Below are 113,677 nucleotides of genomic sequence, written 5' to 3'. Positions count from 1 at the left end.
GGCCCGCTCGCTTTCATCGGCTTGCGTCGCGATTGCCACTCTGGTGGCCCTACCGCTGGCACTGATCGAGGCTCGACGTGCCTCGACGCCGCTGCCGCGGGGGGCGATGCGCAATTTCATATTTGTCGGGCTGGCGCTGTTCGGCGGAGCGGTGACGCAACAATACGGGCTGCTCACCACCACCGTTACCAATTCCGGGTTCTTGACCGGCCTTTACGTCGTCTTCGTGCCTGCCCTGACGGTTGTCTTCCTGCGCCGACGGCCGCACTGGATCATCTGGCCGGCGGCGCTAATGGCGAGTTTCCGCATTTTTCTCTTGAGCGGCGGCACCCTGTCGGCACTGAATCGCGGCGATCTGCTGACCATCGTCTGTGCCTTCTTCTGGGCGATTCAAGTTCTGCTGATCGGCGTCTTCGCCGCAGGCAGCGGGCGGCCGATGCTCCTGTCGATGACGCAATTTGCCGTGTGTGCCGTTTCAGGGTTCCTGCTCGCCGCCGCCTTCGAGCCTCTGAGTCTCGATCGCGTCGAGGCCGCCCTGCCGCAGATCCTCTATGCAGGCGTTTTTTCGAGCGGCATCGCCTTCATCTGCCAGGTGGTCGGCCAGCGCTATACGACCGCACCGCAAGCGGCCATCTTGCTGTCCAGCGAGGCACTCTTCGCCGCGCTTTTCGCCGTGCTACTGCTGGACGAGGTCATCACCCCGAGCGGCTATCTCGGCTGCGTCGTCATCTTCGCAGCGATGCTGGTCGTCGAACTCGTGCCGGAGATCACGAAGCGGCGCCGGCAGGTGGCAGAGGCCGCCGCCTAGACCTACAAGATTTAGCTACATTGGGAAGCCAAGCTGGACTTACTATATTACTTATTACTGTACGCAGCCGCTCTACTTTGCGCCAAAATGGATCGGCATGCAGTGGAGCCGAGCATTGGCTAAAGTTCCTTGCATTTTTTCTGCAACATTTTCCATCGACTTGCCCGCCGGCCAACTCTCCTCGAAGGATGAGACTTATCAGAGGGTTGCGACTCGCATCGCGAACTGCTCAACATAGAGGCATGCTTGCCAGCGACACGATATGGCGCAAAAAATCCACTGCCCGGAATCCGCCCATCAAAAAGCTGTGGATTCAACAGCTTGCACCGCCGTCCGAATATTCTCCGCCGCGGGGCGAATTGACCTGTTTTTGAGCAATGAGAAGACTCAATACCTCGCCGGAAAAGTTTTGCTTGCCAATTAAAAATAAACTGATCACTCTTACTGTGTTCGGGCAATTTGCGAACGCGGGAAGATCTTGAAATAAATGCGAGCCGGAGACGCAAGCCACTCCGGGCGGTGAATCTGGGCCTCCCAGGTTCGTCGCGATAACAGGACCCTTTCCTCAATTGTCGAGAACTGCCTGCCCCACGCCCTTCTGGGCAAAACTGTAATGCCACCCTCGACCGGGTGGAGAGAAAAGGACCTGACGCATGGCCGAGACTGGGACTGTAAAATTCTTCAACACCGACAAGGGCTTTGGCTTCATCAAGCCTGAAAACGGTGGCGCGGATATCTTCGTACATATTTCAGCCGTGCAGGCCTCCGGCCTGAACGGACTGAGCGAAAACCAGAAAGTCTCCTTCGATACCGAGCCGGATCGCCGCGGCAAGGGCCCGAAGGCGGTCAACCTGCAGATCGTCGGCTAACGCCGCTCTCTGTCAATAATTGCGTTTGCAGCCCGGCATTTTTGCCGGGTTTTTTCGTTCAGGCTCCGTTCACTTTGGGCTATATAGAGTCTGTTCATCATGAAAGCCGGGCCTTCAGTCCGGCTCCTCCATGCACAGGATTGAAGCCCATGAACATGTTCCTCAAAGCAGCCGTTCTCTCTGTCGCCGCAGCGGCCATGGTTGTCCCGACCTTCGGCACTGCCCAGGCAGGCGATCACGATGATGCGTGGGCGGCAGGCGCAGTCGGCCTCGTCACAGGCACCCTTATTGGTGGCGCGATCGCTTCGCAGCCGCGCTACTATCATGAGCCGACCTATATCGATCCGGAACCCGAATATTACGAGCCGCGCCCGGTCTACCGGGCCCGTCCGGTCTATCGTCAGGTCGTCGTCGACAGCTACGATCTTGAGCCCTGGACCCCGGCCTGGTACCGCTATTGCTCGCAGCGCTACCGCTCCTTCGATCCGGAGAGTGGCACCTTCGTCGGTTACGACGGCCGCAGCCATTTCTGCACTGCCGGCTGATCAGAGCGTCGCCCAATTTTAGACGAAAACCCCGTGCCTCCCGCGAGCCACGGGGTTTTCTATGCCTGCAATCCGATCAGAGCCCGCGCAAATATGGGTTGCTGCGGCGCTCCTCGCCGATCCGGCCGCCCGGACCGTGGCCGCAGATGAAGCCGACATCGTCGCCGAGTGGCAGGATCTTGTCGCGGATGGAATCGAGGAGTTGTTGATGGTCGCCGCCCGGCAGGTCGGTGCGGCCGATCGAGCCGTGGAACAGCACGTCGCCGACATGGGCGAAGTTCTGCGCACGGTTGAAATAGACGACATGGCCGGGCGCGTGGCCGGGGCAGTGCAGCACCTCAAAGACGTGCTCGCCGAAGGAGACCGTGTCCCCCTCTTCCAGCCATTGGTCGGGCAGGACGTTCTGCACCTTCATCGCTAGGCCGAAGCGCTCCGCCTGGCCCTCCAGCCGTTCGAGCAGCGGCCGGTCGTCCTCGTGCGGACCGATGATCTTGAGCCCGAGCGCCTCCTTCAATTCCTTGGCGCCGCCGGCATGGTCGATATGGCCGTGCGTAAGCCAGATCGCCTTCAGCTCGATGCCGTTTTCGCGGATCGTCTGCAGGATGACGTCGACATCGCCGCCGGGATCGACGATGACGCCTTCCTTGGTCTCGCTGTCGAACAGCACCGTGCAGTTCTGCTGAAAATGCGTAACCGGGATGATGCCCGCCTGTAACATGCCGACCATGCCTCGTTCTTCCTTTAGCAAAGGGCGGTGTCGCCGCCACGTCACCTATAGCGGGATATGAGGTCGGGGACAGCGCAAATCAGCGAAGCGCGACAATTTCCGTTCTGTTCGACTCGGTCGGCAATTGCACGGTTGTTAGCAACAGAGCGGATACGGCAAGTTTCGCCGCCACGACAACAAGGACCAGCGGACGCAACCGCTGTGCGGTGAGCTTGGCCTCGTCGATGGTCTCATGCTGCATGGCCCGGACTCCCGGCTGAGAACGCCCTTGGTCAGAAGGCGTGGCTTCGTCCAACTCTTCAGCGGGCGCGGCGATCTCTCAGTCGAGGCGCTCCACCGTCGGCCGAAGCAACGCTCGGCGGCAGCAATATGTTTCATGTTCACATTTCCTGATGTCACGCCGGGAACATCCGAGGCGTACGGGGCGTTTGGCCCGCATCATAGAAGAGGAGCAAGACAATGAAGACCCTCTCCCCCCACCTGTTGAAAGCGGTCGCGGCAGCGGGTTTGATCCTCGCCGCCGGCGTTTCCGTCGCCGCTGCGGCAATGAGCGCGACGGCAGTGACCGATCTCAACGTGCGCGCCGGCCCCGGCCCGCAATATCCGATCGTCGGCCTAGCGGCGCGCGGCAGCACGACCGTGCTCGAGGGCTGCATCGAAGGCAGCCTGTGGTGCCGGGTCAATGTCGGCGGCGTCAGCGGCTGGGCCTATGCCAAATATCTCGCAACCGCCCAGAGCGGCTCGACGGTGGTGGTTTCGGAGCGGCGCGCTGAACTCGGCGTCCCGGTGGTGACCTACGAGGCGACCGGCAGCACGGTGGCCACTCCGGCCGAACCGCTCGAGTTGATCGGGCCGGTCGAAGAGGTCGATGCCATCACCCCGCCTGCTGCGGTAGGCACCTACATCACTTCCAACCCGGTGGACCCGGTCTATCTCGATGGCGAGGTGGTTCTTGGCGCCACACTGCCGAACAGTGTGGCCGTCCGGCCGATCCCGGAGTACAACTACGAATACGTGATGGTAAACGGGCAGCCCGTGCTTGTTGAACCCTCGACACGACGGATCGTCTATATTTATCGGTGACGCCCGATCGCAGTGGCCATTCCGCTTCGCAGCGCGTCCCGAACGCGCTGCGAAGCTTCCGAGGCACTCTCCCTGCCGAGCCCCTTCCAACACTATTCCCAAACAGCACAGTGCGGATCGGTCTATTCTGCGGCCGGCGGTTCGACTCGCCAGTAGAATTGTGTCAACAAAGCTGACATTTCTTTCTATATATGTCGCTACTGGATGTTTCCTTAAATCCCAGCCGAATTAAGGATAGGAGCATGCAGCATCCAAAGTGCCGCAGCAAGCTTTGCGCGTCCCGTAAGACGCGCGGCGCTGAAGGTGCAATCCGCCGGAAAGGAAAGTGACCGCGTGGCCGGCCAACTCAGGGACAACAGCCAGTATATGACAGATGTCACCCGCAAGGAGGAAGACACGATCGATTTCGAGATTATCGAGTTGCTGTTCTTCGCCTATCGCGACTTCACCGGCGATCCGGACGCCATTCTCGAAAAGAGCGGCTTCGGGCGCGCCCACCACCGCGTCGTGCACTTTGTCAATCGAGAGCCGGGCATGACCGTGGCCGATCTTCTCGACACGCTGAAGATCACCAAGCAGAGCCTTGCCCGTGTCCTCAAACAACTGATCGACTCAGGCTATATTCGCCAGGTGACCGGTCCGGAGGACAGGCGCCAACGCATGCTTTATACGACGAAAGAGGGCCAGGCACTGGCGCGCGCACTCGCCGAGCCACAGTCCCGCCGCATAGCGGATGCATTGGCGAAGACGGGTCCCGGCGCACGGGAAATCGTCAAGCGGTTTCTCGTCAACATGAAGAACAGCGCCGCGGACTGAGACCGGGGGCTCCGCCTTGGGATTTTATTAGGATTAGCGGATAAACCCCTGGAATCAGGGAATGGGGCGACCGCTGCGCATCTGCTTCAATGCGCGGTCACTCAAATTTGGGAGGAGGACGCGCCTGTGATCCGGTTCGGTCCGATCGCAGTCGCGCACCGCAAGGAAAAAAAGGCTCTGCCGAGAAAAGGGTTTGCCTAGCATGATTGCCAAAGCGAAAGTGGCCGATGACGCGGCGCACCTTCTGATCGTGGATGACGACCGGCGCATTCGCGACCTGCTGAACCGCTTTCTGGTCGAACAGGGATTTCGCGTGACGACGGCGGCCGATGCCGGCGAAGCGAGGCGAAAGCTCATCGGCCTCGATTTCGATCTCCTGATCGTCGACGTGATGATGCCCGGCGAAAGCGGCATCTCGCTGACCCAGAGCCTGAGACACATCAAGACCGTACCGATCATCATGCTGACGGCACTCGCCGAGGCGAATTCACGGATCGAAGGTCTGGAGGCAGGCGCCGACGACTATCTGCCGAAACCCTTCGAGCCGCGTGAGCTCGTGCTCAGGATCAACAACATATTGCGGCGGAACCAGCCCACCCAGGCGCCGAAGGTCGATCAGGTCATCTTCGGCCCCTATACGTTTTCGGTGGTGCGCAAGGAGCTTCGCCGCGGAGCCGAGCACATCCGGCTGACCGACCGCGAACAGGAGATCATGACCCTGTTTTCGCAACGCGCGGGCGAAACCATTCCACGTCACGAATTGATTGGCGACGATGCCGAGGTCGGCGAGCGGACGATCGACGTGCAGATCAACAGGCTGAGGCGCAAGATCGAGGACGATCCCTCCAATCCCGTCTGGCTGCAGACGGTGCGCGGCATCGGCTATCGTTTGAGTGTGGACTAGTCTAGGCTCAAGACGAGCGGGATTCCGCACCGTTTAACATAGGACCGCTTCGGCAACGACTGAGACGAGATGGTAAGCCTCGACAGCCTCAGGCGCACAAGATCGAACAGCGCCGACAGCGCCTGGAAGCGCTTCATACGTTGGTTGCGTCGCCGCCTGCCGATGGGTCTCTACGCCCGGTCGCTGCTCATCGTCGTCATTCCGATGGTACTGCTGCAGTCGGTCGTTGCCTTCGTCTTCATGGAGCGGCACTGGCAGCTCGTCACCCAGCGGCTCTCGGCTGCGGTCACCAACGACATCGCGGCAATCGTCGATCTGATCACGACCTTCCCCCAGGACGGCGACATAAATCAGATCGTGCGGATCGCCCGTGACGAGCTCGATCTCAATATTGCCGTCGAACCGGGCGGCGAACTACCGCCGCCGCGGCCCAAGCCCTTCTTCGAGATTCTCGACCAGATCCTCAGCGAGGAGATTTCGAACCAGATCCGCCTCCCCTTCTGGATCGACACCGTCGGCAACTCGAAGATCGTCGAGATCCGCATCAAACTCGAAGACGGCCGCATCCTGCGTGTCTATGCGCGGCGCAACCAGGCCTATGCGTCGAACACGCACATCTTTCTCGTCTGGATGGTCGGCGCCTCGCTCGTCCTGCTGGCGATCGCGATCCTGTTCCTGCGTGGGCAAATCCGCCCGATACTGGCGCTCGCCAACGCGGCGGAAAGTTTCGGCAAGGGACAGAAGATCGATGACTTCGCCCCGCGCGGCGCCGAAGAGATCCGCCGCGCCGGCCTGGCCTTTATCCTGATGCGTGAACGCATCGAACGCCAGATCGAACAGCGCACCGCGATGCTGACCGGTGTCAGCCACGATCTGCGCACCATCCTGACGCGCTTCAAGCTGCAACTCGCGCTCTCCGGCGACAATCCGGATCCCAGCCTCAACCAGGACGTCGAGGACATGCAGAACATGCTGGAAGGCTATCTCGCCTTTGCCCGCGGCGAGGCGGAGGAAGACGTCGGTGAGTTGAAGCTCAGCGACCTGATGGCCCGCCTTTCGGCAGAGGCCGAACTCTACGGCAAGACCCTGACCACCTCGATCGAGGGCGAGGACAACATTCGCGTCCGGCCGAACGCCTTCACGCGTCTCGTCGCCAATCTGGCGTCGAATGCCTATCGCTATGCCGACACGGTTCGGATCGACGCCCGCCATACCGTCAAATGGCTGACAATCACCATCGACGATGACGGCCCCGGTATTCCGGAGCCCTCGCGCGAGGATGTCTTCAAGCCGTTCTTCCGTCTGGACGAGGCGCGCAATCTCGACAGTTCCGGCACCGGCCTTGGCCTCGCCATTGCGCGCGACATCGCCCGAAGCCACGGCGGCAACGTCACCCTCGGCGACAGCACGCTCGGAGGGCTGCGCGCCACAGTGCGCGTTCCGGCGTGATCCTTATCGGAGCCGCAATCGCGAATAGGTCGAGGTCAGACAGCGCCGTTGGTTGAAACGGCGACAAGTTTCGTCAAAAACGTCATGCCTCGTCACATCAGCTTTCTGCCGTTCGGAACGGGCTTGTCGGTCGCGGCCAGCACGATCGCACCCTCCTCGTCTGCAAAGCCGAGCGTCAGGACCTCGGAGCGGACCGGTCCGATCTGGCGCGGCGGGAAATTGACCACGCCCAGAACCTGCCGCCCGACGAGATCCTCCGGCTTGTAGTGCACGGTGATCTGCGCAGACGACCTCTTTATGCCGATCTCGGCACCGAAATCGATTCTGAGCTTGTAAGCGGGCTTCCGCGCCTCGGGAAAGACCTCGGCCTCGATGATCGTGCCGACGCGGATATCGACCCGTTCGAAATCGGAAAATTCAATAAGGTCCGACATCACGACCCCTTGGGAAATCCGGCCGGCCGCTTAACCGGCAAGTTCTTCGGCGCGCTGACGCGCTGCCGCGATGGCCTCGTCGAAAAGCGGCTGCATGCCGTCATCCGCCATCAGAACGGCGAGTGCCGCGGCGGTCGTGCCGCCCGGCGACGTGACATTCTGGCGAAGGCGTGCGGCGTCGTCGGGGGACTGATGTAGGAGTTCACCAGCCCCCGCGACGGTTTCCCGAGCGAGCCGCATGGCAAGGTCCGCCTCGAGGCCGAGCTTTCGCCCAGCCTCCGCCATGCACTCGACGAGATAGAAGACATAGGCCGGTCCGCTGCCGGAAACCGCAGTCACTGTATCGATGTCGGCTTCGCTGGCAACCCATTCCACCGGCCCGCTGACCTTCAGGAGATCATGAACGAGCCCGCGTTGCTTTTCGGTCACGCGGGCATTGGCGAAAGCGCCCGTGACGCCGCGACCGATCATCGCCGGCGTGTTCGGCATCGCCCGCACGATCGCCGCTTCGCCGAGATGGCGCTCGATGAAGCCGAGCGTCTTGCCGGCCGCGACAGAGACGATCACCGTATCGGGTCCGACAAGCCCCTTCAGCGGCGAAAGCGCTGCTTCCATGACTTGCGGCTTGACGGCGAGAAAGATCACGCCTGCCGTGACGCCTTCGGGCACCGCGGCCGCATGGGCCGCACCATTGTCGGCGATCAGCTTCTGCATCGCTGGAGACGGCGCGGGATCGATGACGAGGACATCGCCGCCGCCGACGCCGCTCTTGATCCAGCCGCCGAGCATGGCGCCGCCCATATTGCCGGCACCGACCAGGACGATGGGACCGGAAACGGCGATGCTCATCTCATGCCTCCCCAACGGTCGTGAACATGACGGTATCGACGGCGCGCTGCGCGTCCATGCCGGACCAGACGACGAACTGAAACGCCTGAAAATAGGTTTCGCAGGCGTCGAGCGCGCTCGACAAAAGCACTTCCACCTGCCGGTTGGTTGGCTCGGCGCCGCCGGCAAGCAACAGAGATTGCCGGAAGATGATGACCTCTTCTTGGCGCCAGAGATCGAAATGTCCCATCAGGACCTGGCCGTTGATCTGCGAGAGCAGCCGGATCACTTCGTTGACGCGGCTATCCGGAACCTTGATGTCGAAGGCGCAGGCAAGATGCAGCGCCTCGAATTCCTCCATCCAGGAAAAGGAAACGTGATAGTCCGCCCATCGGCCCTCGACGGTCATGGCGATCTCGTCCTCGCCGGACCGTTCGAAGGACCAGTCATTGTTGGCGGCGACGAACTCGATCATATCGACCGGGTTGGACTGGCGCTCGACTTCCAATTCCAAAAGGCTCATGCATCACCCTAAAGGCACAGCGCAAGGCGCGCGCGGTCACGTTCACAAGACGCAACTTTGCAAACCGGACACCGGATACCGACACACTATGATTGCTGGACCTGCGGCTATCCTGGCTTACTTACCCTGCCCGGAGCTTGCGTGCCCGTTTCGAATCATCATTTAAAATCAGTGTATAACGGCAGAGTCACCCTGCCAGCCCCTGAGCCGAAAAATTGCAGGGAGGAGCTCTCGTCGCGTTAGGATTTCGTTTCAGCGGGGATGCTTAAGCGACTCTGCGATAAGGATTTTTTGGCAGTGTCCACAGGTGGAAAACTTTTCAGCTTTTGTTAACCCTGAAGCTGAGGCAGCGACTGCGACGCGAGAGAGCGACTCGGGCTGCGGAAATCGCCGCATTCACGACCCATATGAGCTGCGCCGAAGACGCAGCTCGAGGGCGAGATTCAAGTCATTGTTGGCCGGAAATTACTTGCCGGTCGTGATGTCGTCGACCGATCCTGTCGCGGCAAGGCGCGCTTCGAGCGCTGCGATGCGGGCGAGCAGGGCCTCGTTTTCGTCGCGCGCCCTGGCGGCCATTTCCTTGACGGCCTCGAACTCCTCGCGTTTCACCACATCGAGCGAATTCAGCCAGCCTTCGGCCTGGGCGCGAAAGGCGGTTTCGACCTCCCGCCGCACGCCCTGGGCCGCACCGGCAGCATCCGTCATCAATCTGGCAAGATCATCGAGAATGCGGTTGGCCCCTGTGCTCATCGTATTCGTCTCCATTTCGCTCGCGCCCCGTGGGCGAGCCCTGTCAATTTCAGGTAGGGTCGTGCGCAGGAGGATGCAAGGAAAATCAGAGCCTGCGACGCGAAGAACGGGAGAGCCGCTTGACCCCGCCCGCTTCGATCGCCATGTTCCGCCCAACCGATCGGCCCGGCACGAGAGAACACCTTGGAAACACTGATTACCCGCCTCGCCATTCTCCCCTTTCCCGAAATCGATCCTGTGATCTTCACAATCGGGCCGCTTGCCGTCCACTGGTATGGGCTGGCCTATGTCGCCGGCATCCTGCTCGGCTGGTTCTATGCCCGACGCCTGGTCCAGAACGCCAAGCTTTGGCGCAACGATATCGCCCCGCTCAACCTGGCGCAACTCGATGATTTTCTGCTTTGGGCGGCCGGCGGCATCGTGCTTGGGGGGCGCCTTGGCTACATTCTGTTCTACGATCTCGGCTCAGTGCTGCAGGACCCGATCCGCGCCGTCGAGATCTGGAACGGCGGCATGTCCTTCCATGGCGGCCTTCTGGGCACCACGCTCGCGATCGTCCTGTTTGCCCGCAGAAACGCCATCCCCGTCTGGAGCATGCTCGATGTCGTGGCGGCCGTCGTGCCGATCGGTCTCTTCTTCGGCCGCATCGCCAATTTCATCAACGGCGAACTCTGGGGGCGGCTTTCGTCCGTGCCCTGGGCGGTCGTCTTCCCGACCGGCGGACCGTTTCCGCGCCACCCGAGCCAGCTTTACGAGGCCCTTCTCGAGGGCGTTTTGCTTCTCATTGTGCTTGCCTATCTCGTCTATCGCCGCAAAGCCCTGAAGGCGCCCGGCTTCGTCACGGGCATCTTTGTCTGCGGTTATGCTGCGAGCCGCATTTTTGTCGAATTCTTCCGCGAACCGGACGCGCAGATCGGCTATCTTGCCGGCGGCTGGCTGACCATGGGCATGGTGCTCTCGCTGCCGATGGCTCTCGCCGGGATATGGGCGATGGCGCGGGCGCGCAGGGCGGCAGCCGCAGCCGCATAACTGGACTGGTGCATGACGAATCCTCTCGCCGACAAGATCAAGGCGCTGATCAGGACCAATGGACCGATCAGCGTCACCGACTATTTTTCCCTCTGCCTGGCGGACCCGCAATACGGCTACTACCGCGTTCGCGAGCCGTTCGGACGGGAGGGCGATTTCACGACAGCACCGGAAATCAGCCAACTCTTCGGAGAGATGATCGGCATATTCCTTGTTCACGCCTGGCAGGAGCACGGTTCCCCCAGCGAGCCGATCATCGCCGAGATCGGTCCGGGCCGCGGCACGATGATGGCGGACATGCTGCGCGTCCTCCGTCGCCTGGCCCCGGAGCTTTACCAGGCTGCCGAGGTTCATCTCGTCGAAACCAGCGAAAGGCTGCGCAAGGTGCAGGCCGAAACGCTCGCCGGCCATGAAGGCAAGGTCCATTGGCATTCAAGTTTCGACAGCCTGCCCGCGGGCTTCCTGCTTCTTGCCGCAAACGAGCTTTTCGACGCGATCCCGATTCGTCAGTTCGTCCGAACCGCACAAGGTTTCCGCGAACGCATGGTCGGGCTCGATGCCGACGAGGAGTTGACCTTTGCCGCCGGTGTGGCAGGCATCGATCCGTCCCTGTTGCCGACACCGGCGAAATCGGTCGCCGAGGGAACGATCTTCGAGGCCGCCCCGGCACGCGATGCGGTGATGGCCGCGCTGTGCGAGCGCCTGCGCGCCAATGGCGGCACGGCGATCCTAATTGACTACGGCCATCTCTCGACCGGCTACGGCGACACACTGCAGGCCGTCCGCAACCACCGGTACGATCCTCCGCTCGCCAACCCGGGACGCGCCGATCTCACCAGCCATGTGGATTTCGAGCAGTTGGCGCTGCGCGCCAAAACGGAAAGCCTGCAAGTAAACGGCCTCGCGCATCAGGGTGATTTCCTGGTTGGTCTGGGCCTGCTCGATCGGGCGGCGGCCCTCGGCCGCGACAAGGATCCGGCGACTCAGGAAAGCATCCGCGACGATGTCGAGCGGCTTGCCGGTGCCGGCGCCGGGAAGATGGGTGAACTGTTCAAGGTGCTGGTCGTCAGCAGCCCTGAAGTCGCCCTGGTGCCGTTCCGCAAGAAGGCGCGCTAACAGGCGGGAAACCCCACATTTCCAGCCGGTGCAGGCTCCTCGCTTTCCGGTCGCGAAAGGGAATTGCTAGGAGGGATGAGCACCTGGCCCCGCCGTTCCGAGATTGACAGTCCCGGCCTGCCGGGCCAACATCGCCCGGCAAATCAGCCGCAAATCATCGGGCCGGACGCGCCCTCACCCCAACGCGAAACCACGAAGATTCAAGGGCGAGAACACCGAATGCAGGACGATGCCTCGCTTTCACCCGTGCAAAGTCCGCTCTTCGCCGCCGAGGCGGGGCCGGAGATCGCCCATGGCTATTTCACCCGCAAGGGCGGCGTTTCCGAGGGCATCTATCGCGGCCTCAATGTCGGCCTCGGCTCCCATGACGATCGCGAGCGCGTCGCCGAGAACCGGGCCCGCGTCGCCCGCTGGTTCGATGCCGAGCCGCGGCGTCTTGCAACAGTTCATCAGATTCACTCCCCCGATGCGGTCATCGTCGACAAGAGCTACGACGGCGCGCGTCCGGATGCTGACGCGCTGGTGACGGCGACGCCCGGAATTGTCCTCGGCGTGCTGTCGGCCGATTGCGGCCCGGTGCTCTTCGCCGACCGCCAGGCGCGCGTCATCGGCGCCGCCCATGCCGGTTGGAAGGGCGCGCTCGGCGGCGTTCTCGAAAGCACGATCGATGCAATGGTCTCGCTCGGCGCGCGCCGGGAGCGCATCGTCGCCTGTCTCGGACCGTCGATCAGCCGCCAGCATTACGAGGTCGGCCCGGAATTCGTCGAACGTTTCATGGCGACCGACGACAGCTACGCTCCGTTCTTCAGGCCGTCCGGCCGCAACGGTCATGCGATGTTCGACCTGCCCGGGCTCACGGTCCGCCGGCTGATGGCGGCCGGTGTGACGGCGGAAAACCTCGATATCTGCACCTATGCCGACGAGGATCGCTTCTTCTCCTATCGCCGCACCACGCACCGCCAGGAGCCCGACTACGGGCGGCAGATATCCGCAATTTGCATACGGGAGGCTTGAGATGGCGCTTCACTTCGCCGAAGAGGAATATGCATCGCGCCTGAGACGGCTCACGGCCAAGATGCAGGAAGAGCGGCTCGATGCCGTCCTTCTCTTCGCGCAGGAGAGCATGTACTGGCTCACCGGCTATGACACCTTCGGCTATTGCTTCTTCCAGACGCTCGTCGTCAAGCAGGACGGCTCGATGGTGCTGCTCACCCGGTCGGCCGATCTTCGCCAGGCACGCCACACGTCGAATATCGAGCGCATCGAGATCTGGGTGGATCGCGTCAATGCCGATCCCGCCATGGACCTCAAGAACCTGCTGAGCGAGCTCGATCTGCTCGGCTGCCGCATCGGCGTCGAATACGACACGCATGGCATGACCGGAAAGACGGCGCGCCTCGTCGACAATCAGCTCTCCACATTCGGCGAGTTGATCGACACCTCAATGCTCGTCAGCCGTCTGCGCCTCGTCAAGAGCCCGGCCGAGATCGTTCATGTCGAAAAGGCCGCGAGCCTTGCCGACGACGCACTCGACGCCGCCCTGCCGCTCATCCGCCCGGGCGGCGGCGAGGCCGATATTCTCGCCGCCATGCAGGGCGCCGTCTTTGCCGGCGGCGGCGACTACCCGGCCAACGAATTCATCATCGGCTCGGGCGCCGATGCGCTGCTCTGCCGTTACAAGGCCGGCCGGCGCAGGCTCGATGCCAATGACCAGTTGACCCTCGAATGGGCGGGCGTTAGCGCCCACTACCATGCGGCGATGATGCGCACGATCGTGATCGGTGAACCCACCAACCGCCACCGCGAGCTTTACAGTGCCTGCCGCGAGACGATCCAGGCGATCGAAATGGTGCTGAGGCCCGGCAATACATTCGGCACTGTCTTCGACGTCCATGCGAGGATCATGGACGAGCGCGGCCTCGCCCGCCATCGGCTGAATGCCTGCGGTTATTCGCTCGGCGCCCGCTTCTCTCCCTCCTGGATGGAGCACCAGATGTTCCATGTCGGCAACCCGCAGGAGATCGAGCCGGACATGTCGCTCTTCGTGCACATGATCATCATGGATTCCGACAGCGGCACCGCCATGACGCTCGGCCAGACCTATCTGACGACCGCCGAGAGCCCGAGACCGCTGTCGCGCTACGGGCTGGACTTCATATCTGCGTAAGGAAATCGTCCTATGCTTTCCGGCGAGAAATGAAACGAAGCGCGGCGGTCGGCTTTCCGGCCGCCGGCCGCGCCGAGTTCGAGCCAGACGGTGGGAACGATGCGCAAGCAGATCATGCCTATCGCAAGCCTTGGTCTTGCCGCAGCCATTGCCGGCTGCAACACCACCGATGCCCTGATCCCGCAAGTGGACGTCGGCGGCGGAACCTTCCGCTCACCGCCGGTGACCCAGTCTGATCTCGAAGCCATGTCCACGCAGACCGCCGTCATGCCGGTCGAAAGCGTACCGCCAAGCCGCACCGCCGCCTTCGCAGCGCAGCCAAACATCTCCACCCCGCCGACCCAATACGCGACGAGCCACACCGATTACACGGATCCCGCCGGCACGCTCGAAGCGCAAGCCAGCCGCCTCGCCGAGGGCGCGGCACCGGTGCAGACTATGCAGTCCCCGCCGCCGCAGGCAGAAAATCCGCCCCCGCTGGCTGAAAACCCGCCGGAGCAGGCAAGAAGCATCACGTCGCCGGGGGAAGAAAGCGCAGAGCAGCCGGCGCAGCCTGAAGTCGCGGCCGCAGCGGAGAAGACGCAGCAGGCCGCCGCTTCGCCGGCTGCGGCGGCGACCGGTGCCGGCGGCATCCGCTTCCTGCCGATCATCGGCGCTCCGGTTCAGGCCGTCACGCCCCTCTCGAAGCAGCTCGGCGCCTCGGCCCGGGCGCAGGGGATCACCATCAAGAGCTCCACCGACACGTCGAGCGACCATATCCTCAAGGGCTATTTCTCGGCTCTCAACGACGGCGGCAAGACGACGGTCGTCTATATCTGGGACATTCTCGATGGCGGCGGCAATCGCCTGCACCGCATCCAGGGACAGGACACGGTGGAAAGCAGCGCTGCCGAACCCTGGAGCGCCATTCCGCCGGAAACAATGCAGGCGATCGCCGAAAAGACGATCGACGCCTATCTCGAATGGCGTCAGTCCCAGCGCGGCTGACGCAAAGATTTTAGGATAATAGGCGCTGCGGCGCAGCAATCCCCTTGCATTCACCTTCAAGGAGGCTAAAAAGCGGCCGATCAGCTCTGACAGCGGCCATCGCAGCGATTGCCCGCGATCGGAATGGCTCAGGGATTTTGCGCGGACAACCCTGCCCGGACTGGACCGGACGGTGGCCGCGCCAGCTCAAGGCGGACCGTCTATGAAGGTTTTCGCAGGCAATTCGAACCGGCTGCTGGCCGAAGCGATCTGCAACTATCTTAACCTGCCGCTCGGCAGAGCTACCGTGCGGCGCTTCGCCGACCAGGAAATCTTCGTCGAAATTGGCGAGAACGTGCGTGGCGAGGATGTGTTCATCGTCCAGTCGACCTCCTTTCCCACCAACGATCATCTGATGGAACTGCTCATCATGATCGATGCGGTTCGCCGCTCCTCCGCCCGCCGCATCACCGCCGTGCTTCCCTATTTCGGCTATGCCCGCCAGGACCGCAAACCCGGACCGCGCACCCCGATCTCCGCCAAGCTGGTCGCCAATCTGATTACCGAAGCCGGCGCCGACCGCGTCCTGACACTCGATCTCCATGCCGGCCAGATCCAGGGCTTCTTCGACATCCCGACCGATAACCTTTATGCGGTGCCGATCCTGGCGCGCGATGTCAAGGAACACTATGATCTCAAGAACGTCATGGTCGTTTCGCCGGACGTCGGCGGCGTCGTGCGCGCCCGAGCGCTCGCCAAGCGGCTCGACTGTCTGCTGGCGATCGTCGACAAGCGTCGCGATCGCCCCGGTGAATCGGAAGTCATGAACGTCATCGGTGACGTTCACGGCAAGGACTGCATCCTGATCGACGATATCGTCGATTCCGGCGGCACGCTCTGCAACGCCGCCGAGGCGCTGCTCAAGAACGGCGCCACCAGCGTCACCGCCTATATCACCCACGGCGTGCTCTCCGGCGGCGCGGTCGCCCGCGTCACCTCCTCGATGCTGAAGGAACTGGTGATCACCGATTCCATCCAGCCGACGACGGCGGTACAATCGGCTCACAATATCCGCGTGATTTCGACGGCCGGCCTGATCGGGGAAGCCATCAGCCGCACCAGCCAGGAAGAATCGGTTTCGAGCCTGTTCGACTGAGAGCGGAACGTCCGACTTCAGCCAATCACAACGCCGGCTCTAACTGCCGGCGTTTGTTTTTGGCTGCGGAACGGCGCAGGCCTCGCCGCCTCCAAAGAGCCGCGAGCGGGTGAGGAAGCGCTTCTCGCGGCCATTGTCGAGCGAGAACATCCCACCCCTGCCCGGCACCACGTCGATGATCAGTTGGGTGTGCTTCCAGACCTCGTACTGGCTGGCGCTGATATAGACCGGCACGCCGTCGATCTCGCCGAGCTTCACGTCGTTATCGCCGACGATGTAGTCGTCGGCCGGGTAGCACATCGGCGACGAGCCGTCGCAGCAGCCGCCCGACTGATGGAACAGGATCTTCGGATGATCAGCGCGGATTTCGCGGATGAGTTCGATCGCCGCGTCGGACGCGAGCACGCGCGGCTCGCCGATTGTTTCCGTCATCATTCTCTCCTTCCTGAACGCCGGCGGCTCCCGGTGAGACACCGGGAGCATGCCGGGAGGATCACCGGCACGAACGGGATGAGCGGTTTGCCGCCGTCCCGCTCCAACTCTGTGGCCAGCGTCAGAAGAAGCCGAGCGCCTTCGGGCTGTAGCTCACCAGCATGTTCTTGGTCTGCTGGTAATGGTCGAGCATCATCTTGTGCGTCTCGCGGCCGATACCCGATTGCTTGTAGCCGCCGAAGGCGGCATGCGCCGGATAGGCATGGTAGCAGTTGGTCCAGACGCGGCCGGCTTGGATCTCGCGTCCGAAACGGTAGCAGCGGTTGGCATCGCGGCTCCAGACACCGGCCCCGAGGCCGTAGAGCGTGTCATTGGCGATCTCAAGCGCCTCGTCCTCGGTCTTGAAGGTCGTCACCGACACGACGGGGCCGAAGATTTCCTCCTGGAAGATGCGCATCCTGTTATGTCCGCGGAACACTGTCGGCTTGACGTAATAGCCGCCGGAGAGCTCGCCCCCAAGCTCGTTGCGCCCGCCGCCGGCCAGGACTTCGGCGCCCTCCTGCTTGCCAATGTCGATATAGGCAAGGATTTTTTCCAGCTGTTCGCTCGACGCCTGGGCGCCGATCATCGTCGCGCTATCGAGCGGATTGCCCTGGCGGATCGCCTCCACCCGCTTCACGGCACCCTCGATGAAGCGGTCGTAGATGCTTTCCTGGATCAGGACACGACTCGGGCAGGTGCAGACCTCGCCCTGGTTGAGCGCGAACATGGCGAAGCCTTCGAGCGCCTTGTCGAAATAGTCGTCGTCCTCGTTGAGCACGTCGGCAAAGAAGATGTTTGGCGACTTGCCGCCGAGCTCGAGCGTCACCGGGATGAGGTTCTGGCTGGCATATTGCATGATCAGCCGCCCGGTCGTCGTCTCGCCGGTAAAGGCGATCTTGGCGATGCGCGGGCTGGTCGCCAGCGGCTTGCCGGCCTCGAGCCCGAAGCCGTTGACGATGTTGAGCACGCCCGGCGGCAACAGGTCGGCTATGAGTTCGGCGAGAACGAGGATCGAGGCCGGCGTCTGCTCGGCCGGCTTCAGCACGACGCAGTTGCCTGCCGCAAGCGCCGGCGCCACCTTCCAGGCGGCCATCAGGATCGGGAAGTTCCAGGGGATGATCTGGCCGACGACGCCGAGCGGCTCGTGGAAATGATAGGCGACCGTATCGTGATCGACCTCGCCGATTGACCCTTCCTGCGCACGGATGCAGGCGGCGAAGTAGCGGAAATGATCGACCGCCAAGGGGATGTCGGCGGCCATCGTCTCGCGGATCGGCTTGCCGTTGTCCCAGGTCTCGGCCCGCGCCAGCAGCGCGAGATTGTCCTCCATCCGCGCCGCGATCTTCATCAGGATGTTGGAGCGCTCGGTCGTCGAGGTCCGGCCCCACTTCTCCTTGGCGGCATGGGCGGCATCGAGCGCGCGTTCGATATCGGCTGCATCCGAGCGGGCCACCTGGCAGAGCGTGCCGCCGGTGACGGGCGTGGTATTGTCGAAATAACGTCCGGCCACCGGCTCGCGCCATTCACCGCCGATGAAGTTTCCGTATTTGTGCTTGAACGGGTTATCGAGAATCTTCTGATGCAGCATGGCTTCCTCCCTTGGAAAAACAGCACTCCAATTTGCTGTGGAAGGAAGGGTGGGGCCGAACAGGGATTTCCGATAGAGCGCCGCGGCAGCCGGCAATGCCATCTGTTTCAGAATTGAGACAGGTTGGCGCCTGTCGTCATGCTGCAATGCAGCAATGGCTGAATGGGGCAGCGTTTTCGTCCACGGCCGCCCCTCATCCCGCTGCCGCGACCTTCTCCCCGCTTACGGGGAGAAGGGGGTATGCCGCGCCGCCCAAGTCCCCTCTCCCCGCGTGCGGGGAGAAGGCTAGGGTGAGGGGCATTCTCGAGAAGACTCAATTAAGCGAAAGCCGCTTCATTTTCCGATAGAGCGTCGCACGGCTGATGCCGAGGAGGTCCGCAGCCATCGACACGTTGCCATTGGTCCGCGACAGGACGCGGCGCAAGGCCGCCCTTTCAGCATCGGGCAATTCGCGCGCCTCGCTGAAGACCCGCTCCTGGAGCAGGTCGGTGGCCGGAATGCGGGCGGCGATGCGCTTGTCGTCAATCCCGAGCCACTGCCGTGCGGCCCGCGTCGCGCCGAGGACAAGGTCGTCGCGATCGACGGCGAGCAGAGCCGGTCCCGCCCGATCGGCCGGCACGAGCACGATCCGCGCTTCGGCAAAGGCGCGCCGGAAGAGGTTCGCCTCGATGCGGGCGGCGGCATCGCGCACCGCCTGCGAGAGGATCGAGAGCGTCGCCTCGGAAGCGTCGTCGCGGCAGGTGGAAATGTCGAGCGCCGCGGCAAGGCGCCCGGCCTCGTCCCGGATCGGGGCGGTCGCACAGCTCAGGCCGATATTGCGGCTCAAAAAATGCTGGTCGCGATGTATAACGACGGGGCGCTCGTCGGCAATCGCCGTACCGATGCCGTTGGTTCCGACGCTAGCCTCGCTCCACACGGTGCCAGACCAGAGACCGACACCGCGGAAATCCGCATCGTCGCCACCGGCCCCGCGCCGTTCGAGCGCAATCCCCTTCTCGTCGGTGAGCAACAGGCAGCATCCGGCCTTGACGACCACGCCGAACAGCCGGTCGAGTTCGCCGACCGCTTCCGCAATCAGCACCCCGGAGCGTTCGCGCGCCTGCCGAAGCTCGCCATCGGAGAGCCGCGAGGGCAGACGCGCCTCCTCGGGGGCGAGGCCGTGCAGGGTCAGGCAGCGCCGCCAAGAAGCGGCGACCGGCGAACTGACGGCGGCTGCCGATTGTTGCGCGGTCCTGTAGACGTGTTCCGTATGGTCTCTGACTGCTGGCATTCGCTCCCTCCCTGAAAGCGTCCTCCGGCCATGAATCGCCCGCACCTGTCTCCCCCGTTCGGTGCACCGCGTCGGCGGCCACTATAGACAGAGGCCCCGTGGCCGGTCCAGCCAGACGAAGGTCGTGCATGCACTGCCCTTGCAACGAGTCGCTCGGCGGTACCGACAAGTCCTTCGATGTGCTACGCCGTCGGGCAGATTCTCGCGACTCGCCTGAACCCGGTTGCCTGCCATGCTTCGTGAATTCTCCGTCCAAAGCCTTTTCATGGGCGTGCTGATCGCCTTCGTCGGCTTTGCCAGCTCCTTTGCCGTCATCCTGCATGGCCTCGCCGGCGTCGGCGCCACCGAGGCCCAGGCGGCCTCGGGTCTGATGGCGCTCTCCGTTTCCATGGGCGTCTGCGCGATCATCATCAGCATCATCACGCGGCTGCCCGTCAGCATCGCCTGGTCGACCCCCGGCGCGGCGCTACTGGCAACCTCAGGACCCGTGCAGGGCGGCTTCAACGCCGCCGTCGGCGCCTTCCTCGTTTGCGGCCTGCTGATTGTCGTCGCAGGGCTCTGGAAGCCGCTCGGCCGTATGGTGTCGGCCATTCCCGCCGCCCTGGCAAACGCGATGCTCGTCGGCGTGCTCCTGAGCCTCTGCTTCGCCCCGGTGAAGGCGATCGCCTTCAATCCGCTCTTCGGTCTGCCGATCATCATCGCCTGGGCCATCGTCGGCAGCATCAACAAGCTTTATGCCGTTCCCGCAGCGCTGCTCGCCTTCGTCGTTGTGATTGCTTTCGGCATCGAGATGCCGGAAAACACCTTTGCGCAATTGTCGTCCGCTCTCGTCCCGAAAGCTGAATTCGTGGCGCCGATCTTCAATGCCGCGACGATGATCAGCATCGCCCTGCCGCTCTTCATCGTGACCATGGCGTCACAGAACATTCCCGGCATCGCCGTGCTGAAAGTCAACGACTATCACCCAAATCCGAGCCCGCTCTTTGCGACCACCGGTCTCTTTTCGCTGTTCAGCGCACCCTTCGGCGGCCACGCCGTCAATCTCGCGGCAATCACCGCTGCCATGTGCGCCGGCCCCGATTCCCATCCGGACCGCAACCGCCGCTACTGGTCGGCGATCATCGCCGGGATCGCCTATATCGTCTTCGGCCTGCTTGCCGGCGCCGTCACCACCTTCGTCAGCCTCGCGCCGGCGGTGCTGATCGAAGCGGTCGCAGGCCTGGCGCTCATCGGCGCCCTTTCGAGCTCCGCCGTGGCCGCCTTCACCGAAGCTCGGACCCGCGAGGCCGCCGCCATCACTTTCCTCGTCACCGCGTCCGGCGTCGGTTTTGCCGGCGTTTCCGGCGCCTTCTGGGGCCTGATCGCCGGCGGCCTCATGCTGGCGCTCGCACGTTTCTCCCGGCGCAAAAGCTGAGAGGCGCGGCGCGCCTTGCATTCCCGCCCGTTCTCCGCTATGGACCCGGCGTCCGCGCAGACACCCTTGGAGGCAACGTGGATGAAGCTGCATTGCGGCTTCAAGTTTTTCCGCCTTGACGGACGAACTCTCCAAATAACCAGAAAGGTCTATCCATGAGCCAGACTTACGAGCTCAAGGCCGAGACGCGCGAACGGGTTGGTAAGGGGTCCTCCCGTGAACTTCGCCGCAACGGTCTTATCCCTGCTGTCATCTACGGTGACAAGCAAGCCCCGCTTTCCATCGCGCTTTCCACCAAGGAAGTGACGATGAAGATCCACGCCGGCGGTTTCATGACCACCGTCGCGACGATCGACGTCAACGGCGAGAAGATCCGCGTCCTGCCGAAGGACTATCAGCTGGATCCGGTTCGCGACTTCACCATGCATGTCGACTTCCTGCGCGTCACCCAGGGCAGCCAGGTGTCGGTCCAGGTTCCGGTCCACTTCGAAAACGAAGAGAAGTCCCCGGGCCTCAAGCAGGGCGGCACGCTGAACATCGTTCGCCACGAAGTCGAACTGAACGTTTCAGCCGACAACATTCCGGAGTTCCTGAGCGTCGATCTCAGCGGCCTCAAGATCGGCGACACCGTCCACATCTCGGACGTCAAGCTTCCGGCGGGCGCGACCCCGGTCATTTCCGACCGCGACTTCACGATCGCAACGATCGCCGGCCGCGTGCAGGAAGCTGAAGCGGAAGAGGAAGCAGCCGAAGGCGAAGCGGAAGCTTGATCCGCCACTGCCGCAACGGCTGACCGGCCCTTCCGGCCGTAGCATTCGACAAGCCCGTCCCAATTCTGGGGCGGGCTTTTTGCTTTCATTGTGCACCGCACGCGTGCCGCGAGGAGACGCCGCGCTTCATGAAATCTCGGCGTGCAATTTCAACAACATTTAAGGTTTTGATGATGTTCTGCACGCGAGGGACATGGGCGTGGCAGTGCAAGAGTATCCGAATGTTGAGAGTGATGACGTCCGCCGGCAGGAGCATCCGATGATGCACTCGGTGGAGAACCGGTTTATTGCGATCATCTGCGGCGCGATGCTTGTATTCGTTGCGCCCCTCTTGGCACTGTTCCTCGCCATATCCAGCGAGCGCGTTGGGCGGGAGCGCCTGCAGAACGCCGAGCTGCTGATGGAAGCCAGCGGCGAAGCGCTTGGCAAGCCGATCTGGGACTTCGACCAGGACGGCATCGAGCGGATCGCTCTTTCGCTGATGAACGCCACCGACATCGACGCCGTCACGATCCGCGACACCGCCGGAAACGTCCTTGCTCAATTGCCTCCGGGCAAGCTTGACGCCGCAGCCGGAAAGCCCCTGGAAACGGCCATTTCCTATGACAGCGTCAAAGGCCCCATGCCCGTCGGCGCATTGACGGTCGTCATCCCGCCATCCGGCCTGCTGCTGCGCTTCAGCACGGACGAGTGGGCGATCCTCGGCATCCTTCTCTTTGCCGTCGCAACCGTCTTCGCTGCAGCATTGATCGGCAATCGCTTCATCGTTATCCGGCCGCTGATGCGGCTCACCGCTGCAGTCGAAGCGACGCGGCGCCTCGGATCGCGCCATCGCGTCGACTGGAACTCGGACGACGAGATGGGCGCCCTCGCCGGCAACTTCAACGCGATGCAGGACCGGCTGGAGCGCGAGGAACAGGAGTTGAAGAGCGCGCATGCCCGTGCGACGGAAACCTATAACCTGACGCCGGCCATGCTCTTTTCGCTCGATGCCGCAGGCCGGCTGACGGCGGTCAGCGACTACTGGCTGCTGGCGACCGGCTATCGCCGCGACGAGGTCATCGGGCGCACTTTCACCGATTTCATCGACCCTTCCTGGCACGAAGCCTACCATCAGCGCTCAAAAGCGACAGCGCGGGACGGTCACGATATCAGCGACCTGACCCTGCCCTTCCGCAAGGCGGATGGCGCGTCCATGACCGTGCTCATCCTGGAAACGGAAACGAGCGGCGGGGAGATTTCGCTTTCGGTGATGACCGACGTCACCGCCTTGAAACAGGCCGAGAGCCGCAACCATGCGCAGGCGATCACCGATCACCTGACCGGGCTCTTGAACCGGCAAGGTTTCGAGAACGCACTGGACGAAGCAATCCTGAGCGCCGACCAGTGCGGCATGCAGCTCGCCTGCCTGTTCATCGATCTCGACCGCTTCAAGTGGATCAACGACAATTTCGGCCACGCCGCCGGCGATGCGGTCCTGCGCCAGACTGTGGAGCGTATCCGGGCAACGCTTCGGCCGGAGGATGTGATCGCGCGGCTCGGCGGCGACGAATTTGCAATCCTCATCGCCGCATCGGATGTCGCTGCTCTGGCAAGCGAGATCGGCGAGAGCATCTGCGCGGCGCTGCACGAACCGATGCCGATTACCGGCAACGAGCTGTTGGTCAGTGCCAGTGTCGGCGTATCGGTCTACCCGACCCACGCCTCCGGCGCGTCAGATCTCTTGCTCAAGGCCGACATGGCGATGTATGCGCGCAAGCGCGACGGCAAGAACGGCCTGCAGGTTTTCGACGCCGGCATGCTCGACGCCGCACGCGAGCGCCATGAGATCGAGCAGTGCATAGAGGCCGGTCTCAAGGAAGACTGGTTCGAGGCCTGGCTGCAGCCGATCGTCAGCCTCGACGACGGGCAGATCGTCGGCTTCGAGGCGCTGGTGCGCCTCAATCATCCCGAAAAGGGCCTAATGCCGCCGGGCAAGATCATCGGCATTGCCGAAGAGACCGGCACGATAGGCCGCATCGGCGACCGCGTGCTCGAAAAGTCGATCCGCCATCTCGCCGCCATCTCCGAACTGGACGGCACCCAAAGCACCTATCTCGCCGTCAACTTCTCGCCATTGCAGTTTGAACTGAGCTTGCCTCACAAGCTCGCCGCGCTCCTGCTCAAGCACCATATTTCGCCGCAGCGCATCGTCGTCGAGATTACCGAAGCGGTGCTGATGCTCGACAATCCGGAAGTCCATTCGGTGTTGAAACAGCTGAATGAATTCGGTTGCCGCATCGCTCTCGACGATTTCGGCACCGGCTATTCGTCTCTGAGCTACCTCAACCGCTTCCCCGTCGATATCGTCAAGGTCGACCAGTCCTTTACACGCTCCTTGAGTTCGCCCGCCGCCGACGTCCGGCGCAAGAGCCGAATGTTGATCAAGGGAATCCGGACGATCTCCCACCAAATGGGCTGCACGGTGGTCGCCGAAGGCATCGAGGCGAAAGAGCAGTGGCAACTCCTGCGCAAGCTCGGTGTGGATTATGGCCAGGGCTATCTCTTCAGCCGGCCGATGCCGATCGACGGTATGCTGACCATGCTGGAGAACGAATCTGAAGCCAAGGCCAGCGCTCGTGTCTAGAACGGTGCCAGAAGGAGTTAAGGCGTGAAGCAACTGATCCTGGCCTTCTTCCTCGGCGTTTCCGCCGCCGCCCAGGCCGAGACAATCCATTTCGTCACCGAGGAGTACCCGCCCTACAATTTCTCGACCGCGAAAGGTGCGAGCGGCGCCTCGGTCGACCAGGTCGCCCTGATCATGAAGGCCGTCGACATCCCCTACGAGATCGAGGTCCTGCCCTGGGCGCGCGCTTTCGCGCTCGCGGAAAGCGAACCTTTCCATTGCGTTTTCACGACGGGCCACGACGCCGAGCGGGACAAGAAGTTCAAATGGGTCGAGCCGCTTCTCGTCGACCACATGATCATGGTGCGCCACAGGGATTCGGCGATCGCGCTGCGGACGCTCGATGAGGCCAAACAGTTCATCGTCGGCACTCAGCGCGAGGACTTTTCCGCCAATTATCTGAAGGAACATGGCTTTCAGAAGATCGACTATGCCGCCAGCCTCGATTCGACACTCAAAAAGCTGATCGCCGGCCGCGTCGACCTGATGATGACCTCCGAAAAGACCTTCGAGACGATGCGGGCCGAAGGCAAGCCTGTCGAGGCGGCGCTGGTGCTCGAAGGCAAGCAATACGGCATTGCCTGCCACACCGACATGCCCGACGAAATCGTCACCCGCATGCAGGTCGAACTCAACCGCTTGATCGCCACGGGAATCCAGGATCGAATTTACGAGCAATACAGCCTTCGTCCGGACGGAATAAAGCAGGCGGCCAAATAGAGATTGACTTGGCCGGCCGACGGTGTTTGGGGTTGAGAGACGGGTTTTGCCCCTCTCCTCGGGTTTACCCGAGGACTAGTCCCCTTCCGGCGCGCGGAGAGAGGGACTGGGAGAGCGCGGCGAACCCCTTCTCCCCGCGAGCGGGGAGAAGGTCGCAGCAGCGGGATGAGGGGCAAACATTCCACTCTCCGCATGACCATCGTCGGTGAAGCAGGAATCATCAGGAGTTTGCCGCATGCTGATCGTCGCGGGACTTGGCAATCCGGGATCGAAATATACCGGCAACCGCCACAATATCGGCTTCATGGCGGTCGATGCCATCCAGCAGCGTCAGGGCTTTTCCTCCTGGTCGAAGAAATTCAAGGCGGAAATCGCCGAGGGCGAGATCGGCGGCGAACGTATCCTGCTGATCAAGCCGCAGACCTTCATGAATCTTTCCGGCGAGGCGGTCGGCGAGGCGATGCGCTTCTACAAGCTCGCGCCGAAGGACATCGTCGTCATCTATGACGAGTTGGATCTCCCCGCCGGCAAGGCGCGGATCAAAACCGGCGGCGGCCATGGCGGCCACAACGGCATCAAGTCGATCGACGCCCATTGCGGCAAGGAATACCGCCGCCTGCGCCTCGGGATCGGCCATCCCGGCGTCAAGGACCTGGTTCATGCGCATGTGCTCGGCGACTTCGCCAAGGCCGATCAAACCTGGCTTTCGGCCCTGCTCGACACGATCGCGGACAATGCCGGCATGCTCGTCAAGGGCGAGGACTCGCAGCTCATGAACAAGATCGCCCTTGCCACAGGCGGCAAGCCGGACACGGAAGAGCCGCAGGCGAAGAAGCGGGTCGCCGCCCAGTCCCATATTCACCAGGCCCGCAACGCCGCGCAACCCAAGAAGCTGCCGACAACCGGTCCCATGGCCGAGATGCTGAAGAAGATGTTCGGTCCCAAAGGAGACTGACGGGCTAGTCGGCGCTCACTCCTCCGGCTCGGTCATGAACATCAGGGGGAAGCCGGCTTCCTTGCCGAGATCGGTCGCCTCCTTGGCCTTGGTTTCGGCGATATCGCGGGCGCAGACCACGACCACCGAAGTGCCGAGCTTGTGGGCGGTCATCATCACCCGGTAGCCGGCCTCCTCACTCATGCGAAAAATGGCCTTCAATACCATCACCACGAAGTCGCGCGGCGTGTAGTCGTCGTTGACGAGGATGACCTTATAGAGCCGCGGCCGCTCGAGCTTGGGCTTGACCTTCGTTTTTCGTTTTGGGGCGACTTCATTGTCACTCATGGGAAACTGCACCCGTTGATGACATGCGATGGGCAAGATCCAGTATCGCGCCTGCAGTACCCGCATTCAAGTCGAGCCGGCCAAGTTCCACCCAATGCGCGCGAAGCGCTTGACCGCCCCGCTCCTTTCCCCCATAGCCACGCCCAAGAAATTCGTGAACGACAGGTTTAGGCCATGGGCTTCAAATGCGGTATCGTCGGGCTGCCGAATGTCGGCAAGTCCACACTCTTCAACGCGCTGACCAAGACGGCGGCGGCGCAGGCGGCGAACTATCCCTTCTGCACGATCGAGCCGAATACCGGCGAGGTCGCAGTGCCGGACGCGCGGATGCGCAAGCTTGCCGACATCGCCAAGTCGAAGGAAATCATTCCGACCCGCATCTCCTTCGTCGACATTGCCGGCCTGGTGCGCGGCGCCTCCAAGGGTGAAGGCCTCGGCAACCAGTTCCTCGCCAACATTCGCGAGGTGGATGCGGTGGTGCACGTACTGCGCTGCTTCGAGGATGACGATATCACCCATGTCGAGGGCCGCATCCATCCGGTCGAGGACGCCGAGACGATCGAGACCGAGCTAATGCTCGCAGACCTCGAAAGCCTGGAGCGGCGCACCGAACAGACTCGCAAGCGTGCGATCGGCAAGGACAAGGAATCGATGGCGCAGCTTCCGATCATGGAAGCCTCGCTGAAGCTCCTGCAGGAAGGCAAGCCGGTGCGCACCCTCCTGCCGAAGCTCGATGCCGAGGAACTGCGTATCCTGCAGGGGCTCAACCTCCTCACCGCCCACCCGGTTCTCTACGTCTGCAACGTCGCCGAAGCCGACGCGGCAGCGGGCAACGAGCACACCCGCGCCGTCGCCGAGATGGCCAAGGCGCAGGGCGCCGAAACCGTCGTCATCTCCGCCGCGATCGAATCCGAGGTCGCCCAACTGCCGGAAGAGGAAGCCAGCGAATTCCTCGCTGCCCTTGGGCTGGAAGAGGCCGGCCTCGACCGGCTGATCCGGGCCGGCTATAAGCTGCTCGACCTCATCACCTATTTCACCGTCGGCCCGAAGGAGACGCGCGCCTGGACGATCGCGCGCGGCACCAAGGCGCCGCAGGCGGCCGGCGTCATCCATTCGGACTTCGAGCGCGGCTTCATCCGCGCCAACACGATCGCCTATGACGACTACATTTCGCTGGGCGGCGAGAACGGCGCCAAGGAGGCCGGCAAGGCCCGCGACGAAGGCAAGGAATATGTCGTCCAGGACGGCGACGTCATCCACTTCCGCTTCAACACGTGACGTGCGAGGTATGCGGTTCGCCGATGGGCCGCATCCTTCCGGCTGCCATGGAGGGCGGCATGCTCTATTTCGAGGACTTCACGCCGGGACGGCGCTTTGACTATGCGCCCGTCCAGATGCAGGCCGCAGACATGATCGCCTTCGCCGGCGAGTTCGACCCGCAGCCGATGCATCTCGACGAAGAAGCGGGCAGGCGCAGCATCCTCGGCGGCCTGTCCGCCTCCGGCTGGCACACCAGCGCCATCGGCATGCGGATGATGATCGACGCCTTCCTCGGCCATTCGTCATCGCAAGGCTCACCCGGCATCGACTTAATGGACTGGAAGAAGCCGGTGCTCGCGGGCGACGTGCTTTCCGGCTTCAGCCTTGTGCTCGAGGCACGCCCTTCCAAGTCGAAGCCGCAGATCGGCTTCGTCAAGTTCCGCAACGAAATCAGCAATGAGAGCGGCGAGCCGGTTGCGATCTCCGAATGTTCGATCATGTTTCAGCGCCGCGAGGGTGAGCGGTCATGATGACGCTCGAAGAACTCTATGCGGCCGGCCGCAAGACCGTGATCGGCAGCCTGACATTCACAGCGGAGGACATCATCCGCTTCGCGCGCGATTTCGATCCGCAGCCCTTCCATCTCGACGAGGAGGAAGCAAGACGCTCGCTCTTTGGCGGCCTTTGTGCCTCGGGCTGGCACACCAGCGCCGGCTGGATGAAGTGCTTCGTCCGCTTCTGGGCCGGCGAAGCCCGGCGCCTGGCCGCAGAGGGGCTGCACGCTCCCCGGCTCGGCCCGGCGGCGGGCTTCCGGGAGCTCCGCTGGCTCAAACCGGTCTATGCCGGCGATACCATCACCTATGCCGTCACGCTCGTCGAAGCCCGCGCCCTCGCCTCCCGCCCCGGCTGGCGCCTCAACACCATCCTCTGCGAGGGCGAAAACCAGCAAGCCGAGCCGGTTATCCGCTTCGAAAGCAAGGTTATCGAATTCACCTGAGCAGGCGAGCGCGGAGGCCCGCCCTTCGTCAGTGCCCTTCGAACTCGATCAGCGTGCGGACCTTGACGCCGAGCGCCTCGAGCTTCTTGCGGCCGCCGAGCTCCGGCAGGTCGATGATGAAGCAGGCGGCGACGATGTCGGCGCCCATCTGCTGCAGGAGCTTGGTGGCGCCCTCGGCGGTTCCGCCGGTGGCGATCAGATCATCCACGAGGATCACCTTTTCACCGGGTGCGATCGCATCCTCGTGCATCTCCATCTCGTCCACGCCATATTCAAGGCTGTAGGCGATCCTGACCGTCTCGTGCGGCAGCTTGCCCTTCTTGCGGATCGGCACGAAGCCGGCCGACAGCTGATGCGCAATCGCACCGCCCAGAATAAAGCCGCGCGCTTCGATCCCGGCGATCTTGTCCACCTTGGTTCCGGCATAGGGATGGACCAGTTCATCGATCGCCCGCCGGAACGACCTCGGGTTGCCGAGCAGCGTCGTGATATCGCGAAAGACGATGCCGGGCTTCGGATAGTCCGGAATGCTCCGGATGGCGGAAATCAGTTCCGATTGGACAGCGAGCATGGTGTGGAAACGGCCTTTCAAAGTCTGGAGGTCGCAAAGCCATAGCACCATCGAGCCGCATGTTCACAGGGTTTCTTTGCGCGATGGCCCGGCCGGAACAATTTGGCCGGACCTCGGGTTGATGTTACCCTTGCCCATGGACAGATCCCGGCTACGGCTCTGTCAATTGCATTGACGACTGAGCGGGATGAGACGATGTCGGCGTTTTCCCGATCGCATCCCGCTCCGAACTTCTTGGATGAGATCACGCTGCCTTTTGCTCGATGCGAAAGCATGCCGGTCCAGAGAAAGGAGGAACACCATGCGCCTGTTCGAATGCGGTTCTCTCGTTCCGGGTTGCCCCTGGCATACCCGCGCTGACAACGATGCGGAAATCGTGCGCCGGGTTGTCGAACACATGCGCGACGCCCATGGCGAGACGGTGATCCGCGAAAATATGATCGACAATATCAAGGCTCGCATCGTCGACGAAACGCAGGCCGCCTGATCGCGCTGCGCGCTCGCGTCAGCCGGAACGCAATTGGGCCTCGAGCCGGGCGACGAGCGTCGCCCGGTCGACATTGAAGTTGCGCTCGATCCAGAAATTCTCGAGTTCCGCCAGCAGTTCCCCGATCTTTGGACCGGCGGGGACCCCCGCCTTCAGGACATCGGCCCCACTCACGGGGAAGACGGGGCGCTGCCACTTCTCCGCGCGCGCCAACAACCGCTGGAAGGCGGCGGTTTCTGCGAGAAAGGCCGGATCGGTTTCCGATTTGCGCCGCGCTGAAGCAAGCGAAAGCTTGAGGCGCACGATGATGCCCTCGGCACCCTTCCGGTAGAGTTCCCGATCGAGCGCCGCGTCCGCGAGCGTGGCGGCAATGGCCGGCGCCTCGGCAAAGCGGGCGAGAAAGGCCGCTTCCGCTTTCGACAGGCGCAGCCGCGCCGCCATCGCCTCGAGCCGACTAACATCAGGCGGAACGATGGCAGCCAGCCTCAGGAGCGGCTCCGGTGACCAGGCAAAGATCTTCTCGGCGGCAATCAGCCCCGGTACGGCATCGATGCCCCATTTTTCGGTTTCAGGCAGGACTTCGCCGAGCACGCCTGCCTGGCGCATCCAGAGAAGGGCGCGGCCGGGATCTTCCGCGGCAAGCAGCTTCTTCATTTCGCCCCAGACGCGCTCAGCCGAAAGCGTCGCGAGCTTCGCCCGCGCCTGCGCGCAGGCCCTGAGCCCCTCCGCATCCGGGCGGCCCTGCCCGTAATGGGCAAAGAAGCGGAAGAAGCGCAGAATACGCAAATAGTCCTCCGCGACCCGCTCGGCGGCGCTGCCGATGAAGCGCAAAGTCCGGCTCTCGATATCGGGCAGGCCGCCGACATAGTCGAATATCTCGCCGCCGGCGTCGGCATAAAGAGCGTTGATCGTAAAGTCGCGGCGCTCGGCATCCGCCTTCCAGTCGGTGCCGAAGGCCACCTCGGCGCGGCGGCCGTCCGTCGCCACGTCGCGGCGCAACGTCGTCACCTCATGGGGAATTCCGTCGATCACCAGCGTGACTGTGCCGTGCTCTATCCCCGTCGGCACCGCCTTGATGCCGGCGCTCTCCGCTCGCGCCGCCACATCCTGCGGATGCCAGGTGGTCGCCAGGTCGACATCCCCCACCGGCAGACCGAGCAGGCTGTTGCGGACGGCGCCGCCGACGACCCGCACCTCGCCGCCGTCGGCATTCAACAGCTCGAAGACGCGGCTGAGCGATGGGGCATGAAACCAGGGCTCGGCGGCGATGGATGTCATGCGTACAGCCTTTCATAGAGCATGCGGACGATGCCCGCCGTGATCCCCCAGATGTTCCGCTCGCCATAGGGCATCCGGTAGAAATGTCGCTCCGCACCCTCCCAATGGCGGCTTCCGCGCCCGTGATTGCCGGGGTCCATGAGGAAGGAGAGCGGCACTTCGAAGACGCTCTCGACTTCTTCGGGATTGGGCACCAGTTCGAAACCGGGCTGGACGACGGCGAGCACCGGGGTGATGCGGAAACCGGACAATGCCATGTAATGCGGCAGGCGGCCGATCGTCTCGACGAAACGCGGGTCGAGCCCGATCTCCTCCTGCGCCTCCCGCAACGCCGCCACCTCGATCGAGTGGTCCTCGGGATCGACGGCGCCTCCCGGAAACGCCACCTGGCCCGAATGCTTGCGCAGATGCGAGGTGCGCTGCGTGAAGATGACGCTCGCATCGTCACCGTCGTCGACCACCGGTACGAGCACCGCGGCGTCCTTCAGATGCAGCGACTCGAGATGAGGCACGATGCCGGGATTGAGGAGAAAGTCGCCATGATCGCGCCAGGCGGTCTCGATCGGACCGCCCGTCTGCTTGAGCGCGCGGCGACGGAATTCATCGGCGGAGAACAGCGGACGGCTCATCTCGACAGCGCTTCCAGTTCGGCCGCCGGCATGACCGGGAAGACGGCTCCCGCGGATCTGACGCAGAACATCTCCACGCCGTCGATCAGGGCGGTCTCGCCAAGCTCGACGATGTCGTACATGACCGGACGGGAAGCCAGCGCCTCGAGGCGGCCGCGCACGTGGAGATAGGGCTTCAGCTCGCGGTTGTCGCCGTGGATGACGAAGCGCAGCGGATGCTCAGCCCCCGCCTCGACCACGTCGCCGACATTGGTGCGGAAGGTGAGTACCGTTTCGCCCTCTCTCGCCGTGACGCTCATCTCGACGGCGACGAAGGGCGCATCGGCGACGCGGATGCCGACTTTTTCCACCGGCGTGACGAGATAGGTCCTTCCGTCGTCATCCTTGCGCAAGACCGTGGAAAACAATCTCACCAGCGGCTGGCGGCCGATCGGCGTGCCCATGTAGAACCATGTTCCATCGGCGCGGATTTCCATGTCGATGTCGCCGCAGAATGGCGGATTCCAGCGCTCGACCGGCGGCAGCCCTCTCCCTTCGCCTCCCGTCTGGCCGGCAGCGCGGGCGATCAGCGCGGCAAGTCCGGCCGCATCCCCCGTCTGCTGAATCTTGGTTTCTGCCATCGTTCTGTCCCGTTTGGCCCCAATCTTGCCTCGGAGGCGTAGCGTGTTCAAAGACGCGCGGGATGTTCGTCAGTGGTTACGAGCACCTTGACCGCACCTCGCGCTTCGCGGAGAAGCACTTAGTATGCTTCAGGGCTTCTTGAAGCTCACGAGATAGTGCGTTGGCGGCGGCTTGTCAGCCGTCTGCCAGGGTCTAAATTGAAAAAAGGGAACCAGACGCCGGGTGATGCCGAATCGGGTTCGACACGCACGAGCGGGAGACAGGCGATGAGTGTGATGAAGACCGCGGCCGAAGCGGCCGACGAGAAGGCGATCGTCGCTGCCGCGGAAGCGGCTCTCGGAGAGATTGCGCTCATCCGAGCGGAGGTCGGCAAGGTCATCTTCGGCCAGGAGAGTGTGGTCGAGCAGACGCTGCTGGCGGTGCTTTCCGGCGGCCATGCGCTGCTCGTCGGCGTACCGGGTCTTGCCAAGACCAAGCTCGTCGCGACGCTCGGCACCGTTCTCGGCCTCGCCAACAGCCGCATCCAGTTCACGCCGGACCTGATGCCCTCGGATATTCTCGGTTCCGAAGTGATGGACCAGGATCAGGCCGGCCACCGATCTTTCCGGTTCATCCCCGGTCCGATCTTCACCCAACTCCTGATGGCGGACGAGATCAACCGAGCCTCGCCCCGCACCCAATCGGCGCTGCTGCAAGCCATGCAGGAATATCACATCACCATTGCCGGGGCCCGCAAGGACCTGCCACACCCCTTCCACGTGCTCGCGACCCAGAACCCGCTCGAGCAGGAAGGCACCTATCCGCTGCCGGAAGCCCAGCTTGACCGCTTCCTGATGCAGGTCGACGTGGGCTATCCGGAGCTTGCCGCCGAACGGCAGATTCTGCTCGAGACAACCGGCGTGACCGAGATCGAAGCCCGGCCGGTCATCAACGCGGAGCGCCTGCAGCAGCTTCAGCATCTTATCCGGCAGATGCCGGTCGGCGAAAAGGTTGTCGATGCCATCCTGTCGCTCGTCCGATCCGCCCGGCCGGGCAACGGAAACGCCGCCACCGACAAGAACGTCGCCTGGGGGCCGGGTCCGCGTGCCGGCCAGGCTTTGATGCTCTGTGCCCGGGCTCGTGCTCTTTATGACGGCCGGCTGGCACCCTCGATCGACGATATTCTCGCGCTTGCCGAGCCCGTGCTGCAGCACCGCATGGCGCTGACCTTCGCGGCCCGCGCCGAGGGTATGACGGTGCGGGACGTCATCGCCGACCTGGTGAAGCGAGCCAAGGGATAGCGCATGGCCGCAATCGGGCAGACAGTCGCGCGTACACCGTCCGGGGAAGTCCTGTCGCGCGCCCAACAGCGGGCGATGCTCGTCCCCGATTGCCTTGTCGAAGCGCGTCGCATCGCCAACACGGTGATTGCCGGCTGGCACGGCCGGCGCAAGCGCGGCATCGGCGAGAATTTCTGGCAGTTCCGCCCCTATAGCCAGGGCGAAAGCCTGTCGCGCATCGACTGGCGCCGCTCGGCGCGCGACGACCATACCTATGTCCGCGACCGCGAGTGGGAGGCGGCGCACACGATCTGGCTCTGGGCCGATCTTTCGCCCTCGATGATGTACAAATCGACGCTCGGCGCGGTGTCGAAGGAAAGCCGCGCACTGGTGCTGATGCTGGCGCTTGCCGAAATCCTCGCCCGCTCCGGCGAGCGCATCGGCTGCCCCGGGGTGATGGAGCCCGTTTCCGCCCGCAACGCCGCCGAGCGCCTGGCGGCAGCGATCATGCTGAGCCCGCTTGGCGGCGGCCTGCCCGAGACCGGGATGATCCGCGGCGCCAGCGATCTGGTGCTGATCGGCGACTTTCTCGATCCCGCCGACAAGGTCATGGAGCGGCTCGGCCCGCTCGCCCGCAGGGGACTGCGCGGACATGTCGTCGAAATCGCCGACCCGGCCGAGGAAGTCTTCCCCTATGCGGGCCGCACCGAATTCACCGATCCGGAATCCGGCGAGAAACTGACCGCCGGCCGCGCCGAAATCCTGCGCGAGGACTACCAGCGCGCCTACCGCGCACGCCGCGACGGTCTCGGCGCCGGTCTCCGCCACCTCGGCTGGACCTTCATTCCGCATCGGACCGACCGGCCGGCCTCGGAGGCGCTGGTCGCCGTCCATATGTATCTTTCCGGGATGCCCACCCGCGCGACACACGGGGGGCAGCTATGATCGGCGGCCTCGCCTTCGCCTTTGCCAACCCCGCGATACTGGCCGCCCTCGTGGCCCTGCCGGTGATCTGGTGGCTGCTGCGCATGATGCCGCCGAGGCCGGCGGCGGAGGTCTTCCCGCCGCTTCGCATCCTCGCCTCGGTGATCAAGCGCGAGGAGACGCCGTCGAAAAGCCCCTGGTGGTTGACGCTTCTCAGGATGCTGCTGGCGGCTGCGGTTATCTTTGCGATCGCCGACCCGGTCTTCAATCCCCGCAGCAACACCCTCGCCGCCTCCGGCCCGTTGGCGCTCGTGATCGACAACAGCTGGGCAACGGCACCCGACTGGGAGCGACGGGTCGAGGCTGCGTCGGCGTTGATCGACGATGCCGAAGCCAGGGATCTTGCCGTTTCCATTCTCTTGACCGGCGATCGCCAGCACGACGCGACGCCGGCCTCGGCCGCTGCAGCACGCACCCGGCTCGCGGCCGCTGCGCCGGAGCCGCTTCCCGCCGATCGCCGAGCGGCGCTTGCGGCGCTGAAGACCGCATTCAACGGCACCCCGCCCGGGACGATCGCCTTCGTCACCGACGGCATCGAAGCGGCCGATGACAAGACCATGGCGGCGCTGAACGAAATCGGCGCGGCGGAGCTCCGGGTGATCGACGCGGACGGCAGCCAGGCGGTCGCACTGACCGGCACGAGCAACGAGTCTGCCGGCATGTCGGTGACGGCCACCCGCCTGAAGACGGATGATCGCCGGTCCCTCCCGATCGTCGCTTACGACAGCCGCGGCCGCGCCATCGCCGATGGCGCAATCGATTTTGCCGTCGGCGCCGCCGTCGCCAAGGGGACGATCGAAGCGCCGTTCGAGCTGCGCAACGATTTCGCCCGCATCGGCATCGAAGGTGCGGCGACGGCCGGCGCCACGCATCTGCTGGACGACGGGTTCCGCCGGCGTCGCGTCGCGCTGCTCAGCGGTGAGGCGCGCGACCTCTCACAGCCGCTGTTGTCGCCGCTCTACTACATCAACCGCGCGCTCGCCCCCTATGCCGATCTCATCGAACCGCGCGAGACCGACCTCGCCGTCGCCATTCCCGAGCTCCTGGAACAGCGCCCTTCCGTCCTGATCATGGCCGATATCGGCCGGTTGCCGGAAGAAACCTATCCGCTGCTTTCGAAGTGGATCGACAACGGCGGCATGCTGATCCGCTTCGCCGGACCGCGCCTTGCTGCGGCACCGGCCGACGATCCGCTCGTTCCCGTCACGCTCCGGCAAGGCGAGCGGGCGCTCGGCGGCGCCCTCTCCTGGTCCGAACCGCAGCCGCTCGCCGATTATCCGGCCAACAGCCCCTTCGCCGGCATGGCGCGGCCGGCCGACATTCTCGTCAAGCGCCAGGTTCTGGCCGAACCAACGGCCGATCTGGTCGAGCGCACCTGGGCAAGCCTCGCCGACGGCACGCCGCTGGTGACGACGGCGGCACGCGGCACCGGCCGCATCGTGCTCTTCCATGTCAGCGCCGAGGCGACCTGGTCGAACCTGCCGATTTCCGGGCATTTTGTCGAGATGCTTCGCCGCAGCCTCCAGCTTTCACGCAGCGGCGGCGTCGCCGGCGAAAGCAAGGCAGCACAGGCGCACACGCTGGCGCCCTTCCGACTCCTCAATGCCGACGGCGTGCTCGTCGCGGAGACCGGCAATGCCCGGCCGCTCGATATGCAGCCCGGCAAGGCTCCCGTCACCACGCCGGACAACCCGCCTGGGCTCTACGGCTCCGAGGACGGATTCACCGCCCTGAACCTCTTGCCGCGGGACGCCGAACTCAAACGGATCGACATGACGCTTGCCGGAGCCCATACCGTGGAACGGCTCGTGCGGGCAGAGAGCTGGTCGCTGAAACCGGCCCTGCTGACGTTCGCCCTGCTTCTGCTCATTGCCGACGCCATTATCGTGCTCTTCATGGGAGGTGCCTTTTCCCGCATCCGCATGGCGCGCGCCGCATCGGTGCTGGTCTTCGCGCTTGCCGCAGGCGTTCTCTCCATGCCGCCGCAGGTCCTTGCAGACGATGCGCGGCCCGACGACGAGCGTATCCTCGAACGCCTGGACACGACGCATCTCGCCTATGTCGTCACCGGTGAGGACGAGGTCGACCGGCTTTCGGAGAGCGGGCTTCGCGGGCTGACCGATTTTCTCACATACCGCACCACACTCGAGCCCGGTGCGCCTGTCGGCCTCGACATCATGCGGGACGAACTCAGCCTCTATCCGATCATCTACTGGCCGATTTCGGCGAGCGCCCCGATGCCGAGCCCGCAAGCGGTCAGCCGCATCGATGCCTATATGCGCGCCGGCGGCACGGTGCTCTTCGACACGCGCGACCAGTTCTCCTCGCTCGGCGCAGCCTCGAGCGGCACCAGCCCGAACACGGAACGGCTGCAGGCCATTCTGGCCAATCTGGACATACCGCCGCTTGAGCCAGTGCCCGCCGACCACGTTTTGACCAAGGCCTTCTACCTGCTGACCAATTTCCCAGGGCGCTATACCGGCAGTCCGCTCTGGATCGAGGCGCAGTTCGAAAATCGCGACGAGCCGAGCAACCGGCCGGCCCGCTCGGGCGACGGCGTCACGCCGATCATGATCACCGGCAACGATTTTGCCGGCGCCTGGGCGGTGGACGCCAACGGTGTCGCCCTGCTGCCGACCGTTCCGCCGGACGAAATGCAGCGCGAATACGCCTTCCGCTCCGGCGTCAACGTCATGATGTACATGCTGACCGGCAACTACAAGGCCGACCAGGTGCACGTCCCCGCCCTGCTCGAGCGGCTCGGACAATGAGGCAGCGATGACGATCGATTTCTCACCGCTCCTTCCCTGGCCCTACCTTGCCGCACTGGCGCTTGTTGCGGCCACCTTGGCGGCATTCGGCATCTGGCGAGGCGTTCGCGGCGCCTGGCTCCGCGCTGCGGCACTTGCGGCATTCTTCCTTGCCCTTGCCAATCCAGTGCTGTTTCAGGAGGAGCGCGAGCCGCTCTCCACCATCGTCGCCGTCGTCGTCGACCGCAGCCAGAGCCAGGACAATGACGGCCGGCGCGAACAGACCGACAGGGCGCTTGCCGATCTCAACGAGCGGCTCGCCCGCTTTCCGCAGGTCGAGACGCGTGTCGTCGAGGCAAAGGACGGCGAGGAGACCGAGGCGCCCTCGACGAAGCTCTTTGGCGCTCTCGCAACGGCCATAGCGGACGTGCCGCCCGCCCGGGTCGGCGGCGCCATCTTCATCACCGACGGCCAGATCCACGACGTGCCGGACATCAACCAGAAACTCGGATTCGAGGCGCCGATCTATGGACTGATCACCGGCAAGCCGGACGAGGTCGACCGGCGCATCGAGATCGTCAACGCGCCGCGCTTCGGCATCGTCGGCGAGCAACAGAGGCTGACCTTCCGTGTCGTGGACGATGGCGCTGCCAACGGCGGCAGCGCCGAGGTGACGATCCGGCTCAACGGCAACGAGATCGCGACGGAACATGCGGAACCGGGAACGGATGTCCCGTTCAGCTTCACCGTTCCGCGCGGCGGCAACAATATCCTCGAATTCGAGGTCAACCCGATCGCGGGCGAGGTGACCGAGGTCAACAATCGCGCCGTCCACGTGCTGGATGGCATTCGCGAGAACCTGCGCGTGCTTCTCGTCTCCGGCGAGCCGCATGCAGGCGAACGCGCCTGGCGCAACCTGCTGAAATCCGATGCCGCCGTCGACCTCGTGCACTTCACCATTTTGCGACCGCCGGAAAAGCAGGACGGCACGCCGATCAACGAGCTTTCGCTCATCGCCTTTCCGACGCGCGAGCTTTTCGTCGACAAGATCAGCGAGTTCGATCTGATCATCTTCGACCGCTACCAGCATCGCGGCGTGCTGCCCATTCTCTACTACGACAACATCGCCCAGTATGTGCAGAACGGCGGCGCCCTGCTGATTGCGGCGGGGCCGGAACATGCCGGCGACGATTCGATCGCGGCAACGCCGCTTTCAACTGTACTGCCGGCAAATCCGACCGGCGTCATGAACGAAAAAGCGTTCTTCCCGCGGCTTTCGGAGGAAGGAAAAAAACATCCGGTGACGCGCGGGCTCGAAGGCGCGTCGAGCGAGCCGCCAAGCTGGGGGCGCTGGTTCCGCACCGTCGACGTCGATCGGCCGCTCGGCCAGACCGTCATGGAGGGAGCGGACGGCAAGCCGCTGCTCGTCCTTAACCGCGTCGGCAAGGGTCGCGTCGCCATGCTGCTCTCCGACCAGGGCTGGCTCTGGGCGCGCGGCTTCGAAGGCGGCGGGCCGCATATCTCGCTTTACCGGCGCACCGCCCACTGGCTGATGCAGGAGCCAGCGCTCGAGGAAGAAGCGCTGACGGCGCGCGCGCTGGGGCGGACGCTGGAGATCACCCGGCAGACGATCGAAGGCGACCCCGGCCAGGCGACACTCACCTACCCTTCCGGCCGCACTCAGGAGATAGGGCTCACCGAGCGCGAGCCGGGGCTCTACAAGGCGGAGGTGAAGACCGACGAGATCGGCCTTTTCGAAGTCGCCAATGACGAACTGACGACCCTCGTCCATGTCGGCAATGTCGATGCGCCGGAGTTCAAAGCTGCGATCTCCACCGAGGAAAAGCTGAAGCCCTGGGCCGAGAAGACCAAGGGCATGGTCCGCCGGCTTGCGGATGCGGATGGTGCCGTCGACCTGCCGACCATTCTGCCGGTCCGGGGTGCGGTGCGCGTTGCCGACGACCAGCGTCTGTCGCTCAGGATGACGGACGAGACGGTGCTCAAGGGCGTCAATTCGCTGTCACTCTTCGCTGGCCTCTTCGGCCTCGCCGCCCTGCTTCTGTTGATCTCGGCAATGTGGTATCGCGAAGGGCGGTGAGCGGCGGCATCAAGATCTATACCGCTCGGTGTGCTGCCGCACGTTTGGGCGAGCGCGTTGGATGCCGAGCCTCCAGGATCGTCATCCTCCGTAAAGCTCAGAATGACGAGCAGGAGGATGACGTGTTGGCCGTGTATCGGCCCAGCGCCCAGCAAATCAGGCGGCGGCGCCTTCAGCGGGTGGCGGCACAACGCCCTTCGCTGCAGGCACTACGCTGTCATCCCGCCAGGCAATCACACCCTCGAGCCGCGCGTGAACGTCGGCTGCGATCGGCACGACCAGCACCCGCGCCGGATCGACCGGACCGGGGAATTCGAGCGCGCCGTACCGGACCTTCTCGAAGCCGAGCGGCTGGTAATAGGGCGGGTCGCCGACCAGGATGACCGCTTCCGAGCCCTTCCGCCGCGCCGCCTCGACGGCGATCCGCACCAGTTCCCGACCGATGCCCTTGTTCTTGTGCGACGGCCGGACCGCGAGCGGACCGAGCAGATGCCCCTTGACGGACCCGGCGCTCACGGGCGTCATCCGCACGGAGGCGATCGTTTCGCCGTCATCAGTGCAGATGAAGGACAGCGACCGGTCGTGCGGCCCTTGCTCGCGGATCCGCGCGGCCGCCCGGGCAAACCGGCCGGGACCGAAGGCTTCCTCATTGATGACTTCGATGGCTGCGTCGTGGGATGCGTCTTCGGTCAGATAGACGAGATCGTGCTTTTTCATGGATGTCGAGAACCGGCAAGCGAACAGACAACAGGGATGGCGCGCCCGAAGGGCGTTTGCAGCATCAGCGTCGTCGCAGGCTTCCCGACAGGATCATCGTTATGGTCGCTTCCGAAAAAAGAAAAAGCTTCGGATCGCCGATAGCAGAAAAATGCCGCCGGTCAAAGTCTAAAACGCACTGTTCAGAATTTCATGCCTATCGGCGAGGCTGTGCCGCGCTATCTATCGAGAACTGGAAGAACTGGAAGGATCACGTTGATGGGCAGGCTGGTGGACGGCGTCTGGCAGGACGTCTGGTACGATACGGTCGAAACGAACGGACATTTCAAGCGAAGCGTATCGCAGTTCCGCAATTGGGTCACCGCCGACGGTTCACCCGGCCCCTCGGGCGAAGGCGGTTTCGGGGCCGAGGCGGATCGCTACCATCTCTATGTCTCGCTTGCCTGTCCTTGGGCGCATCGCACACTGATCTTTCGCAAGCTGAAGAAGCTCGAGCAGTTCATCCCGGTCTCGATCGTCGATCCGCTGATGCTGGAAAGCGGCTGGGAATTCAAGGGCGACAACGGCGGCACCGTCGATCACCTCTTCGGCTCGCAGGCGCTCTGGCAGATCTACACGCGCGCCGACCCCAACTACTCGGGTCGGGTCACCGTACCGGTGCTCTGGGACAGAAAGCAGGACACGATCGTCTCCAACGAGTCGGCCGAGATCATCCGCATGTTCAATTCCGCCTTCGACCAGCTCACCGGCTCGACAGCGGATTTCTATCCGGAGGACCTCCGGGAGGAGATCGATGCGCTCAATGCCCGCATTTACGACAAGGTCAACAACGGGGTCTACAAGGCCGGCTTCGCCACGCGCCAGGCAGCCTATGCGGAGAACGTGACGGCGCTGTTCGCGATGTTGGACGAGCTGGAAAGCCGCCTTGCTTCGCAACGCTATCTCTTCGGCGACCGCCCGACCGAGGCGGACTGGCGGCTGTTCACCACTCTGCTGCGATTCGACCCTGTCTATGTGGGCCATTTCAAATGCAACATCCGCCGCATTGCCGACTATCCGAACCTCAGCGGCTATCTGCGCGATCTCTATCAGGTGCCGGGCGTCGCAGAGACCGTCAACATGCGCCATATCAAGGAGCATTATTACCGCAGCCACAGGATGATCAATCCGACCGGTATCGTGCCCGTCGGGCCGGAACTCGATCTTCAGGCGCCGCACGGACGCGAGGATCGGTAATGCATGTCGCCCAAAAGTGTGCAGCGGTTTTGGGGTGACGACATGCACAAAAACAAAGACCGAAAGCGCGCCGCGTGAATACGTTTGAACGTGACGCGCTTTAGGGCCCCTACCAGAACATATCCGGCGCCGCCGTTCCGGCAAGTTCGACAAGCCTGCGGCGCGTTGCCGGCGTGGTGTCCGCGGGCAGATCGTCGGGCGCAAAGAAGCCGGCCGCGGCGATTTCCAGGTCGGCAACTTTCGGCCGCACCTGGCGGACATCGTCGCACCGGAAGAAGACGACGTGATCGCGCTTGCTGGTCCCCGGGTTGTAATAGACCTGCACCAGGCGCGGCGGCCCGGTTAGCTCCAGATTGCCCTCCTCCCGGAGCTCGCGCACCAGCCCGTCAACCGCCGTCTCGCGCCGGTCGACGCCCCCGCCCGGAAAGTGCCATCCGGGCAGATATGAGTGCCTGACGAGGAAAACTCGGCCTCGGTCATCGAAGCATGCGGCCCGTACCCCGAGCGTCATGCCGCGCGAAACGGCGAAATACATGTGAGCAAGCCGCGTCAGGGGCCAGAGCCAGTTGCGCACCTCTTTCGGCCGGTCCTGGTCCATCGGCTTTTCTCTACTCCCGGCAATTCGAAGTGCTTCAACAAGCCACCATGGCCCCTGCGTTGGACATGCGCCGCTGCGCCTGGATAACCCATTCAAGTGATTCCCCTGCCGCCGAATATGCGCTAGACCGGGGCGATGTTCAAACTTGCGCATATTTCCGACGTCCATCTCGGCCCCCTACCCGACCTGTCGTTTCGCGAACTCGCCTCCAAGCGCATTACGGGCTTCGTCAATTGGCACAGGAACCGCGCCCGCCATCTGTTTCCGGGCACGCTCCAATGTCTGATGGATGACATCGAAAAGCGCGACCCGAACCATCTGGCGATCACCGGCGACCTCGTCAACCTCGCTTCCTCCCTGGAAATCGAGGCGGTCACCGAATGGCTCGCCGAGGCGGGCGACCCGCAGGACATCTCCGTCGTGCCCGGCAATCACGACGCCTATGTGCCGGGGGCTTACGAGAAGACGGCACGCGCCTGGTATCCTTTCATGCGCGGCGACAACGGACCCTCCGGGTGGATGAAGGACCATCACTGTTTTCCCTATCTTCGCGTACGGGGCTCGGTCGCCCTCATCGGCTGTTCGACGGCGGTCGCCACGCCTCCCTTTGCGGCGAGCGGCTATTTCGGCCCGCGGCAGGCCCGCGCCACTGTCAACCTCTTGCGCGCGGCCGGCGAGGCCGGTCTGTTTCGGGTCGTCATGATCCACCATCCACCGATCCGCGGCGCGACATCCATGCACAAGCGTATGATCGGCATCCGCCGCTTCGCCGCGACCATCTCTTCGGGAGGTGCGGAGTTGGTCCTGCATGGCCACACTCATCTGAACACTGTCTACTGGCTCAGGGGGCACGCGGCACCGGTGCCGGTGGTTGGCATCGCCTCTGCCTCGCAGGGGCCGGGCGGCGCTAAGCCGGTCGCCGCCTACAACCTGTTCTCGATTGGAGGAGAGCCCGGCAATTGGAAGCTGACCCGCGAGCGCTTCGCCCTTGGCGCGGACGCCAAGACCGTCAGCCTCGCCGAGACAACCCAGTTCCACGGTTGAGAAGGCGCTCCGAGTAGTTCGGGCACCTGGGCGTTTTTTTGAACTGCCGCCCGAATAATCGGGAAGCCCCCGGCGTCTATGTCGCGTTGGGGGTCAAACGCCGCCGGGCGACATCTGCGTCGGCCGGACAACGGCCGCCCGCATTGTTCACAGGAGATGAAGCATCATGAACCGGAAGATCATCCTCTTCACCCTTTCCGCCTTCGCGGCCTCCGTGGCAAGCCAGGCGGCGCTGGCCGTCGGTGATGACAACAGCGCGCCGCCGAAGAAGACCAAGACGACCACCCAGTGCAAGGACGGCAAGGTCTGGGATGCCAAGAGGAACCGCTGCGTCGATGCGAAGCGGAGTGATCTTAGCGACGATGTCCTGTTCGACGCGGCACGCGAACTCGCCTATGCCGGCCAATACGAGAATGCGATCAAGGTCCTCGGCGCCATGAACGAGCAGCAGAGCGCCCGCGTCCTGAACTATCTCGGCTATAGCAACCGCAAGGCCGGGCGCATGGAGCTCGGCATGCAATACTACAAGCGCGCCATTCAGGCCGACGAGAATTATATTCTCGCCCGCTCCTATATGGGCCAGGCCCTGGTCGAGCAAGGTCGGGTCGAGGAGGCGAGAGCGCAGCTCGTCGAAATCCGCGACCGCGGCGGCGAAGGCACGTGGGCTTACCAGGCGCTGCTCGAATCGCTCGGCGGCGTTCGTCAGTATTGACGCTCTTCCTTCCTGCCGAACGCGGCGCTGCCGGCGCTCCAATCCCCGGGAGCCCGGTCGCAAAAAACTCATTGCGATCCGGCTCTTCCCTTGCAGACTTTGGATCAAGTTTCATATCATGAACTGTGCGTTCGCACGGCGAACAGACGGATGATCCGGCACGTCTCACTGGAAGAGAAATGCGCCCAGCGGCAGAGATGAAGGACTTCAGACGGGATTTGGTCAGCCTGCTGCCCAAATTGCGCCGCTTCGCGATGACGCTGACGCGCAATGCCAATGATGCCGACGACCTCGTCCAGGAGGTTTGCGAGCGGGCAATCAGCCGCAGCCATATGTGGAACGGCGAGGGACGGCTGGAGAGCTGGGTCTATGCGATGACCCGCAATCTCTGGGTCGACGAGGTCCGCAAGCGCAAGGTCCGCGGCACCGGCAGCATGGTCGACATATTCGACCGGGACGAACTGAATGTCGAAGCCGCGGCCGAGAAGGCGGTCTATGCCAATCAGCTGCAGAAGATGATCCTCTCCATGCCGGAGGGACTGGCAAGCGTCTTCCTGCTGGTCAACGTCGAAGGTCACAGCTACCGGGAGACCGCGACGATCCTCGGCATCCCGATCGGCACCGTGATGAGCAGGCTTTCGGCAGCGCGCCTGCGGCTCGCGGCCATGCTGTCGGAAGATACGGAAAGGAGGGCCTGACCGTTGCAGCAGACGAAGGGGCTGGCGCTCGAAGTGCGGTTATCCGCATATATCGACGGCGAACTTGGCGAGGCGGAAAGATCCGAGCTCGACGCCCTGCTAGCGCGCGACGACGACGCCAGGGTGCTGCTCGACAAGTTGAAGGCGGGCAGCACATTCGGCAACAGGGCGTTCGAGGATTTCCTCCACGACCCGGTGCCGCTGGCATTGGTGCGGCATATCAAGCAGGGCGGCGGCATCAGCCCCAAGCTGGAGCGGGTGACGACGTCGAACCTTCCGAAGCGCAGCGTCCGGGTGTTGCCGCGGCTGGTGGCCGCGTCGGTCGGCCTGCTGCTGACCGGAGGCGTCGCCGGGTTCATTCTCGGCAGCACGGCCAATTTCGTCGAGCCGACCGGCGAGACCGCCGCGAGCCCGTTTGTCAACGAGATCGCCGACTATCATCGCATCTATTCGCGCCAGAAGGCGCATCTCGTCGAGGTGCCGGCCTCGCAAGCGGCCCACATAGAAACCTGGCTGACCGCGAGCGTCGGCGTCCCCTTCAAGATTCCCGATCTGACGCGCAAGGGCCTTGCCTTCGAAGGCGCAAGGCTGCTGGTCGCCAACGGCAAGCCCGTGGCTCAACTCGTCTACCGCGACCAGGAGGACGAGATCTTCGCCATCTGCTTCTTGAGAAGCGCCGATGGGGCCAAGGCGGATGCGTTCAGCGAGACCATCCAGGGCGATCTGGGATTGGTCTCGTGGCAGAAGGACAATGCCGCCTTCGTCGTCATCGGGCCGTCGTCGGCCGCCGGCTTGCAAGACCTCGCCCACACGGTGACGGGGGTAATGTGACCGCGGTCAAGTATCGGCCCTCATCCGGCCTGCCGGCCACCTTCTCCCCGCGCGCGGGGCGAAGGAGACTCGCGGCGACGTCTTAGTTCCCTCTCCCCGCCTGCGGGGAGAGGGCCAGTCCTCGGGTTAAACCCGAGGAGAGGGGCAATTGCACCTACGGGCGGCTGTTACTCACGCGGCAGCAAGGTTCGGGTCACCGGCCCACCGTCTCCAAAACACGATTCGCCGCCGAGACGATCGCTTCGAGCGAGGCCGCGACGATGTTGGTGTTGATGCCGGCGCCGAAGAGCGTGCCGCCCGGATGCTCTACCTCCACATAGGCGATCGCGGCGGCATTCGAGCCGTGCTGCAGCGAGTGCTCGGAATAGTCCGCGACCGAGAACTCGATGCCGAGATAGATCGACAGCGCATTGATGAACCCATCGATCGGGCCCGTCCCCTTGCCTTCGATCCGCTTCGTCTCGCCGCGATCGGTGATCTCGGCGGCAACGATCCTGAGCCCCTTGTGGTCGCCCACCGGATAGGTGTGGTGATCGACGAACTTGATGCGTGCGCTGGGCTGCTCGACATAACGCTCGATGAAACGCTGGTGGATGCGCTTCGACGGCAATTCCTTGCCTTCCTCGTCGGTGATCCGCTGGATGTCCTCGCGGAACTCGATCTGCAGGTTGCGCGGCAGGTTGATGCCGTAGTCTTCCTGCATGATATAGGCGATGCCGCCCTTGCCCGATTGCGAGTTGATACGGATGATGGCCTCGTAGCTGCGGCCGACATCGCGCGGATCGATCGGCAGATATGGCACCTCCCAGGTGGGCTTGTTGGCCTGCTTCAGCGCCTTCATGCCCTTGTTGATGGCGTCCTGGTGCGAGCCGGAGAAGGCGGTGTAGACCAATTCGCCGACATAGGGGTGGCGCTCCGGAATGACCATCTGGTTGGAATATTCGTAGACTTCCTTGATCCGCTCGATGTCGGAGCAATCGAGCTTCGGATCGACGCCTTGCGTGAACATGTTGAGGGCCAGCGTCACCACATCGACATTGCCGGTGCGCTCGCCGTTGCCGAACAGCGTGCCCTCGACGCGATCGGCGCCGGCCATCAGGCCCAATTCGGTGGCAGCGATGCCGGTACCGCGGTCGTTGTGCGGATGCAGCGAGATGATCAGGCTTTCGCGATTGTCGAGGTTGCGGCACATCCATTCGATCTGGTCGGCATAGACGTTCGGCGTCGCCATCTCGACGGTCGAGGGCAGGTTGAGGATCAGCTTGTTGTCCGGCGTCGGCCTGACGATCTCGGTAACGGCATTGCAGATTTCCAGCGCCACTTCCAGCTCGGTGCCGGTGAAGCTTTCCGGTGAATACTCGAAGCGATAGCCGCCGCCGGCATTGGCCGCCATATCGGTGATCATCTTCGCGGCATCGGTCGCGATCTGCTTGATGCCGGCGACATCCTTGCCGAAGACGACGCGGCGCTGCAATTCGCTCGTCGAATTGTAGAAATGCACGATCGGCCTGTGGGCGCCCTGAAGCGCTTCGAAGGTGCGGGCGATCAGTTCCGGCCGGCACTGCACCAGCACCTGGAGCGACACGTCTTCAGGCACGTTGCCTTCCTCGACGCACCAGCGGGCGAAATCGAAGTCCGTCTGAGAGGCGGAGGGGAAGCCGATCTCGATTTCCTTAAAGCCCATATCGACGAGCAGGTGGAACATGCGGGCCTTGCGATCGTGCCCCATCGGGTCGACCAGCGACTGGTTGCCGTCGCGCAGGTCGACCGAACACCAGATCGGCGCCTTGGTGATCGTGTTGGAAGGCCAGGTCCGGTCCGGCAGGGCGACCTGCGGATAGGCCTGATATTTCACCGCGGCCTCTGGCATGCCGGTCTTGATGGGATGCGATCTCACTATCATGTGCAGCTTCTCTTCGTCACTGGGCGTGGCTTGCCGGATGCAATAGCCGATCACGGACCCTATTGCGAGGCTGACGCCATTGTTTCAGTTCTAGGGGGGTTCGAGGAGCATCTGCCGGCAAGGCTTTCGGCCGCCGGGCGCCCCTCACCGGACCCGGCAACCGCGAGTAAGGCCGAGAAGAAGCAGCGAGGCAAAGGCGCGCGAGGGGGCACGATCGTGATCGTGTCCAAAGAAGATTGCTGAGATCTTGTGCGCGTAAGCCTTGGTCATAAGAGTGCCTATACACGGCTTGGCGAAGCGGAGCAAGGGAGCTGATGGGTGTAGCACGTGTTAGCTGAGGCTTCGATTGCCCGCGCCTGCTTTGCCCCACTCATCGCTTGCGGTGGAACGGAGGTGCCGCCACAAGTCCCTCCTCCCCGCCGGTGGGAGTAGGGCCGGCAGGCGGATGAGGGGGCGCGTACCGCCCCCAACTCTGCGAAATCAAATCTCAGCGACCGACGTGATGATCCGCGAGACGAGTCCGTAGGACTTCGCCTCGTCGGCACCGAGCCAGTAATCGCGGTCTGTATCCTTGGCGATCTTCTCGACCGGCTGGCCGGTGGCTTCGGAGAAGATCTTGTTCAGCCGTTCGTTCATCTTGATGATTTCACGCGCCTGGATCTCGATGTCCGAAGCCATGCCGCGCGTGCCGCCGGACGGTTGATGCAGCAGGAAGCGGGTATTCGGCAGGCAAAGGCGCCGTTCCTTCGGCGGAGCGACGAAGATGAGCGCGCCGGCGGAGGCGACCCAGCCGGTGCCGATCGTCCACACATTCGGCTTCACGAACTTGATCATATCGTGAATGCTGTCGCCGGATTCGACGTGTCCGCCCGGCGAGTTGACGAAGATGCGAATGTCTTCGTCGCTGGCCGAGGCAAGCGCCACCAGCTGCGAGCAGACCTTCTGCGCCAGTTCCTGGTTGATCGTTCCGTAGATGAAAATCGAACGCGACTTGAAAAGGTTCGCCTCGGTTTCCTTGCCCAGCGGCAGCTCGGTCTTCTTTTCTTCCTGGTCGTCGTCGTTCATCCGCATTCTTCGGACTCCTCGTAAAATGCCTCAAGGTCAGATAATGCGACTCGACGCCGATGACAATGCAAACCGGCCAGCGAATAAGGTTCGAACCGCGCGTGCTGTCGCGATGGTAAATCGATGCACCGTCAAATGCCGTATGGACAGCGCAGAAAAGCCCAATAAGATCAGCCCGTAATCAGAGCGGACGGGCTGCCTCCCGAGCCCGCCGACAAGTGGGGACCATAATGAAGACACGCATGCTCATTGCCGCCGCCGCACTCGGGGCTTCCGCGGCGCCCGCCTTCGCGCACCTCGATCCGGTCGAGCACGGTTCGCTGGCGGCCGGTCTTTCCCATCCGTTCTTCGGTGCGGATCATATTCTGGCAATGGTCGCCGTCGGCCTCTGGGCCGCGCAGATCGGCGGCCGCGCGCTCTGGACTGTTCCTGCTGCCTTCGTCGGGATGATGACTGTCGGCTTCGGACTGGCGCTCGCCGCCGTTCCCCTGCCCTTCGTCGAGCCGGCGATCCTCGCCTCGGTCGTCGCCCTCGGCCTGATCGTCGCTATCTCCGTGCGCCTCGACGTGGCGCCTGCCGCTGCGATCGTCGGCATCTTCGCGCTCTTCCACGGCCATGCCCACGGCGGCGAACTGGGGTCGGCCGGCGCCTGGTCCTTCGCCATCGGCTTCATCGCTGCGACCGCATTGCTGCACGCCGCGGGCCTTGGCCTCGGTATCGCGCTTGCGAGGTTTTCAAGCAACGGCACGCTTGCCCGCCTTCTCGGCGGCGTCACCGCGCTGGCGGGTGCGGCGCTGATCTTCGGCTGACGGTGTCGTTGCAGGGCGGCGGGATTCCCGCCGCTTCAGCCGCGGCCGCGATAGGTCGGCACGCCCTGGTCCGGCAGCCAGACCCGCTCCGGCGGATTGCCGGTCTGCCAGAACACGTCGATCGGGATGCCGCCGCGAGGATACCAGTAGGCGCCGATCCTCAGCCACTTCGGAGAGAGAAGCGATACCAGCCGCTTAGCGATGTCGATGGTGCAGTCCTCGTGGAAGGCGCCATGGTTGCGGAAGGAATGCAGGAACAGCTTCAGCGACTTCGATTCGACCAGCCAGCCGTTCGGCACGTAGTCGATGACGATATGAGCAAAATCCGGCTGTCCGGTCATCGGGCAGAGCGAAGTGAATTCTGGCGCCGTGAAGCGGACGACGAAATCCGTGCCCTCATGGCCGCTCGGCACCCGTTCGAGCACCGCCTCTTCGGGGCTCTGCGGCAGATCGACCTTCGCCCCCAGTTGTGAAAGTCCTGATACGTCGGTCTTCGGCATTCTCTGGTTCCTTAAGCTCGCAGCGGTGCGGACAAACCACCGCACACCCTTTTTTTGTCATCCCGCTCTGGTCTTGACGCGCACGCCGTGCGCCTTTTCGCCTTCCGGCTCCACATGTATGGCGATCCTCGCGCCCGGATGAACGGCGCGGATCGCATCCTCGATCCGGTCGCAAATATCATGGGCGTCGCCGACCGGCATCGCCTCCGGCACCACCATGTGGAAATCCACGAAGGTTACCGGACCAGCCTGCCGCGTCTTCAGGTCATGAACGCCGAGCGACCCGCCGGCATTGGCGGCGATCGCCTTCGTGATCGCCTCTTCTTCCTCCACCGGCACGGCCTTGTCCATCAGCCCGTCGATCGAGCGCGAAATGACCTTCCAGCCCTGGAACAGGATGTTGGCGGCGACGACCACGGCAAGCAACGGATCCAGAATTGCATAGCCGGTGGCCACGGCAAGAACAAGGCCGGCGAGCACCCCCGCCGAAGTGACCACGTCGGAGAAGATGTGATGTCCGTCGGCGCTCAGCGCCGGCGAGCGATGCGCCCTGCCGGCGCGGATCAGAATATAGGCCCAGATGGCGTTGACGACACCGGCAGCGAAGTTGATCGCGAGCCCGAGCACCGGCGCCTGCAGCAAAGAGGGCGCCATCATTTCGGGCACCGCCTCCCAAAGGATCGACAGGGCCGCCACGACGATCAAGACACCCTCGATGACCGCCGAGAAATACTCCGCCTTGTGATGCCCGAAGGGGTGGCCGGCATCCGCCGGTTTCGCGGCGTAGCCGATCATCGCATAGGCGATCACCGCAGCGACCACATTGACCACAGATTCCAGGCCATCGGACAACAATGCGACCGACCCGGTCACCCACCAGGCAAGCAGCTTCAGCCCCATGACCCCGAGAGAGAGCGGGATGCCCCAAAAGGCGAGCCTTAGAACCGTTCGATTGTCGGACGCGGTCATCTTCATTCCTCGTGCAGATGCAAACGAGTTGCAAATGCATGCCCATTGAAACGCAAAACCGCCCGCGCGGGTTTTCGCGCAGGCGGATTTTCATGCACCATATGGGCGATATTGAACGGCTTGTCAAAGGCGCGATCGCAACCTCGCGCTTCCGCTTTAGCCGCCCGTCTGTGACGGCATCAGGCCGCCTTGATCTTCGCCCTCTTCGCCAGGTGCGCTACGACGTTCTCGATCATCCGCATGCCGGCGTCACCGCCGAGCGTCATGATCGATTCCGGATGGAACTGCACGGCCGCCACCGGCTCCTTGACATGCTCGATGCCCATGATCGTGCCATCCTCGCTTTCGGCGGTGATCAGGAAGTCGCGCGGCAGGCTCGATGGATCGGCGAAGATCGAATGGTAGCGCCCGACCGTCACTTCCTTGCCGAGGCCGGAGAAGACGATGCCCGGCTCCAGCACGCGGATGCGCGACGGCTTGCCGTGCATCGGGATCGCCAGTTGCCTGAGATCGCCGCCATAGGCCTCGGCAAGCGCCTGCAGGCCGAGGCAGACGCCGAAGATCGGAAGTTCACGCGCCCGCGCCTTCTTGATCGTCGCCTTGCAGTCGAAATCCTTCGGGCTCCCGGGGCCGGGAGAAAGCACGACGAGGTCCGGCTTGACCCGGTCGAAGATTTCCTCGGCAACCGGCGTGCGCACGGTGGTCACCGTCGCACCCGTCTGGCGGAAATAATTCGCCAGCGTGTGGACGAAGCTGTCCTCGTGGTCGACCAGCAGGATATTCACGCCGGCGCCGACGGGCGCGACGTCGCGCGCCGCCTTGGCGCTGTTGGCGGATTTCGCGTCGCGGATGGCTGCAATCATGGCGGAGGCCTTCAGTTCGGTTTCGGCTTCTTCTTCTTCCGGATTGGAATCATAGAGCAGCGTCGCGCCCGCCCTCACCTCGGCGATGCCGTCCTTGATGCGGATGGTGCGCAGCGTCAGCCCGGTGTTCATATCGCCGTTGAAGCCGACCATGCCGATCGCGCCGCCGTACCAGGCGCGCGGGCTCTTCTCATGGCTCTCGATGAAGCGCATCGCCCAGAGCTTCGGCGCACCGGTGACGGTAACCGCCCAGGCGTGGCTGAGGAACCCGTCGAAGGCGTCCATGTCGTCGCGCAGCCGACCCTCGATATGGTCGACCGTGTGGATCAGCCGCGAATACATCTCGATCTGGCGGCGGCCGATCACCTTCACCGAGCCCGGCACGCAGACGCGGCTCTTGTCGTTGCGGTCGACGTCCGAGCACATGGTCAGCTCGGACTCGTCCTTCTTCGAGTTCAGGAGCTTGAGGATCTGCTCGCTGTCGGCGATCGGGTCGTCACCGCGCTTGATCGTGCCGGAGATCGGGCAGGTCTCGATGCGGCGCCCGGAAACGCGCACGAACATCTCCGGCGAGGCGCCGACGAGATATTCCTGGTTGCCGAGATTGATGAAGAAGGAATAGGGCGACGGGTTGATCGCCTTCAGCCGGTTGGAGATTTCGGAGGGGCGGCTTTCGCAGCGCTCATAGAATTTCTGCCCCGGCACCACCTCGAAGAGGTCGCCGCGGCGGAAGCTCTCCTTCGCCTTGACGACGAGTTCGGCATATTCGCCGGGTCGATGGTCGCCGTGCGGTGGGATGCTGTCGACGGTGCGGAACGGCTCGGGCGCGATATCCGCCGCCTTGCCCTCGGTGGAAAATTCATCCTTGGCAAAATCGTAGCGGTCGATCCAGGCCCTAGCGGCATAGTGGTCGACGACGAGGATCTCATCCGGAAGGAAGAGGACCATGTCGCGCTGGTCGTTCGGCCGGGCGAGCTTCAGGTCGATCGCGTCGAACTGGAAGGCAAGGTCGTAGCCGAAGGCGCCGTAAAGGCCGAGGCTCGCATCCTCCTCCGAATGGAAGAGGTTCGTCACGGCGCGAAGCACCGTGAAGACCGTCGGCATCTTCGAGCGCTCTTCCTCGGTAAAGACGCGATCGGGCTCATTGATGGTGAGATCGAGGCGGCGGGCCGTCAGCGTCCCGAGCGTGATGTCGACAACCATTTTCAGGTGCTCGGCGATCAGCGACAGCAGCACCTCGCCGCGCCCGTTATAGGCTTCGATCCAGAGCGAGCGGCCGAAGGAGGAGATGGCGAGCGGCGGGTCGACGACGGCAGTGTCCCAGCGGGTATAGCGCCCCGGATATTCGTAATTCGACGAGAACACCGCACCGCGGCGCTCGTCGAGCCTGTCCACATAGGAGGCGATCGCATCCGCATAGGACGCGTCGCGCCGCCGGCGCGTCACGACGATGCCGCTATTCGTGGTGTAACTCTCCGCGCCGTCTTCCAGAATTACCGTTGCCATTCGCCTCGCTCCGTAAAAGCCCGGTCATTCCACGCGGCTCGAATACGAAAAAAGCCGCCTCGAAATCTCCGGGCGGCTTCATGTCTCAATCACGCATGACTGGTCAAGGCCGCCTCAGCGAGCCCACCACCAGATCGAAATGTTCTGCGTGTTTGCCATGCGCGAAGTGTTAGCGTGGCTTGCGGCCTCACGCAAGCGGGAAACGGCACCGGATGTTCGCGCCCCGAAAGAAAAGAGGCGGCCCTTTCGAGCCGCCTCTCCATGCAGTCGTCGAGGCAACGGAGCCTAGAACTTCGCCTTGGCCGTGACTAGGAACGTCCGACCCCGGCCGGTGTCCACCGTGCTGCCGGCGATCGTGCTCGACGCCGGCGTGTAAGTCTTGTCGAACACGTTCGTCACGCTGCCGGTGAGTTCGAGACCGTTCTCGAACTTGTAGTTCGCGAAGAGGTCCACCAGTCCGTAGCCGGGAACGGTGGCGGAGCCGCTTGCTCCCGCATTCTCCTCGCCGATGAAGGCATTGGACACGGCATAGATCCGCGTGCCTACCGTGAGGCGCTGTTCCTCGAGGAAACGCGCCCCGAGGGTCGCACTTACGATGTCGTCGGGAAGGAAGCTCTGTACGCCAAAGCCGTTGACCTGTGACGGGAGGTCGCTCTCCGTGTGCGTGTAGGCGAGGTCTCCGAAGACATAGCCCGCATCATAGGCCGCCTGAAGTTCAAAGCCCTGAACCGTAGATATCCCGGGATTGTTGACGAAGAATATTTGCATCCCGCCGTTGGCCAAAGCCGCAGTGATATAGTTGTCCACCCGGTTATGGAAATAGTTCGCCTTCAGGCGGAAGCTGTCTCCCGTAGCGATGAAGTCATCCAGATTGATGTTCGCGCCGATTTCCCAGCCCTTGGATATTTCCGGCTGGAGGAACGGGTTGGGGAAGAACATCTGGAAGCCGCCCGGATGCGAACCGCCCACGAAGATTTCGTTGACGGTCGGAGCACGCGAGGTCTCGGCATAGGTTGCGTAGGGCTGCAGCCAATCGGTGGCATTGACCGCAAGCGTGACGCTCGGGTTGAGACGGCCGTCCGATTCGTCGACGCTATAGGCGCCCGCGGGCATGCCAAGCGGATTGCCGGCGCTGACCGATCCGGTGCCGTCGATGTTGAAGTGGTCGTAGCGCAGCCCGGCGGTCAGGTCGACGATGCCATAGGTGAAGGTCGTCGAATTGAAAATGCCCGTCGTCGCGTTCTTGCCGCTGCCGTTGACGCCGCCACTGGGTGATGCAGTGCTGTTGATGACGTCGTAGTCATCCTGGAAATATTCGACGCCGTAGTTGGAGCGGACGGCCACCTCGCCCAGATCGAATGTCGAAGTATTCGAAATATCGAAGCCGGTGCCGGTGTCGGTGATGCGCCGCCCCGCCGCGACGCCGGCTCCCAGGAGGTTGGTATCGTACTTCATCCGCAGGCGGTTCCAGTAGGCGTTGGCGCGGAAATCGATCAGTTCATTGTCGGGCGTGTAGGCGTAGTTCGCGCTGACCGTCTGGTTTCTGACGTTCTGGAAATAGGAGTTCGCGAAGAAGTCATTGTCATAGGACATCGCGCTGAACTTGAAGGCATGGTCCTTGTCCGGCGTGATCTCGGCCTTCAGAAGGCCGGAAAGCAGGTCCTCTTCGGTGAATGGAACTTCGATGCCGTCACCATTGTCGTAATTCCCCGGATCGCTCTTGCTGATGCCGCCGAGGACCGAGAAGACGTCGTTGAAGCGATAGGCGCCCAGCAAGGATTCCGACCAGCCGGCGCCATTGCTGCCGTAGGTGGCGACCGCCTGACCACCGTAATTCTTGCCGTCCTGGATCAGGTCCTCGATGTCATAGGTCTGGAAATTGACCGAGCCGGCGAGCGCCCCGCCGCCGCCGCCGGTGAGGGCGCCTCGGGTCAGGTCGATCTCGGAAAGGAAGGCCGGATCGACATAGGCGAAGCCCTGGGCCTCGTGACCGGTGAAGCGGAAGTTCTGGCGCACGCCGTCGATCATCATGTTGACGCGGCCGGAGCCCTCGAAACCGCGAATATTGACGGCGACGCCGGGATTCTGCGGGTTGTTGGCCGTCGACGTGCCGGGTACGCTACGCAGCAGGTCGTCGGTCTCCTGGCCCGCCTGAAGCTCGATTTGGTCCGTGCTGACGACGCTCGATGGACCGGGCTTCGCATAGGGATCGGCCTCGCGTCCGCCCTTGGCGACGATCGGCGAGAGATAGGTCTCGCCTTTCTTGGAAGCTTCCGCTTCTTCGGCCCCTGTCTGCTGGGATGTTGTCGCGCTTTGCGCGAAGCTGCCGGAGGCGACGGACAACGCGAGTGTCGCCGTGCATGCGAGAAGAGCCAGGCGATGATGCCGGTTGAGCATGGACCAATCCTTTGAGTTTGTTGGCCGGGCTTGCTGTTGAGCGGCAAACTCAAGGGCTGGCTGGGCAGGTGTCGGAATCGGCGAATACGGTTACGTCATCGCCTTATTTAGGCCACATAAAAAACATGACTAAAAAAGTCAATATAATTTTAGGGGACACGTTTCCGACCTTCTTCCTCAGTTTCAGCACATTTTGAACCAGGATCGCCTTTCGTGCGTTTGACCGTGACAAACGGAAAGGACCTGCATGCGCGCTGTCGGAGTGGTTCTGATGTCCGCCCTGGTGCTGTCTGGGGCGGCGCTTCCGAAGAAAGGCCCGCTACCCGTGGCAAGGCCTGACGCAGTTCAAGGCGAACAGCCGACCCCCACGCCGAAACCCGCCGCACCGCAGAGAGAACCTCAAGCGAGCGATCAAAAAAACTTGAACGTCGGGGCTGGCAAAGACCTACCGCCGGATTGGAAAGACGATTCTCTGCCGAAGGAAGCGATTCTTACGATCGAAAAGGAAGACCCGAAAGCCTATGCGTCCTGTCTGGCCGCGCTGAAGGACATCGGCAGCGCCTTTGTGGAGACTGCCCGCGTCGACGACGGCAAGGGCTGCGGCATCGACAAGCCGATCCGAGTAACTTCTATACTGCCCGGCGTCACCCTCAAGCCCGAGGGGATGATGCGGTGCGAAACCGCCCTGGCACTCGCCCGTTGGGCCAAGGAAACTGCCACGCCGGCGGCGAAGGTCGCTTTCGGGCCCGACGCTCGTCTTTCGGCGCTGAACCAAGCCTCGACCTATGTCTGCCGGCTAAGGAACAATGCAGCGACGGGAAAGATCTCCGAGCACGCACGCGGCAATGCGGTCGATATCGCCTCTTTCACGCTCGCCGATGGCAAGACCATCGAAATCCAGCCGCGCGACGAGGACGGCACCCTGGCCGGCGCCTTCCAGCGCGCCGTGACCGCCTCCGGCTGCCTCTACTTCACGACCGTCCTCGATCCGGGCAGCGACGCGGCGCATGAAACACACCTGCATTTCGACGTGATCGAACGGAAGAACGGCTATCGCTACTGCCGCTAGCCACCTCCGTCAGTGCTCGCGTTCCCGTATCCAAGTGCGACGAATTCGCCGGAGAAGAGACCGGCAACATCACCCTCGCCCATGAGGTCGGCCGTCACCGTCAGACGCGCCCTGCCCCTCCGTTCGAGCAGACGCAGGAAGCCCGGCCATTGGTCGGCCTCTTCGAGACTCGAGCGGGCTGAGAAGGAACCGCCGATGGGTCTCAAATAATCCATGCGGTTGCTCTGGATCACCAGGCGGCTGGCGATGCCGCTCGAGCGAAGCCGGACATGCAGCAGCGACCAGGCAGCGAGGATCGAAAGTGCCGAAGCGCTGCCGCCGAAAACCGTGTCGCGATGGTTGATGTTCGGCGCCAGGGGTGCCCGGAGGAGGACATGGTCCCATTCTGCCGATTCCACCTCCACCTGCATCGCAGCGGAGAGCGGGATATGTGTACGAAGATAGGCCTGTAGTTCAGAAGGTGTCATTGTGCTTCCATCGTAGCGCAGCAATCGAGCCAGCATCGGCGCAAATTCTCTTTCGGATTGATAAAGATGTCCGCTACCGATTGAACCCGCGCAACAGCGATACGATCTATCTCCGGTGCCGGCCACAACGCCTTGAACGAGGAACACTCCCATGCCTTTGACAATGTATTCGCTCTCCATCCCCGTCTTTGCGCGCGGCTTTTCCGCACTCGGCAGGCTCCTCGACAAGGCCGAGGCCTTTGCCGCGGAATCGGGCACGCCGCTCGACGCACTCTTCAACGCGCGGCTCGCGCCGGACATGCTGCCGCTATCGGGCCAGATTCAGCGGGCGAGCGACACCAGCAAGAACGCGATCGCCCGGCTGACGGCACTCGAGGTGCCGCGGTTTCCCGACGACGAGCAGAGCTTTGCCGATCTGCGTCAGCGGATCGACAAGACGGTGGCGTTCTTCGAAACCGTCTCGCCGGAACATCTGGAGGGCAGCGAGAAGCGCGAGGTGACCCTCAACTTTCCGAATCTGAAGGTGACCTTCAGCGGCGACGACTATCTGCTGAAGTTCGTGCTGCCGAACTTCTATTTCCATCTGACCACGGCCTACGACATCCTGCGCCACAAGGGCGTGCCGCTCGGCAAGGCCGACTTTATCGGCGGTCTCGATTGAGCCGGCACTACTGCACCACCGTCAGAACAGCCCCTCTATGTAGCCCGCCTCATTGAGGCGGATCTTCTCCGAAGAAGGCACCTTCGGCAGGCCCGGCATCGTCATGATCTCGCCGGTGATGACGACGACGAAGCCGGCGCCGGCCGCAAGGCGGACTTCGCGGATCGGCACCGCATGGCCGCTTGGAGCGCCGCGCAGGTTGGGGTCGGTGGAGAAGGAATATTGGGTCTTCGCCATACAGATCGGCAAATGTCCGTAGCCCTGGTCTTCCCAGGTCCTCAGCTGATCCCGCACCACCTTGTCGGCAATGACTTCACTGGCGTGATAGATATCCTTGGCGATCGTCTCGATCTTGTGGAATAGCGGCATGTCGTCCGGATAGAGCGGCGAGAACTGCGAGTGTCCGGCATTGGCGAGATCAACGACCTTGTGCGCCAGTTCCTCGATTCCGGCCGATCCCTCGGCCCAGTGTCGGCACAGGACCGCCTCGGAACCGAGCGTCCTGACATAATCCTTGATCGCACGGACCTCGGCCTCCGTATCGGAAGTGAAGTGGTTGATTGCGACAAGCACCGGCACGCCGAATTTCTTGACGTTCTGCACGTGGCGGCCGAGGTTGGCGCATCCCTTCCTGACCGCCTCGATATTTTCCTTGCCGAGATCGTCCTTCTTCACGCCGCCATTCATTTTGATCGCCCTGACGGTGGCGACGACGACGGCGGCGTCCGGCTTCAGGCCGGCCTTGCGGCACTTGATGTCAAAGAATTTCTCGGCGCCGAGATCCGCTCCGAAACCGGCTTCGGTCACGACGTAGTCGGCAAGCTTCAGCGCCGTCGTCGTCGCCACCACCGAGTTGCAGCCATGCGCAATGTTGGCAAAGGGGCCGCCATGGACAAAGGCCGGATTATTCTCCAGCGTCTGCACCAGGTTCGGCTGCATTGCGTCCCTGAGCAGCACCGCCATTGCCCCGTCCGCCTTGATGTCCCGCGCGTAGACGGGGCTCTTGTCGCGCCGGTAACCGATGATGATGTTGCCGAGCCGCTTTTCCAGGTCCTTGATATCGGCGGCAAGGCACAGGATAGCCATGACCTCCGAGGCAACGGTGATGTCGAAACCGGTCTCGCGCGGATAGCCGTTGGCGACACCGCCGAGCGAGCCGATGATCTGGCGCAGCGCCCGGTCGTTCATGTCCATCACCCGCCGCCAGGCAATGCGGCGGATGTCGATTGCCTGCTCATTGCCCCAATAGATGTGGTTGTCGATCAGCGCGGCGAGCAGGTTGTGGGCCGAGGTGATGGCGTGGAAATCGCCGGTGAAATGCAGGTTGATGTCCTCCATCGGCACCACCTGCGCGTAACCGCCGCCGGCAGCACCCCCTTTGATGCCGAAGCAGGGGCCGAGCGAGGCCTCGCGGATGCAGACGATCGTCTTCTTGCCGATGCGGTTCAGGCCGTCGCCGAGCCCCACCGTCGTCGTGGTCTTGCCCTCGCCGGCCGGTGTCGGGTTGATCGCCGTCACCAGGATCAGCCGGCCGTCTCTCTTGTCCTTTTGCGCGGCAATGAATTCCGCGCTCACCTTCGCCTTGTCATGGCCGTAGGGCAGCAGATGTTCCGGCGGAATGCCGAGTTTAGCCCCGATTTCCATGATCGGTTGCTTGCGCGCAGCACGCGCAATCTCGATGTCGGACTTGACCTCCCCCATGGCTTCCCCCTGTTTGGTGCGTACATCCCGCCTCCTCTGCCGGATGCGCGCTCCGTTTCCTTGTGCTTACGCTGCCATGCCGGCCGTCAGCGGGCAAGGATGTCGCGCATCTCCACCAGGTTGGAGCGCACGCGAAGAATATAGAAGCCCATCGTCGCCAGATGCGTCGGCATGATCCAGCCGTCCTCGCGGCCGTTGGAGATGATCAGCGGCTGGATACGCAGCGCCGAGCGCAATTGCTTCAGCGTCTCCGTATAGATCGGCGTCAGCCCGCGCTGGGCGACGACATTCTCGAAATCGGCACCGGCCGCCGAGAGAATGCCGTAATAACCGTAGAGCTGGCCGAAGGCGAACCAGAAACGGTCGTCGGCACGCGTATCGAACCAGCCGCCATTGTGGAATTCCGAGCGCTCGCGGATGATCGCCGACGTATTGCCGAGGTCGTTGGCGATGCGGTCGAGGAACTCGACCATGTTGTCGGACCGGCCGTCGAAGATCGCCTCGCATTTGCCGAGCGATACATTGAATTTCCGGAGGTCGCGCTCGGCGGCGCGGTAAAAGCTTGGCGTCGGGGTCTTCGGACCGAACGGATTGATGCCGAAGTACCAGGTTTCCTCATCGAACTGAATGTTGCCGCGTGCGGCCTGCAGGTCGTTGTTGACGCCGGAGGTGCCGCGCACCCGGCCAAGTGAGTCGACCAGTTCGACGGTGGTGCGGCGCACCGCCTGGTTGATGCCGCGCTGGAACGACGCCTTGTTGTCGAGCCAGGGCGTGTCGTCCCAGTCCATCCCGAACAGGCCGAGCTTGTAGGCGAGCATCGAGGAAATCCAGGCGTTCTGGTTGACGTTGAGGTCGATGAGATCGGCCGCGACATCGACGGTCGCCGAGGTCTGGCAGACCGTGCCGGCCGGCAGCTGCGCCATGTCGAGCGCTTCGGTGGTCGATCCGTCCGAAGGCACCACGGCTGCGGCCTGGCTGCTAGCCGCCGCGCTACCGGATTGTCCCGTGGTGGCGCCGGGGCCGCTGATCGGCGACCCCGCCGGCACCTTGCGCTCGGAGAGCTTGTAGCGATTGACATAGTCCGGATCGAAATTCGTCCAGGCCTGCGTCTGCCAGATGAAATAGCCGTAGAAGAAGATCAGTCCGAGCAGCACCAGGCCGATCGGCCCCTTGATGATCCAGCTCCGCGCCCGATACCAGTTGCCGAGCGCCACGAAGGGCCAGAGGAGCCAGGAGACCGCGAGACCTATGCCGCGGCCGATCGCCGTGAACACGCGCTGAAAAAACACAACGATCGGATCGAGCATGTCCTATTCCTCTTTGAGACCGTAGAGCTTGTGGCGGAAGGCGGTCTTGTCTTTCAGATATGTGCCCGTCAGGGTCGCCACAACATATTCGCGGAACTTTTCGCCGTAGCGCTCGTAGGCAGCATAAAAGCCTTGCTTGTCGAACACGAAGCGCGAGACGAAGTCGCGCGGGACGAGCTGCGCAATGAGCTGGTTGACCAGCCATTTGTCCGTATGGTCGTGAGCGGCCCGCACCAGCAGGAAGCGGTTTTCCGGGGCGATCTCCTGCATCTTCACCGTCCCCGTCGCCGCGATCGCCCGCGCGACTTCCTGCAGGAACGGGTAGGTGCCATCGCGCGCCACCAGCGCGGCGTTGCGATGGATCCAGGTCTGCAGCCAGATCCGATCGGCATTCAGCAGATCCGCATCCGGATCGGCTTCGTTGATCAGACCGCGGATCACCATGTCGGCCCGGTGCTGGAACAGGCCCGAATCCTGCACCCAGGAGGCCTGCGGCAGTTGCAGCCGGTTCGTCGTCGTCAGGAAGTCGTAGATGCGCGCGTAATCGCCGATCGGGATATAGCTCACCTGCCAGGGTCGCGAGCGGCGGAAGCCGGGCACGGAAGGGTCGCAGATCACCGTCGTCGTCTTCTGGTCGAGGAAGACATAGACGCCACCGAAATGATTGGCCCAGAAGGCCTCGTGCCGAAACACCAGTTCCTCGGGTACCAGCGAATTCTGGCGGATGTCGCCGGTCCGCTTGGCGAGTTCCACCATCCGGTCCAGCATGGCGTCGTCCGCCCATGCATGCGGCACCTTTTTCAGCCGGTCGACGAGCTCGCGGAGCTCAGCCGCCTTGCCGAGCATGTCCTCGGCGGAAAGCACGCGGAAGCGGACCTCGTTGATCGACAGCAGATCGTCGATGTCCTCGACCACCGACACCGAGTCCTCGATCTCGCCATAGAGCGCATCCTTGATGGTGACGGCGTTGATCGCCCGGCTGTTGGCGTTGAAGAATTCATGCATCAGCGCCGCGGTGTTGGAAAAGCTCGTATGGACCACCGGCAGGTCCGCCTGGGCGGGCGTCAGGATGATGAAGCGCCGATTGACCCGGTTCGGGTCGAGATAGTCGCGGTCTCCGAGTTCCTGGGCAATTTCGGGCGAAAAGCCGGTCATATCGATGCTGAACCGCTCGAGCCCCGTCGGCTTCAGCCCGAAGCCTTCGAGCGCCTTGTTATAGCGCGCAACGAGATGCGGCTCGGAAATATCGAGCAGCCGCCCATAGATGAGCTCGGCTTCGAGAAGGCGTTTCATGGGGCAACGCCCCCCGACGCGTGGCAGCTGTACGTCGGCGTCCGCCCCTCACCCTGGCCCTCTCCCCGCTCGCGGGGAGAGGGAATGGTGCTGCACGCCGCGTTCCACCCAACCGAAGGGAACCGCTCAAAGTGCGATTCGGCATCCGCAAAATGCACCGGAGCGCAACGATTTCGTCCCCTCTCCCCGCGCGCGGGGAGAGGGTTAGGGTGAGGGGCGAACCAGGCGGCAAATCTCAACACGTCAGCCATGTCTTCCACCCGCCGGAACAAACGTCAAATCCGCTCCCCTCACCTCAGCCGTCAAACGCTTCTCCAAGATCGCGACAATCGTTTCAAGAACCGACACGCGATCGTTGAATATGTGCGTGTTCCAGAAGCGAGCCACACCCCAGCCATTTGCCACCATGTACTTGTCGCGCTCAGAATCTCGACGGCTACTCGCATGCTGGCTGCCATCTACCTCTACGACCAAGCGCTCGTCACGGCAGGCAAAATCAGCGAAATACGGACCGATCGGAAACTGCCGGACGAATTTGAAGCCGTTGAGACGCCTGTCCCTCAGCTCCGACCAGAGGACTGACTCCGCGTCGTTGTCGACTTGTCTGAGATCCCTGGCGCGCTGTGTCCGGCGTTCATCGGCTCCTCTCATATGCATCGCACCTCGAGACTGCCCCTCACCCTAGCCCTCTCCCCGCTCGCGGGGAGAGGGGACACCGTTGTGCTCGACTGCATCGGCCAGGGCCGCAATTGTCCTTCAAGCGGCATCAACTTCTCGGATAGAGCCGATGTGCCGAGTTGGTTCAAACGGCACCGCGAATGCCGACCTCGTCCCCTCTCCCCGCGCGCGGGGAGAGGGCTAGGGTGAGGGGCAAATCGCGAAGACATTTCGCTCATCCCTGCCACCTGCCCTCGCGCTTCATTGTCTCGATCTCGCCGATCGCCTTCTCGCGCTGCCGCTCGCGGCGGATGATTTCGGCAATGGCGGCGTCGTCAGACTTGTCGGTGTAGCGGAATTCGCTGTCGGCGTAGCGGTTGATTTCCTGCAGCACCATGTCAATGGTGATCGGGCCGCGCAGGTCCTCGATCATCGCCTTCTTCTCGTCGTAGGACCTGTGCATGAAGGAGGCCGCATCCTTGAACCAGTCGTCCGGCAATTCGACGTCCATTGCCCGCATCTTGATCGCGTCGGTGATGTTGCGGATCGCCCGGCCGGTGAAGCGCGGCTCCGCCTCCTTGATCATGTGCAGATAGGCGCCGACATCGGCGAGCGAGGCGATCTTGCCCTTGTCCTTCTCGTAACGCTCCCAAACCGCCGCAAGCCCGTCCTCCTGCGGCCGTGCATGGGCCGCATAGGATTGCGAGATGGCGCGCTTGATCTCCTGGCCGGCATAGAGATCGTGCTCCCCGAGCGGGATCTTGTGGTTCTTGCCGACGAGCAGCGCGAAGATGTCGATATAGTCGGCCTCCGTCTGTGGCCCGTCGACCAGCCAACGTGCGCCGGCGCGCTGACGCAGCGCATCGTCGACATTTTCCGGATAGTTCGAGAACATGCCGAAGGTGCAATTGCCGCGCACCACGGTCGAAGCGCCGGCGAAGCTCTCCATCAGCACCGCCGTCACCTCGTGCTGGCCGGCGGAAGCGCGATCGTCGGAGCGCTTCGCCGTCACCTGATCGACGTCGTCGATCGTGCCGAAGCCGATCGCCCGCGGGTTCATCACGTTGTTGACGAATTCCTTGCAGTTCTGGCCCGATTTGCCCTGATAGGAGGAGATCTGGTCGACGCCGAAATTCTCGTAATGGAAGGCGTAGCCGGCGACACCGCAATAGTCGTGGAGCATGCCGGCAAGCATCTGGATCAGGATCGTCTTGCCGGTGCCCGGCATGCCGTCGCCGATGAAGGTGAAGAGGAAGCCGCCGAGTTCGACGAAGGGGCTCATCTGCCGGTCGAAGTCATAGGCCATCAACATCTTGGCGAGTTTCAGCGCCTGATACTTGGCAATGTGATTGCCGATAATCTCCTCCGGCTTCTTGAAGGTCATCACCAGCGGCTTGCGCTTCTGCCCGGGCGCAACGTCGAAGCCGTTCAAGGTGAAATCGTCCTGGTCGAGCCGGATGTGGACGTTCTCGAAGTTCTGCAATCCGGTGAAGCGCGCCTTGCGGGCAAGCAGACCTTCGATCGCAACGCGGGAGAAGGCGCGGGTCCGCGCCGTCAGGGCCAGATCGTCCGGCGCACCGGCGATGCTGCGATCGAGTCCGGCGACCATGCTCTTCAGCGCGTCTTGGGGCGTATCGAAGAGGAAATCCGGCTCGGCGGCATCGTCGACCGGCTCGCCCTCGCCCTGCAACGTCACGCCGATATAGGCAGCAAGCGTGAAGGCAGCGATATAGGCGGCGGCCGAAAGCAGCGCCTTGAAATGGCTTGCGTCTTCGCCGGAAAGCGGCGTGCCGGCGTTACGCGCCTGCAACTGTTCGAGATTCGTCTGCCGCGCGAAAACATCAGAAACGGCGAGCGCCACCTGGATGCCGCGTCGCGCGCGGTAGAGGACGGCGTGCTGTGCCGGCGAAAGCAGCGGATCGGCGCCGCGCACCGCTTGGATCGTCCGGGCGAGTTCCACCTCGCGGCTGCGGCGCTGGCCGCCGGTCGAGACGGTCGAGACGAAGCGGCGGCCGGTACCGGCAAGCGGTGTACTCGCCGATGGCTCATCCCGCTCGAGAATGGCGAGCTTGGTGACGAGGCTCTGTGCGACCGCCTGATGCTTGGCGATGTCGTCCTCGTGCAGCGTCGTCAGACCCGTGTTCAGCGTCATCGCTCAAACCTCGCTCACCACCTGGTTTCCGGAGATAACATGCACCTTGTAGTCACCGAACACCTGCGCTGCCTCGCCGGCCGCGTAGAGCGCCTGATAGGCGTCGTGCGGCACAAGAGCATGCTTCTCATAGGCGCTGACACCCATGCGAGCGGCTTCGAGATTGCCGGTGTCGATGTGAAACTCCTCCTGCGCCGGCGTCGTCGACCAGAAGCCACGCTCCGCCGGCCGCTCGGCCTTGGAGAAGACCTCCTGCACCGTCCAGGTCAAGAGCCAGGCATTCTCCGTCTTGCGCACCTTCGAGAGGATGTCGTTGATGCGCGCGTTGTTCTCCGTGATCCCGGCCGAATAGAAGGGCCCGAGCACGATGCGCCGAAGCTGCTTCGGATGCAGTTCCGGAAAATCCCTGTCGAGATTGGTGGCGATCGTCACCGGAGTCAGCGAATAGGCGCTGTTCTTCGAGGCGAAATCGTCGAAACGGCTCGCCAGCTGCGGGTTGAGCAGTCCGCCGACCGGCAGCGGGATCTCGATTTCCGGATTGAGCTTGCCGTCTTCGGTCACCAGCATCTCGACGATATTGTCGGAGGAATCCTCGACCGTCGCCATGTAGATCATCGGCAGCGTCTGCGTGCCGTCGAAGGCGCCCCAGGCAACCACATAATAGGGCCGCATCGTCTTCGGATTGACGGCGACGCGGATCGTCTCCGGCAGGATAAAGGGCGAGAAGATGTCGCCCTTGCCGATCTGCTCGAGATAGAGCCGCTCTGCCATGCGCGCCTGCAGCGCTTCCGGGAAGGCCTTCTGTCTGAGGATGAAATCGACCATTTCCTCGCGCAGCGCATCGGCGGATGGGATGCTCGCCAGCCGCTTTTCTGCGCTCTGCCGGTCGTTCTCGAGCTCCAGCACATTCTGGAAGACCGGAAAACCGCTCTCGGCGCGCGAGATCCGGAAATGCTCGACGAAGCCGATGCGGTTCTCCCAGCAGGCAACCGATGCCTTCAGCCGGCCGAGATAGGGAACGATGACCTCGCCGACGACCGTGTTGCGGTAGAGCGGCGAATTGCGGTCGCCGAGAAACAGCTCGAGACCGGCCAATGCGGCCCTGATCGAGGTGAAATATTGCCTGACGGCAGGCGATACGGCGGTATTCATGTAAACCCCTCCGGCAAATGCCGAAAGGCGGTCGGAAAGCTGGTCATTGCCGCCTTGCCGATCACTGCTTCACGTAGTTTGCGGCATTATGCTTGTCCATTACCGTCTGGAAGCGGCGGGCAAAGGCGTCGTCGGCCAGCTTCTTGCGCCGCTGGATATCCTGCGTCGCAAGCATGTTTTTTTCATGCATTTCGAGAAGGTCGCCGATATGCCGCTGGGCGGCGGCGCCGATCCCGGCCATAGTTTCCTCGGCGGCGGTGTCGACCTGGCTGCCTAGCGTATTGATCTTGTGCGCCACGTCCTGCTGCGCCGCCGTCTTCAGCGAATCTTCCAGCGACTTGTAGAGGACGATGCGCTGCTCCGTATCGATCGTCAGCTTGTTGATCAGCGTGTTCTGTGCGGCAATCTGATTGTTGAGCGAATCGACGAAGGTCTGGAACATCGCGGTATAGCGCTCGAGCGTCTGGCTCTCGGCGAGCAGTTCCTGTTCCTTGGCCTGTTTCTCGTTGTATTCCGTCGCCAGCCGCGAGCGCTCGGACTCGAGGTCAGTGCGGGTCGTCTGGTCCGTGGAAGCGGCGATTCGGTTCTCGATGTCAAGCAGCAGCGGATTGAGTTCCTCGATGCGCTTCTGGGTCTCCACCAACGCCGCCATCGTGCCCTTGCGGCGCTCGATCACCTGGATGAGACTCTGCTCGGAGGTCTTGTAGCGCTGGTCGAGGATCGCCTTCTGCTCCTTGAGGATGCCGACGATGGTGTCGGACTTGACGAGCAGTTCCTGAAGGTTGCCGGCGAGCGACATGTTGCGCACCCGGTCGGTGCGCATCCGCTGCATCGACTGCTTGGAGAACATGCCGATGAACTTCTCGTAACCCGTATAGCTTTTCATGCTCTCGAACTCGGCACCGAAGACGTTCGTTGCATCTTCGAGACCGATGATCAGATCGGCGATGTTGGCTTCCATCGCCTTCTGTTGCTTGAGGACGTCCTGGATGCGGGCGTTCTCGATGTCGAAATTAACATCGCCGAGCTTGGTGTCCGCCTTGGCGAATTGCTCTAGCACGACGCCCGATTGTTCGAGCTTGCCGCGCATCTCGTCGACGACGCTCCGCGTCTTGGCGATTTCGGCGTCAAAATTCTGAAGAGTGGCCATGTCCTATCCCCTTTGTCCGTCCGGGCGGCTGTGCCCGCGGACCAATCTGCTCAGCCCTTGATTGCAGTTATATAAAGGGTGTTTAGCAGGTCAGGACAAGAGACGCCGGCGGGCTTTTTTTCGAGAGTAAGGCGAGGCTGGGCGGCCCTTCATTGGGGTCGCCATCCGCCTAGGCCGGGCGTCGCGACAAGGGCGAGACACATAGCGAGGACGACGGACCGGATCTTTGGAGCTCCCGTTGAAGATCGGCACGCCGCCGTCAGCCGTCGCGCATCTCGTCTTCCCAATGGCGGCGGCAGTAGGAGACGTATTTCTCATTGCCGCCGACATCGACCTGCGCCCCCTCGCGCATGACCTTGCCGTTGCCGTCGAGGCGCACGACCATCGTCGCCTTGCGTCCGCAATGGCAGATCGTCCTGACCTCGCGCAGCTCGTCGGCGATCGCCAGCAGCGCCATGGAACCCGGAAAGAGCTTCCCCTGGAAATCCGTTCTCAGGCCATAAGCCATGACCGGGATGCCGAGGCGATCGGCGACGCGTGCAAGCTGCCACACCTGGTCCTGGCCGAGGAACTGCGCCTCGTCGACGAAGACACAGGCGATCTCGCCGGAACCGTCGCCGTTCAGCCGCTCGACGAGTTTAAAAAGGTCATCCTTCCCATGGAACGGGATTCCTTCCGATTGAAGCCCGATGCGCGATGCGATGCGCCCCATGCCGCCGCGATCGTCGAAGGCGGCGATCAGCATCACGACGCGCATGCCACGCTCCTGATAGTTGTATGCGGCCTGCAGGAGCAGCGTGCTCTTGCCCGCATTCATCGTCGCGTAGCTGAAATAGAGTTTGGCCATGACCACGGTTCCCAGACGTCGTCTTCGCTAAATGACCGTGCAAATGGCCGATGACCAGAGCGCGTCGGCGCGACCCACAGATTTTCGCCCTCGCCGAATATTGGTCCGGCCCGCGTCGCGCGTGAGCCCATCGGTGTTTGTGGAGCGCCATTTCGGAGGCATTGCGACATTCAGCGTCGTTTTGTGCATCCCCTTAATGGAATGAGACAATACACTTCGCTCGACGCCAAGGCCTTGAATTCGGGCCGCATTGGTGTTTGGCTAAAAAAAGAACACAGGCAGGGGAACGACAACGATGACAAGGACATTCTCACTCAAATTCATGCTGGCGAGTGCCATCTGCATCGCGGCCTTGACCGCCGGCAACGCGGCCGCGGCCGAGGCGGAAAGCTGCGGAACCGTCCGCTTCTCCGACGTCGGCTGGACGGACATCACCGCCACGACGGCGACGGCAACCACTATCCTCAAGGCGCTCGGCTACGAGACGGACGTCAAGGTGCTTTCGGTCCCCGTTACCTACACGTCGCTGAAGAACAAGGATATCGACGTCTTCCTCGGCAACTGGATGCCGACGATGGAAGCCGACATCAAGCCCTATCGCGACGACAAGTCGGTCGAAACGGTCCGCCAGAACCTCGAAGGCGCCAAGTACACGCTGGCGACCAACGCCAAGGGCGCTGAGCTTGGCATCAAGGACTTCAAGGACATCGCCGCCCATAAGGATGCGCTCGAGGGTAAGATCTACGGCATCGAGCCTGGCAACGACGGCAACCGCCTGATCATCGACATGGTCGACAAGGGGACGTTCGATCTCAAGGGCTTCGAGGTCGTCGAATCCTCCGAACAGGGCATGCTGGCGCAGGTGGCGCGCGCCGAGAAGGACGGCGAGCCGATCGTCTTCCTCGGCTGGGAGCCGCATCCGATGAACGCCAACTTCAAGCTCACCTATCTCTCCGGCGGCGACGACATCTTCGGCCCGAACTTCGGTGGCGCCACGGTGCACACCAATGTGCGTGCCGGTTACACGACCGAATGCCCGAATGTCGGCGCCTTGCTCAAGAACATGAACTTCTCGCTCGAGATGGAAAACGAGATCATGGGCAAGATCCTGAACGACGGCGAAGATCCGGAAAAGGCTGCTGCAGCCTGGCTGAAGGACAATCCCTCTGCCATCGAGCCCTGGCTTGCCGGCGTGACCACCAAGGATGGTGGCGATGGACTGGCTGCGGTGAAGTCCGAACTCGGTCTCTGATTGCCGTAGCGCCGCGCGGCCGTCCGTCGCGCAAGGGTCGCTGCAGCATTCTAAAATTGCTGCATGCCTTTATCCTAAATCGGCTGTGATTGAAGGAAGCATGCAGTCGGGCGGGGGAACCTCCCGCCCTTTCCACCGCTTCATGCGATCAGTGTTCGACCCTGACAAGAGGGATCCAGTTTCGTGGAATTTCTAACTGATAATCGCATCCCGATCGGCGGCTGGGCCAAGGCGTTCGTCGACTGGCTGACGACGAATTTCGAGCTGTTCTTCGACCAGCTCGCAAATCTGCTTTCAGGCATCATCTCCGTCTTGCTCTACATCCTCCAGACGCCGCACCCGCTTATCGTCATCGCCATCGTGACCGCCCTTGCCTGGTGGTTTCGCCGCTCGGTCGGCATCGCCGCATTCACCTGTCTCGGGCTCCTCCTGATCGTCAATCAGGGCTATTGGCAGGAAACCACGGAGACTCTGGCGCTGGTGCTCGCGGCGAGCTTCGTCAGCATGGCCGTCGGCGTGCCGCTGGGCATCGTCGCTGCGCGGCGTGCCTGGGTCTACTCGATCATGCGGCCGATCCTCGACCTGATGCAGACGATCCCGACCTTCGTCTATCTCATTCCGGCGCTGATCCTGTTCGGTCTCGGCATGGTGCCGGGGCTGATCGCCACGGTCATTTTCGCCATTCCCGCGCCAATCCGCCTGACGCGTCTCGGCATCATCTCGACGCCGCCGTCGCTGGTCGAGGCGGCCGAATCCTTCGGCGCCACGCCATGGCAGGTGCTGCGCAAGGTCGAGATTCCCTTCGCCATGCCGCAGATCATGGCCGGGCTGACGCAGACGATCATGCTGTCGCTGTCAATGGTGGTCATTGCCGCACTCGTCGGTGCCGACGGCCTCGGCGTGCCCGTCCTTCGGGCGCTGAACACGGTCAATATCGCCAGGGGCTTCGAGTCCGGGCTCTGTATCGTCATCCTAGCGATCGTCCTCGACCGTCTTTTCCGCTCGTCCGATGAAGGAGAGGGCGCATGACCGAAGCCGTCGTTTTCAAGAATGTCGACATCATCTTCGGCAAGAACCCCCAGCCGGCCATTCAGATGGTCGACCAAGGCAAGACCCGCGACGAGATCGGTGCTGCCACCGGCCTCGTGCTCGGCGTGGCCGGCGCCTCGCTGGCAATCCACGAAGGCGAGATCCTCGTGCTGATGGGCCTCTCCGGCTCCGGCAAGTCGACGCTGCTGAGAGCCGTCAACGGCCTTGCGCCGGTGGTACGCGGCGAGGTCGAGGTCAAGGCGCCGAGCGGATCGCTCAATCCCTATCGCTGCAATGCCAAAGCCTTGCGCGACTTCCGCATGCATACCGTGTCGATGGTGTTCCAGCAGTTCGCACTGCTTCCCTGGCGCACGGTGGCCGACAATGTCGGCTTCGGCCTCGAACTGGCCGGCGTTGGCGATGCGGAACGAAAGAAGCGCGTCGGCGAGCAGCTCGACCTCGTCAATCTGACCAAGTGGGCGGACCGCAAGGTGAACGAGCTTTCGGGCGGCATGCAGCAGCGCGTCGGCCTTGCCAGGGCCTTCGCCACCGGTGCCCCGATCCTGCTGATGGACGAGCCGTTTTCGGCCCTCGACCCGCTGATCCGCACGCGCCTGCAGGACGAGTTGTTGGAGTTCCAGCGGCGGCTGAAGAAGACGATCATCTTCGTCAGCCACGATCTCGACGAGGCCTTCCGCATCGGCAACCGCATCGCCATCATGGAGGGCGGGCGGATCATCCAGTGCGGTACGCCGCAGGAAATCGTCAAGAATCCGGCGAACCAGTACGTCGCCGACTTCGTCCAGCACATGAACCCGATCACCATGCTGACGGCGAAGGACGTGATGCAGTCCGGTGTCGGACGGACCGCCGCCACTACCGGCGTGACGGCGACCGCCAAGCCGACGACGCCGCTTGTCGACATCCTCGACGCCATGTCCCGCCAGCCGGGCAGCATTGGCGTCGTCGATAATGGCGCGGTGGTCGGGACCATCGACGCCCAAAACATCGTCGAAGGTTTGACGCGTCACCGCAGCAAAGATTGACGCCACGAAGCGCGGGGTTCAAAAGAAGCCTGGAGCAGCCGCTCCGGGCTTTTTTGTTTTGCTGACCCCGAGGAAGCGCATCATGAGCGACAAGCCGAACGTCTTGAGAGAGACCGACGACGAGGCGCGCAAGCTTGCCCGCGTGCTGCTCCGGTCCGCGCGCAGCGGTGCGTTGGCTGTGCTCGAACCCAACGGCAGCGGCTTTCCCTTCGTCAGCCGCGCCTTGATCGGCATCGACATTGACGGTGCGCCGATCATTCTCGTCTCACGGCTTTCGACTCATACCCAGGCGCTCCTTGCCGACCGCCGCGCCTCGCTGCTGACCGGAGAGCCGGGCAAGGGCGATCCCCTCGCCCATCCGCGCCTCACCGTGCAGTGCGAGGCCGAAGAGGTTGCGCGCGACGGCGCCGCGCATGGCCGGATCCGCGAGCGTTTTCTCCGTCGCCATCCCAAGACCCGGCTCTATGTCGATTTTCCCGATTTCCGCTTTTTCCGGTTGCCGCCGCTGCGCGCCAGCCTCAATGGCGGTTTCGGCCGCGCCTATGTGCTGACTGGCGACGATCTCGTCATCGCTTCGCCCGCGGCCGCCGCGCTCGCAGAGATGGAGAGCAGCGCCATCGAGCACATGAATTCCGATCACCGGGACGCGGTGAAGCATTATGCGACCGTTCATTGCCGGGCCAGCGATGGCGACTGGAAGATTGTCGGAATCGACTCGGCTGGCCTCGACCTATCCGACGGGGAGAAACTGCAGCGCCTCGAATTCGACGCCGTTCTCGAGGACACGGCCCAGTTGCGGCCGATTTTGAAGAAACTTAACGGTTAATCGGCACTTAGCTACCCCCAATTCTTGCAGTGGGTGGTTGCCCTTTTATGCATCACGTCTAATTATCGTGCTTCGTAAAACATAACTACGTGTGATGTAATTCTCGCATGGAGCACGCAATGCAGCCTCTTTCGCCTGAAAAACATGAGGAAGCGGAAATAGCAGCCGGTTTCCTCTCGGCCATGGCAAATCCAAAACGCCTGCTCATTCTCGACTCGCTGGTCAAGGAAGAAATGGCGGTAGGCGCATTGGCCAACAAGGTCGGGCTGAGCCAGTCGGCTCTTTCCCAGCACCTCTCGAAGTTGCGTGCCCAGAATCTGGTTAGCACCCGTCGTGACGCGCAGACGATCTACTATTCAAGTTCGTCCGAGGCCGTCATGAGGATTTTGGGCGCACTCACGGAGATTTACGGCGCGGCGACGAGCGTCGTCATTGAAAAGCCCTTCGTGCGCAAGTCGGCGTAACTCCCAAGACGCCGATAAGAGCTGCAAGGCCAAAGCCCCGACGAGCAATCGCGGGGCTTATTTCTTGCGCGCCGGCAGGCTTGACGCTCACAGGGGCACTGATAATTTGACCAACAGGTAAAAAATGCGGAACCCGGGCGACGTTTTGCGCCGACCGGATCCGCCGAGGAGAACAGACATGTCGAACCGCCTGAACACCACCCCGAACGATCTCCGCGCCTTCTGGATGCCGTTCACCGCCAACCGGCAGTTCAAGAAGGAGCCGCGTCTCTTCGTCGGCGCCAAGGACATGTACTACACCACGCATGACGGTCGCACGGTGCTCGATGGCACGGCCGGGCTCTGGTGCGTCAATGCCGGCCACTGTCGGCCGAAGATCACCGAGGCGATCCGCGAACAGGCGGGCGAACTCGACTATGCGCCGGCCTTTCAGCTCGGCCATCCGAAGGCCTTCGAACTCGCCAATCGGCTCGTCGATATCGCGCCCGAAGGGCTGAACCATGTTCTCTACACCAATTCCGGTTCGGAATCGGTCGATACCGCGCTGAAAGTCGCGCTCGCCTATCACCGCGCCAAGGGCAACGGCTCGCGGTTCCGCCTCATCGGCCGCGAACGCGGCTATCACGGCGTCAATTTCGGCGGCATTTCGGTCGGCGGCATCGTCGCCAACCGAAAGATGTTCGGCACGCTGCTGACGGGCGTCGACCACCTGCCGCATACCCATCTGCCGGGGAAGAACGCCTTTACCCGCGGCGAGCCCGAGCATGGCGCCGACCTTGCGAGCGAACTGGAAAGCATCGTCACGCTCCACGACGCCTCGACAGTCGCCGCGGTCATCGTCGAGCCGGTCGCCGGCTCCACCGGCGTGCTCATTCCGCCGAAAGGCTACCTCCAGAAGCTGCGCGAAATCTGCACTAAGCACGGCATTCTGTTGATTTTCGACGAGGTCATCACCGGCTATGGCCGTCTCGGCACACCCTTTGCCGCGCAATATTTCGACGTCAAGCCGGATATCATCACCACCGCCAAGGGCCTGACCAACGGCGTGATCCCGATGGGCGCAGTGTTCGTCACCTCGGAAATCCACGACGCCTTCATGACCGGGCCCGAGCATCTGATCGAGTTCTTCCACGGCTATACCTATTCCGGCAACCCGATCGCGTCCGCCGCAGCGCTCGGAACGCTCGACACCTACAAGGAAGAGGGTCTGCTGACACGCGCCGCCGAACTCGCCCCCTACTGGGAAGAGGCATTGCATTCGCTGAAGGACTGCCCGCATGTGATCGATATCCGCAACATCGGCCTGATCGGCGCGGTCGAGCTCGAGCCGATCGCCGGGGAGCCGACGAAGCGCGCCTTCTCTGCCTTCCTGAAGGCCTACGAAAAAGGCCTTTTGATCCGCACGACCGGCGACATCATCGCGCTGTCGCCGCCGCTGATCATCGAAAAGCGCCATATCGACGAACTCTTCGACAAGCTGCGCGACGTCCTGAAGAACAATATCTGAGATATCTCGGCGTTATTTGCGAAGCCCTTTCCCCGCCTGCGGGGAGAGGGTTATTGTCATCGGCAAAGCAGCAAGGGGGCGAGGTTCAGGCATGTCCGAAACGTTGGGCCGGTTGATCGATCAGGGCGTTGGCCGCAAGCCGGCCGACATCGTGCTCAAGGGCGGGCGGTTCTTCGATCTCGTCACCGGCGAACTCGTCGCTTCCGACATTGCCATCTCCGGCGATCGGATTGTCGGCACTTGCGGCGACTACGAGGGACGCGAGGAGATCGACGTCTCCGGCCGCATCGTCGTCCCCGGCTTCATCGACACGCATCTGCACATCGAATCCTCGCTCGTCACCCCGCACGAATTCGACCGTTGCGTCCTGCCGCTCGGCATCACTACGGCGATCTGCGACCCGCACGAGATCGCCAACGTGCTCGGCACCGAGGGCATCCAGTTCTTCCTGGACTCGGCGATGGAAACGATTATGGACATCCGTGTCCAGCTTTCGTCCTGCGTGCCGGCAACGCATCTGGAGACGGCCGGTGCCGATCTTCCGATCGAACGGCTCACGCCCTTCCGCCATCACCCGAAGGTGATCGGCCTCGCCGAATTCATGAATTTTCCCGGCGTCATCCACAAGGATCCGGTCTGCCTCGCCAAGCTCGAGGCCTTCCAGGGCGGCCACATCGACGGCCATGCGCCGCTGTTGCGCGGCAAGGAACTGAATGGTTACCTCGCAACCGGCATCCGCACCGACCACGAGTGCACGAGCGCCGAGGAAGCCCTCGAAAAGATCCGCAAGGGCATGCACATCCTCGTGCGCGAAGGCTCGGTGTCGAAAGATCTGCATGCCCTGATGCCGATCATCACAGAGCGGCTGTCGCCTTATCTGGCGCTCTGCACCGACGATCGCAATCCGCTCGACATCGCCGAGCAGGGCCATCTCGACCATATGATCCGCACGGCGATCGCCGCTGGCGTCGAGCCGCTGGCGATCTATCGCGCCGCCTCGATCTCGGCAACGCGTGCCTTCGGTCTCGGCGACCGCGGCCTGGTCGCGCCCGGCTGGCGGGCCGACCTCGTCGTCGTCGACAGCCTGGAGAACTGCGAGGCCGAGATGGTCTTCTCGGCCGGAAAGCGCGTCACCGGCGCGCTCTTTGCCCGCCGCAAGCCGATCGAACCGGTGGGGCTCGACAGCGTCAGGGCGCGCGAGGTCAAGGCGGCCGATTTTGCCGTGCCCTACAGCGAGGGCGAGACCTCGGTGATCGGCGTGCTGCCGGGCAAGATCATCACCGAGCATCGCCGCTTTCGGCTGCCGACCGAGGGTAACCAGACAGGGCCCGATCTCGGCCGCGACATCATCAAGGTCGCCGTCATCGAGCGACACGGCATCAACGGCAACCATGCCAACGGCTTCGTTCAGGGCTTCGGCCTGAAGAAGGGCGCGATCGCCTCCACCGTCGGCCATGACAGCCACAATATCTGCGTCGTCGGTGTCAGCGACGAAGATATGGCGCTTGCCGCCAATCGGCTCGGCGTGATCAGGGGCGGTTTCGTCGTGGTCGAAGACGGTCGGGTGACCGGCGAGATCGCCCTGCCGATCGCTGGACTGATGAGCCTCGAACCCTACGAGCGGGTGCGCGACATCCTCCACCATCTGCGCCAGGCCGCCTTCGCACTCGGCGCGACGCTGGAGGAGCCTTTCCTGCAACTCGCCTTCCTGCCGCTGCCGGTGATCCCGCACCTGAAGATTTCGGACCGCGGGCTGGTGGATGTGGACAAGTTTGCGCTGATTGGCTGAGTTTGGCTGCGGGCCGTCATCGCCCAACTTGCCCCGTTTCTCCAATAGTTCGCTCGCCAGCCGCCATCTTGAGCCTACTGGCACCGCCGTCTCCTCTTGCTCCGTCATCCTCGGCCTTGAGCCGAGGATCCAGGCGCAAATCTTGACGCACGACACAGGAGGATCGCGCGACCAAACATGACGCCCGAGAAATTGGGAGCCCCAGTTCGGCTTTGCGGCCTCGTGGCTGGATCCTCGGCTCAAGGCCGAGGATGACAGGGGAAAGAGGGGCCGCTCACCCCAGCCGTCCACAGAACACGTCGAATGCAGCAAGCTTGATCGCACTGTCAGCTAACTCGGGCGCAAATTCCGGCATTGGCAGCACTTCAGCGACATCCATGTCGGCGGCGAGCTGAACCGTTTGCGGCTCCCCCGTCAGGTTGAAGACGAAAAGCAGCCGTTCGCCGTTCTTCTCCCTTGTGAAAGCCAGCACATCCTGGTTGGTCGCTAGGAACGCCATGTCGCCGTCTAGGAGGGCCGCGTGGGCGCGACGGAAAGCGAGCGTAGCGCGATAATGCTCGAGCACCGAGCCCGCGACGCCCTCCTGGGCATCGACCGCCAAGGCACGCTGTTCCTCGCGCACCGGCAGCCAGGGAAAACCGGCGGAAAAGCCGGCATTCGCCTCATCCCTTTCCCAGACCATCGGCGTCCGGCAGCCGTCGCGGCCCTTGAAGGCCGGCCAGAAGCGGATGCCGTAGGGGTCGCGCAATTCCTCGTAAGTGAGTTCCGCCTCCGGCAGGCCCAATTCCTCGCCCTGGTAGAGGCAGATCGAGCCGCGCAGGCTGGCGAGCAGGGAGATAGCGAGTTTCGCCAGCCGTTCCCGATCCGCCGCGCGGAGCGCAAAGCGGCTGACATGGCGCATGACGTCGTGGTTGGAGAACGCCCAGCAGACCCAGCCGTCGGTGACGATCGCCTGGAAATTCTCGACGCATCGCCGGATATGGCGTGCCGAGAGTTCCGGGCCGAGCAGGTCGAAGGTGTAGCACATGTGCAGCTTGTCGCCACCGCTCGTATAGGCGGCAACCGTCTTCAGCGACCGGGCGCCATCGCCGACCTCGCCCACCGTCGTGCGGCCGCCATATCTGTCGAGCAACACCCGCAAACGCTGCATGAAGGCAATATTCTCCGGTTGGGTCTTGTCGTAGAGGTGATCCTGCATCCCGTAGGGATTGACCTCGGGTGCGTCTTGGCTGGTCGCATCCGGGTCCGGCACCAGCGGCGGATTGTCCCGCAAATGCCGGTCGTGGAAATAGAAGTTGACGGTGTCGAGCCGGAAGCCGTCGACGCCGCGATCCAGCCAGAAGCGCACCGTATCGAGCAGTGCCTCCTGGACCTCGGGATGATGGAAATTGAGGTCCGGCTGCGACGTCAGGAAGTTGTGCATGTAGTATTGCCGGCGCACCCCGTCCCATTCCCAGGCCGGGCCGCCGAAGATCGAAAGCCAGTTGTTCGGCGCCGTACCGTCCGGCTTCGGATCGGCCCAGACGAACCAGTCCGCCTTGGCATTGGTGCGGCTCGAGCGGCTCTCGACGAACCAGGGATGCCGGTCGGAGGTGTGCGAGATCACCTGGTCGATGATCACTTTCAGTCCCAGCCGGTGCGCCTCCGCCATCATGGCGTCGAAATCGGCAAGCGAGCCGAACATCGGGTCGACGTCGCAATAGTCCGAGACGTCGTAGCCCATGTCCGCCTGCGGCGACCTGAAGAAGGGCGACAGCCAGATGGCGTCGACGCCGAGCGAGGCGATATGGGGAAGACGTCGGGTCACCCCGCGAAGATCACCGATGCCATCGCCATCCGTATCCTGGAAGGAACGCGGATAGACCTGATAGACCACCGCGCCGCGCCACCAATCGTCCCCAGACCCCGTTCCGACCGCCATCCGCATACCCCGCTGTTCCTGCTGCTGCACGAAAGATGTATCGCCGCGATTTCACCGAGTAAACGGCGCGCGCAACATTCGCTTGCTGCGAAGCCGACAGATCGCTAACCCATTGGCGGCGACACCGATGGCGGAGGAAGAGCGGATGGCGGGCAGCATGCTTTCAATCGGCGAATGCATGGTCGAACTGATGCAGGTGGAAGGCGGCATGCTGCGCAAGGGCTATGCGGGCGACACCTTCAACACCGCCTATTACGCGCGTCTGTTCGCACCGGCCGGATGGACCGTCGAGTATCTGACCGCCGTCGGCACCGATGTCGTCTCCGACGAGATGCTGTCATTCATCGAGGGGACCGGGGTCGGCACAGCGCATATCGCCCGGATCGAGGGCCGCATGCCGGGCCTCTACATGATCCATCTGAAGGAAGGGGAGCGCAGCTTCTCCTACTGGCGCTCAACTTCCGCCGCGAAGCTGCTTGCCGACGACCCGGATCGGCTAAGGACGGCGATCGGTTCGGCGGACGTGGTCTTCTTCTCCGGGATCACGCTTGCAATCCTTGCTGCCGATGCGGTCGAAACCTTGCTGTCGGAACTGCGGCGGGCGAAGGCGACCGGCAAGCGCGTGGTGTTCGATCCGAATATCCGCCCGCGCCTCTGGGACGACGTGGCACGGATGCGCGCAACCATCGAGGCGGGCGCGCGGGCGGCGACGCTGCTGCTGCCGAGTTTCGACGACGAGGCAACGCATTTCGGCGATGCATCCGTCGGCAGCACGATCGAACGATACCATGCGCTCGGCGTGGCCGACATCGCCGTCAAGGACGGCGCCAACGGCGTCACTCTCCAGTTCGGCGGGGAGGAGCGCCTGCATATCCCGGCAGCACCCGTTGCCCGCATCGTCGACACCACCAGCGCCGGGGACAGTTTCAACGGTTCGTTCCTCGCTCGCCTCGCCGCCGGCGACAGCCCGGCTGAAGCCGCCGCCTTCGCCGCGCACGTCGCCGCAGCGGTGATCGGCCATCACGGCGCGCTGGTGGAGCGGGAGAAGTTGCCTGGTGGGCCGGATCGAGAATAGCCCCTCACCCTAACCCTCTCCCCGCACGCGGGGAGAGGGGACTGGAGGCGCCGCCACAAGTCCCTTCGCCCCGCTTGCGGGGGAGAAGGTGGCGGCAGCCGGATGAGGGGCGATCCCGGCCTAAACAGCCAATCACCGCCTCTTGCGCGCCTTCGATTCGTAAGGATTGTCCGAAGCCCGGAAATGGACGCGGATCGGCACGCCCGGCATGTCGAAATCGTTGCGCAAGCCGTTGATCAGATAGCGGATATAGGATTCCGGCACCGCTTCGGGGCGCGTGCAGGAAATCATGAAGCCCGGCGGGCGGGCCTTCACCTGGGTCATGTATTTGAGCTTCAGGCGGCGGCCGGAGACGGCCGGCGGCGGGTGCTGCACCTGCTGCGATTCCAGCCAGCGGTTGAGCCGCGCCGTCGAGATCCGCCGGTTCCAGACCTTGTCCGTCTCGATGATCGCCTGCATCAGCCGGTCGAGACCGTAGCCCGTATGGCCGGAGATCGGCACGGCGCGGATGCCGCGGGCCTGCGGCAGCAGCCGTTCGGTCTTTTCGCGCAGATCCGCAAGCACCGTCTGCCAGTTCTCGACCAGATCCCATTTGTTGAAAGCGAGCACGGCCGCACGTCCCTCGCGCAGCACCAGATCGACGATCTGCAGGTCTTGCTTCTCGAAGGGGATCGTCGCGTCGAAGACGATAACGACCGTCTCGGCAAAGCGGATGGCGCGGAGCGCATCGGCGACCGAAAGCTTCTCGAGCTTCTCCTGGACCTTCGCCTTGCGGCGCATGCCGGCCGTGTCGAACATCTTGATCGTGCGGCCGCGCCAATCCCACTCGACCGAGATCGAGTCGCGGGTAATGCCGGCCTCGGGGCCGGTCAGCAGCCGGTCCTCGCCGAGGAAGCGGTTGATCAGCGTCGATTTGCCGGCATTCGGCCGGCCGACGATCGCGACGCGCAGCGGCTTGGTTTCGTCATAGGCGGGTTCCGCCTCTTCGTCCTCGCCTGCCCCCGTCGGGCGGATATCGACATCGGTCTCGGCGACGTCCTCGGCCGGCGGAAACGCCCTATCCTCGCCGAGTGCGGCGACGATCGCGTCCCGCAGGTCGAGCATGCCCTGGCCGTGCTCGGCCGAGATCGGGCACGGATCGCCGAGGCCGAGCGTGAAGGCATCGTAGAAGCCGCCATCCGAGCCGCGCGCCTCCGACTTGTTGGCGACGACGATAACCGGTTTGCCGCGGCGGCGCAGCATTTCGGCAAGCGTCTCATCGGCCGGCGTCAGGCCGGCCTTGGCGTCGATGACGAACAGCGACAGATCCGCCTCGTCGATCGCCTGTTCGGTTTGCGCCCACATTCGCCCCTGCAGGCTGTCGGGCGCCGATTGCTCGAGACCGGCCGTATCGATAATGCGGAATTTCAGGTCGACGAGCTTCGCGTCGCCGGGCCGCCGGTCGCGCGTGACCCCCGGCGTGTCGTCGACGAGCGCCAGCTTCTTGCCAACCAGGCGGTTGAACAAGGTCGACTTGCCGACATTGGGACGCCCGACGATGGCGACGGTGAAACTCATATCAGAAGCCTCAAGCTTTGCCGCTCGCCGCAATCACGTCGAGCAGCATCTGCGCCCGGTTGACGACGCCGCGCGGGCTTTCGGTATCGTCGGCGATCTGCTGGAACCAGCCCTTCGCCTTGGCGTAATCACCCGCCTTGTACGCAGCAAGGCCGAGCGCCTCGCGCGCCGAATGGCGCATGGCGTTCTGCGGCACCGCCAGCTGTTCGACCTCGGCCGAGACCTGATCGTAGGTGCCTGCATCGATGAGCAGGTAAGCCGCGCGCAGCCGCGCCGCATCGCGGAGTGCGGCGGGAATGCGCGTGTCCTTGCCGACCTCGGAGAACGCCGCGACAGCCGCATCGGTTTCGCCCTTCTGAGCCTGCAGCGTCGCCGCGCGCAGTCGTGCGAGAACCGGATAGGAGCCGTAGCCCTCCTGCTCCAGCTTGGTGAGTGCGGCAAGCGCCTCCTCCGACTTGTTTTCCTTGGCAAGATCAAGGGCTACGAGAAAGGCGTCTCCCGACTGCGACGAGGAACTCTCCTGCCAATAGTCGTAGCCGACCTTGCCGACGGTACCGAGGACGATGAGTGCCGCGATCCCGATGATGACGCCACCGAACCGCGTCCAGACGGCTTTCATCTGATCTGAGCGGAGTTCTTCATTCACCTCGCGGATAAAGCTGTCGTCCTGGTTTGCCATCTGTTGCCCCGGTCTTCTTGCACGCTGGCGCCTAGTCCCCGACATTCAACGCCGATGTTCGGAACGGAAACGCGCAATCTCAAACTGTTCGAGCATCCGTTGCGCGCCCGGTCCGGACGCGCGTCGCTCTCTGTGGATTTTGCGCCTTCTACCCGATTTTGCGTCGCTTGTAAGGGGGCCCATGTCATTTAGCCCATGATGTCATTTAGCCCATAACGATGGGAGGGACGCCGATCAACCAATCGTGCAGCTTCCAGACGAAGAGCACATAGGCCGCGAGGCCGATGAGCACCGCCAGCACGTCGTTACGCGTCGACTTGAACACCGGCAGCACCGTTTCGCCCCCGCGCTGGCGTCGCTTCAACGAGATGCGCAGGATAACTGCCCAGGCGAGAAACGAAGCGAAGAGCAGCACGGAGGACGTCTCTCCATTGGCGAGCAGGTGCGCCAAGGCCCAGATCTTGATCGAGAGTATCTGCGGATGCTTGACCGCGACGGCGATGCGGCCCGCCGGCAGGAAACCCGCGGCAAGGAAGACAAAGGCGAAGAGCATCAGCAGGAGGGCGATGTGGCGCAGGAAAACCGGCGGATCGTAGAGCATCCCCGTTTCGCCGCGCGCCTGGCCGAACCCATAGATGATGAGACAGAGACCGACGAGGCTGACGGCCGTATAAAGCCCCATCCATGTACCCTTGCCGCGGCTCTCGATGACGCCGGCGCGAAAGCCGGGCGCAACCACGCGGACGAGATGCATGCCCAGAAAGATCACGATACCGAGGACAAGTAGAGTCATAAGTCACCCACGCTAGATTGCATCGAACCGGGGAATCCGGATTGTGAACGCATCGATCAACAATTCGGAGCGCGATGCAAGCCATAGCCTGCGCCGAACCTCCCGCATCCTGCTTTATTCCTTTGTTTACCATCGCATAACGATATCCCCAGCGAATTTCGGGCGGGACCAAAGGATTGCCGCATTGTTGAAGAAGGGACGGCGAATACAACTCGTCCTCTGATTCTCCCAAGAAGCCGCCCCATGCCACGCAAGATCCTCGCGCTGTCGCTTTGTCTCCTTCCCGCGCTAGCGCTCGCCGATCCGCCGGCGGCCCCCCTGCCCGCCAGGGAAAAGCAGCTCGTGATCGTCTCCTTCGACGGCGCGCACGACAATGCGCTGTGGAAAAAGAGCCTCGCCATGGCGAGGCGCAACGGGGCTCACTTCACCTATTTCCTCTCCTGCACCTTCCTGATGACGAAGGCAGACGGCAGGGAGGATTACAGGGCGCCGGGACAGAGGGCCGGCCGATCCAATGTCGGCTTCGCCCAGAGCCGCGGGGAGATCGCTGTTCGCGCCGGCCATATCTGGCAGGCGCATCTTGAGGGCCACGACATCGGCAGCCATGCCTGCGGCCATTTCGACGGCAAGGGCTGGAGCGAGGCGGATTGGGAGAGCGAATTCACCGCCTTCCGCACGGCGCTCGTCGACGCCTGGAAAAGGGCCGGCAAGGCGGACGCGGAGCCGCAAGGCTGGGCGGACTTCGCCCGCACCGGCATCAAGGGCTTCCGCGCGCCTTATCTCTCGGTGAGCGACGGCCTCATGCCGGCGCTCAAGGCCTTCAGGTTCAGCTATGATGCGAGCCTCGTCACCAAGGGGCCGGGCTGGCCCAAGACCGAGGCCGGCATGCCGCGCTTCGGCCTGCCGCTCATCCCGGAGGGCCCCTCGCACCGGCCGGTCATCGGCATGGACTACAATCTCTTCATCCGCCACTCGATGGGCGTCGAAAACCGAAGGGACAGCGCCCGCTTTGAGGAACGGACGCTCGCCGCATACCGGGAGGCATTCCGCAAGGAATATGACGGCGAGCGCGTCCCCTTACAGCTCGGCTTTCACTTCGTCGAAATGAACGGCGGCGCCTATTGGCGGGCGCTGGATCGCTTCCTGACGGAAACCTGCGGCAAGCCGGACGTCGCCTGCGTCAGCTACGCGGAGGCTCTGCCGCAGATCGAGGCGGCAAGAGAGAAGGCGGATCGCTCCGCCTTCTGATCAGCGCGAACTACAGGGCAAGTTCTTCCTTGCCGCCGGCCTCAATGAATTGGCGATCGATGTCAGGCAGCGGCGCTTCGTCGAGCACCGACTCGAACGCCCGGAGACGCTTGTAAATCGAAAGCAGTTCGACGATCGTCGGCCAGGAATTGACCAAGTATTGGAAGGACGAGCTCACCTGGCCGAACGCACCGGAAATTTGGTTCAGCGCGCCGAGGGAAATCTTGCCCGCAATAATCGAGGGCGCGAGAATAAGCAGCGAGAAGATATTGTTGATCTGCAGATAGAAGATGCGCGCGATATTGAAGTACAGATAGTGGAAATAGAGCCGGAAATAGTTCCTGCGGACGTTGCTGAAAAGCTCCACAACGGTTTCCGGTTGGGCGCGGTCGATGTGATCCTCGCCGTAAACTAGCTCCTTACGATAGGCGGCTTCCACACGCTGATTGCGGAATTCCAGTCCCGGCAACTTGATCCCAACCAGGGCGAGGAACACCGTACCGAAAAGCGACCATAGGACGGCTGCCGTGACCAACGGGTAGGGAATGCTGCCGACGATTGGCAGTTCAGTGACGTTCTCGGAAAGCCGGATCAGGACAGGTGTGAAGGCGATCAAAGTCATGACACTGTCGATAAGGCTAACCCCAAGGCCCTCGACCGTCGAGGAGAAGCGCATCGTATCTTCCTGTACGCGCTGCGAGGCCCCCTCGATGTGACGCAGCTTGCCCCAGTTGGTCATGTAGTATTCGTTCATCGCCGTACGCCAACGGAAGATGTAATGGCTGACGAAAAAACGCGTCATCACCGCGACTGCCACGGCGACCATGGCGATTCCGAGGAACGTCCCGATCTGTGCGTAGAACTGTTCCGCCGTGACAACAGCCGCCTTGGAAACCGCGGCCTGAATCAGGTCCCAGAAGGGTCCATACCAGTTGTTAATCGCGACACTCACCTGCACCTGAAAGTAGGTAACGAAGAGGATGAGAGCCGATCCCCAGATAGACCAGCTCTGCCAGCGATGCGGAGAATAGACCTGCCAGAAGGCAGCGAAAATCCCCACCACCAGCGCAAAGTAGAGATAGAACCAGAGAAAGGCAGGCGACCAAAAGGCGGAGATCCCGACGATCGGCGGGGCATCGGCCGGCGCGGGCGGCAAACCAACGAGCGCGCCAATCCTTTCACCCCAGCCATACCAGAAGGCAACGGCAATCAGTGACCAGACAATGACGGATATGAAGAACTGCTTCGGCTTGGGGAAGAAGGATTGGAACAAGGGACGGCACTCTCGCTATTTGGAGGACAACGACTTGCCTCCTGATGCGGCCGAAACTAGGGCAAATCGCCCGTCGCAACAATTACGCATTGCGAATGTTACTGTTATTTCACGAAGCTCCGCCGGGCGCATGCCGCCTCAGGCGCCTGGAAATCGCCGGGCTTCACCGACCCAACGCAGCCCCGATCCTGCGGAGTTCCAGCACGACGACCGCGCCGCAACAGAACAGCACCACGGCCGCCACCAGCGTCGGCAACGCGAAACTCCCGGTCCGTTCCGCCAGCCACCCGGCGACGAGCGGCCCGACGATCTGGCCGATGCCGAAGGCAGCGGTCATGGAGGCGAGGGCCCGGCGCGGGCTTTCCGGTGCAAGCTGGCGGCCGATCTGCAGGCCATAGGCCGTGACCATCATGAAGGTGGCGCCGAGCATCAGGCCGCCGACGAGCGGCGCGTAGGGGGAAGGCAAGGATATGGTCAGCACCAGGCCGGCGGCCTCGACCAGCAGGCCTGCGGCATAGACGCCGGCAAGCCCGAGGCGGGGCACGGCGAAGCGCCACAGATAGATCGACAGTGCAGCGCTGACGCCGGTTATCAGCCAGGCGAGGAATTCGACGCTGTGGCCGCCGCCCGGGTTCCGCGCCATGGCGACGAGGAAGGTCGCGGTGATCACATAGCCGAATCCGAAGAAGCCGTAGGTGAGCGTCACGGCTGTCAGCGGCCGCGTCCAGGTGAGCGGCGCCTCACGTCCGGCACCATTTCCCACATGCTCGCTGCCAGGCAGCAAGGCGGCAACGAGAACCGTCCCCGCCAGTGCGACAAGCGCGCCGGTGAACCAATCTCCTTGCGAGGCGGAAAGGCCGGCGACACCCGCGAGCGGTGCCGCCCAGACGCAGAGCGAGGAAAGCGCGATACCGAAACCGACGCCGCCGAAATGCACCGACGGCACATGTTCCGACTTGGCCAGCAGCCCCTGCCCCAGCACGATCCCGGAAACGAAGATCATCGCGAAGGCGCTCGCGAGGCCGGCAAGGAAACGGATGGCTGAATAGACGAGAACGGACGAGGTGAGCCCCATCGCTGCCAGCAAGAGGGTCGTTGCGGCCAGTGCAGCAAGGCCGATCCGCCGCTCGTGGCCATGCGCCCAGCCATAGGCGGCCAGCACGGCGCCCGCGAGATAGCCGACGAAATTGGCCGAGGCAATCAGCCCGGCATCCGCCGGCGAGAGCCCCGCATCCGCCATCATCGCCGGCAGGATCGGCGTATAGGAGAAACGGCCGCAGCCCATGGCGACGGCCATGGCGATGGCGCCGGCGATCGCCGTCGCGGCGAGGCTGCCGCCTGCGAGCGCATGGGGCGCAGAAGTCGGCAACGCCTCTGCCTCAACCATGCGGCGCGGATCGGTTCCGCCGGCAGTGCCGACGCGCTTCTCATCGCGATCCGGCAATCTGTGAAGCTTGCTCATGCCTCCTTATTGCATCGCAGCAAGAAGGCGACAAATCATTATAATTGAAGCTTCGATTGACGGAATCGAACCATCGCAGCCCTGGCGCCAACGCGCTGCCGCATCACCTCTGGTCAGCCCGGCAGCGTGACGACCAGCGGCCCGCCGCGTGTCACGACGACCGTATGCTCGTACTGCACAGTTGGCGCCCGCGGCTCGCTATAGAGCGTCCACTCGTCGTCGCCGCCCTCAGCCCAATGGGCGCCCATCGACAGGAACGGCTCGACGGTGAAGACCATGCCCTCTTTCATTCGCCGACGTTCGGACGGATCCGGCCAGGTGGCGATCTCGGCCGGCTCCTCGTGCAGCGACCGGCCGATGCCGTGGCTCGCAAGATTGGTGACCAGCGAATAGCGGTTCCTGCGGGCGAATTCGCCGATGGCATTGCCGATCGCCGCCAGCGACTGATCCGGCCGCACCTGCTTCAGGCCGACCCACATGGCCCGTTTGCCGTCGCGGCAGAGCCGGTCGATGGCCGAAGTGACGGGCGGCACGGGGAAGGAGGCGCCGGTATCGGCAAAGAGGCCGTCCTTCTCGGCGGAAACATCGATATTGACCAGATCACCGGCGCGGATCACCCGGCTGCCCGGAATGCCATGGGCGATTTCCTCGTTGACGCTGATGCAGGTCGCGCCGGGAAACTTGTAGCAGAGCTCCGGCGCCGAGCGCGCACCCGCCTCTTCGAGCACCTTTCGGCCGATCGCGTCGAGCTCCGCCGTGGTGATGCCGGGCGCGAGCGCCTCGCCCATCGCCTGCAGCGCATTGGCGCAAATCCGCCCGATCTCCTTCAGCCGCTCGAGATCTTCGTCATTGTTGAGGGTCATGGTGTCTCGCTTTCGCGGCCACATGTAGCGTGCCGCCGCGATGGATACCAGTGCCGCACTCGACGCAGATGAGGGCGGGATGTGCTCACATGGGTTCGCGCGCCGCCGCTCTATCTATTTGTTGCAGCATGTCTGCGACGTCAGGTGATTCCACCTGACTGCAACATGCTCTAGCGGCTCTCTTCCGCCAGCATCTCGCGGACCCGCGGCGCGACCTTGGTGCCGTAGAGCTCGATGCCGCGCATAATCTGGTCGTGCGGCATCGGGCCGATCGCCATCTGCAGCAGGAAGCGATCGTTGCGGAAGAGCTTCTGGTGCGCGACGATCTTTTGTGCCACCGTCTCCGGGTCGCCCAGGAAGAGATTGCCGGTCGGGCTGCGCGCCTGGTCGTAATGGGCGCGGTTCGTCAGCCCCCAGCCGCGCTCACGGCCGATCCGGTTCATCACCTCCGCCTGCGGCCCGTAGAACTGATCGGCGGCCGCATCCGTCGTATCGGCGATGAAGCCATGCACATTGATGCTCGTCTTCAGCTTCGATGCATCCTGGCCGGCGCGCCGCGCCGCCTCGCGGTAGAGGTCGAAGAGCGGCGCGAACCGCCGCGGTTCGCCGCCGATGATCGCGAGCGCCATCGGCAAGCCGAGCGCGCCAGCGCGGGCCACCGATTGCGGCGTACCGCCAACCGCGATCCAAAGCGGCAGCGGATCCTGCAGCGGTCGTGGATAGACGCCGCGACCGTCGATCGGCGGCCGCAATTCGCCCGACCAGGTGACCTTCTCGCTGTCGCGGACCGCCAGCAGGAGATCGAGCTTCTCGGCGAAAAGCCGGTCGTACTCGTCCAGCGACTGGCCGAAGAGCGGGAAGGATTCGATGAAGGAGCCGCGCCCGGCCATGATCTCGGCGCGGCCATTGGAAAGAAGATCGAGCGTCGCGAATTGTTGGAAGACGCGCACCGGATCGTCGGAGCTTAACACCGTCACCGCGCTCGTCAGGCGGATGTTCTTCGTCTTGGCCGCAGCCGCCGCCAGGATGACCGCCGGCGCCGAGGCCGCGTAGTCAGGCCGATGATGCTCGCCGAGCCCGAAGACGTCGAGTCCAACCTGATCGGCAAGCTCGATCTCCTCGATGAAATTGGCGAGGCGGCGTTGTCCTTCCCTACCTCTATTTTCGGCGTTCGGATCGACATCCGCGAATGTATAAAGCCCGAGTTCCACGCTGCCCGTCCTGTTTCTGTTTTGACAACAGATAGTTGGCGCACGCATGAGCAGCAAACGCTCATTCGGGAAACACACCGTTTCCCGGACAATTCGATCGATGTCGGCGTACCTTGGTGTTCACCTTCCTTGAACGGCGGACCGACCACTCCGCCATCTCGTGGCATAGGGGAGCGCGAACATATAGAGGCCACTGAACAACAGCAGGAACAGGGGAAGCAGCGGCGAATAGACGATCCAGGCGGGCGGCTCACCCAGCGCCATGGCGACGAAATTGGCGATCACGGTCGCCGTGAAAATGATCGAAAGCCAGCGGTGAATTTGCCGAATCCAAGCACTCATTAAAACCTCCCAGAAAAATCGATGACCTACGGTTCTCGCCGGCTTCAATCGAGCCGTGCCAGAACCTGCTCCAGATTTGCCAGGAACTGCTGCCACCCGGCCTTGGCACCACCAAGGGCCTGGCGCTGCTCCGGCCGGAAACCCGATTGTTCCATGCGTAGCTGGGTACCTGTGGTCGTTGGCGTAAGGATGAACGTCACCACGCTTTTGAGGTCGAAGGCCGCATCCTCGTGCGCGAAATTCCAAGTGTATGTCAGCCTTCTGTTCGGCTCCACGGCGAGGACTTCGCAGTCCAGCACACCACCCCATTCTCCGCGCAGATTGAAACGATGACCGACGACGGCCTGAAAGTCGTTCTTCATCAGCCATTCCTCGACGAGGTGCGGTTGGGTGAGTGCGCGCCAGATCTTCTCCGGCGGATGCGGTATGTCGCGTTCGACCACGACGGTGCGGATCTCATTCATTGGTCCATCCTTTTCAGCAAATCTTCGAGGTCATCGAAACGGCTCTGCCAGAATCCCGCCATCTCGCTTGTCCAGTCGACCAAGGGGGCGAGCGCCCCGAGTTGGGCGCTGTAATAGGTGTGGCGACCTTGATGACGATCACGCACTAGGCCGGCTTGCTTCAGCAGACCGAGATGCTTGGAGACGACCGGCTGCGAGACACCCGCCCGCTCCGTCAGCGCTCCGACCGTTCTTTCCCCTTCGCGGCATAGCCGTTCAAAAAGGGCCCGCCGCGTTGGATCGGCGAGCGTCCTGAAGAGAACGTCCTGAGCCTCTGACATGTCGTATCCATACCTGATTGGCTATGGATCGACATATAGCCAATCAGGTATGGATGAGTCAAGCCTACATCTGGATCGGATGAGGACGTCTAGGAAACGTGCAGACAATGCTGTCGGCCGCGCTGCCTGGAGCGGCGCAGCAAAGGCTTGCGGACCATTTGGGAGCGATGCGTTCAGGCATCGAGCGCATTGCGGGGCTCGGGCGCGAAACGTGCCCAATATATCCCATTGACTATGCATTTCGTGCCTGATGCTGGGGCCGCGCCCATCTTGGGAGAAAGCGCGACCGGCGACGGAAAGGGCAAACCGCCCAGCTACGCCGCCATCAGCGTCCGCTTCACTGCGCTGCGCCAGCCCTTGAGCTTGCCCTTGCGGGTCGCCCCGTCCATCTTCGGCTCGAAGCGCCGGTCGCGGGCCCAGGACTTGGCGAACTCCTCCTGGTTCGGCCAGACGCCGGCGCGGCTGCCGGCGAGCCAGGCGACGCCGAGCGCCGTCGTCTCGAGGATGACCGGCCGGTCGACGGGCGCGTCCAGGAGATCGGAGAGCCTCTGCATCGTCCAGTCCGAGGCGACCATGCCGCCGTCGACCCGCAGCACGGTGTCCTTCCCGTTGCTGCGCCAGTCCCGGTGCATGGCGTCGAGCAGATCGCGCGTCTGGTAGCAGACGGACTCGAGCGCCGCGCGGGCGAATTCGGCCGGGCCGGTATTGCGCGTCATCCCGTAAATCGCGCCACGGGCGTCCGGGTCCCAGTGGGGCGCGCCGAGCCCGGTGAAGGCCGGCACCAGATAGACCTCCTGCGTCGGATCGGCACGTTCGGCCAGCGTGCCGGTGTCGGGGGCCGCCTTGATGACCTTGAGCCCGTCGCGCAGCCATTGGACGGCAGCGCCCGCCACGAAGATCGAGCCTTCGAGCGCGTATGTCGTCTTGCCATCCAGACGATAGGCGATGGTGGTGAGCAGGCGGTTCTTCGAGCGAACGATGTCCTTGCCGGTATTGAGCAAGGCGAAGCAGCCGGTGCCATAGGTGGATTTCAGCATGCCGGGCTTGAAGCAGGCCTGGCCGATCGTCGCCGCCTGCTGGTCGCCGGCCACCCCGAGGATCGGGATCGCCGCACCGAACAGGGAAGGATCCGTCACGCCGAAGTCGGCGGCGCAATCCTTCACCTCTGGCAGCATCGCCCGAGGGATGCGCAGGATGTCGGTGAGTTCGTCGTCCCAGCGATTGTCGACGATGTTGTAGATCAGCGTGCGCGACGCGTTGGTGGCGTCGGTCGCAAAGGATTTGCCGCCGGTGAGCCGCCAGATGAGGAATGTGTCGACGGTGCCGAAGCAAAGCTCGCCCTTGGCGGCACGCGCCTGCGCTCCCTTGACGTTGGTGAGCAGCCAGTTGAGCTTCGTGCCCGAGAAGTACGGATCGAGCAGCAGTCCCGTCTTCTTGGTGAAAGTCTTTTCGAGACCCTGCTTCTTGAGCTTGTCGCAGAAGGAAGCTGTGCGGCGGTCCTGCCAGACGATGGCGTTGTGAATCGGTTTGCCGCTCTCGCGATCCCACACGACCACCGTCTCGCGCTGGTTGGTGATGCCGATCGCGGCGATATCGCTGGCGGCAATGCCGGCCTTCTCGATCGCCTGCGTAATGGTGAAAAGGACGGTATCCCAGATTTCCTCCGGGTCGTGCTCCACCCAGCCCGATTTCGGGAAGTGCTGGTTGAACTCCTTCTGGCTGACGCCCGCGACCTGCTGCTTGCCGTCGAAAACGATCGCCCGCGTAGACGTCGTACCCTGATCGATCGCGAGAATATATCCGCCCATATGCCCCTCCTCGGCACGCAACAGATGCCGCCCTTCCTCGAGAGGCAGCCTTCGAAAGACTTCAATACGACGGTTAAACGAATGTCAAACGAAAACAAACCGCAACTCCGACGTCCTGTTCAGAAGGGCAGCAAACTCTGCGTCGCCGACCGAAAAACGCAATTGTCACCGCTGCGCTTTTGCGCGTAGGCTGCGGCTATTGCATCGCAAAACGTGCGCGCAAGCGGGTAACATGACGGCACCGTATCGCGCGTCGTCCGAATGCCGAAAGATGGCGGTTGAGCGCCGAGGGAGAGATCGAGAATGACGAAGACAGCGGTCATAACGGGTTCGACGAGCGGCATCGGGCTGGCCATCGCCAAGTCCTTCGCGAAGACCGGCGCCAATATCGTGCTGAACGGCTTTGGTACGGCGGACGAGATCAGGATGGTGACGGACGAGGTCGCCAGCCTCGGCGCCGGCGCCGTCCTCCATCACCCGGCCGACATGACGAAACCGGCCGAGATCGCCGACCTGATGGCGACCGCCACCGCGCGCTTCGGCGGCACCGACATCCTCGTCAACAATGCCGGCGTGCAATTCGTCGAAAAGATCGAGGATTTTCCCGTCGAGCAATGGGACCGGATCATCGCCATCAATCTCTCCTCCTCCTTCCACACGATCCAGGCGGCGATCCCCGCCATGAAAGAGAAGGGCTGGGGCCGCATCGTCAACATCGCCTCGGCGCACGGCCTCGTCGCCTCACCCTTCAAGTCCGCCTATGTGGCGGCCAAGCATGGTATCATGGGGCTCACGAAGACGGTGGCGTTGGAGGTTGCGGAAAACGGCATCACCGTCAACTCGATCTGCCCCGGCTACGTGCTGACGCCGCTCGTCGAAAAGCAGATCCCGGACCAGGCAAGAACGCGCGGCATCACCGAGGAGCAGGTGATCAACGAGGTGATGCTCAAGGGCCAGCCGACCAAGAAGTTCATAACCGTCGAGCAAGTGGCCTCACTGGCGCTTTACCTTGCAAGCGACGATGCGGCGCAAATCACCGGCACCCATGTCTCGATGGATGGCGGCTGGACGGCGCAATAGGGCGGGATCGAGAAGGACGTGATGACCCAGGCATCCGACAGCATCCGCTTCATCCTGAACGATACGGAGATCGCACTCTCGGACGTTGCGCCGACAGACACATTGCTCGACTTCCTCAGGCTTCAACGCCGCCTCACCGGCACCAAGGAAGGCTGCGCCGAGGGCGATTGCGGCGCCTGCACCGTGCTCATTGGCCAGCTTGCCGGCGACGCCAAAGACGATGAAAGCCTCGTCTATGAAACCGTCAACGCCTGCATCCGCTTCGTCGGTTCGCTCAACGCCACGCATGTCGTCACCGTCGAGCATCTGGCGGCAGGCGATGGCACGCTGCATCCGGTGCAGCAGGCGATGGTGGATTATCACGGTTCGCAATGCGGTTTCTGCACGCCCGGCATCGTCATGTCGCTCTATGGGCTGTGGCTGACGAACGACAATCCGAGCCGTGCCGCGATTGAAAAGGCGCTGCAGGGCAATCTCTGTCGCTGCACCGGTTACGAGCCGATCGTGCGGGCGGCCGAAGCCGCCGCCAAGGAGCGACCCTCGGCGATTTTCGATCCGATCACGCGGACACGGGAGAAGGTGGCGGCCCGCCTCAAGGCGCTCCAGGCGACGGAAACGATCGTCATCCGCAACGGCGAGGACTGTCTTGTCGTACCGGCGGATGCAGCCGGCCTCGCGTCGGTGTTGGCCGAAAATCCCGATGCCACGATCGTCTCGGGTTCGACCGATGTCGGCCTCTGGGTGACGAAGCAGATGCGCCCGATCAGCCCAGCAGTGTTCATCGGCGGCATCGCCGACTTGCAGCGGATCGAAACCTCCGAAGCCGGTCTGACCATCGGCGCCGGCGTCAGCTACACGGCGGCCTTCGAAGCCCTTTCCTCGGCATATCCCAGCTTCGGCGGGCTTCTCGACCGCATCGGCGGCGAGCAGGTGCGCAACATGGGAACGATCGGCGGCAACATCGCCAACGGCTCGCCGATCGGCGACAGCCCGCCGCCATTGATCGCTCTCGGCGCAACGGTCACCCTGCGCTCGAAGGACGGCACGCGCTCGCTGCCGCTCGAGGATTTCTTCATTGCCTATGGCAAGCAGGACCGCGGGCCCGGCGAATTCGTCGAGAGCATCTTCGCCCCGGCGCTGCCGGCGGGCGACCGGTTTGCTGCCTACAAGGTGACGAAGCGCCGCGACGAGGATATCTCCGCTTTGCTCGGCGCCTTCCTGATCTCGCTCGAGCGCGCCCGGGTGAAGACCGCCCGCATCGCCTTTGGCGGCATGGCGGCAACGCCGAAGCGGGCGAAGGCCATCGAGGCCGCGCTAATCGGCGAGCCCTGGACAGAGGATACGGTACGCGCAGCCCAGGCGGCCTTCGAAACGGATTTCCAACCGATAACCGACTGGCGCGCCAGCAGCGCCTATCGCATGCTGGCGGCAAAGAACCTGCTGATGCGCTTTTTCCTGGAGAGCGTCGGCGAAAAGGCGCAGCTTCAGCGTTTCGAGTATGTGGCATGAGCGTTGGCTTCGAGGTTCATAGCTGGAGATTGCCCCTCACCCTAGCCCTCTCCCCGCGCGCGGGGAGAGGGGACGAGCGCCTCGCTGTCCTCCACTTGGCAAAACGCAGGAAGGACGACGGTGCCACAGCGTCCCTTCTGCCCGCTTTGCGGGGAGAAGGTGCCGGCAGGCGGATGAGGGGCGACTTCTTCGAAAGGGACCACCGGCATGGATAAGTCCACCTTCGAAGACCCCCAAACCATCGCCGGCCCCATGCACGCCGAGCTGCGCCACGACAGCGCCCACAAGCACGTCGCCGGGACCGCCGACTATATCGACGACATGCCGGAACCCGCCGGCACCTTACACGGCGCCCTTGGCCTCACCGACCGTGCCCATGCGGAAATCCTCGAAATGGACCTCTCCGCGGTCGCCGCCCTCCCGGGCGTCGTCTCGGTGCTGACCGCAAAAGACATGCCGCATTCGAACGACATCAGTTCCACGCACCTGCACGACGAGCCGGTGCTCGCCGACGGCCGCGTGCAGTTTCATGGACAGCCGGCCTTCGCGGTAATTGCCGAGACGCGCGACATTGCCCGCCGCGCAGCGCGGCTGGCGAAGATCACCTATCGCGACCTGCCGCACAGGATCGATGTCGCCGATGCAATGGCCGGAGGCGGAGAACTGGTCACCCCGCCATTGACCCTGCAGCGCGGCGACGCGGAGGGCGAACTGGAGCGCGCACCACGCCGGCTCAGGGGCAAAATGCGGATCGGCGGCCAGGAGCATTTCTACCTGGAAGGGCACATCGCGCTCGCCATTCCGGGCGAGGATGACGACATGACCGTCTGGGTCTCGACCCAGCATCCGAGCGAAATCCAGCATATGGTCGCGCAGGTGCTCGGCGTCCCGTCGAACGCCGTCACTGTGAACGTCCGCCGTATGGGTGGCGGCTTCGGCGGCAAGGAAACGCAGGGCAACCAGTTCGCCGCCCTCGCCGCCGTCGCCGCGCGCAAGCTCCGCCGGGCCGTCAAGTTCCGGCCTGACCGCGACGACGACATGATGGCCACCGGCAAGCGCCACGACTTTCTCGTCGATTACGACGTTGGCTTCGATGATGCCGGGAACATCCTGGCAGTGCAGGCGACCTATGCCGCGCGCTGCGGTTTCTCCGCCGATCTTTCCGGGCCGGTGACCGACCGAGCCCTCTTCCATGCCGACAACGCCTACTTCTATCCGCATGTGAAGTTGACCTCGCAACCCTTGAAAACCAATACGGTTTCCAACACCGCCTTTCGCGGTTTCGGCGGGCCGCAGGGCATGGTCGGCTGCGAGCGAATCATCGAGGAGGTTGCCTATGCGCTCGGCAAGGACCCGCTCGAAATCCGCAAGCTGAACTTCTATGGCGACAAGGATTCGGGACGCAACGTCACGCCCTACCACCAGAAGATCGATGACAACATCATCCCGCAGATCATCGAGGAGTTGGAGGCGAGCGCCGACTACCAGGCGCGGCGGGCCGCCATCGTCGAGTTCAACAGGACGAGCCGGGTGATCCGCAAGGGCATCGCCCTGACGCCGGTCAAGTTCGGCATCTCCTTCACGCTGACGCACCTCAACCAGGCCGGCGCGCTCGTTCACATCTACACGGACGGCTCGGTCCATCTCAACCACGGCGGCACCGAGATGGGCCAGGGCCTCAACACCAAGGTGGCGCAGGTTCTTGCCGATAGTTTCCAGATCGATATCGACCGGGTGAAGATCACCGCGACGACGACCGGCAAGGTGCCGAATACCTCCGCAACCGCCGCATCTTCGGGCTCCGACCTGAACGGCATGGCCGCCTTCGACGCCGCCCGCCAGATCAAGGAACGCCTCGTCGCCTTCGCCGCCGAGCGCTGGCAGACGACCCCCGACAATGTCAGCTTCGTGCAGAACCACGTCAAGATCGGCGAAGAGCGCGTGCCCTTCGCCGAACTCATCGGCCAGGCCTATATTGCCCGTGTGCAACTATCGGCCGCCGGCTTCTATAAGACGCCGAAGATTCACTGGGACCGCGCCGCCGGACGCGGCACGCCCTTCTACTACTTCGCCTATGGTGCGGCCGTCTCGGAAGTATCGATCGACACATTGACCGGAGAATATTTGGTCGATCGGGTCGACGTGCTGCACGACGTCGGCCGCTCGCTCAATCCAGCGATCGACATCGGCCAAGTCGAAGGCGGCTTCGTGCAGGGCATGGGCTGGCTGACGACGGAGGAGCTCTGGTGGGACGAGAAGGGGCGGTTGAGGACACACGCCCCCTCGACCTACAAGATTCCGCTCGCCTCCGACCGGCCGAAGGTCTTCAATGTGCGCCTGGCCGAATGGTCGGAAAATGCCGAAAAGACCATCGGCCGCTCCAAGGCGGTGGGCGAGCCGCCCTTGATGCTGCCGATTTCGGTGCTGGAAGCACTGTCGATGGCAGTCGCCAGCGTCTCCGACTATCGCGAATGCCCCCGCCTCGATGCGCCGGCAACGCCGGAGCGCGTGTTGATGGCGGTGGAGCGGTTGAAGCAGCTTGCGTGAGGCGGGCACCCACAGCCTTTGCCCATCACATGACGCTCTCCCCGCAAGCGAGCGCATGGGGAGAGCTTTTCTTGGAGCAGCATCGCCGCGAGTCCCCTTCGCCCCGCTTGCGGGGAGAAGCTGGCCGGCAGGCCGGATGGGGGCAGACAACTCGCCTCTACCGGAGCCTTTCATCCTCCAGCCGCGGCACGTCCCAATCCATCAGACCCAAATCTCTCTTCATGTAGTCGGACGTCGTTTCGAGGTCGAGTTTCAAGCTCCGCCCTCTCATCCGACGAAAGGCAGAGGCGACTGTCCGGATTGCTCCACTCACTGAGCGAACCGGCTTTCTTTCAGCATATTCCAATACATCGCAGGACATCTAAGCACCTTCCGAAAGCGGTCAACTTGACTTGCAGCATGCCGTCAAAGATGCTCGAACTCCAATCGAACATCCGTCTGCATGCATCAAGAGAGCTTATCCATGAAGATGTCGAAGCAGTTCCCGCTGAATGCGCTGAGGGTCTTCGAGGCGGCCGCCCGGCTCGGCAGCTTCACCAGGGCCGGGGAGGAGCTCGGCATGACCCAGACGGCTGTCAGCTACCAGATCAAGCTCATCGAGGAGAACGTCGGCGAGCCGCTGTTCCTGAGGAAGCCGCGTCAGGTCACCCTGACGGAGGTGGGCCAGCGGCTGTCGCCGAGGGTGACCGAAGCGTTCGAACTGCTGCAGGACGCGGTCGCCTCGGCGCGCGGCGACACGGAAACGGCCCTGCTCATCAACTCGACGGCGACCTTTGCCTCCCAATGGCTTGCCCGAGAGATCGGCACGTTCCAACTTGCACACCCGAATATCGCCGTACGTCTGGCGGCGAATGACGCAATCATCGATTTCAACAAGGAATCGGTCGACGTGGCGATCCGCTCCGGCACGGGCGATTGGCCGGGCCTTGTCAGCCATCGGCTGATGCGGGTGGAGTTTACCCCGATGCTCAGCCCCGCTCTAGCGGCGACAATCGGCGAAGTGCGCACCCCGCGAGACCTTCTGAAGCTCCGCATCATCGATCCGCGAGATCCCTGGTGGCAGTTATGGTTCCGCGCCGCCGGCGTCGACGACTCGGATCTGGCCGGCCGGCCGGCGAGCCGGCTCGGGGCCCAAGCCTTCGAGGCGCGGGCAGCGGTCGCGGGCCAGGGCGTCGCGATCCTGATGCCGGAATTCTATGGCGACGACGTAGCCCTTGGGCGGCTTTACCAGCCATTCGAGCTGCGCTGCAGCGATGGTCACGACTATTGGCTGGTTTATCCCTATGCCCGCCGCAACACCCCCAGGATCCGCGCCTTCCGCGACTGGATCCTTGGCAAGCTCAATCCAGGCGAGCTTGCGGGCCAGCGATGAATCGGCTTCGGAGAGCGCCGCTCTAACCTTTTGGAAAAGGATCGGTTTCAAGAGCGCCGGCATTGGCGGTGAAATACCATCGAGTGAACACGTCACCCCTTCCCCGCTCCGGCTTTTTCTCGCAAGCTGCGACACCGGAGAGAAAGGGGACCTGAATGTACGAATTCGCCATCGCCTGGGAATGGCTTGCCTTTGCCGTCCGCTGGCTGCATGTGGTGACCGCCATAGCCTGGATCGGCTCGTCCTTCTATTTCATCGCGCTCGACCTCGGCCTAGTTAAGCGCGACCACCTGCCACCCGGCGCCTATGGCGAGGAATGGCAGGTGCATGGCGGCGGCTTCTACCATATCGAGAAGTATCTGGTGGCGCCCGCCACGATGCCGGAGCATCTTACCTGGTTCAAATGGGAGTCCTATTCCACCTGGCTCTCCGGCTTCGCGATGCTCTGCATCGTCTATTACGGAGGCGCTGATCTCTTCCTCGTCGACCGGCATGTGCTGGACATCTCGGCAACGACGGCGATCTTGATCTCGCTTGCGTCGCTCGCTGTCGGCTGGGTCTTTTACGATCTCCTCTGCAAGTCGCCGATCAGCAAAAACACTTGGGGTCTGATGGCCCTTCTCTACGTGGTGCTGGTCGCGATGGCCTGGGGCTACACGCAGGTCTTCACCGGCCGCGCCGCCTTCCTGCATCTCGGCGCCTTCACGGCGACGATCATGTCCGCCAACGTCTTCTTCATCATCATTCCCAACCAGAAGATCGTCGTCGCCGACCTGATCGCCGGGCGCACGCCCGATCCGAGGCTCGGCGCCCAGGCAAAGCAGCGCTCGCTGCACAACAACTATCTGACCTTGCCCGTCATTTTCTTCATGTTGTCAAACCACTATCCGCTCGCCTTCGCGACGGCGTTCAACTGGGTCATCGCCGCACTGGTGTTCCTGATGGGCGTGACGATCCGCCACTGGTTCAACACCACCCATGCGCGCAAGGGCAAGCCGACCTGGACCTGGCTCGCCACTGCCATCCTCTTCATCCTGATCATGTGGCTGTCGACCGTTCCGAAGGTGCTGACCGGAGAAGAGCAGGCCGAGGTCGCACCCGTCTTCGTGCGGTTTGCCGAGAATGCGCATTTCCCGGCCGTCAAGGACACGATCGCGACCCGCTGTACGATGTGCCACGCGGCCGAGCCTGTTTACGAAGGCATTGGCAGGGCCCCGAAGGGGATCACGCTCGAGAGCGACGCCGAGATTGCCGCTTTGGCGCGGGAAATCTATATCCAGGCCGGGCGCAGCCACGCCATGCCGCCCGGCAACATAACCGATATGACGGCGGACGAACGCAGGCTGCTGACGGCCTGGTTCGAGAGCGCCGTCGGGGAGGCACGATGACATCCACCCTGATCCGCGGCCGCACATTGAGCTTCAACCGCGCGCCGGAGAGCATCAACGACAGCGCCGCCTATGCCTATGAAAGCGACGGCGCGCTCCTTGTCGAGAACGGCGTAATCAAGGCTTGCGGCCCCTACGCGACTGTAAATACGGCAGCGCCGGAAGGGGTGGAGGAGATCGATCACCGGCCGCACCTCATCGTGCCGGGCTTCATCGACACGCATCTGCATTTCCCGCAGATGCAGGTCATGGCTTCTTACGCGGCCAACCTGCTCGAATGGCTGAACACCTACACGTTTCCGGAGGAATGCCGCTTCGTCGAAACCGCGCATGCCGAGCGGATCGCCCGGCACTTCTTCGACGAGATGGTCCGCCACGGCACGACGACCGCAACCGCCTATTGTTCGGTGCACAAGGCGTCCGTCGACGCCTTCTTCGCCGAGAGCCTCAGGCGCGGCACCTGCATGGTCGCCGGCAAGGTGATGATGGACCGCAACGCGCCGCAGGGCCTGCTCGACACGCCTGAGATGAGCTATGACGAGACGCGGGCGGTGATCGCCGACTGGCACGGCAGGGGCCGCAACCATGTCGCCATCACCCCGCGCTTCGCCATCACGTCGACGCCGGAGCAGATGGAGGCGGCAAAATCGCTGGTCCGCGAGTTTCCGGACTTGCATGTGCAAACGCATCTCTCCGAAAACCGCGACGAAATCGCCTTCACTTGCGAGCTCTATCCGGAAGCCAAGGATTATACCGACGTCTATGCCCGCTACGGCCTGCTCGGGCGCAAGAGCCTCTTCGGTCACTGCATCCATCTCTCCGAGCGCGAGGCCGATGCGATGAGCGAGACCGGCTCGGTCGCCGTCTTCTGCCCGACATCCAACCTCTTTCTCGGTTCCGGCCTGTTTCCCCTCCACGACCTGACGCGGCGAGCGAAACCGGTCCGCGTCGCGGTCGCCTCGGACATCGGCGGCGGCACCAGCTATTCGATGCTGAAGACGCTCGACGAGGCCTACAAGGTCGTCCAGTTGCAAGGCGAGCGGCTGAACCCCTTCGACAGCTTCTACATGATGACCCGCGGCAATGCCGAGGCGCTTTCGCTTGAGAACCGCATCGGCACGCTGGAACCGGGCAGCGATGCCGACCTCACGGTGCTCGACATGGCGGCGACACCGGCTATGGCGCTCAGGGCCGAAGTGGTCAATTCGCTCGCCGACGAGCTCTTCCTCCTTCAGACGATGGGCGACGACCGCTCGATCGTCGAGACCTATGTGGCAGGCAAGCCGGCCAAGTCGACGCTCGACATCGCCTGAGGCAAGAGGTCAATTTTTTTTACCTCTTGCCTCAGGCTACTATTACAACCCTTCTGAAAAGATGTTAAGGCGTCCGTCATCTCCATTCGATGAGGGCGATCCATGACGCAAATCCTCGACATCAGCGACCTCAAGGCGCTTGCCAGGCGGCGGGTCCCGAAGCTCTTCTTCGACTATGCCGACAGCGGCGCCTGGACGGAGGGCACCTATCGGGCCAACGAAGAGGATTTCACCAAGATCAAGCTGCGTCAGCGGGTGCTGGTCGACATGACCAACCGGTCGCTCGAAACGACGATGATCGGCCAGAAAGTCTCGATGCCGGTGGCACTTGCACCGACGGGTTTGACGGGCATGCAGCATGCCGACGGCGAGATGCTGGCCGCGCAGGCGGCGGAGGCCTACGGCATTCCCTTCACGCTGTCGACGATGAGCATCTGCTCGATCGAGGACGTCGCCTCGGTGACGACGAAACCCTTCTGGTTTCAGCTTTATGTCATGCGCGAGCGCGAATTCGTGCTCAACCTCATCGACCGCGCCAAGGCGGCCAAATGCTCGGCCCTCGTCCTGACGCTCGACCTGCAGATTCTCGGCCAGCGGCACAAGGATCTCCGCAATGGCCTGTCGGCGCCGCCGCGCATGACCCCGAAGCATCTCTGGATGATGGCGACGCGGCCAGGCTGGTGCATGAAGATGCTCGGCACGAACCGGCGCACCTTCCGCAACATCGTCGGCCATGCCAAGAGCGTCACCGACCTCTCGTCGCTTCATGCCTGGACCGCCGAGCAGTTCGACCCGCAGCTTTCCTGGAAGGACGTCGAATGGATCAAGGAGCGCTGGGGCGGCCCGCTCATCCTGAAGGGCATCCTCGATCCGGAAGACGCGAAAATGGCGGCGAAAACCGGCGCCGACGCGATCATCGTCTCGAATCACGGCGGCCGCCAGCTCGACGGGGCGCCGTCCTCGATCAGCATGCTGCCAAAGATCATCGACGCCGTCGGCGATCAGATCGAGGTCCATCTCGATGGCGGCATCCGCTCCGGACAGGACGTGCTGAAGGCAGTCGCCCTTGGAGCCAAGGGCACCTTCATCGGCCGCCCGTTCCTCTATGGCCTCGGGGCAATGGGGAAGGATGGCGTGACCCTGGCGCTCGACATCATCCGCAAGGAGATGGACATCACCATGGCGCTCTGCGGCAAGCGCAACATCGCCGATGTGGGTCGCGACGTCCTCGCCGATTACGCAAGGTGACGCGCCAAGCGTAGTGCCCGCTGATGCGGCTTAGCTGCCGCGATAGGTCGAATAGCCGTAGGGCGAGAGCAGCAGCGGCACGTGGTAGTGGCTGGCGGCGTCGGCGATTCCGAACCGCAACGGGATGAGGTCGAGGAAGGCCGGCTCGACAAGCGCCACACCGGCCGTACGCAGATAGTCGCCGGCGTGAAACACCAGTTCGTATTGTCCCGCTTGGAAGGCCTCGCCCTCCGCAAGCGGCCCATCGACCCGGCCGTCGCTGTTCGTGCGCACCGTGCGGATCAACTGCCGCTCCTCGCCGTCCAGCCGATAGAGGTCGATGCGCAGGTTCTCTGCCGGCTTGCCGAGTGCGGTGTCGAGAACATGGGTCGTCAGACGACCGGTCCTGCTCATCGCGTGCTCTCCTTCGAAAACGGATCGAGGATGACAAAGGGCTCCTCATAGAAGAATTCCTCGAGATTGTTGCCCGGCCCGCCGCGATCGACAACGAGGAAATCGCTGGCCGCATCGACCGTCATCAGCGGATGATGCCAGACGTTGCGGCCATAATTGACCCCCTGCCGGCCGCCTGCCAGGAACACCCGCGGCCTGCCCGGGCGTCCGCCCTCATCCTCGGCGACAACCGCGAGCCAAAGCCGATCGTGAAGCGGCGAAAAACTCTGGCTGCCGAACGGGTGGCGCTCCATCATGGCTATGCTGTAGGGAAAGCTCCGCGGCTGGCCGCGAAAGATGTTGATGATCACCCGGGCGCCCTCCCCGACCACGTCGGCCTCGGCAAGCGCATGAAACCGCTCGGTATTGCCGCCATTGATCAGTCGCGCCGACGCGGGGTCGGCCTCGATGACGCTGCCGAACGGGGCGAACGCCTCCTTCGTCAGGGGCTCGATCGAAAGGAGATGCGACATCAGGCCCGGGTCCCGGCTCTCCGGCCATGGAGACCCGGGCGCGCGGCGGCGCCAGCGGGCAGAACGGTCTTGTCAGGCATTGTCATCTCCCGGAAGCATGGAACTGAGCCGCAGCCGGGCGATCCGCTCCACCTGCGCGCAGGCCGTTTCAAATTCCTCTTCCGCGGAATTGTCAATCCGCTGCTCGAATGCAGCGAGTATTTCCGCCTTCGTCAGCCCCTTCACCGCGATGATGAAGGGGAAGCCGAATTTCCTGGCATAGGCGGCGTTGAACTCCGTGAAGCGCGCGTGCTCTTCCGGCGAGAGCCGGTCGAGGCCCGCCGATGCCTGTTCGGATGTCGAGTCGGCGGTGAGCTTGCCTGCAATGGCGAGCTTGCCGGCGAGATCGGGATGGGCGCGCAGGACCGCCAGACGTTCTGCGGGCGACGCCGCGCGAAAGGCGTTGCAGAGCGCCGAATGGACGTTGCCGGCCGTCAATCCCGACGAGGCGGCATGATCGAACGCGCGCTCCGCCACCCAGGGCGAATGCTCGAAGATACCGCCGAAACGGCGAACGAAATCCTCGCGTTCCGACATCAGCGCAATCCCTCCGGTCCGTGGTGTTCATACCAGTGGCGGGCGATATCGATGCGCCGCGGCACCCACACCTTGTCGTGCGACAGGACGTAGTCGATGAAGCGGGCAAGCGCCGCCGCCCGGCCGGGCCGGCCGACGAGGCGGCAATGCAGGCCGACATTCATCATCTTTGGGCTGCCCTCCTTGCCCTCCTCATAAAGCACGTCGAACGTGTCCTTGAGGTAGGTGAAGAACTGGTCTCCGGAATTGAAGCCCTGATTGGTGGCAAAGCGCATGTCATTGGCGTCGAGCGTGTAGGGGATGATGAGATGCGGCTTATCGGGTGTCAGCCCCGGGACCCAATAGGGAAGTTCGTCCCCATAGGAATCGCAGGAATAGAGGAAGCCGCCCTCCTCCAGCACCAGCTTCAGCGTGTTGACCGAAGGCTTGCCCTGATAGATGCCGAGCGGCCGCTCGCCCGTCAGTTCCGTATGGAGCCGCACCACCTCCCGAATGTGCTCGCGCTCGACCTCCTCCGGAAAATCCCTGTATTCGAGCCAGCGCAGCCCGTGGCTGGCGATCTCCCAGCCGGCCTCCTTCATCGCCGCGACCGCCTCGGGGTTGCGGGCCATGGCGAGCGTCACGCCATAGACCGTCAGCGTCACGCCACGGCTCGTGAACATCCGCCACAGGCGCCAGAAACCGGCCCGCGCGCCGTATTCGTAGAGGGATTCCATATTGAGGTTTCGCTGACCCGCCCAGGGCTGCGCGCCGACGATCTCCGACAGCAGGCACTCGGATGCCGGGTCGCCATCGAGAATGCAGCTTTCGCCGCCCTCCTCATAATTGAGGACGAACTGTACGGCGATGCGCGCATCGCCCGGCCAATGCGGGTGGGGCGGCCTGCGCCCATAGCCAACGAGGTCGCGCGGATAGGAAGTCTCGGCCATGAAATCACCTTCGATTTTCCGAGACGGTAGCACCGCGCAACGGATTGTCGAGATGAAAATGGCGGGCTAAAGGAGGTTAGCGGATTGCCGAAACGGAATTGGCGAGGAGTGACAACGGGCCTCCAATGTCACCCGATGACTGGTGCTGCGCCGCGGACCGAACCGTCCTTTCGCTCCGTGGACGGACGGAAATCTTGCCGAGGGGATGCTGGGAATGGACGCGCATCGGCGCGCCCTTCTCCGCTTCGACGAACAAAGCGAGGCTTTCGACTGCGAGCGGCCTCGTCAGATGCGGTTCAAAGACTTCGCGCAACGGCGCCTCGAGGCCCCGTCCGGCTTCGGCACTCAGGGGACCGGTGAGCTTCATATGGAAGCGGTACTCCTCCATCACGAAGGGATCCCCCCAGCGATGCAGATTGGAAAATTGCGGGGCAGTCAACCGGTCGGGATCGGAACGTTCGATTTCATCCTCACTGAGCGGCGCCCGGAATCGGCCGAACGCCTGCAGAACCCGCGCGGCGAGCATATGCATCGCATGGCTCGGCACCGTCGGCGTCAAGCCTAGGCATTGGCCGAGGCGCGCCACCTCCAGCCGCTCGATCGCGAACGGCGTCTCGGCGCTGGTGAAGTGCATCAGGCTCCTCAGCAGCTGCGCCTCATCGGCGTCTTCGGCGAGGCGGAACGGCGCCATGATCATCGCGTGGAAGCCGAAGCGGCGCGGAACTGCCGTGTGGAAGGCGATCTCCGAAACGCGAAGGCCGGCGATCGGCGGCGGCTCGACCGGCTCGCCCGAATAGACGCTGCGGCCGAGCCAACTCGCCGCCGCCGCGGACAGCGGGTCTCCCATCGCCGGCGTAAAACAAATGGCGTACCGCATTGCAAGGCTCCGAAATTCTCGATACCCGCCTCTTAGGTGATTTGCGTGACAGATTGACGAAGCGGAATGGGGGCTATTGCAGTGCCGCGATATGGGTTTCGCACCGGAAGGATTGCGGCAGTTCGACGCTCCTGCGCCCGGCAAACTCGTCGATGACGCAGCCCGCCAGGATATGCGCCATTCCAAAACTGACCTTGAAACCGCCCGTCAGCACCGACAGCCTCTCACATCCCGGATGGCGGCCGACCATCGGCTCCCGGCCGGCCGCCTTGGGGCGCAGGCCGGCCCAGCGCTCGATCACCGGCGCATTTCGCAGCAGCGGGGCGAGTGCGGCAGCGCGTTCGATCAGCGCATCCAGTTGCGCGTCCGTCGAGAAGGGCTCGACGAATTGGTTCTCGCTGGTGCTGCCGACGGCCACATGGCCGGTTTCATGCGGAACGATGTAGAGGCCGTCGGTGAAAATGATCGGCGCGGCGGGATCGACATCGGCTCGGAGCAGCGCCGCCTGCCCCTTGACGGCGCAGCCGCTCGTCGCCTGCGGCCGCTCCGCCAACCGGTCGATCAACGGAAAACTCGCGGCTCCGGCGGCGAGGACGCAATGCCCGAAAGTCACCTCGCGGCCATCGAGGAGTGAAAGCCTGCCGCGGCGCGGGTCGATCGACGAAACGTCGACACCCTCTTCGATCTGGACATGAGGAAATGCGCTGAGCGCGGCCCTAAGCGTTGCCAGCAGCTTGCGCGGCGCCACGCGTGCGGCAAGCGTGTCGTGGACGAGGCCGAAGGGTGCTGCATCCGCCGCCGGCCAACCGTCGGTACCGGCGTCACTGACGTGCCAATGAAACCGCCGGTTACCCGCAAACCAGTGCTGCTCGGCGTCCTGCTCGTGGCCACGCGCGATATTGCGCAGATGCTCCCTGCCGAGCGGCATGATCCGGCCCGAGCGGCGATAGCCCGCCGAAAAACCAGTCTCGGCTTCGAGCCGGGCAATCTCGCCCTCCAGCGAAACAAGCGCATCGAACTGGAACTGTTTCTTGGCGTTCCAGCGGTCCGGCATGTGCGGCATCAGCGCGCCGAGCAGGCCGCCGCTTGCGCCTGCACCGATTGCCTTCCGCTCCAGGAGGCGCGTCTCGATGCCGGCACGGCCGGCCATGAGCGCCGCCCAGAGCCCCATGATTCCGCCGCCAACGATCAAAACTTCGCTCATCGATTGACCTTATCCGGCCGCAAGTCTATCGCCATCGCCATGACAGAGACCGATCTCCGCCAGCACCAGCCGCCCGCAAAGCAAAGCCTTGAATGGCATGCCGGCGATATGCCCTATTCGGTGGAATTTGGCGATCACTTTTACTGCCGCACCGACGGCCGGCTGGAATGCGGCCATGTCTTTCTTTCGGGCAACAGGCTGCCGGCGCGCTGGAGCGCAGGTGCGGCCTTTACGATCGGCGAGCTTGGCTTCGGCACCGGCCTGAATTTCTGTGAGACCTGGCGGCAATGGAATGAGGCGCAGGTCACCGATGGCCGCCTACACTTCATCTCCTTCGAGCGCTTCCCGATGCGGGCCGAAGAGATCGACCGGGCACTTTCCCATTGGCCGGAGATCGACGCCGAGCGCCGGGCGCTTGTCGGCCATTGGCCCGAAACGCGTGCCCGCCGGATCGACATCGACTTCAACGACGTGCGTCTCACCGTGGTCTGCGGCACGGCGCTCGAGGGCGTCGCCCAGTTGCCGGAAAGTTTCGACGCCTGGTTTCTCGACGGTTTCGCGCCGTCCCGCAATCCCGACATGTGGTCGCAGGAACTCATGCAGGCGGTCTTCGACAAGACCGTCCGGGGCGGCACCTTCGCCACCTATGCGGCGGCAGGCTTCGTCCGTCGCAATCTCGCTGCGGCCGGGTTCGCGGTCGATCGCCTTCCGGGCTTTGCCGGCAAACGCGAAATGTTGCGCGGCGATAGGCCCTGAAGAAATCTAGCCGGGAAAGACCACCGACTTGACCGTGGCGATCAGTTGCTCGGTCGGCACCGCCACGCAATTGCGGTCGATCTCGGCGACGGTCTTTTCCTTGACCTGGTGGGAAAGCAGCTTCCTGAGGTCGCCCAAAGTTTTCGGCGCGGCGCAGATCACCAGGTTCTCGAAGGCGTTTTCCAGCGCATAGTGGTCGAGCTTCCCGGCAATCTCGACGGCGAAGCGGTGCTGTTCCTCGCGAACCGGATCGCTGCTGTATTCCATGGCCGAGCGGCCATGTCCGACCGACGAATGGCTGCGGCCCGGTTTGTCGGCCATGATGTCCTGAGCGCGCCTCGCCTCGATCTCGTAGGATTCCACCTCCGGCTGCTGATGCCCGTCCTTCAGCAAGTTGACGTCCTTGACGATGCGCGCGGCATTGCCATCGGCTGCCAGTATCCAAATCCGGTTCCGCACTGGTTCCTCTCCTGTGTCTCGATTGGCAGATAGGTCGGCGAAGACTAAAGGGAAGGAACGGCTGAAGCCGCGTCAGGTTCCCAATTCGCCGAGCATCCATTTTCGTCCAGCGTCACACGGCTTGGTTGCGAACGCACAGCTGAGCATCGAAACCGGGTTTCGGCGCCGGCCCGTATCGCTCCCGCTCCTGCCGACCTGGACCACGCAATTCCTGCAATATGCGCACCCGGCCTAGCCGAGATGCCGGGGGCCGAGCCGCAGAATTGTACGCTCCGGCGCCTGTTCTGCAAGCTTTCATCCATGATGCTTGGCCGATCCTGGCCATGACGAACTTTCCTGAACGCCGCCCTTCGTGAAGGCTGCTGCGGCGGGCCAATCTCGCACATGCAAAAGATGCCGCTTGACTTTTCGGGCCAAAACAACGACATGGACAGCGCGTCACCTTCCGGCCGCCGCGTGAGCGCGCCCTCGGCAAACACTTCGAGCCGTGAAGAAGGAATAGCGCGAGACATCGCCGCAACCGGCGGCAGCACAGGCGCTTGACGATTCTCTCTAAACCACAAGTTCCCAATTCACGCGGGGTTCTTGACGCCAGACGACACCGGAATTGCAAAGAGGCGATTCCGGCGCATGCGTTTGGCGCCCCCGAAAGGTATATCCATTGTCCACTTTCAAAGACCTCGGCCTCTCGCAGCAGATCCTGGCGACCCTCTCCGCCAATGGCTTCGAGAAGCCGACGCCCATCCAGATGCAGGCCATCCCACTTGTCCTCAAGGGTCATGACCTTATTGGTCTTGCCCAGACGGGCACCGGCAAGACGGCCGCCTTCGGCCTGCCGATGATCGAGAAGCTTCTCGCCGATGATCGGCGCGCCGATCCGCGCAACATCCGCGCCCTCGTGCTTGCGCCGACCCGCGAACTGGTCAACCAGATCGCCACCAATCTCAAGCTCTTCGTCAAGAAGAGCCCGCTGAAGATCGGCGTCGTTGTCGGCGGCGTCTCGATCAATAAGCAGACCGAACAACTCGCCCGCGGCGTCGACATTCTCGTCGCCACACCCGGCCGCCTGCTCGACCTCGTCGCCCGCAAGGCCGTGACGCTGACGCAAGGGCGCTATCTCGTCCTCGACGAGGCCGATCAGATGCTCGACCTCGGCTTCATCCACGATCTGCGCAAGATCTCGAAGCTGGTGCCGAAGAACCGCCAGACGCTGCTCTTCTCCGCGACCATGCCGAAGCAGATTGCCGAGCTTGCCGGCGAGTATCTGACCGATCCGCTCAAGGTCGAGGTGACGCCGCCCGGCAAGGCCGCCGACAAGGTTGAGCAATATGTCCATTTTGTCCCCGGCAAAGACCTGAAGACGACGATCCTCAAGAAATCGCTGACCGACAATCCCGATGGGCTGTCACTGGTCTTCAGCCGTACGAAGCACGGCGCCGAGAAGCTGATGAAGCATCTGGACCATGTCGGCTTCAAGGCCGCCTCAATCCACGGCAACAAGAGCCAGGGCCAGCGCGAGCGCGCGCTGAAGGCGTTCCGCGACGGCGAAATCCGCGTGCTCGTCGCGACCGACGTCGCCGCCCGCGGCATCGACATTCCGGGCGTGACCCATGTCTACAACTACGATCTTCCGGAAGTGCCGGATGCCTATGTCCACCGCATTGGCCGCACCGCTCGGAACGGCCGAGACGGTATTGCGATCGCTTTCTGCGCACCGGACGAAATCCGCCTGCTGCGCGACATCGAGAAGCTGATGGGCATTGAAATCGCTGTCGCTAGCGGCCAAGCACCGGCCGATCAGGCCCGCCCATCAAAGGGCCGCGGCGGTCGCGGCAACGGCCAGCAGCGCGGCAACGGCGGTGGCCAACATCGCGGCAACGGCGGCGGCCAGCGCCGCGACGGAGCTCAGCGGCCGCAGCGCCCTGCACGGGAACCGGCGCCGAGCGGATTTGCCGGCGACGAACTGCTGCGCGACGATCGCCCGCAGAAGAGCGAGCGCCGCGATCACCGGGCCGCCGGCCATGGCCACCACGACGGCCGGCCGGAGGGCAACCGCAATCACGAAAACCGCAAGCACCATGGCCGCCCGGGCCCGAAGCATGACGGCCGGCGCCAGGGCGACGGGCAGCCCGGCAATCGCCGCGGGCGTGGTCAAGGCATGCGCCGCGCAGACAATGGCGGCGGCAGCCAGGGCTGAGCCGCTGCGATGACAGTGACCCTTGTGCCTCTCAAAGGACGCAAGGGTCGCTGTGGCTATTTGTCACAAGGCAATCTCGGCCTCGGCTACGCGGCGCTGCTTTCCTTCGCTGAACCTGCCGCTACATTGATCGGCCGCTCTCCTGCCGGCGCCTCGCCATTTGCCTTGCGATTGGTGAGATAGACGCCCGTCACCGCAACGACGGTTCCGACGACCATCGGCCAGGTCAGGGCTTCGCCGAAGAAAAGCGCCGCCTGGACCGCGGCGAGCGGCGGCACCAGATAGATGAGCGATGCGGCGCGCGAGACCTGGCCCCGGCGGATGAGATAGAGCAGGAGCGCGATCGCCCCCATTGACAGTCCGAGGACCGACCAGGCGAGTGCGGCGGCGAGCTGGAGATTCCAGGTGACACGCAGATCCTCGAGCATCAAGGCCAGCGGCACGGTCACGATCAGAGCGCCTACATATTGCAGGGCGGCGATCGACCTTATGTCGCCGTTCTGCAGGTACCTTTTCTGGTAGAGCGTGCCGTAGGTCACGGCCGCCATGCCAAGCACGTTGACGAACACCGGCAGGAAATGGATGGGCGTCGAGGCGGTGTCGAGCGCCAGCGTCTTCGGCAGGACGGCAAGCGCGATGCCGCAGAAGCCGAGCACCAAGCCGAGCCGCTGCTGCCGGCTGAGATTTTCGCCGATGAGGAACGGTGCCACCGCCGCCGTCATCAACGGCTGCAGTCCGGCAATGATACCGGATATGGCCGCAGGCACCCCCTGCCCGATTGCCCACCACACCGCGCCAAGATAGAGACCGTGCAGGAAGATCCCGGACACGATCGCATGGCCGGCCAAGCTCCAGGAGCGGGGCCAGCGCGCACCGGTCGCGACGCAGAAGCCGATGAAGAGCAGGATCGCAACGCTGTAGCGCAGCGCCAGGAAGGTTAGCGGATCGGCAAATAAAGCAGCATATTTGGCGACCACCCAGCCCGTCGACCAGAGCAGCACGAAAATGGCCGGGGCAAGGCGGGCGAGCATCATGGGTGTTTCCCGATCGAGGTGGACCTCGACCGACGAGACCCTCGCGGCGGCGATAGACCGCGTGCCTCCTCTGGTCAAAGCAATTTTTCTGATGGTTGCGATCAGCGAATTGGAACCATCAGCCGCAGAGAGGAAGCCGACGGGGAGACGAAGCCAGGCGCGTATTCTTCGCGACAGTGAAGATGGGACTGATCGATGACGTGGCCCGCCGCTGCGATCCACTCGAACATCTTGCGGTATTGAACGAAAACATCTCCTCCTTCGGGGTGGTGCATCGTCGTGGCAAAGCGCATGGGCGGGAGATCAATATGTTCGGGCGCAGCAAAGGTCTCGTGATCTTCTCCGGCATAGCCGATCAGATAGGTGAAGGCCTCCGGCCGGACATTCCAGGAGAGGCCTATGAGGGCGGCATGATCCCGCGGATGGGTGCGCCGGCGGTGTTCCTGCGTCTCGGCGATCAGCCGGTGGATGGCGCCGTCGGCCGCCTCGATAAATGTGCCGTCCCAGAGGCGGCCGGTGACCCGTTGCGCCGGCCGTTCGGCGATCTCGTATATTGCGTCCATGCCGTCAATGCCTTGCCGTCACCATCTGACAGGCGCCGATATTTTACCCCTGCCGCATCGGTGAACAAGACCGGCGAAGCAAGACCGTCGGCGAGACCGCAACCTGCGGTCGGGCGCCAAATAATCAGGCATCTGCCCATTTGCAACTCATCATGGGAAATCCGGCACGCAAAAAGTGCAAGCGAGAGGCGCGAAAGCGCTTTCAATTTGCGGACCGGCGCAAGTCGAAAATTCTTCGCGCCCGACTGTGCACGCTTCTTGCATTGCGGCAACCGTTGTACTCAAATGGGCAAAAATAAGGGGACCTACGCCTTTGGCATTTGACGAAATGATCAATGCGGACAGCAGCCCGCGCCAGCCATATTCCACCTATCATCAATGGTATGCCAGCCAGGACAGAAACCGGCTCATAGCGAAATCGAAAGAAGCGGAGAACATCTTCCGCAAAACGGGCATTACTTTCGCAGTCTACGGACACGCCGATTCCTCCGAAAAGCTGATCCCCTTCGATCTCATTCCCCGCATCATTTCCGGCCGTGAATGGCGCCGCCTCGCCCAGGGCATCGAACAGCGCGTCATCGCCCTCAACGCTTTCCTGGACGACATCTACCACAAGCAGGAGATCATCCGCGCCGGCCGGATTCCGCGCGAACTGATCGAGAAGAACGATGCCTTCCTGCCGCAGATGATCGGCTTCCGGCCGCCGGGCGGCGTCTATACCCACATCGTTGGCACCGACATCGTGCGCACCGGCGAAGACCAGTTCTATGTGCTCGAAGACAATGCCCGCACGCCTTCCGGTGTCAGCTATATGCTGGAAAACCGGGAAACCATGATGCAGATGTTTCCGGAGCTCTTCCATCAGAACCGCGTGCGGCCGGTGGAGAACTACCCCTATCTGCTGCGCCAGAGCCTGTCGTCGCTGGCGCCGCCCGGTTGCGCCGGCAAACCGCGCGTCGCCGTGCTCACGCCCGGCATCTACAATTCCGCCTTCTACGAGCACGCTTTCCTCGCCGACATGATGGGTGTCGAACTGGTGGAAGGGTCGGACCTTCGGGTCATCGACGGCAAGGTGAAGATGCGCACGACGCGCGGCTACGAGGCGATCGACGTGCTCTACCGCCGCGTCGACGACGATTTCCTCGACCCCTTGACCTTCCGTCCGGATTCCGCGCTCGGCATTCCCGGCATCATGGACGTCTACCGGGCAGGCAACATCACCATTGCCAATGCGCCCGGCACCGGCATTTCCGACGACAAGGCGATCTATTCCTATATGCCGGAAATCGTCGAGTTCTATACCGGCCGGAAGCCGCTGCTCGAAAACGTCCCCACTTGGCGCTGCTCCGAGCCGCAGAGCCTCAAATACGTGCTCGAACATCTGGAAGAGCTCGTCGTCAAGGAGGTGCATGGCTCCGGCGGCTATGGCATGCTCGTCGGTCCGACCGCGACCAAGAAGGAGCGCGCCGCCTTCGCCGAGAAGCTCAGGGAGCGCCCCGGCAACTATATCGCCCAGCCCACATTGTCGCTCTCGACCGTGCCGATCCTCGTCAACAAGGGCATCGCGCCGCGGCACGTCGATTTGCGTCCTTACGTGCTCGTCTCCGACAAGGTGCAGATCATTCCCGGCGGGCTGACGCGTGTCGCCCTGAAGGAGGGCTCTCTGGTGGTGAATTCCAGCCAGGGCGGCGGCACCAAGGATACGTGGGTACTGGAGGACTGAGGCCATGTTGGGAAGAACTGCGAACGGCCTCTACTGGATGTTCCGCTATATCGAGCGCGCCGAGAACAGCGCCCGGCTGATCGACGCGGGCCTGCGCATGTCGCTGACCCGCAGCGAGTCGAGCGAGGGCGATTGGGACGGCGTGCTGCAGAGCGCCGGCGTGCGCGAGCTCTATGACGAGGTGCACGACACGCTGACCAGCAGCGACGCCATCGATTTCCTGTTGCGCGACCGGGCCAATCCGTCGAGTGTGATGTCCTGCATCGAGGCGGGCCGCCACAATGCCCGGATGGTTCGCACGGCGCTCACCCGCGAGACCTGGGAAGCCACCAACGAATGCTGGATCGAGCTGAAGGCGATGCTCGCCAATAAGGCGCGGCCGGCCGACATGCCCGAGATCATCGACGCCATCAAGCGCCGCGCCGGCCTCATCCGCGGCGCCTTCCACGGCACGATGCTCCGCAACGAAATCTTCAACTTCTCGCGCATCGGCACCTTCATCGAGCGGGCCGACAACACCGCCCGCATCCTCGACGTAAAGTATTACGTTCTGCTGCCCGCGGTCTCCGCCGTCGGCTCATCGATGGACAATGTCCAGTGGGAATCGATCCTGCGCTCCGTCTCGGCGCACCGCGCCTATGGCTGGGTCTATGATGCGGAACTGAAGCCGGCCAATATCGCCGACTTCCTGATCTCGAACGGCCGCATGCCGCGCTCGCTCGCCTATTGCTACGAAAAGATCGCCAGCAACCTCGGTTACCTGGCACGCGAGTATGGCGAGAGGCATGCCGCCCACGAAACCGCCGAAGAAACGCTCGCTTCGCTCCGCAGCCAGTCGATCAGCGACATCATGGACCGGGGCCTGCACGAGTATCTGGAAGAGTTCATCAGCCACAACAACCGTCTCGGCCAGGAAATAACCGACGGCTACCGGTTTTACCAATGAGGTCCGGGAGAGTGGAATGCACCTGAAAATCAGCCACACGACCGAATACCATTACGACGAACCGGTGCCCTATGCGCTGCAGCGGCTGCGGCTGACGCCGACGACGCAGCCCGGCCAGAGGGTGTTGAACTGGCGCACACTGGTCGAAGGCGCGGTGGTCGAGGTCAGCTACGATGACCACTTCGGCAACCGCACGCATCTCGTCAGCGTCGACGCGGATCGGACGACCTTGCGGATCGAGGCGAGCGGCGAAGTGGATACGGAAGACCGGGCCGGCGTCTTCGGAGCGCACCAGTCCTATGTGCCGCTCTGGCTCTATGCCCGTGAAACGCCGCTCAGCAAGGCGGGCAAGCTGGTCCGCGAGCTCGCGAAATCGGCCGAGGGCGCAACGGATCTCGAGCGCATGCACGCGCTGATGGGGACGATTCACGAGACGGTTGCCTACGAGCCGGGCGAGACCCATGCCGGTACCACCGCGGAGGAGGCGCTCGAGCGCGGCAAGGGCGTCTGCCAGGACCACGCCCACATCCT

107 protein-coding genes and 1 pseudogene (2 of these 108 cut by a window edge) are annotated in these 113,677 nt (G+C 63.3%); 55 read left to right on the top strand and 53 right to left on the bottom strand.

Annotated features, from left to right (window positions below):
- The 3 genes and pseudogenes from ATC00_RS30070 to ATC00_RS30060 form a co-directional block, all read left to right on the top strand.
- A pseudogene (locus tag ATC00_RS30070) lies at positions 1-808 on the top strand (DMT family transporter); it begins 93 nt to the left of the window's first position.
- A 653-nt stretch (positions 809-1,461) separates the two neighbouring features.
- Complete coding sequence (locus ATC00_RS30065) at positions 1,462-1,677, top strand: cold-shock protein (RefSeq protein ID WP_012708798.1); 216 nt, start codon at positions 1,462-1,464, stop codon at positions 1,675-1,677.
- Between the two features lie 149 nt (positions 1,678-1,826).
- Entirely contained in the window at positions 1,827-2,222 is a 396-nt protein-coding gene (locus ATC00_RS30060) for a BA14K family protein (RefSeq protein WP_037387341.1), read from the top strand.
- Between the two features lie 76 nt (positions 2,223-2,298).
- Here ATC00_RS30060 and ATC00_RS30055 read toward each other — a convergent pair whose 3' ends face one another.
- Together ATC00_RS30055 and ATC00_RS33120 are read right to left on the bottom strand one after the other, a co-directional pair.
- A complete protein-coding gene (locus tag ATC00_RS30055) occupies positions 2,299-2,940 on the bottom strand; it encodes an MBL fold metallo-hydrolase (protein WP_037387906.1) in 642 nt (213 codons plus the stop codon).
- Positions 2,941-3,028: 88 nt separating this feature from the next.
- Entirely contained in the window at positions 3,029-3,190 is a 162-nt protein-coding gene (locus tag ATC00_RS33120; RefSeq protein ID WP_162843179.1) for a hypothetical protein, read from the bottom strand.
- Between the two features lie 218 nt (positions 3,191-3,408).
- On the opposite strand from ATC00_RS33120, the gene ATC00_RS30050 reads away from it, so the two are divergent.
- The 4 genes from ATC00_RS30050 (at position 3,409) to ATC00_RS30035 (ending at position 7,201) form a co-directional block, all read left to right on the top strand.
- Positions 3,409-4,032, top strand: a complete 624-nt coding sequence (locus ATC00_RS30050) for a DUF1236 domain-containing protein (RefSeq protein ID WP_037387342.1) — start codon at positions 3,409-3,411, stop codon at positions 4,030-4,032.
- Positions 4,033-4,365: 333 nt separating this feature from the next.
- A complete protein-coding gene (locus tag ATC00_RS30045) occupies positions 4,366-4,848 on the top strand; it encodes a MarR family winged helix-turn-helix transcriptional regulator (protein WP_037387343.1) in 483 nt (160 codons plus the stop codon).
- A gap of 202 nt (positions 4,849-5,050) precedes the next feature.
- Complete coding sequence (locus ATC00_RS30040) at positions 5,051-5,752, top strand: response regulator (protein WP_037387345.1); 702 nt, start codon at positions 5,051-5,053, stop codon at positions 5,750-5,752.
- Between the two features lie 69 nt (positions 5,753-5,821).
- Entirely contained in the window at positions 5,822-7,201 is a 1,380-nt protein-coding gene (locus ATC00_RS30035; RefSeq protein ID WP_037387347.1) for an ATP-binding protein, read from the top strand.
- A 92-nt stretch (positions 7,202-7,293) separates the two neighbouring features.
- On the opposite strand, the gene ATC00_RS30030 is transcribed toward ATC00_RS30035, so the two are convergent.
- From ATC00_RS30030 to ATC00_RS30015, 4 genes are all read right to left on the bottom strand, one after another.
- Positions 7,294-7,635 (bottom strand): tRNA-binding protein, encoded by a 342-nt coding sequence (locus ATC00_RS30030; protein ID WP_037387349.1) that lies wholly within the window; start codon positions 7,633-7,635, stop codon positions 7,294-7,296.
- A 30-nt stretch (positions 7,636-7,665) separates the two neighbouring features.
- On the bottom strand, positions 7,666-8,484 hold the full coding sequence (gene proC, locus ATC00_RS30025) for a pyrroline-5-carboxylate reductase (protein ID WP_037387351.1): 819 nt from the start codon (positions 8,482-8,484) through the stop codon (positions 7,666-7,668).
- A gap of 1 nt (position 8,485) precedes the next feature.
- Positions 8,486-8,986 carry a type III secretion system chaperone family protein gene (locus ATC00_RS30020; RefSeq protein ID WP_037387353.1) on the bottom strand — a complete coding sequence of 167 codons (501 nt, stop codon included), beginning with the start codon at positions 8,984-8,986 and terminating at the stop codon, positions 8,486-8,488.
- A 465-nt stretch (positions 8,987-9,451) separates the two neighbouring features.
- Positions 9,452-9,736, bottom strand: coding sequence for an accessory factor UbiK family protein (locus ATC00_RS30015; RefSeq protein WP_037387908.1), 285 nt, complete (start codon positions 9,734-9,736; stop codon positions 9,452-9,454).
- Between the two features lie 183 nt (positions 9,737-9,919).
- On the opposite strand from ATC00_RS30015, the gene lgt reads away from it, so the two are divergent.
- The 6 genes from lgt to ATC00_RS29985 all read left to right on the top strand — a co-directional run bounded on the left by lgt (position 9,920) and on the right by ATC00_RS29985 (position 16,170).
- Positions 9,920-10,765 (top strand): prolipoprotein diacylglyceryl transferase, encoded by an 846-nt coding sequence (gene lgt / locus ATC00_RS30010; protein ID WP_037387355.1) that lies wholly within the window; start codon positions 9,920-9,922, stop codon positions 10,763-10,765.
- Positions 10,766-10,777: 12 nt separating this feature from the next.
- On the top strand, positions 10,778-11,881 hold the full coding sequence (locus ATC00_RS30005) for a class I SAM-dependent methyltransferase (protein WP_064255423.1): 1,104 nt from the start codon (positions 10,778-10,780) through the stop codon (positions 11,879-11,881).
- Positions 11,882-12,100: 219 nt separating this feature from the next.
- Positions 12,101-12,895: a peptidoglycan editing factor PgeF gene (gene pgeF, locus ATC00_RS30000; protein WP_064255422.1), complete on the top strand. Its 795-nt coding sequence runs from the start codon at positions 12,101-12,103 to the stop codon at positions 12,893-12,895.
- A gap of 1 nt (position 12,896) precedes the next feature.
- A complete protein-coding gene (locus ATC00_RS29995) occupies positions 12,897-14,048 on the top strand; it encodes a M24 family metallopeptidase (protein ID WP_037387362.1) in 1,152 nt (383 codons plus the stop codon).
- A gap of 99 nt (positions 14,049-14,147) precedes the next feature.
- A complete protein-coding gene (locus ATC00_RS29990; protein WP_064255421.1) occupies positions 14,148-15,035 on the top strand; it encodes a hypothetical protein in 888 nt (295 codons plus the stop codon).
- Between the two features lie 202 nt (positions 15,036-15,237).
- Positions 15,238-16,170 (top strand): ribose-phosphate pyrophosphokinase, encoded by a 933-nt coding sequence (locus tag ATC00_RS29985; protein WP_037387366.1) that lies wholly within the window; start codon positions 15,238-15,240, stop codon positions 16,168-16,170.
- A 39-nt stretch (positions 16,171-16,209) separates the two neighbouring features.
- On the opposite strand, the gene ATC00_RS29980 is transcribed toward ATC00_RS29985, so the two are convergent.
- The 3 genes from ATC00_RS29980 to ATC00_RS29970 form a co-directional block, all read right to left on the bottom strand.
- Entirely contained in the window at positions 16,210-16,605 is a 396-nt protein-coding gene (locus ATC00_RS29980) for a DUF779 domain-containing protein (RefSeq protein ID WP_064255420.1), read from the bottom strand.
- A gap of 118 nt (positions 16,606-16,723) precedes the next feature.
- A complete protein-coding gene (gene adh / locus ATC00_RS29975) occupies positions 16,724-18,232 on the bottom strand; it encodes an aldehyde dehydrogenase (protein ID WP_064255419.1) in 1,509 nt (502 codons plus the stop codon).
- 313 nt (positions 18,233-18,545) lie between these two features.
- Entirely contained in the window at positions 18,546-19,502 is a 957-nt protein-coding gene (locus ATC00_RS29970; RefSeq protein WP_064255418.1) for a helix-turn-helix domain-containing protein, read from the bottom strand.
- Positions 19,503-19,734: 232 nt separating this feature from the next.
- Between ATC00_RS29970 and ATC00_RS29965 the strand changes: the two genes are divergently transcribed.
- The 5 genes from ATC00_RS29965 to pth all read left to right on the top strand — a co-directional run bounded on the left by ATC00_RS29965 (position 19,735) and on the right by pth (position 26,026).
- Positions 19,735-20,916 (top strand): benzoate/H(+) symporter BenE family transporter, encoded by a 1,182-nt coding sequence (locus tag ATC00_RS29965; RefSeq protein ID WP_064255417.1) that lies wholly within the window; start codon positions 19,735-19,737, stop codon positions 20,914-20,916.
- Positions 20,917-21,071: 155 nt separating this feature from the next.
- Positions 21,072-21,686, top strand: a complete 615-nt coding sequence (locus ATC00_RS29960) for a 50S ribosomal protein L25/general stress protein Ctc (protein ID WP_064255416.1) — start codon at positions 21,072-21,074, stop codon at positions 21,684-21,686.
- Between the two features lie 259 nt (positions 21,687-21,945).
- Positions 21,946-24,312, top strand: coding sequence for an EAL domain-containing protein (locus ATC00_RS29955; protein WP_064255442.1), 2,367 nt, complete (start codon positions 21,946-21,948; stop codon positions 24,310-24,312).
- Positions 24,313-24,336: 24 nt separating this feature from the next.
- Positions 24,337-25,071 (top strand): substrate-binding periplasmic protein, encoded by a 735-nt coding sequence (locus tag ATC00_RS29950; RefSeq protein ID WP_064255415.1) that lies wholly within the window; start codon positions 24,337-24,339, stop codon positions 25,069-25,071.
- Positions 25,072-25,306: 235 nt separating this feature from the next.
- Positions 25,307-26,026 carry an aminoacyl-tRNA hydrolase gene (gene pth / locus ATC00_RS29945; protein WP_037387380.1) on the top strand — a complete coding sequence of 240 codons (720 nt, stop codon included), beginning with the start codon at positions 25,307-25,309 and terminating at the stop codon, positions 26,024-26,026.
- Between the two features lie 15 nt (positions 26,027-26,041).
- Here the strand turns inward: pth and clpS are convergent, their stop codons facing one another.
- Positions 26,042-26,353: an ATP-dependent Clp protease adapter ClpS gene (clpS, locus tag ATC00_RS29940; RefSeq protein ID WP_064255414.1), complete on the bottom strand. Its 312-nt coding sequence runs from the start codon at positions 26,351-26,353 to the stop codon at positions 26,042-26,044.
- A gap of 174 nt (positions 26,354-26,527) precedes the next feature.
- On the opposite strand from clpS, the gene ychF reads away from it, so the two are divergent.
- The 3 genes from ychF to ATC00_RS29925 are packed head-to-tail and all read left to right on the top strand — an operon-like array spanning position 26,528 to position 28,610.
- A complete protein-coding gene (gene ychF, locus ATC00_RS29935) occupies positions 26,528-27,631 on the top strand; it encodes a redox-regulated ATPase YchF (RefSeq protein ID WP_064255413.1) in 1,104 nt (367 codons plus the stop codon).
- Between the two features lie 59 nt (positions 27,632-27,690).
- The gene (locus ATC00_RS29930) at positions 27,691-28,143 is read left to right on the top strand and encodes a MaoC family dehydratase (protein WP_064255441.1); all 453 of its coding nucleotides are present in this window, start codon (positions 27,691-27,693) and stop codon (positions 28,141-28,143) included.
- Positions 28,140-28,610: a MaoC family dehydratase gene (locus ATC00_RS29925; RefSeq protein WP_082912623.1), complete on the top strand. Its 471-nt coding sequence runs from the start codon at positions 28,140-28,142 to the stop codon at positions 28,608-28,610. The genes ATC00_RS29930 and ATC00_RS29925 overlap by 4 nt, the downstream gene beginning before the upstream one ends.
- 28 nt (positions 28,611-28,638) lie before the next feature.
- Here ATC00_RS29925 and ATC00_RS29920 read toward each other — a convergent pair whose 3' ends face one another.
- Positions 28,639-29,181 (bottom strand): adenine phosphoribosyltransferase, encoded by a 543-nt coding sequence (locus ATC00_RS29920; protein ID WP_064255412.1) that lies wholly within the window; start codon positions 29,179-29,181, stop codon positions 28,639-28,641.
- A 301-nt stretch (positions 29,182-29,482) separates the two neighbouring features.
- Between ATC00_RS29920 and ATC00_RS29915 the strand changes: the two genes are divergently transcribed.
- Positions 29,483-29,668, top strand: a complete 186-nt coding sequence (locus tag ATC00_RS29915) for a DUF1059 domain-containing protein (protein ID WP_037387391.1) — start codon at positions 29,483-29,485, stop codon at positions 29,666-29,668.
- Positions 29,669-29,686: 18 nt separating this feature from the next.
- Here the strand turns inward: ATC00_RS29915 and ATC00_RS29910 are convergent, their stop codons facing one another.
- From ATC00_RS29910 to ATC00_RS29900, 3 genes are read right to left on the bottom strand one after another with little or no spacing between them, the layout of a single operon-like run.
- Positions 29,687-30,946, bottom strand: coding sequence for a CCA tRNA nucleotidyltransferase (locus tag ATC00_RS29910; protein ID WP_064255411.1), 1,260 nt, complete (start codon positions 30,944-30,946; stop codon positions 29,687-29,689).
- Positions 30,943-31,575: a CoA pyrophosphatase gene (locus ATC00_RS29905; protein ID WP_037387395.1), complete on the bottom strand. Its 633-nt coding sequence runs from the start codon at positions 31,573-31,575 to the stop codon at positions 30,943-30,945. Before ATC00_RS29905 ends, ATC00_RS29910 begins: the two co-directional genes overlap by 4 nt.
- Positions 31,572-32,195: a DUF1285 domain-containing protein gene (locus ATC00_RS29900; RefSeq protein ID WP_037387397.1), complete on the bottom strand. Its 624-nt coding sequence runs from the start codon at positions 32,193-32,195 to the stop codon at positions 31,572-31,574. The genes ATC00_RS29905 and ATC00_RS29900 overlap by 4 nt, the downstream gene beginning before the upstream one ends.
- Before the next feature lie 267 nt (positions 32,196-32,462).
- Here ATC00_RS29900 and ATC00_RS29895 point away from each other — a divergent pair, with 267 nt between their 5' ends.
- The 4 genes from ATC00_RS29895 to ATC00_RS29880 are packed head-to-tail and all read left to right on the top strand — an operon-like array spanning position 32,463 to position 39,287.
- Positions 32,463-33,476 (top strand): AAA family ATPase, encoded by a 1,014-nt coding sequence (locus ATC00_RS29895; protein ID WP_037387399.1) that lies wholly within the window; start codon positions 32,463-32,465, stop codon positions 33,474-33,476.
- Between the two features lie 3 nt (positions 33,477-33,479).
- Entirely contained in the window at positions 33,480-34,400 is a 921-nt protein-coding gene (locus tag ATC00_RS29890; protein ID WP_064255410.1) for a DUF58 domain-containing protein, read from the top strand.
- Positions 34,397-37,210 carry a DUF4159 domain-containing protein gene (locus ATC00_RS29885; RefSeq protein ID WP_064255409.1) on the top strand — a complete coding sequence of 938 codons (2,814 nt, stop codon included), beginning with the start codon at positions 34,397-34,399 and terminating at the stop codon, positions 37,208-37,210. Before ATC00_RS29890 ends, ATC00_RS29885 begins: the two co-directional genes overlap by 4 nt.
- A gap of 7 nt (positions 37,211-37,217) precedes the next feature.
- Positions 37,218-39,287 (top strand): membrane protein, encoded by a 2,070-nt coding sequence (locus tag ATC00_RS29880; RefSeq protein WP_037387405.1) that lies wholly within the window; start codon positions 37,218-37,220, stop codon positions 39,285-39,287.
- Between the two features lie 156 nt (positions 39,288-39,443).
- Here the strand turns inward: ATC00_RS29880 and ATC00_RS29875 are convergent, their stop codons facing one another.
- Entirely contained in the window at positions 39,444-40,004 is a 561-nt protein-coding gene (locus ATC00_RS29875) for a GNAT family N-acetyltransferase (RefSeq protein ID WP_064255408.1), read from the bottom strand.
- 258 nt (positions 40,005-40,262) lie between these two features.
- Here ATC00_RS29875 and ATC00_RS29870 point away from each other — a divergent pair, with 258 nt between their 5' ends.
- Positions 40,263-41,240, top strand: coding sequence for a glutathione S-transferase family protein (locus tag ATC00_RS29870; protein WP_064255407.1), 978 nt, complete (start codon positions 40,263-40,265; stop codon positions 41,238-41,240).
- Positions 41,241-41,349: 109 nt separating this feature from the next.
- Here the strand turns inward: ATC00_RS29870 and ATC00_RS29865 are convergent, their stop codons facing one another.
- Positions 41,350-41,838 carry an NUDIX domain-containing protein gene (locus ATC00_RS29865; protein WP_064255406.1) on the bottom strand — a complete coding sequence of 163 codons (489 nt, stop codon included), beginning with the start codon at positions 41,836-41,838 and terminating at the stop codon, positions 41,350-41,352.
- A gap of 135 nt (positions 41,839-41,973) precedes the next feature.
- On the opposite strand from ATC00_RS29865, the gene ATC00_RS29860 reads away from it, so the two are divergent.
- The 4 genes from ATC00_RS29860 to ATC00_RS29845 all read left to right on the top strand — a co-directional run bounded on the left by ATC00_RS29860 (position 41,974) and on the right by ATC00_RS29845 (position 45,123).
- Positions 41,974-42,882 (top strand): metallophosphoesterase family protein, encoded by a 909-nt coding sequence (locus ATC00_RS29860; RefSeq protein WP_064255405.1) that lies wholly within the window; start codon positions 41,974-41,976, stop codon positions 42,880-42,882.
- A 166-nt stretch (positions 42,883-43,048) separates the two neighbouring features.
- Positions 43,049-43,594 (top strand): tetratricopeptide repeat protein, encoded by a 546-nt coding sequence (locus tag ATC00_RS29855; protein WP_064255404.1) that lies wholly within the window; start codon positions 43,049-43,051, stop codon positions 43,592-43,594.
- A 179-nt stretch (positions 43,595-43,773) separates the two neighbouring features.
- Positions 43,774-44,292 (top strand): RNA polymerase sigma factor, encoded by a 519-nt coding sequence (locus tag ATC00_RS29850; protein ID WP_064255403.1) that lies wholly within the window; start codon positions 43,774-43,776, stop codon positions 44,290-44,292.
- A 3-nt stretch (positions 44,293-44,295) separates the two neighbouring features.
- Positions 44,296-45,123, top strand: a complete 828-nt coding sequence (locus ATC00_RS29845) for an anti-sigma factor family protein (RefSeq protein WP_064255402.1) — start codon at positions 44,296-44,298, stop codon at positions 45,121-45,123.
- A gap of 193 nt (positions 45,124-45,316) precedes the next feature.
- Here the strand turns inward: ATC00_RS29845 and leuA are convergent, their stop codons facing one another.
- Positions 45,317-47,026 carry a 2-isopropylmalate synthase gene (leuA, locus tag ATC00_RS29840; protein ID WP_064255439.1) on the bottom strand — a complete coding sequence of 570 codons (1,710 nt, stop codon included), beginning with the start codon at positions 47,024-47,026 and terminating at the stop codon, positions 45,317-45,319.
- Positions 47,027-47,506: 480 nt separating this feature from the next.
- The gene (locus tag ATC00_RS29835) at positions 47,507-48,091 is read right to left on the bottom strand and encodes an ATP-dependent Clp protease proteolytic subunit (RefSeq protein WP_037387919.1); all 585 of its coding nucleotides are present in this window, start codon (positions 48,089-48,091) and stop codon (positions 47,507-47,509) included.
- Between the two features lie 230 nt (positions 48,092-48,321).
- Here ATC00_RS29835 and ATC00_RS29830 point away from each other — a divergent pair, with 230 nt between their 5' ends.
- On the top strand, positions 48,322-48,900 hold the full coding sequence (locus tag ATC00_RS29830) for a HupE/UreJ family protein (protein ID WP_037387418.1): 579 nt from the start codon (positions 48,322-48,324) through the stop codon (positions 48,898-48,900).
- Positions 48,901-48,935: 35 nt separating this feature from the next.
- On the opposite strand, the gene queF is transcribed toward ATC00_RS29830, so the two are convergent.
- From queF to ATC00_RS29810, 5 genes are all read right to left on the bottom strand, one after another.
- Positions 48,936-49,400 carry a preQ(1) synthase gene (gene queF / locus ATC00_RS29825; protein WP_037387419.1) on the bottom strand — a complete coding sequence of 155 codons (465 nt, stop codon included), beginning with the start codon at positions 49,398-49,400 and terminating at the stop codon, positions 48,936-48,938.
- A gap of 57 nt (positions 49,401-49,457) precedes the next feature.
- Positions 49,458-50,369, bottom strand: coding sequence for a cation diffusion facilitator family transporter (locus ATC00_RS29820; RefSeq protein ID WP_037387921.1), 912 nt, complete (start codon positions 50,367-50,369; stop codon positions 49,458-49,460).
- A 179-nt stretch (positions 50,370-50,548) separates the two neighbouring features.
- Complete coding sequence (locus ATC00_RS29815; RefSeq protein ID WP_064255401.1) at positions 50,549-52,738, bottom strand: anthranilate synthase; 2,190 nt, start codon at positions 52,736-52,738, stop codon at positions 50,549-50,551.
- Positions 52,739-52,852: 114 nt separating this feature from the next.
- A complete protein-coding gene (trpLE, locus tag ATC00_RS33225) occupies positions 52,853-52,897 on the bottom strand; it encodes a trpE operon leader peptide TrpLE (RefSeq protein WP_178385068.1) in 45 nt (14 codons plus the stop codon).
- A gap of 126 nt (positions 52,898-53,023) precedes the next feature.
- Positions 53,024-55,135: a TonB-dependent receptor domain-containing protein gene (locus ATC00_RS29810; protein ID WP_064255400.1), complete on the bottom strand. Its 2,112-nt coding sequence runs from the start codon at positions 55,133-55,135 to the stop codon at positions 53,024-53,026.
- 247 nt (positions 55,136-55,382) lie between these two features.
- Here ATC00_RS29810 and ATC00_RS29805 point away from each other — a divergent pair, with 247 nt between their 5' ends.
- Positions 55,383-56,204, top strand: a complete 822-nt coding sequence (locus tag ATC00_RS29805; protein WP_037387424.1) for an extensin-like domain-containing protein — start codon at positions 55,383-55,385, stop codon at positions 56,202-56,204.
- On the opposite strand, the gene ATC00_RS32720 is transcribed toward ATC00_RS29805, so the two are convergent.
- Positions 56,201-56,671: a YiiD C-terminal domain-containing protein gene (locus ATC00_RS32720; protein ID WP_037387426.1), complete on the bottom strand. Its 471-nt coding sequence runs from the start codon at positions 56,669-56,671 to the stop codon at positions 56,201-56,203. The two genes, ATC00_RS29805 and ATC00_RS32720, sit on opposite strands and share 4 nt — an antisense overlap.
- A gap of 151 nt (positions 56,672-56,822) precedes the next feature.
- Here ATC00_RS32720 and ATC00_RS32715 point away from each other — a divergent pair, with 151 nt between their 5' ends.
- The gene (locus tag ATC00_RS32715; protein ID WP_037387428.1) at positions 56,823-57,332 is read left to right on the top strand and encodes a DUF1993 domain-containing protein; all 510 of its coding nucleotides are present in this window, start codon (positions 56,823-56,825) and stop codon (positions 57,330-57,332) included.
- Between the two features lie 21 nt (positions 57,333-57,353).
- On the opposite strand, the gene ATC00_RS29790 is transcribed toward ATC00_RS32715, so the two are convergent.
- The 8 genes from ATC00_RS29790 to ATC00_RS29755 all read right to left on the bottom strand — a co-directional run bounded on the left by ATC00_RS29790 (position 57,354) and on the right by ATC00_RS29755 (position 67,591).
- Positions 57,354-59,033, bottom strand: coding sequence for a formate--tetrahydrofolate ligase (locus ATC00_RS29790; protein WP_037387430.1), 1,680 nt, complete (start codon positions 59,031-59,033; stop codon positions 57,354-57,356).
- Between the two features lie 86 nt (positions 59,034-59,119).
- Complete coding sequence (locus tag ATC00_RS29785) at positions 59,120-60,340, bottom strand: DUF2333 family protein (RefSeq protein ID WP_037387432.1); 1,221 nt, start codon at positions 60,338-60,340, stop codon at positions 59,120-59,122.
- 3 nt (positions 60,341-60,343) lie between these two features.
- Positions 60,344-61,633, bottom strand: a complete 1,290-nt coding sequence (locus ATC00_RS29780; RefSeq protein WP_064255399.1) for a DUF6638 family protein — start codon at positions 61,631-61,633, stop codon at positions 60,344-60,346.
- 243 nt (positions 61,634-61,876) lie between these two features.
- A complete protein-coding gene (locus ATC00_RS29775; protein WP_037387923.1) occupies positions 61,877-62,284 on the bottom strand; it encodes an endonuclease domain-containing protein in 408 nt (135 codons plus the stop codon).
- Between the two features lie 241 nt (positions 62,285-62,525).
- Positions 62,526-64,442: an AAA family ATPase gene (locus ATC00_RS29770; protein WP_064255398.1), complete on the bottom strand. Its 1,917-nt coding sequence runs from the start codon at positions 64,440-64,442 to the stop codon at positions 62,526-62,528.
- Positions 64,443-64,445: 3 nt separating this feature from the next.
- Positions 64,446-65,594 carry a hypothetical protein gene (locus ATC00_RS29765; RefSeq protein ID WP_037387439.1) on the bottom strand — a complete coding sequence of 383 codons (1,149 nt, stop codon included), beginning with the start codon at positions 65,592-65,594 and terminating at the stop codon, positions 64,446-64,448.
- Between the two features lie 61 nt (positions 65,595-65,655).
- On the bottom strand, positions 65,656-66,744 hold the full coding sequence (locus tag ATC00_RS29760) for a coiled-coil domain-containing protein (RefSeq protein ID WP_037387441.1): 1,089 nt from the start codon (positions 66,742-66,744) through the stop codon (positions 65,656-65,658).
- A 259-nt stretch (positions 66,745-67,003) separates the two neighbouring features.
- Positions 67,004-67,591, bottom strand: coding sequence for a thymidine kinase (locus ATC00_RS29755; RefSeq protein WP_037387443.1), 588 nt, complete (start codon positions 67,589-67,591; stop codon positions 67,004-67,006).
- 295 nt (positions 67,592-67,886) lie between these two features.
- On the opposite strand from ATC00_RS29755, the gene ATC00_RS29750 reads away from it, so the two are divergent.
- The 7 genes from ATC00_RS29750 (at position 67,887) to ade (ending at position 75,504) form a co-directional block, all read left to right on the top strand.
- Complete coding sequence (locus tag ATC00_RS29750) at positions 67,887-68,843, top strand: choline ABC transporter substrate-binding protein (protein WP_064255397.1); 957 nt, start codon at positions 67,887-67,889, stop codon at positions 68,841-68,843.
- Between the two features lie 183 nt (positions 68,844-69,026).
- Positions 69,027-69,872 carry a choline ABC transporter permease subunit gene (choW, locus tag ATC00_RS29745; RefSeq protein WP_037387446.1) on the top strand — a complete coding sequence of 282 codons (846 nt, stop codon included), beginning with the start codon at positions 69,027-69,029 and terminating at the stop codon, positions 69,870-69,872.
- Positions 69,869-70,918 carry a choline ABC transporter ATP-binding protein gene (choV, locus tag ATC00_RS29740; protein ID WP_064255396.1) on the top strand — a complete coding sequence of 350 codons (1,050 nt, stop codon included), beginning with the start codon at positions 69,869-69,871 and terminating at the stop codon, positions 70,916-70,918. Before choW ends, choV begins: the two co-directional genes overlap by 4 nt.
- 82 nt (positions 70,919-71,000) lie before the next feature.
- Positions 71,001-71,744: a HugZ family pyridoxamine 5'-phosphate oxidase gene (locus ATC00_RS29735; protein ID WP_064255395.1), complete on the top strand. Its 744-nt coding sequence runs from the start codon at positions 71,001-71,003 to the stop codon at positions 71,742-71,744.
- Between the two features lie 119 nt (positions 71,745-71,863).
- Positions 71,864-72,208 (top strand): ArsR/SmtB family transcription factor, encoded by a 345-nt coding sequence (locus ATC00_RS29730; RefSeq protein ID WP_037387453.1) that lies wholly within the window; start codon positions 71,864-71,866, stop codon positions 72,206-72,208.
- 178 nt (positions 72,209-72,386) lie between these two features.
- A complete protein-coding gene (gene aptA / locus ATC00_RS29725) occupies positions 72,387-73,715 on the top strand; it encodes an omega-aminotransferase AptA (protein WP_064255394.1) in 1,329 nt (442 codons plus the stop codon).
- 91 nt (positions 73,716-73,806) lie between these two features.
- On the top strand, positions 73,807-75,504 hold the full coding sequence (ade, locus tag ATC00_RS29720; RefSeq protein WP_064255393.1) for an adenine deaminase: 1,698 nt from the start codon (positions 73,807-73,809) through the stop codon (positions 75,502-75,504).
- Between the two features lie 274 nt (positions 75,505-75,778).
- Here ade and bglA read toward each other — a convergent pair whose 3' ends face one another.
- Positions 75,779-77,425, bottom strand: coding sequence for a beta-galactosidase BglA (gene bglA, locus ATC00_RS29715; protein ID WP_064255438.1), 1,647 nt, complete (start codon positions 77,423-77,425; stop codon positions 75,779-75,781).
- A gap of 145 nt (positions 77,426-77,570) precedes the next feature.
- Between bglA and ATC00_RS29710 the strand changes: the two genes are divergently transcribed.
- Complete coding sequence (locus ATC00_RS29710) at positions 77,571-78,500, top strand: sugar kinase (protein WP_064255392.1); 930 nt, start codon at positions 77,571-77,573, stop codon at positions 78,498-78,500.
- A gap of 132 nt (positions 78,501-78,632) precedes the next feature.
- Here ATC00_RS29710 and der read toward each other — a convergent pair whose 3' ends face one another.
- The 3 genes from der to ATC00_RS29695 all read right to left on the bottom strand — a co-directional run bounded on the left by der (position 78,633) and on the right by ATC00_RS29695 (position 81,529).
- Complete coding sequence (der, locus tag ATC00_RS29705; RefSeq protein WP_064255391.1) at positions 78,633-80,057, bottom strand: ribosome biogenesis GTPase Der; 1,425 nt, start codon at positions 80,055-80,057, stop codon at positions 78,633-78,635.
- A gap of 10 nt (positions 80,058-80,067) precedes the next feature.
- On the bottom strand, positions 80,068-80,736 hold the full coding sequence (locus ATC00_RS29700) for a tetratricopeptide repeat protein (protein ID WP_064255390.1): 669 nt from the start codon (positions 80,734-80,736) through the stop codon (positions 80,068-80,070).
- A 205-nt stretch (positions 80,737-80,941) separates the two neighbouring features.
- Positions 80,942-81,529 carry an NnrU family protein gene (locus ATC00_RS29695; protein WP_064255389.1) on the bottom strand — a complete coding sequence of 196 codons (588 nt, stop codon included), beginning with the start codon at positions 81,527-81,529 and terminating at the stop codon, positions 80,942-80,944.
- A 243-nt stretch (positions 81,530-81,772) separates the two neighbouring features.
- Here ATC00_RS29695 and ATC00_RS29690 point away from each other — a divergent pair, with 243 nt between their 5' ends.
- Positions 81,773-82,777, top strand: a complete 1,005-nt coding sequence (locus ATC00_RS29690) for a polysaccharide deacetylase family protein (RefSeq protein WP_064255388.1) — start codon at positions 81,773-81,775, stop codon at positions 82,775-82,777.
- A 10-nt stretch (positions 82,778-82,787) separates the two neighbouring features.
- On the opposite strand, the gene sbmA is transcribed toward ATC00_RS29690, so the two are convergent.
- The 8 genes from sbmA to glpK all read right to left on the bottom strand — a co-directional run bounded on the left by sbmA (position 82,788) and on the right by glpK (position 90,520).
- On the bottom strand, positions 82,788-84,050 hold the full coding sequence (sbmA, locus tag ATC00_RS29685; protein WP_037387468.1) for a peptide antibiotic transporter SbmA: 1,263 nt from the start codon (positions 84,048-84,050) through the stop codon (positions 82,788-82,790).
- Positions 84,051-84,213: 163 nt separating this feature from the next.
- On the bottom strand, positions 84,214-85,437 hold the full coding sequence (locus tag ATC00_RS29680) for an MFS transporter (protein ID WP_064255437.1): 1,224 nt from the start codon (positions 85,435-85,437) through the stop codon (positions 84,214-84,216).
- A gap of 188 nt (positions 85,438-85,625) precedes the next feature.
- Complete coding sequence (gene map, locus ATC00_RS29675; protein WP_037387469.1) at positions 85,626-86,375, bottom strand: type I methionyl aminopeptidase; 750 nt, start codon at positions 86,373-86,375, stop codon at positions 85,626-85,628.
- Positions 86,376-86,545: 170 nt separating this feature from the next.
- Positions 86,546-87,586, bottom strand: a complete 1,041-nt coding sequence (locus ATC00_RS29670) for an LLM class flavin-dependent oxidoreductase (RefSeq protein ID WP_064255387.1) — start codon at positions 87,584-87,586, stop codon at positions 86,546-86,548.
- Between the two features lie 120 nt (positions 87,587-87,706).
- A complete protein-coding gene (locus ATC00_RS29665; protein ID WP_037387474.1) occupies positions 87,707-87,928 on the bottom strand; it encodes a hypothetical protein in 222 nt (73 codons plus the stop codon).
- A 44-nt stretch (positions 87,929-87,972) separates the two neighbouring features.
- Positions 87,973-88,392 carry an SRPBCC family protein gene (locus tag ATC00_RS29660; RefSeq protein WP_037387476.1) on the bottom strand — a complete coding sequence of 140 codons (420 nt, stop codon included), beginning with the start codon at positions 88,390-88,392 and terminating at the stop codon, positions 87,973-87,975.
- Positions 88,389-88,712, bottom strand: a complete 324-nt coding sequence (locus ATC00_RS29655; RefSeq protein ID WP_037387477.1) for an ArsR/SmtB family transcription factor — start codon at positions 88,710-88,712, stop codon at positions 88,389-88,391. The genes ATC00_RS29660 and ATC00_RS29655 overlap by 4 nt, the downstream gene beginning before the upstream one ends.
- Before the next feature lie 314 nt (positions 88,713-89,026).
- The gene (gene glpK, locus ATC00_RS29650) at positions 89,027-90,520 is read right to left on the bottom strand and encodes a glycerol kinase GlpK (protein WP_064255386.1); all 1,494 of its coding nucleotides are present in this window, start codon (positions 90,518-90,520) and stop codon (positions 89,027-89,029) included.
- A 303-nt stretch (positions 90,521-90,823) separates the two neighbouring features.
- Here glpK and ATC00_RS29645 point away from each other — a divergent pair, with 303 nt between their 5' ends.
- The 7 genes from ATC00_RS29645 to ATC00_RS29605 all read left to right on the top strand — a co-directional run bounded on the left by ATC00_RS29645 (position 90,824) and on the right by ATC00_RS29605 (position 100,977).
- Positions 90,824-91,600 carry a 3-hydroxybutyrate dehydrogenase gene (locus tag ATC00_RS29645; protein WP_037387481.1) on the top strand — a complete coding sequence of 259 codons (777 nt, stop codon included), beginning with the start codon at positions 90,824-90,826 and terminating at the stop codon, positions 91,598-91,600.
- A gap of 21 nt (positions 91,601-91,621) precedes the next feature.
- Positions 91,622-93,109 (top strand): xanthine dehydrogenase small subunit, encoded by a 1,488-nt coding sequence (xdhA, locus tag ATC00_RS29640; protein ID WP_064255385.1) that lies wholly within the window; start codon positions 91,622-91,624, stop codon positions 93,107-93,109.
- A gap of 207 nt (positions 93,110-93,316) precedes the next feature.
- Positions 93,317-95,656 (top strand): xanthine dehydrogenase molybdopterin binding subunit, encoded by a 2,340-nt coding sequence (gene xdhB, locus ATC00_RS29630; protein ID WP_037387486.1) that lies wholly within the window; start codon positions 93,317-93,319, stop codon positions 95,654-95,656.
- 463 nt (positions 95,657-96,119) lie between these two features.
- On the top strand, positions 96,120-97,028 hold the full coding sequence (locus ATC00_RS29620; protein ID WP_037387490.1) for a LysR substrate-binding domain-containing protein: 909 nt from the start codon (positions 96,120-96,122) through the stop codon (positions 97,026-97,028).
- Positions 97,029-97,183: 155 nt separating this feature from the next.
- On the top strand, positions 97,184-98,416 hold the full coding sequence (gene puuD / locus ATC00_RS29615) for a urate hydroxylase PuuD (RefSeq protein ID WP_064255383.1): 1,233 nt from the start codon (positions 97,184-97,186) through the stop codon (positions 98,414-98,416).
- Positions 98,413-99,729 carry a guanine deaminase gene (gene guaD, locus ATC00_RS29610; RefSeq protein ID WP_064255382.1) on the top strand — a complete coding sequence of 439 codons (1,317 nt, stop codon included), beginning with the start codon at positions 98,413-98,415 and terminating at the stop codon, positions 99,727-99,729. Before puuD ends, guaD begins: the two co-directional genes overlap by 4 nt.
- A gap of 102 nt (positions 99,730-99,831) precedes the next feature.
- Positions 99,832-100,977 (top strand): alpha-hydroxy acid oxidase, encoded by a 1,146-nt coding sequence (locus ATC00_RS29605; RefSeq protein WP_064255381.1) that lies wholly within the window; start codon positions 99,832-99,834, stop codon positions 100,975-100,977.
- 30 nt (positions 100,978-101,007) lie between these two features.
- Here the strand turns inward: ATC00_RS29605 and uraH are convergent, their stop codons facing one another.
- The 6 genes from uraH to ATC00_RS29575 all read right to left on the bottom strand — a co-directional run bounded on the left by uraH (position 101,008) and on the right by ATC00_RS29575 (position 105,468).
- Entirely contained in the window at positions 101,008-101,370 is a 363-nt protein-coding gene (gene uraH, locus ATC00_RS29600) for a hydroxyisourate hydrolase (RefSeq protein WP_037387498.1), read from the bottom strand.
- A complete protein-coding gene (locus ATC00_RS29595) occupies positions 101,367-101,882 on the bottom strand; it encodes an ureidoglycolate lyase (RefSeq protein WP_037387500.1) in 516 nt (171 codons plus the stop codon). The genes uraH and ATC00_RS29595 overlap by 4 nt, the downstream gene beginning before the upstream one ends.
- A gap of 72 nt (positions 101,883-101,954) precedes the next feature.
- Positions 101,955-102,458, bottom strand: a complete 504-nt coding sequence (uraD, locus tag ATC00_RS29590) for a 2-oxo-4-hydroxy-4-carboxy-5-ureidoimidazoline decarboxylase (RefSeq protein ID WP_064255380.1) — start codon at positions 102,456-102,458, stop codon at positions 101,955-101,957.
- Positions 102,458-103,387, bottom strand: a complete 930-nt coding sequence (gene puuE / locus ATC00_RS29585) for an allantoinase PuuE (protein WP_037387502.1) — start codon at positions 103,385-103,387, stop codon at positions 102,458-102,460. Before puuE ends, uraD begins: the two co-directional genes overlap by 1 nt.
- 76 nt (positions 103,388-103,463) lie before the next feature.
- Complete coding sequence (locus tag ATC00_RS29580) at positions 103,464-104,264, bottom strand: DUF1045 domain-containing protein (RefSeq protein ID WP_064255379.1); 801 nt, start codon at positions 104,262-104,264, stop codon at positions 103,464-103,466.
- Between the two features lie 73 nt (positions 104,265-104,337).
- Positions 104,338-105,468: an NAD(P)/FAD-dependent oxidoreductase gene (locus tag ATC00_RS29575; RefSeq protein WP_037387504.1), complete on the bottom strand. Its 1,131-nt coding sequence runs from the start codon at positions 105,466-105,468 to the stop codon at positions 104,338-104,340.
- Between the two features lie 39 nt (positions 105,469-105,507).
- Here ATC00_RS29575 and mnmD point away from each other — a divergent pair, with 39 nt between their 5' ends.
- Positions 105,508-106,224 carry a tRNA (5-methylaminomethyl-2-thiouridine)(34)-methyltransferase MnmD gene (gene mnmD / locus ATC00_RS29570; protein WP_037387506.1) on the top strand — a complete coding sequence of 239 codons (717 nt, stop codon included), beginning with the start codon at positions 105,508-105,510 and terminating at the stop codon, positions 106,222-106,224.
- Between the two features lie 6 nt (positions 106,225-106,230).
- On the opposite strand, the gene ATC00_RS29565 is transcribed toward mnmD, so the two are convergent.
- Positions 106,231-106,683: a host attachment protein gene (locus ATC00_RS29565; RefSeq protein ID WP_037387508.1), complete on the bottom strand. Its 453-nt coding sequence runs from the start codon at positions 106,681-106,683 to the stop codon at positions 106,231-106,233.
- Positions 106,684-107,344: 661 nt separating this feature from the next.
- On the opposite strand from ATC00_RS29565, the gene ATC00_RS29560 reads away from it, so the two are divergent.
- Entirely contained in the window at positions 107,345-108,880 is a 1,536-nt protein-coding gene (locus tag ATC00_RS29560; protein WP_064255378.1) for a DEAD/DEAH box helicase, read from the top strand.
- 86 nt (positions 108,881-108,966) lie between these two features.
- On the opposite strand, the gene ATC00_RS29555 is transcribed toward ATC00_RS29560, so the two are convergent.
- Positions 108,967-109,911: a DMT family transporter gene (locus ATC00_RS29555; RefSeq protein ID WP_037387935.1), complete on the bottom strand. Its 945-nt coding sequence runs from the start codon at positions 109,909-109,911 to the stop codon at positions 108,967-108,969.
- 104 nt (positions 109,912-110,015) lie between these two features.
- Positions 110,016-110,477 (bottom strand): GyrI-like domain-containing protein, encoded by a 462-nt coding sequence (locus ATC00_RS29550; protein WP_037387514.1) that lies wholly within the window; start codon positions 110,475-110,477, stop codon positions 110,016-110,018.
- 328 nt (positions 110,478-110,805) lie between these two features.
- On the opposite strand from ATC00_RS29550, the gene ATC00_RS29545 reads away from it, so the two are divergent.
- The 3 genes in view from ATC00_RS29545 to ATC00_RS29535 are tightly spaced (at most 16 nt apart) and all read left to right on the top strand, a layout consistent with a single transcriptional unit that may run on beyond the window.
- Complete coding sequence (locus ATC00_RS29545; protein ID WP_037387516.1) at positions 110,806-112,200, top strand: circularly permuted type 2 ATP-grasp protein; 1,395 nt, start codon at positions 110,806-110,808, stop codon at positions 112,198-112,200.
- A gap of 4 nt (positions 112,201-112,204) precedes the next feature.
- A complete protein-coding gene (locus ATC00_RS29540) occupies positions 112,205-113,146 on the top strand; it encodes an alpha-E domain-containing protein (RefSeq protein ID WP_037387519.1) in 942 nt (313 codons plus the stop codon).
- Between the two features lie 16 nt (positions 113,147-113,162).
- A protein-coding gene (locus ATC00_RS29535) for a transglutaminase family protein (RefSeq protein WP_064255377.1) crosses the window boundary here: on the top strand, positions 113,163-113,677 show its 5' portion. 313 nt of this gene lie beyond the right edge of the window; the window shows 515 of its 828 coding nt (coding positions 1-515); it begins with the start codon at positions 113,163-113,165; the stop codon falls past the right edge of the window.

It is taken from the genome of Sinorhizobium americanum (genome assembly GCF_001651855.1).
Classification (GTDB): Bacteria; Pseudomonadota; Alphaproteobacteria; order Rhizobiales; family Rhizobiaceae; genus Sinorhizobium; species Sinorhizobium americanum.
Note: the sequence above shows the minus strand (reverse complement) of the source record. Positions and strands in the feature narration are given on the sequence as shown.

Coding starts and splice junctions, on each gene's coding strand:
- ATC00_RS29695 (WP_064255389.1), bottom strand. CDS start 81,529: ATGACTCTACTTGTCCTCGGTATCGTGATCTTTCTGGGCATGCATCTC.
- ATC00_RS29540 (WP_037387519.1), top strand. CDS start 112,205: ATGTTGGGAAGAACTGCGAACGGCCTCTACTGGATGTTCCGCTATATC.
- queF (WP_037387419.1), bottom strand. CDS start 49,400: ATGCCGAAGACCGACGTATCAGGACTTTCACAACTGGGGGCGAAGGTC.
- ATC00_RS29760 (WP_037387441.1), bottom strand. CDS start 66,744: ATGGCCACTCTTCAGAATTTTGACGCCGAAATCGCCAAGACGCGGAGC.
- ATC00_RS29905 (WP_037387395.1), bottom strand. CDS start 31,575: ATGAGCCGTCCGCTGTTCTCCGCCGATGAATTCCGTCGCCGCGCGCTC.
- ATC00_RS29605 (WP_064255381.1), top strand. CDS start 99,832: ATGACGCAAATCCTCGACATCAGCGACCTCAAGGCGCTTGCCAGGCGG.
- ATC00_RS29885 (WP_064255409.1), top strand. CDS start 34,397: ATGATCGGCGGCCTCGCCTTCGCCTTTGCCAACCCCGCGATACTGGCC.
- puuE (WP_037387502.1), bottom strand. CDS start 103,387: ATGGCCGAGACTTCCTATCCGCGCGACCTCGTTGGCTATGGGCGCAGG.
- ATC00_RS29850 (WP_064255403.1), top strand. CDS start 43,774: ATGCGCCCAGCGGCAGAGATGAAGGACTTCAGACGGGATTTGGTCAGC.
- ATC00_RS29790 (WP_037387430.1), bottom strand. CDS start 59,033: ATGGGGGAGGTCAAGTCCGACATCGAGATTGCGCGTGCTGCGCGCAAG.
- ATC00_RS29710 (WP_064255392.1), top strand. CDS start 77,571: ATGGCGGGCAGCATGCTTTCAATCGGCGAATGCATGGTCGAACTGATG.
- ATC00_RS29785 (WP_037387432.1), bottom strand. CDS start 60,340: ATGCTCGATCCGATCGTTGTGTTTTTTCAGCGCGTGTTCACGGCGATC.
- ATC00_RS29900 (WP_037387397.1), bottom strand. CDS start 32,195: ATGGCAGAAACCAAGATTCAGCAGACGGGGGATGCGGCCGGACTTGCC.
- ATC00_RS29820 (WP_037387921.1), bottom strand. CDS start 50,369: ATGACCGCGTCCGACAATCGAACGGTTCTAAGGCTCGCCTTTTGGGGC.
- ATC00_RS30040 (WP_037387345.1), top strand. CDS start 5,051: ATGATTGCCAAAGCGAAAGTGGCCGATGACGCGGCGCACCTTCTGATC.
- ATC00_RS29805 (WP_037387424.1), top strand. CDS start 55,383: ATGCGCGCTGTCGGAGTGGTTCTGATGTCCGCCCTGGTGCTGTCTGGG.
- der (WP_064255391.1), bottom strand. CDS start 80,057: ATGAGTTTCACCGTCGCCATCGTCGGGCGTCCCAATGTCGGCAAGTCG.
- ATC00_RS29990 (WP_064255421.1), top strand. CDS start 14,148: ATGCGCAAGCAGATCATGCCTATCGCAAGCCTTGGTCTTGCCGCAGCC.
- ATC00_RS29895 (WP_037387399.1), top strand. CDS start 32,463: ATGAGTGTGATGAAGACCGCGGCCGAAGCGGCCGACGAGAAGGCGATC.
- ATC00_RS29780 (WP_064255399.1), bottom strand. CDS start 61,633: ATGAAACGCCTTCTCGAAGCCGAGCTCATCTATGGGCGGCTGCTCGAT.
- ATC00_RS32715 (WP_037387428.1), top strand. CDS start 56,823: ATGCCTTTGACAATGTATTCGCTCTCCATCCCCGTCTTTGCGCGCGGC.
- ATC00_RS29655 (WP_037387477.1), bottom strand. CDS start 88,712: ATGTCAGAGGCTCAGGACGTTCTCTTCAGGACGCTCGCCGATCCAACG.
- ATC00_RS30015 (WP_037387908.1), bottom strand. CDS start 9,736: ATGAGCACAGGGGCCAACCGCATTCTCGATGATCTTGCCAGATTGATG.
- xdhB (WP_037387486.1), top strand. CDS start 93,317: ATGGATAAGTCCACCTTCGAAGACCCCCAAACCATCGCCGGCCCCATG.
- ATC00_RS29860 (WP_064255405.1), top strand. CDS start 41,974: ATGTTCAAACTTGCGCATATTTCCGACGTCCATCTCGGCCCCCTACCC.
- ATC00_RS29815 (WP_064255401.1), bottom strand. CDS start 52,738: ATGGCAACGGTAATTCTGGAAGACGGCGCGGAGAGTTACACCACGAAT.
- ATC00_RS29875 (WP_064255408.1), bottom strand. CDS start 40,004: ATGAAAAAGCACGATCTCGTCTATCTGACCGAAGACGCATCCCACGAC.
- ATC00_RS29915 (WP_037387391.1), top strand. CDS start 29,483: ATGCGCCTGTTCGAATGCGGTTCTCTCGTTCCGGGTTGCCCCTGGCAT.
- ATC00_RS29555 (WP_037387935.1), bottom strand. CDS start 109,911: ATGCTCGCCCGCCTTGCCCCGGCCATTTTCGTGCTGCTCTGGTCGACG.
- clpS (WP_064255414.1), bottom strand. CDS start 26,353: ATGAGTGACAATGAAGTCGCCCCAAAACGAAAAACGAAGGTCAAGCCC.
- adh (WP_064255419.1), bottom strand. CDS start 18,232: ATGCTGCATCAGAAGATTCTCGATAACCCGTTCAAGCACAAATACGGA.
- ATC00_RS29550 (WP_037387514.1), bottom strand. CDS start 110,477: ATGGACGCAATATACGAGATCGCCGAACGGCCGGCGCAACGGGTCACC.
- ATC00_RS29995 (WP_037387362.1), top strand. CDS start 12,897: ATGGCGCTTCACTTCGCCGAAGAGGAATATGCATCGCGCCTGAGACGG.
- mnmD (WP_037387506.1), top strand. CDS start 105,508: ATGACAGAGACCGATCTCCGCCAGCACCAGCCGCCCGCAAAGCAAAGC.
- ATC00_RS29960 (WP_064255416.1), top strand. CDS start 21,072: ATGAGCCAGACTTACGAGCTCAAGGCCGAGACGCGCGAACGGGTTGGT.
- ATC00_RS32720 (WP_037387426.1), bottom strand. CDS start 56,671: ATGACACCTTCTGAACTACAGGCCTATCTTCGTACACATATCCCGCTC.
- ATC00_RS29925 (WP_082912623.1), top strand. CDS start 28,140: ATGATGACGCTCGAAGAACTCTATGCGGCCGGCCGCAAGACCGTGATC.
- guaD (WP_064255382.1), top strand. CDS start 98,413: ATGACATCCACCCTGATCCGCGGCCGCACATTGAGCTTCAACCGCGCG.
- ATC00_RS29830 (WP_037387418.1), top strand. CDS start 48,322: ATGAAGACACGCATGCTCATTGCCGCCGCCGCACTCGGGGCTTCCGCG.
- ATC00_RS29955 (WP_064255442.1), top strand. CDS start 21,946: ATGATGCACTCGGTGGAGAACCGGTTTATTGCGATCATCTGCGGCGCG.
- ATC00_RS29930 (WP_064255441.1), top strand. CDS start 27,691: ATGCTCTATTTCGAGGACTTCACGCCGGGACGGCGCTTTGACTATGCG.
- ATC00_RS30035 (WP_037387347.1), top strand. CDS start 5,822: ATGGTAAGCCTCGACAGCCTCAGGCGCACAAGATCGAACAGCGCCGAC.
- ATC00_RS29620 (WP_037387490.1), top strand. CDS start 96,120: ATGAAGATGTCGAAGCAGTTCCCGCTGAATGCGCTGAGGGTCTTCGAG.
- map (WP_037387469.1), bottom strand. CDS start 86,375: ATGACCCTCAACAATGACGAAGATCTCGAGCGGCTGAAGGAGATCGGG.
- leuA (WP_064255439.1), bottom strand. CDS start 47,026: ATGATAGTGAGATCGCATCCCATCAAGACCGGCATGCCAGAGGCCGCG.
- ATC00_RS29910 (WP_064255411.1), bottom strand. CDS start 30,946: ATGACATCCATCGCCGCCGAGCCCTGGTTTCATGCCCCATCGCTCAGC.
- ATC00_RS29965 (WP_064255417.1), top strand. CDS start 19,735: ATGCTTCGTGAATTCTCCGTCCAAAGCCTTTTCATGGGCGTGCTGATC.
- ATC00_RS29985 (WP_037387366.1), top strand. CDS start 15,238: ATGAAGGTTTTCGCAGGCAATTCGAACCGGCTGCTGGCCGAAGCGATC.
- ATC00_RS29700 (WP_064255390.1), bottom strand. CDS start 80,736: ATGGCAAACCAGGACGACAGCTTTATCCGCGAGGTGAATGAAGAACTC.
- ATC00_RS29980 (WP_064255420.1), bottom strand. CDS start 16,605: ATGATGACGGAAACAATCGGCGAGCCGCGCGTGCTCGCGTCCGACGCG.
- ATC00_RS29810 (WP_064255400.1), bottom strand. CDS start 55,135: ATGCTCAACCGGCATCATCGCCTGGCTCTTCTCGCATGCACGGCGACA.
- ATC00_RS30055 (WP_037387906.1), bottom strand. CDS start 2,940: ATGTTACAGGCGGGCATCATCCCGGTTACGCATTTTCAGCAGAACTGC.
- ATC00_RS29665 (WP_037387474.1), bottom strand. CDS start 87,928: ATGAGTGCTTGGATTCGGCAAATTCACCGCTGGCTTTCGATCATTTTC.
- ATC00_RS29835 (WP_037387919.1), bottom strand. CDS start 48,091: ATGAACGACGACGACCAGGAAGAAAAGAAGACCGAGCTGCCGCTGGGC.
- ATC00_RS30030 (WP_037387349.1), bottom strand. CDS start 7,635: ATGTCGGACCTTATTGAATTTTCCGATTTCGAACGGGTCGATATCCGC.
- ATC00_RS30050 (WP_037387342.1), top strand. CDS start 3,409: ATGAAGACCCTCTCCCCCCACCTGTTGAAAGCGGTCGCGGCAGCGGGT.
- ATC00_RS29865 (WP_064255406.1), bottom strand. CDS start 41,838: ATGGACCAGGACCGGCCGAAAGAGGTGCGCAACTGGCTCTGGCCCCTG.
- puuD (WP_064255383.1), top strand. CDS start 97,184: ATGTACGAATTCGCCATCGCCTGGGAATGGCTTGCCTTTGCCGTCCGC.
- aptA (WP_064255394.1), top strand. CDS start 72,387: ATGTCGAACCGCCTGAACACCACCCCGAACGATCTCCGCGCCTTCTGG.
- ATC00_RS29660 (WP_037387476.1), bottom strand. CDS start 88,392: ATGAATGAGATCCGCACCGTCGTGGTCGAACGCGACATACCGCATCCG.
- ATC00_RS29765 (WP_037387439.1), bottom strand. CDS start 65,594: ATGAATACCGCCGTATCGCCTGCCGTCAGGCAATATTTCACCTCGATC.
- ATC00_RS29855 (WP_064255404.1), top strand. CDS start 43,049: ATGAACCGGAAGATCATCCTCTTCACCCTTTCCGCCTTCGCGGCCTCC.
- ATC00_RS30060 (WP_037387341.1), top strand. CDS start 1,827: ATGAACATGTTCCTCAAAGCAGCCGTTCTCTCTGTCGCCGCAGCGGCC.
- ATC00_RS29890 (WP_064255410.1), top strand. CDS start 33,480: ATGGCCGCAATCGGGCAGACAGTCGCGCGTACACCGTCCGGGGAAGTC.
- ATC00_RS29645 (WP_037387481.1), top strand. CDS start 90,824: ATGACGAAGACAGCGGTCATAACGGGTTCGACGAGCGGCATCGGGCTG.
- choV (WP_064255396.1), top strand. CDS start 69,869: ATGACCGAAGCCGTCGTTTTCAAGAATGTCGACATCATCTTCGGCAAG.
- ATC00_RS29680 (WP_064255437.1), bottom strand. CDS start 85,437: ATGGTTGAGGCAGAGGCGTTGCCGACTTCTGCGCCCCATGCGCTCGCA.
- ATC00_RS29595 (WP_037387500.1), bottom strand. CDS start 101,882: ATGTCGCATCTCCTTTCGATCGAGCCCCTGACGAAGGAGGCGTTCGCC.
- ade (WP_064255393.1), top strand. CDS start 73,807: ATGTCCGAAACGTTGGGCCGGTTGATCGATCAGGGCGTTGGCCGCAAG.
- ATC00_RS29870 (WP_064255407.1), top strand. CDS start 40,263: ATGGGCAGGCTGGTGGACGGCGTCTGGCAGGACGTCTGGTACGATACG.
- ATC00_RS30065 (WP_012708798.1), top strand. CDS start 1,462: ATGGCCGAGACTGGGACTGTAAAATTCTTCAACACCGACAAGGGCTTT.
- ATC00_RS29690 (WP_064255388.1), top strand. CDS start 81,773: ATGCCACGCAAGATCCTCGCGCTGTCGCTTTGTCTCCTTCCCGCGCTA.
- ATC00_RS30020 (WP_037387353.1), bottom strand. CDS start 8,986: ATGAGCCTTTTGGAATTGGAAGTCGAGCGCCAGTCCAACCCGGTCGAT.
- ATC00_RS29580 (WP_064255379.1), bottom strand. CDS start 104,264: ATGCGGTACGCCATTTGTTTTACGCCGGCGATGGGAGACCCGCTGTCC.
- ATC00_RS29880 (WP_037387405.1), top strand. CDS start 37,218: ATGACGATCGATTTCTCACCGCTCCTTCCCTGGCCCTACCTTGCCGCA.
- xdhA (WP_064255385.1), top strand. CDS start 91,622: ATGACCCAGGCATCCGACAGCATCCGCTTCATCCTGAACGATACGGAG.
- uraD (WP_064255380.1), bottom strand. CDS start 102,458: ATGTCGGAACGCGAGGATTTCGTTCGCCGTTTCGGCGGTATCTTCGAG.
- ATC00_RS29770 (WP_064255398.1), bottom strand. CDS start 64,442: ATGACGCTGAACACGGGTCTGACGACGCTGCACGAGGACGACATCGCC.
- ychF (WP_064255413.1), top strand. CDS start 26,528: ATGGGCTTCAAATGCGGTATCGTCGGGCTGCCGAATGTCGGCAAGTCC.
- ATC00_RS29735 (WP_064255395.1), top strand. CDS start 71,001: ATGAGCGACAAGCCGAACGTCTTGAGAGAGACCGACGACGAGGCGCGC.
- pth (WP_037387380.1), top strand. CDS start 25,307: ATGCTGATCGTCGCGGGACTTGGCAATCCGGGATCGAAATATACCGGC.
- ATC00_RS29750 (WP_064255397.1), top strand. CDS start 67,887: ATGACAAGGACATTCTCACTCAAATTCATGCTGGCGAGTGCCATCTGC.
- ATC00_RS30005 (WP_064255423.1), top strand. CDS start 10,778: ATGACGAATCCTCTCGCCGACAAGATCAAGGCGCTGATCAGGACCAAT.
- ATC00_RS29575 (WP_037387504.1), bottom strand. CDS start 105,468: ATGAGCGAAGTTTTGATCGTTGGCGGCGGAATCATGGGGCTCTGGGCG.
- ATC00_RS29970 (WP_064255418.1), bottom strand. CDS start 19,502: ATGCCAGCAGTCAGAGACCATACGGAACACGTCTACAGGACCGCGCAA.
- ATC00_RS29730 (WP_037387453.1), top strand. CDS start 71,864: ATGCAGCCTCTTTCGCCTGAAAAACATGAGGAAGCGGAAATAGCAGCC.
- pgeF (WP_064255422.1), top strand. CDS start 12,101: ATGCAGGACGATGCCTCGCTTTCACCCGTGCAAAGTCCGCTCTTCGCC.
- uraH (WP_037387498.1), bottom strand. CDS start 101,370: ATGAGCAGGACCGGTCGTCTGACGACCCATGTTCTCGACACCGCACTC.
- proC (WP_037387351.1), bottom strand. CDS start 8,484: ATGAGCATCGCCGTTTCCGGTCCCATCGTCCTGGTCGGTGCCGGCAAT.
- ATC00_RS33120 (WP_162843179.1), bottom strand. CDS start 3,190: ATGCAGCATGAGACCATCGACGAGGCCAAGCTCACCGCACAGCGGTTG.
- ATC00_RS29755 (WP_037387443.1), bottom strand. CDS start 67,591: ATGGCCAAACTCTATTTCAGCTACGCGACGATGAATGCGGGCAAGAGC.
- ATC00_RS29775 (WP_037387923.1), bottom strand. CDS start 62,284: ATGAGAGGAGCCGATGAACGCCGGACACAGCGCGCCAGGGATCTCAGA.
- ATC00_RS29545 (WP_037387516.1), top strand. CDS start 110,806: ATGATCAATGCGGACAGCAGCCCGCGCCAGCCATATTCCACCTATCAT.
- bglA (WP_064255438.1), bottom strand. CDS start 77,425: ATGGCGGTCGGAACGGGGTCTGGGGACGATTGGTGGCGCGGCGCGGTG.
- glpK (WP_064255386.1), bottom strand. CDS start 90,520: ATGGGCGGATATATTCTCGCGATCGATCAGGGTACGACGTCTACGCGG.
- ATC00_RS29920 (WP_064255412.1), bottom strand. CDS start 29,181: ATGCTCGCTGTCCAATCGGAACTGATTTCCGCCATCCGGAGCATTCCG.